The sequence below is a fragment of the Baekduia sp. genome (genome assembly GCF_035318805.1).
Lineage (GTDB): Bacteria > Actinomycetota > Thermoleophilia > Solirubrobacterales > Solirubrobacteraceae > Baekduia.
The window spans coordinates 1-98,085 of record NZ_DATHDY010000063.1; the positions used below are offsets into that span (position 1 = coordinate 1).

Annotated in this window: 82 protein-coding genes; 35 read left to right on the forward strand and 47 right to left on the reverse strand. The window is 73.3% G+C overall.

Annotated elements, in window-relative coordinates; translation table 11 throughout:
• Window positions 1–135: 135 nt before the first annotated feature.
• The 4 genes from VK501_RS14285 to VK501_RS14300 all read right to left on the reverse strand — a co-directional run bounded on the left by VK501_RS14285 (window position 136) and on the right by VK501_RS14300 (window position 4,735).
• Window positions 136–1,344 (reverse strand): NAD(P)/FAD-dependent oxidoreductase, encoded by a 1,209-nt coding sequence (locus tag VK501_RS14285; RefSeq protein WP_324338387.1) that lies wholly within the window; start codon window positions 1,342–1,344, stop codon window positions 136–138.
• An 8-nt stretch (window positions 1,345–1,352) separates the two neighbouring features.
• Complete coding sequence (locus tag VK501_RS14290; RefSeq protein ID WP_324338388.1) at window positions 1,353–3,134, reverse strand: hypothetical protein; 1,782 nt, start codon at window positions 3,132–3,134, stop codon at window positions 1,353–1,355.
• 174 nt (window positions 3,135–3,308) lie between these two features.
• Window positions 3,309–3,803, reverse strand: a complete 495-nt coding sequence (locus tag VK501_RS14295; RefSeq protein ID WP_324338389.1) for a cysteine dioxygenase family protein — start codon at window positions 3,801–3,803, stop codon at window positions 3,309–3,311.
• The gene (locus tag VK501_RS14300) at window positions 3,800–4,735 is read right to left on the reverse strand and encodes a hypothetical protein (RefSeq protein WP_324338391.1); all 936 of its coding nucleotides are present in this window, start codon (window positions 4,733–4,735) and stop codon (window positions 3,800–3,802) included. Before VK501_RS14300 ends, VK501_RS14295 begins: the two co-directional genes overlap by 4 nt.
• 115 nt (window positions 4,736–4,850) lie before the next feature.
• Between VK501_RS14300 and VK501_RS14305 the strand changes: the two genes are divergently transcribed.
• A complete protein-coding gene (locus VK501_RS14305; protein ID WP_324338393.1) occupies window positions 4,851–6,368 on the forward strand; it encodes a serine protease in 1,518 nt (505 codons plus the stop codon).
• A gap of 30 nt (window positions 6,369–6,398) precedes the next feature.
• On the opposite strand, the gene VK501_RS14310 is transcribed toward VK501_RS14305, so the two are convergent.
• The 8 genes from VK501_RS14310 to VK501_RS14345 all read right to left on the reverse strand — a co-directional run bounded on the left by VK501_RS14310 (window position 6,399) and on the right by VK501_RS14345 (window position 21,524).
• Window positions 6,399–7,607: a glycosyltransferase family 4 protein gene (locus tag VK501_RS14310; protein ID WP_324338395.1), complete on the reverse strand. Its 1,209-nt coding sequence runs from the start codon at window positions 7,605–7,607 to the stop codon at window positions 6,399–6,401.
• 527 nt (window positions 7,608–8,134) lie between these two features.
• Entirely contained in the window at window positions 8,135–10,309 is a 2,175-nt protein-coding gene (gene treY, locus VK501_RS14315) for a malto-oligosyltrehalose synthase (protein WP_324338397.1), read from the reverse strand.
• A complete protein-coding gene (gene glgX / locus VK501_RS14320; RefSeq protein ID WP_324338399.1) occupies window positions 10,306–12,438 on the reverse strand; it encodes a glycogen debranching protein GlgX in 2,133 nt (710 codons plus the stop codon). Before glgX ends, treY begins: the two co-directional genes overlap by 4 nt.
• Window positions 12,435–14,111 (reverse strand): malto-oligosyltrehalose trehalohydrolase, encoded by a 1,677-nt coding sequence (gene treZ / locus VK501_RS14325; protein ID WP_324338400.1) that lies wholly within the window; start codon window positions 14,109–14,111, stop codon window positions 12,435–12,437. Before treZ ends, glgX begins: the two co-directional genes overlap by 4 nt.
• Before the next feature lie 69 nt (window positions 14,112–14,180).
• Window positions 14,181–16,409, reverse strand: coding sequence for a 1,4-alpha-glucan branching protein GlgB (gene glgB / locus VK501_RS14330; RefSeq protein WP_324338402.1), 2,229 nt, complete (start codon window positions 16,407–16,409; stop codon window positions 14,181–14,183).
• A complete protein-coding gene (locus tag VK501_RS14335) occupies window positions 16,406–17,797 on the reverse strand; it encodes a maltokinase N-terminal cap-like domain-containing protein (protein WP_324338404.1) in 1,392 nt (463 codons plus the stop codon). Before VK501_RS14335 ends, glgB begins: the two co-directional genes overlap by 4 nt.
• The gene (treS, locus tag VK501_RS14340) at window positions 17,794–19,437 is read right to left on the reverse strand and encodes a maltose alpha-D-glucosyltransferase (RefSeq protein ID WP_349261018.1); all 1,644 of its coding nucleotides are present in this window, start codon (window positions 19,435–19,437) and stop codon (window positions 17,794–17,796) included. Before treS ends, VK501_RS14335 begins: the two co-directional genes overlap by 4 nt.
• Window positions 19,438–19,616: 179 nt before the next feature.
• A complete protein-coding gene (locus VK501_RS14345; RefSeq protein WP_324338407.1) occupies window positions 19,617–21,524 on the reverse strand; it encodes an alpha-1,4-glucan--maltose-1-phosphate maltosyltransferase in 1,908 nt (635 codons plus the stop codon).
• A gap of 143 nt (window positions 21,525–21,667) precedes the next feature.
• On the opposite strand from VK501_RS14345, the gene VK501_RS14350 reads away from it, so the two are divergent.
• From VK501_RS14350 to VK501_RS14365, 4 genes are all read left to right on the forward strand, one after another.
• Window positions 21,668–22,903 carry a 4-alpha-glucanotransferase gene (locus VK501_RS14350; RefSeq protein WP_324338408.1) on the forward strand — a complete coding sequence of 412 codons (1,236 nt, stop codon included), beginning with the start codon at window positions 21,668–21,670 and terminating at the stop codon, window positions 22,901–22,903.
• The gene (locus VK501_RS14355) at window positions 22,890–23,621 is read left to right on the forward strand and encodes an SGNH/GDSL hydrolase family protein (protein WP_324338411.1); all 732 of its coding nucleotides are present in this window, start codon (window positions 22,890–22,892) and stop codon (window positions 23,619–23,621) included. Before VK501_RS14350 ends, VK501_RS14355 begins: the two co-directional genes overlap by 14 nt.
• 237 nt (window positions 23,622–23,858) lie before the next feature.
• Entirely contained in the window at window positions 23,859–24,713 is an 855-nt protein-coding gene (locus VK501_RS14360) for a sigma-70 family RNA polymerase sigma factor (protein ID WP_324338413.1), read from the forward strand.
• Window positions 24,714–24,764: 51 nt separating this feature from the next.
• Entirely contained in the window at window positions 24,765–25,397 is a 633-nt protein-coding gene (locus tag VK501_RS14365) for a hypothetical protein (protein WP_324338415.1), read from the forward strand.
• On the opposite strand, the gene VK501_RS14370 is transcribed toward VK501_RS14365, so the two are convergent.
• Complete coding sequence (locus VK501_RS14370) at window positions 25,342–26,151, reverse strand: hypothetical protein (protein WP_324338417.1); 810 nt, start codon at window positions 26,149–26,151, stop codon at window positions 25,342–25,344. The two genes, VK501_RS14365 and VK501_RS14370, sit on opposite strands and share 56 nt — an antisense overlap.
• A 150-nt stretch (window positions 26,152–26,301) precedes the next feature.
• On the opposite strand from VK501_RS14370, the gene VK501_RS14375 reads away from it, so the two are divergent.
• Entirely contained in the window at window positions 26,302–27,543 is a 1,242-nt protein-coding gene (locus VK501_RS14375; RefSeq protein WP_324338420.1) for an MGH1-like glycoside hydrolase domain-containing protein, read from the forward strand.
• A gap of 46 nt (window positions 27,544–27,589) precedes the next feature.
• Here the strand turns inward: VK501_RS14375 and VK501_RS14380 are convergent, their stop codons facing one another.
• The 3 genes from VK501_RS14380 to VK501_RS14390 form a co-directional block, all read right to left on the reverse strand.
• Entirely contained in the window at window positions 27,590–31,282 is a 3,693-nt protein-coding gene (locus VK501_RS14380; RefSeq protein ID WP_324338422.1) for an indolepyruvate ferredoxin oxidoreductase family protein, read from the reverse strand.
• A 94-nt stretch (window positions 31,283–31,376) separates the two neighbouring features.
• Window positions 31,377–32,153 (reverse strand): FadR/GntR family transcriptional regulator, encoded by a 777-nt coding sequence (locus VK501_RS14385; protein WP_324338424.1) that lies wholly within the window; start codon window positions 32,151–32,153, stop codon window positions 31,377–31,379.
• Between the two features lie 75 nt (window positions 32,154–32,228).
• Entirely contained in the window at window positions 32,229–32,429 is a 201-nt protein-coding gene (locus VK501_RS14390; protein ID WP_324338426.1) for a hypothetical protein, read from the reverse strand.
• Window positions 32,430–32,544: 115 nt separating this feature from the next.
• On the opposite strand from VK501_RS14390, the gene VK501_RS14395 reads away from it, so the two are divergent.
• From VK501_RS14395 to VK501_RS14430, 8 genes are all read left to right on the forward strand, one after another.
• Window positions 32,545–33,144 (forward strand): hypothetical protein, encoded by a 600-nt coding sequence (locus tag VK501_RS14395; protein WP_324338427.1) that lies wholly within the window; start codon window positions 32,545–32,547, stop codon window positions 33,142–33,144.
• Window positions 33,145–33,162: 18 nt separating this feature from the next.
• The gene (locus VK501_RS14400; RefSeq protein WP_324338429.1) at window positions 33,163–33,915 is read left to right on the forward strand and encodes a DUF3891 family protein; all 753 of its coding nucleotides are present in this window, start codon (window positions 33,163–33,165) and stop codon (window positions 33,913–33,915) included.
• Between the two features lie 57 nt (window positions 33,916–33,972).
• On the forward strand, window positions 33,973–34,587 hold the full coding sequence (locus VK501_RS14405; RefSeq protein WP_324338431.1) for a hypothetical protein: 615 nt from the start codon (window positions 33,973–33,975) through the stop codon (window positions 34,585–34,587).
• A 34-nt stretch (window positions 34,588–34,621) separates the two neighbouring features.
• Window positions 34,622–35,539, forward strand: coding sequence for an alpha/beta hydrolase (locus VK501_RS14410; RefSeq protein ID WP_324338433.1), 918 nt, complete (start codon window positions 34,622–34,624; stop codon window positions 35,537–35,539).
• A gap of 31 nt (window positions 35,540–35,570) precedes the next feature.
• A complete protein-coding gene (locus tag VK501_RS14415; protein ID WP_324338435.1) occupies window positions 35,571–35,885 on the forward strand; it encodes a hypothetical protein in 315 nt (104 codons plus the stop codon).
• A 65-nt stretch (window positions 35,886–35,950) separates the two neighbouring features.
• Complete coding sequence (locus VK501_RS14420; protein ID WP_324338436.1) at window positions 35,951–36,637, forward strand: potassium channel family protein; 687 nt, start codon at window positions 35,951–35,953, stop codon at window positions 36,635–36,637.
• A 23-nt stretch (window positions 36,638–36,660) separates the two neighbouring features.
• A complete protein-coding gene (locus VK501_RS14425; protein ID WP_324338438.1) occupies window positions 36,661–37,236 on the forward strand; it encodes a hypothetical protein in 576 nt (191 codons plus the stop codon).
• A 7-nt stretch (window positions 37,237–37,243) separates the two neighbouring features.
• Window positions 37,244–39,382 (forward strand): hypothetical protein, encoded by a 2,139-nt coding sequence (locus VK501_RS14430; protein ID WP_324338440.1) that lies wholly within the window; start codon window positions 37,244–37,246, stop codon window positions 39,380–39,382.
• On the opposite strand, the gene VK501_RS14435 is transcribed toward VK501_RS14430, so the two are convergent.
• The 3 genes from VK501_RS14435 to VK501_RS14445 all read right to left on the reverse strand — a co-directional run bounded on the left by VK501_RS14435 (window position 39,379) and on the right by VK501_RS14445 (window position 41,613).
• Window positions 39,379–39,657 carry a DUF2277 domain-containing protein gene (locus VK501_RS14435; protein WP_324338442.1) on the reverse strand — a complete coding sequence of 93 codons (279 nt, stop codon included), beginning with the start codon at window positions 39,655–39,657 and terminating at the stop codon, window positions 39,379–39,381. The two genes, VK501_RS14430 and VK501_RS14435, sit on opposite strands and share 4 nt — an antisense overlap.
• A 6-nt stretch (window positions 39,658–39,663) precedes the next feature.
• Window positions 39,664–40,674, reverse strand: coding sequence for a sigma-70 family RNA polymerase sigma factor (locus VK501_RS14440; RefSeq protein WP_414641179.1), 1,011 nt, complete (start codon window positions 40,672–40,674; stop codon window positions 39,664–39,666).
• Window positions 40,675–40,833: 159 nt separating this feature from the next.
• Entirely contained in the window at window positions 40,834–41,613 is a 780-nt protein-coding gene (locus VK501_RS14445) for a MerR family transcriptional regulator (RefSeq protein ID WP_324338446.1), read from the reverse strand.
• A 52-nt stretch (window positions 41,614–41,665) separates the two neighbouring features.
• Here VK501_RS14445 and VK501_RS14450 point away from each other — a divergent pair, with 52 nt between their 5' ends.
• From VK501_RS14450 to VK501_RS14460, 3 genes are all read left to right on the forward strand, one after another.
• Window positions 41,666–43,561 carry a hypothetical protein gene (locus VK501_RS14450; RefSeq protein WP_324338448.1) on the forward strand — a complete coding sequence of 632 codons (1,896 nt, stop codon included), beginning with the start codon at window positions 41,666–41,668 and terminating at the stop codon, window positions 43,559–43,561.
• 73 nt (window positions 43,562–43,634) lie between these two features.
• Window positions 43,635–44,108 carry a hypothetical protein gene (locus VK501_RS14455; RefSeq protein WP_324338450.1) on the forward strand — a complete coding sequence of 158 codons (474 nt, stop codon included), beginning with the start codon at window positions 43,635–43,637 and terminating at the stop codon, window positions 44,106–44,108.
• Between the two features lie 119 nt (window positions 44,109–44,227).
• Window positions 44,228–46,390, forward strand: a complete 2,163-nt coding sequence (locus VK501_RS14460) for a DEAD/DEAH box helicase (RefSeq protein WP_324338452.1) — start codon at window positions 44,228–44,230, stop codon at window positions 46,388–46,390.
• Window positions 46,391–46,490: 100 nt separating this feature from the next.
• On the opposite strand, the gene VK501_RS14465 is transcribed toward VK501_RS14460, so the two are convergent.
• Together VK501_RS14465 and VK501_RS14470 are read right to left on the reverse strand one after the other, a co-directional pair.
• Window positions 46,491–47,573, reverse strand: a complete 1,083-nt coding sequence (locus tag VK501_RS14465; protein ID WP_324338454.1) for a PQQ-dependent sugar dehydrogenase — start codon at window positions 47,571–47,573, stop codon at window positions 46,491–46,493.
• A gap of 59 nt (window positions 47,574–47,632) precedes the next feature.
• Window positions 47,633–48,601 carry an acyl-CoA desaturase gene (locus tag VK501_RS14470; RefSeq protein ID WP_324338456.1) on the reverse strand — a complete coding sequence of 323 codons (969 nt, stop codon included), beginning with the start codon at window positions 48,599–48,601 and terminating at the stop codon, window positions 47,633–47,635.
• Between the two features lie 37 nt (window positions 48,602–48,638).
• On the opposite strand from VK501_RS14470, the gene VK501_RS14475 reads away from it, so the two are divergent.
• Together VK501_RS14475 and VK501_RS14480 are read left to right on the forward strand one after the other, a co-directional pair.
• Window positions 48,639–49,850 (forward strand): cyclopropane-fatty-acyl-phospholipid synthase family protein, encoded by a 1,212-nt coding sequence (locus VK501_RS14475; RefSeq protein ID WP_324338458.1) that lies wholly within the window; start codon window positions 48,639–48,641, stop codon window positions 49,848–49,850.
• Complete coding sequence (locus VK501_RS14480) at window positions 49,847–50,932, forward strand: AbrB family transcriptional regulator (RefSeq protein ID WP_324338460.1); 1,086 nt, start codon at window positions 49,847–49,849, stop codon at window positions 50,930–50,932. The genes VK501_RS14475 and VK501_RS14480 overlap by 4 nt, the downstream gene beginning before the upstream one ends.
• Window positions 50,933–51,051: 119 nt before the next feature.
• Here VK501_RS14480 and VK501_RS14485 read toward each other — a convergent pair whose 3' ends face one another.
• Window positions 51,052–51,543, reverse strand: a complete 492-nt coding sequence (locus VK501_RS14485) for an Lrp/AsnC family transcriptional regulator (protein WP_324338461.1) — start codon at window positions 51,541–51,543, stop codon at window positions 51,052–51,054.
• 66 nt (window positions 51,544–51,609) lie between these two features.
• Here VK501_RS14485 and VK501_RS14490 point away from each other — a divergent pair, with 66 nt between their 5' ends.
• The gene (locus tag VK501_RS14490; RefSeq protein WP_324338464.1) at window positions 51,610–52,548 is read left to right on the forward strand and encodes an EamA family transporter; all 939 of its coding nucleotides are present in this window, start codon (window positions 51,610–51,612) and stop codon (window positions 52,546–52,548) included.
• On the opposite strand, the gene VK501_RS14495 is transcribed toward VK501_RS14490, so the two are convergent.
• Both VK501_RS14495 and VK501_RS14500 read right to left on the reverse strand, forming a co-directional pair.
• Entirely contained in the window at window positions 52,468–52,863 is a 396-nt protein-coding gene (locus VK501_RS14495; RefSeq protein ID WP_324338466.1) for an ATP-binding protein, read from the reverse strand. The genes VK501_RS14490 and VK501_RS14495 overlap by 81 nt on opposite strands.
• 46 nt (window positions 52,864–52,909) lie before the next feature.
• Window positions 52,910–54,829 (reverse strand): beta-propeller domain-containing protein, encoded by a 1,920-nt coding sequence (locus VK501_RS14500; protein ID WP_324338468.1) that lies wholly within the window; start codon window positions 54,827–54,829, stop codon window positions 52,910–52,912.
• Between the two features lie 121 nt (window positions 54,830–54,950).
• Between VK501_RS14500 and VK501_RS14505 the strand changes: the two genes are divergently transcribed.
• The 7 genes from VK501_RS14505 (at window position 54,951) to atzF (ending at window position 66,309) form a co-directional block, all read left to right on the forward strand.
• Window positions 54,951–56,906 carry a glycerophosphodiester phosphodiesterase family protein gene (locus tag VK501_RS14505; RefSeq protein ID WP_324338470.1) on the forward strand — a complete coding sequence of 652 codons (1,956 nt, stop codon included), beginning with the start codon at window positions 54,951–54,953 and terminating at the stop codon, window positions 56,904–56,906.
• Between the two features lie 172 nt (window positions 56,907–57,078).
• Entirely contained in the window at window positions 57,079–57,768 is a 690-nt protein-coding gene (locus VK501_RS14510) for a GntR family transcriptional regulator (RefSeq protein ID WP_324338472.1), read from the forward strand.
• Between the two features lie 128 nt (window positions 57,769–57,896).
• On the forward strand, window positions 57,897–59,426 hold the full coding sequence (locus VK501_RS14515) for an amino acid permease (protein WP_324338474.1): 1,530 nt from the start codon (window positions 57,897–57,899) through the stop codon (window positions 59,424–59,426).
• Between the two features lie 82 nt (window positions 59,427–59,508).
• Window positions 59,509–60,342, forward strand: coding sequence for an urea amidolyase associated protein UAAP1 (locus VK501_RS14520; RefSeq protein WP_324338476.1), 834 nt, complete (start codon window positions 59,509–59,511; stop codon window positions 60,340–60,342).
• Window positions 60,342–60,992 carry an urea amidolyase associated protein UAAP2 gene (locus tag VK501_RS14525; RefSeq protein ID WP_324338478.1) on the forward strand — a complete coding sequence of 217 codons (651 nt, stop codon included), beginning with the start codon at window positions 60,342–60,344 and terminating at the stop codon, window positions 60,990–60,992. Before VK501_RS14520 ends, VK501_RS14525 begins: the two co-directional genes overlap by 1 nt.
• Window positions 60,989–64,606 carry an urea carboxylase gene (gene uca / locus VK501_RS14530; RefSeq protein ID WP_324338481.1) on the forward strand — a complete coding sequence of 1,206 codons (3,618 nt, stop codon included), beginning with the start codon at window positions 60,989–60,991 and terminating at the stop codon, window positions 64,604–64,606. The genes VK501_RS14525 and uca overlap by 4 nt, the downstream gene beginning before the upstream one ends.
• Complete coding sequence (gene atzF / locus VK501_RS14535; protein WP_324338483.1) at window positions 64,603–66,309, forward strand: allophanate hydrolase; 1,707 nt, start codon at window positions 64,603–64,605, stop codon at window positions 66,307–66,309. The genes uca and atzF overlap by 4 nt, the downstream gene beginning before the upstream one ends.
• 108 nt (window positions 66,310–66,417) lie before the next feature.
• Here atzF and VK501_RS14540 read toward each other — a convergent pair whose 3' ends face one another.
• The 11 genes from VK501_RS14540 to cdd all read right to left on the reverse strand — a co-directional run bounded on the left by VK501_RS14540 (window position 66,418) and on the right by cdd (window position 79,006).
• Window positions 66,418–67,254: an aldehyde dehydrogenase family protein gene (locus VK501_RS14540; protein WP_324338547.1), complete on the reverse strand. Its 837-nt coding sequence runs from the start codon at window positions 67,252–67,254 to the stop codon at window positions 66,418–66,420.
• Between the two features lie 2 nt (window positions 67,255–67,256).
• Complete coding sequence (locus tag VK501_RS14545; protein ID WP_349261019.1) at window positions 67,257–68,705, reverse strand: aldehyde dehydrogenase family protein; 1,449 nt, start codon at window positions 68,703–68,705, stop codon at window positions 67,257–67,259.
• A 91-nt stretch (window positions 68,706–68,796) separates the two neighbouring features.
• The gene (gene deoC, locus VK501_RS14550; protein ID WP_324338487.1) at window positions 68,797–69,690 is read right to left on the reverse strand and encodes a deoxyribose-phosphate aldolase; all 894 of its coding nucleotides are present in this window, start codon (window positions 69,688–69,690) and stop codon (window positions 68,797–68,799) included.
• Window positions 69,691–69,730: 40 nt separating this feature from the next.
• Window positions 69,731–70,981: an ABC transporter permease gene (locus VK501_RS14555; protein ID WP_324338489.1), complete on the reverse strand. Its 1,251-nt coding sequence runs from the start codon at window positions 70,979–70,981 to the stop codon at window positions 69,731–69,733.
• Window positions 70,978–72,234 (reverse strand): ABC transporter permease, encoded by a 1,257-nt coding sequence (locus tag VK501_RS14560; RefSeq protein ID WP_324338491.1) that lies wholly within the window; start codon window positions 72,232–72,234, stop codon window positions 70,978–70,980. The genes VK501_RS14555 and VK501_RS14560 overlap by 4 nt, the downstream gene beginning before the upstream one ends.
• Window positions 72,231–73,769, reverse strand: coding sequence for an ABC transporter ATP-binding protein (locus VK501_RS14565; RefSeq protein WP_324338492.1), 1,539 nt, complete (start codon window positions 73,767–73,769; stop codon window positions 72,231–72,233). Before VK501_RS14565 ends, VK501_RS14560 begins: the two co-directional genes overlap by 4 nt.
• Window positions 73,770–73,794: 25 nt before the next feature.
• Window positions 73,795–74,850, reverse strand: coding sequence for a BMP family ABC transporter substrate-binding protein (locus tag VK501_RS14570; protein ID WP_324338494.1), 1,056 nt, complete (start codon window positions 74,848–74,850; stop codon window positions 73,795–73,797).
• Between the two features lie 76 nt (window positions 74,851–74,926).
• A complete protein-coding gene (add, locus tag VK501_RS14575; protein WP_324338496.1) occupies window positions 74,927–75,928 on the reverse strand; it encodes an adenosine deaminase in 1,002 nt (333 codons plus the stop codon).
• Window positions 75,925–77,259 (reverse strand): thymidine phosphorylase, encoded by a 1,335-nt coding sequence (locus VK501_RS14580; protein WP_324338498.1) that lies wholly within the window; start codon window positions 77,257–77,259, stop codon window positions 75,925–75,927. Before VK501_RS14580 ends, add begins: the two co-directional genes overlap by 4 nt.
• A complete protein-coding gene (locus VK501_RS14585; RefSeq protein ID WP_324338500.1) occupies window positions 77,256–78,083 on the reverse strand; it encodes a purine-nucleoside phosphorylase in 828 nt (275 codons plus the stop codon). The genes VK501_RS14580 and VK501_RS14585 overlap by 4 nt, the downstream gene beginning before the upstream one ends.
• Window positions 78,080–79,006: a cytidine deaminase gene (gene cdd, locus VK501_RS14590; RefSeq protein ID WP_324338502.1), complete on the reverse strand. Its 927-nt coding sequence runs from the start codon at window positions 79,004–79,006 to the stop codon at window positions 78,080–78,082. The genes VK501_RS14585 and cdd overlap by 4 nt, the downstream gene beginning before the upstream one ends.
• A gap of 75 nt (window positions 79,007–79,081) precedes the next feature.
• On the opposite strand from cdd, the gene upp reads away from it, so the two are divergent.
• Both upp and VK501_RS14600 read left to right on the forward strand, forming a co-directional pair.
• Window positions 79,082–79,705 (forward strand): uracil phosphoribosyltransferase, encoded by a 624-nt coding sequence (upp, locus tag VK501_RS14595; protein ID WP_324338504.1) that lies wholly within the window; start codon window positions 79,082–79,084, stop codon window positions 79,703–79,705.
• Window positions 79,706–79,717: 12 nt separating this feature from the next.
• Complete coding sequence (locus VK501_RS14600) at window positions 79,718–80,422, forward strand: TetR/AcrR family transcriptional regulator (protein ID WP_324338506.1); 705 nt, start codon at window positions 79,718–79,720, stop codon at window positions 80,420–80,422.
• A 438-nt stretch (window positions 80,423–80,860) separates the two neighbouring features.
• On the opposite strand, the gene VK501_RS14605 is transcribed toward VK501_RS14600, so the two are convergent.
• Window positions 80,861–81,073 carry an acyl-CoA dehydrogenase family protein gene (locus VK501_RS14605; RefSeq protein WP_324338508.1) on the reverse strand — a complete coding sequence of 71 codons (213 nt, stop codon included), beginning with the start codon at window positions 81,071–81,073 and terminating at the stop codon, window positions 80,861–80,863.
• Between the two features lie 34 nt (window positions 81,074–81,107).
• On the opposite strand from VK501_RS14605, the gene VK501_RS14610 reads away from it, so the two are divergent.
• Complete coding sequence (locus VK501_RS14610) at window positions 81,108–82,046, forward strand: hypothetical protein (protein ID WP_324338511.1); 939 nt, start codon at window positions 81,108–81,110, stop codon at window positions 82,044–82,046.
• Window positions 82,047–82,056: 10 nt separating this feature from the next.
• Here VK501_RS14610 and VK501_RS14615 read toward each other — a convergent pair whose 3' ends face one another.
• Window positions 82,057–82,992, reverse strand: a complete 936-nt coding sequence (locus tag VK501_RS14615; RefSeq protein WP_324338513.1) for an anti-sigma factor RsbA family regulatory protein — start codon at window positions 82,990–82,992, stop codon at window positions 82,057–82,059.
• Between the two features lie 109 nt (window positions 82,993–83,101).
• Between VK501_RS14615 and VK501_RS14620 the strand changes: the two genes are divergently transcribed.
• Entirely contained in the window at window positions 83,102–83,371 is a 270-nt protein-coding gene (locus VK501_RS14620) for a MerR family transcriptional regulator (protein WP_324338515.1), read from the forward strand.
• A 6-nt stretch (window positions 83,372–83,377) separates the two neighbouring features.
• Here the strand turns inward: VK501_RS14620 and chrA are convergent, their stop codons facing one another.
• Entirely contained in the window at window positions 83,378–84,550 is a 1,173-nt protein-coding gene (chrA, locus tag VK501_RS14625; protein WP_324338517.1) for a chromate efflux transporter, read from the reverse strand.
• A 207-nt stretch (window positions 84,551–84,757) separates the two neighbouring features.
• Between chrA and VK501_RS14630 the strand changes: the two genes are divergently transcribed.
• Both VK501_RS14630 and VK501_RS14635 read left to right on the forward strand, forming a co-directional pair.
• Entirely contained in the window at window positions 84,758–85,018 is a 261-nt protein-coding gene (locus VK501_RS14630) for a hypothetical protein (protein WP_324338519.1), read from the forward strand.
• Between the two features lie 32 nt (window positions 85,019–85,050).
• Window positions 85,051–85,638, forward strand: a complete 588-nt coding sequence (locus VK501_RS14635) for a hypothetical protein (RefSeq protein ID WP_324338521.1) — start codon at window positions 85,051–85,053, stop codon at window positions 85,636–85,638.
• A 1-nt stretch (window position 85,639) separates the two neighbouring features.
• On the opposite strand, the gene VK501_RS14640 is transcribed toward VK501_RS14635, so the two are convergent.
• From VK501_RS14640 to VK501_RS14655, 4 genes are all read right to left on the reverse strand, one after another.
• Entirely contained in the window at window positions 85,640–85,852 is a 213-nt protein-coding gene (locus VK501_RS14640; RefSeq protein ID WP_324338523.1) for a DUF1653 domain-containing protein, read from the reverse strand.
• A 51-nt stretch (window positions 85,853–85,903) separates the two neighbouring features.
• Window positions 85,904–86,857 carry a hypothetical protein gene (locus VK501_RS14645; RefSeq protein ID WP_324338525.1) on the reverse strand — a complete coding sequence of 318 codons (954 nt, stop codon included), beginning with the start codon at window positions 86,855–86,857 and terminating at the stop codon, window positions 85,904–85,906.
• Window positions 86,858–86,956: 99 nt separating this feature from the next.
• Window positions 86,957–87,442 carry an Lrp/AsnC family transcriptional regulator gene (locus VK501_RS14650; protein ID WP_324338527.1) on the reverse strand — a complete coding sequence of 162 codons (486 nt, stop codon included), beginning with the start codon at window positions 87,440–87,442 and terminating at the stop codon, window positions 86,957–86,959.
• 30 nt (window positions 87,443–87,472) lie between these two features.
• On the reverse strand, window positions 87,473–88,858 hold the full coding sequence (locus VK501_RS14655; protein WP_324338529.1) for a transaminase: 1,386 nt from the start codon (window positions 88,856–88,858) through the stop codon (window positions 87,473–87,475).
• A gap of 514 nt (window positions 88,859–89,372) precedes the next feature.
• Here VK501_RS14655 and VK501_RS14660 point away from each other — a divergent pair.
• A complete protein-coding gene (locus tag VK501_RS14660; RefSeq protein WP_324338533.1) occupies window positions 89,373–90,575 on the forward strand; it encodes an ROK family transcriptional regulator in 1,203 nt (400 codons plus the stop codon).
• A gap of 61 nt (window positions 90,576–90,636) precedes the next feature.
• On the opposite strand, the gene VK501_RS14665 is transcribed toward VK501_RS14660, so the two are convergent.
• From VK501_RS14665 to VK501_RS14680, 4 genes are all read right to left on the reverse strand, one after another.
• The gene (locus tag VK501_RS14665) at window positions 90,637–93,207 is read right to left on the reverse strand and encodes an exo 1,3/1,4-beta-D-glucan glucohydrolase (protein ID WP_349261020.1); all 2,571 of its coding nucleotides are present in this window, start codon (window positions 93,205–93,207) and stop codon (window positions 90,637–90,639) included.
• A 407-nt stretch (window positions 93,208–93,614) separates the two neighbouring features.
• Window positions 93,615–94,106, reverse strand: a complete 492-nt coding sequence (locus tag VK501_RS14670; RefSeq protein WP_324338537.1) for a hypothetical protein — start codon at window positions 94,104–94,106, stop codon at window positions 93,615–93,617.
• A 275-nt stretch (window positions 94,107–94,381) separates the two neighbouring features.
• Window positions 94,382–95,587, reverse strand: coding sequence for a CoA transferase (locus tag VK501_RS14675; RefSeq protein ID WP_324338539.1), 1,206 nt, complete (start codon window positions 95,585–95,587; stop codon window positions 94,382–94,384).
• A gap of 13 nt (window positions 95,588–95,600) precedes the next feature.
• The gene (locus tag VK501_RS14680) at window positions 95,601–97,415 is read right to left on the reverse strand and encodes an aldolase/citrate lyase family protein (protein ID WP_324338541.1); all 1,815 of its coding nucleotides are present in this window, start codon (window positions 97,413–97,415) and stop codon (window positions 95,601–95,603) included.
• A gap of 113 nt (window positions 97,416–97,528) precedes the next feature.
• On the opposite strand from VK501_RS14680, the gene VK501_RS14685 reads away from it, so the two are divergent.
• Entirely contained in the window at window positions 97,529–97,732 is a 204-nt protein-coding gene (locus VK501_RS14685) for a DUF1918 domain-containing protein (protein ID WP_324338543.1), read from the forward strand.
• Window positions 97,733–97,739: 7 nt separating this feature from the next.
• Here VK501_RS14685 and VK501_RS14690 read toward each other — a convergent pair.
• Window positions 97,740–98,085 (reverse strand): hypothetical protein (locus VK501_RS14690; protein WP_324338545.1); only part of this gene is annotated, 346 nt, incomplete at its 5' end.

Consider the following 98,085-nt stretch of genomic DNA (forward strand, 5'->3'; position numbering starts at 1 on the left):
CCTCGCCAAAGCGATGGCCGACCACATCCGCTACCGCAACGGACCGCACCGCGACCAACGCCTCATCGCCGCCGAACGCAAACTCCTCATCGCCGCCTGACGGCCATTACCGGTCAAACGTTTCTGGCCGACCCACTAGCCGGCCGTCAGCGTCTCCGCGCCGACCGCCTCGCCCGAGGCGATGAGCGCCTTCGCGCGGTCGATGTCACCGTGGCCGCCGGCGCTGAGCATCCCGGCCACCGCGCCGTCGCGCAGGTACCAGACCGCGAAGGCGCCGGAGGCGAGGTCGCCGGCGAGCACCTCGTCGTCCCAGCCCTCGGCGGGGCCGACGTACTCGACGCTCGCCCAGTCGGCGAGGTCGCTCCAGAAGTAGGGCACCTCGACGTGCTCGGCGCCCGCACCGAGCATGTTGCGCGCGACCGTGCGCCCGTGCGCCGCGGCGACCTCCTCGTGCTCGATGCGCACCTCGCGGCCGTGGACCGGGCTGTCGTACTCGGCGATGTCGCCGGCGACGAAGAGCCCGTCGGCGCCGGCGGCGCGCAACTGGGCGTCGGCGCGGACACCGCCCTGCGGGCCGATCTCCAGGCCCGACTTGCGGGCGAGCATGACGTCGGGCAGCGCGCCCACGCCGCAGACCACCACGTCGGCGGGCAGCGCGCGGCCACCGGCCAGGACGACCCGGGCCACGCGCTCGGCGCCCTCGGACGCACCCTCGAAGCGCTCGACCTCGACGCCGGAGACGACCTCCACGCCGTGGGCCTCGAGGACCCCGCGGGCCCACGCGCCGACCTGCAGGCCGAAGCCGCGCTCCAGCGGCTCCTCCTCCTGGAGCACGACCGTGCAGCGCTTGCCCTGCGCCGCGAGCGTCGCGGCGACCTCGCAGCCGATGTAGGAGCCGCCGACGCAGACGATCCGCTCGGCGCCCTCGACGTCGCGGCGCAGCGCGTCGGCGTTGCCGAGCGCCCGCAGGTAGTGGATGCCGTCGAGCTGGGTGCCGTCGACCTGCAGCCGCCGCACCATCGCGCCGGTGGCCAGCAGCGCGGTGCCGTACTCGACGGTCTCCTTCGTCGAGAGCGTCGCGGTCCGGGCCGCCGGGTCGAGCGCCATGACCGACGTGCGCGTGAGCACCTCGACGTCGTCGGGCAGCGCGATCAGCGTGCTGTCCTTGGACTCGGCGCCGGCCAGGAAGCCCTTGGTGATCGGCGGCCGGTGGTAGGGCGGGTCGAGCTCCCGGCCGACCAGCAGGATCGAGCCCTGCGCCCCCTCGTCGCGCAGCGTCTGGGCGCAGGTCGCCGCAGCGATCCCGCCCCCGATCAGCAGATGCTCCACGCGGCGGTCGGCCATGGGCGGATTCAATCAGGCCGAGGCGCCCAGCCCCGGCGGCGCCGGCGTGCAGCGAGCAGCATCGCCGCCGCGAGCGCCGCGAGCCCGGCTAGGCCGGCGACCGAGAGCACCCGGCCGAAGACGACGGGCCAGGCTGCGGCGGCGCGTAGGGTGAGGCGCGCCGCGCCGGGCGTGGCGTCGGGCGCGACCTCGAGGATGTTGTGCCGTCCGTCGGCGGCGACCGCCGCGAACCGGGCGCCGTGGAGCTCGACCAGCTCCGGGACCGTCATGACGTTGGCGTACAGCAGCTGCCCGGGCTGCGCATCGACGACGACCGACGCCCGACCGCCGTGCTCGGCCGACGACGGCGGGAACCGCACCTGCGTCAGCTGGTGGCCGCCGGTGACCTCGGGGAGGCCGTAGCCCGCGTAGTCCTGGACCCCGGGACCCTCGTCCTTGGGCGAATAGGGCGCCGCAGCGGTCAGCGGCGGGACGAAGTGCACGGGCGTGCGGTGCAGGTCGACCTGCCGCGCTCCCTGGATCACCGAGACCACGAGGACGGGCACGATCGCCCACGCCCAGAGCCGGCGCCGCGGTGACGTCCCGCCGGCGAGCACCAGCGCCGCCAGGACGGCGCCGACGAACGCGAGCAGGACGTAGCTCTCCAGGCGGAAGCTGAACTGCACGAGCCCGTAGACGGCCGGCAGCGCGAGCAGCAGGCCCGCGCTGGTCATGAGCAGGACGAGCCCGGCGCCGGCCGCCAGCAGGACGACCAGCGTGCGGGCCCACGGTGCCGCGCCGCGCGGCCTGAGTACCGGCAGCGCCAGCACGGCCCACGCGATCGCGAGCACCGGAAGCTGCAGCGCGAAGTTCGGCTGCCCCGGATCCGCCGTGGCGCGTCCGAGCGACAGCAGGTGGTCGGCGTCGACGAAGTGGTCGTAGCCCCGCAGCGGCTCCTGCCACCCCTCGGTCTTGCCGCCGATGTAGGTCTGGGACTGGTAGGCGACGTCGGGCAGCAGGAACCAGGCGTCGACCAGCGCCGCGGGAGCCAGCACGACGGCCACGCGCACCACTCCGCGGACGGTCACCTGCCGGCGCGCCTCGGGCACACAGAGGCAGATCACCGCTGCCAGCACGAGCAAGACGGTCGTGCCCCACAACATGGTGATGTTGTGGCTGCCGAAGAGGAACGCGGTGCTCACCACCAGCGCGAGGACGGGGAGCGATCTGAGCCGGTCGGCCCGCAGAACGCTGAGCGCCGATGCCGCGAACAGCGGGATCATCGACACCGCGACCAATTCGGGCCAGGCTCCGCGGGACGAGGACAACCCCAGGTAGTACGGGGAGCTGACGAACAGCACCGCCGGGACATGGGCCCACCAGCGTCCGAGTCCCGCGCTGCGCGCCAGCCAGAACCAGCCGCCGTACGCCGCGGCGAACCCCAGCAGCCAGCTGACGACGTAGCCCGTCTCGACCGAGCCGAACGCGATCGCCAGCAGCCCCGCGGCGGCATACAGCGTCCCCCCGTAGAACGCGTAGTGCGGGTTGAACGTCGTGTTCGCGTCGTGCAGGAACAGCGACGGCACGCCGTTGGCGCGCAGCGACTCGGACTGGTGCCAGATGTACCAGAGGTGCGAGTAGTAGTCCCAGCCGCGGTCGGTGCCGCCGAGCAGGAGCGGGTGGGCCAGCAGCCCGATCACCACGACGGCCGCGAGCACGCCGGCCACGGGCTCGACGCCAAGTCGGCGCAGCCCCGCCCGGGCGTCCCGGATCGCCGCGCGAGGCCGATCCGCTTCCGCCGTCGTCGCCATGTCGGTGAAGCATTAGATCCGCTTCCGAACGCTGTGTGGAGAAAGCCCCTGCCACGACGGCAAGGGCCCAGCACCGGCGAGGAGACTGTGTCGCTCCCGCGACTGGGGACCCACCTCCGGCGGCGACGGCTGGCCGTCGTGGGGCCTCGGCCTCGCTGGCCGCCTACGGCACCCCTATGCGCTCGGCGTCAGCTCCTGCTCGGCCGAGATCGAGCGGCGCGCCAGGCGACCGTCGGGGAGGACCTCGTAGGCGCCCATGCGGCGCAGGGGCGGCGAGTAGAGGTGGAGGGTCACGGCGGCCTCGTCGCCGATGTGCAGCACGCGGTGGATGTCGGTCGCGTCGAAGGAGAAGACGCCGCCCGCGCCGACCTCGCGCACGGCCGGATCGCCGCCCAGGGTCAGCGTCTCCTCTCGCACGTGCCCCGCCGCGACGCCGACGGCGCCGTGCGACAGGTCGTGGTCGTGGAAGCCCGTGTCGTTGCCGTCGCTCCAGCAGATCAGCCATGCCTCGACGTGGTCGTCGCGCGCGAGCTGGTGGTAGGTCCGCGCGCCCGACTGGTCGTGGTGCACGAACGCCTCCCACTCCTCCGGGCGCTGCAGGAGGTCCACGGCGGCGAGCTCGAGCTCGGCGCGGGACAGGTCGCGGTCGTGGTGCGGGCGTCGGATCATGCGCTCCTCCCGAAGAGCAGGCGGTGGACGTTCGTGGTGGCGGTGAGGACGGCGGCCCGCTCTCCGAGCGGGGGCCGGAGCGGCGGGTCGACTACCGGGCGGTCGGTGCCGGTCACCAGCTGGTCGAGGCCGACGACGCCGGCCATGGCCGCGATCGCGCGCGGGCCGTAGGACGACGTGTCGTAGAAGAGGTCGGGATCCAGCGCCGCGTCGGCCGGACCGCCGCGCAGGGCGAGCCGCTCGACGTGCAGCGGCGCGAGGCCGGCGAGCATGGCGAAGCACACGCGCAGTGCCGGGTGGGCGGCGCGGCCGAACCCGGCGAACGCGTGCCACGCGAGGTGCAGGTCGCCGACGTAGGCGGTCAGCGCGGGCCACCATGCGGCCCCGCCGTCGGTGCGGGCGGCGGGCGGGCCGGTCGGGCCCGGGTGCACGAGCAGCGGGGCGCCGCGCCGCTCCAGGCGGCCCAGGATCGGCCCGGCGGCCTCGATCGCCGCGGGGCTCGCCAGCGCCGCGGCCGGGAGGGAGATGCCGACCGCGCCGCGATCGAGCAGCGCGTCGACGTCGGCCGGCACCGCGCCGTGGACCGGCAGCGCGCCCCAGACGCCGAACGCGCCGCCGATGGCGAACACGCCGTCGTGCCAGGCGTCCAGCAGCGGCCTGGCGTCGTCCTCGGGCAGGGCCTCGACGCCCAGCGGCGTCGACATGCACAGCAGCGCGCGCTCGTGGCCGCCCGCCTGCAGGGACGCGGCGCGGACGTCCGGGTCGTGCGTCGCGGGGCCGAACGGGCTGTCGGGCTCGCCCGGCACGCGCACGATCCACCCGCGGCCGTCGCGGCGCACGGCCGGCGCGACGGCGCGCTCGGCCAGTGCGGAGACGAAGCCGTCGGGCCAGAGGTGCTGGTGGACGTCGGTGCAGACCATGGGGGTGGTCACATCGGCCATTCTACACAAAGCCAATCGACATTCCGTAATTGGTGGACGCACGTCGCGGGCCAGAAGTCCGCATCCAGCGCTCAAGTTCCGGCGCGCTCGTGCCGTTGACTCCCCTATGCGCCGTGTCCCCGGGCCCGTTCTCGCCCTGCTCGCCGTGCTGCTGGCCACCGCCCCCGGGGCGTCCGCAGCCGTTTCGGTCACCCCGCGCGTCGTCGGGGGATCCCCCATCACCGACGACACCGTCGTGCCCTGGCAGGCGCTCGTCTTCCCCGGCCCCTACCTCTGCGGCGGCTCGGTGCTCGACGCCACGCACGTGCTCACCGCGGCGCACTGCGTCTACGACCCCGACTCGATGACCGTGACCGCCCCCGCAGACATCGAGGTCTTCGCGGGCGTGACCGACGCGAGCAACCCCGTCGGCGGGCAGTCCCCGCCGGTGACCGGCGTCGCGATCGATCCCCAGTACGACCCGGACCACTTCACCAACGACGCCGCGGTCCTGACGCTCGGCAGCGCCTTCGACCTCGCCGGCCGGACCGACATCGCCGCGATCCCGCTGACCGACGTCGGCTACCGGCCGGCGCTCACCGACGACCTGCGCCTCAGCGGCTGGGGCACGACCGACGCCCGCAGCCCCTGGGACGGGCCCAACGAGGACCTCCTGCCCGCGGTGCTGCAGAAGGCCGACGGGCTGCACACGTCGACCCAGTGCGCCACGGCCTACCTCTACTACGACGACAGCGTGCAGCTGTGCGCCGGCCAGGCTGGCCTCGACGCCTGCCAGGGCGACAGCGGCGGCCCGCTCGCCGTGCAGGTCGGCGGCGTCTGGCGGCTGGCCGGCATCGTCAGCGCCGGCGCCGGGTGCGCCTGGGACAATTACCCGGGCCTCTACACGCGCGTGGCCAACGCGCATGTGCACGACTTCATCGCGCAGCTCGGCGTCGGCTACACGGTCGCCGCGCCCGTCAACACCGCGGCGCCGACCATGAGCGGCACGGCGACGCCCGGTCACCTCCTGACGTGCCAGCCCGGCACGTGGACCGGCGCGTCGAGCTACGCCTACACCTTCGTCAACGACACCAAGGCCCTCGCGGTCGGCCAGTACCTGGCCGTGTCGAGCGCCGACGTCGGCACGAGCATCCGCTGCATCGTCACCGCCCACCGCCTCACCGGCATGGCCGACGCGACGTCGGCGCCGGTCGGCATCACCGACCCCAGCGCGCCCCCCCCGGGGCCGAACGTGGTCCCGACGCCGCCCCCGACGCCATACGTCGCGCCGGGTCCGCCGCGCGATCTCGCGGCGCCGAAGGCGACCGTGGCCGCCCGCTGCTCGCGCACCATGTGCGTGCTCGACGTCAAGGTCACCGACCCGGCGCCGAGCGCCGGCATCGCCGGGGTCGACGCGCGCGTGAGCACCGCGTACCGCACCGTGTGCGGTACGGGCCGCAAGCGCCGGAAGTGCACGAAGACCGTCGGGCACACGCTGAAGGGCGCCGTCCCGACGGGCAGCAAGAGCTACCGCCTCAAGACGCCGCGCCTGCGCAAGGGCACCCAGACCTTCACGGTCTACGCCCGTGACGCGGCCGGCCACCGCCAGGCCAAGGCCACGGTCCTCAAGAAGAAGCTCAGCTGAGCCGTTCGCGCGGTGCCGCGCGCCCGCGCCTCAGCGTGTGCGCACGGGCGCGGCCTGCAGCAGCGAGCCGTACACCGCGCGCGTCTGGCGGGCGACGTCGGACCAGTCGAAGCGCAGCACGTGCTCGGACGCCTCGGCCACGAGGCGGTCGCGCAGCGCGTCGTCGGTCAGCACCCGCTCGACCATCCGCCCGAGCGACCGCGGGTCGCTCGCGGTGAACCGCAGTCCCACGCGCTCGTTGGGCACGACCTCGCGCAGCCCGCCGGTGTCGGCCACGATGCACGGGCAGCCCGAGGCCATCGCCTCGAGCGCCACGAGCCCGAACGGCTCGTAGATCGACGGGACCACGGTCAGGTCCGCGATCCGGTAGAGCGAGTGAAGCATGTCGTCGCCGATCCACCCCATGAACGTGCCGTGCTCGGTCAGCCCGAGCCGGCGGGCCTGATCCTTGAGCTCCCACTCGTGCGTGCCCGAGCCGGCGACGAGGAAGCGCACGCCGCCGACCCGCGCGATCACGCCGTCGCGCCCGGCCAGCGCCTCGAGCGCGTGCTGGAAGCCCTTCTCGTAGACGAGGCGGCCGACGAGCAGGACGAGCTTCTCGTCGGGCTCGGCGAACTGCGCGCGCAGCGCCGCGAGGTCCTGGACCGGCTGCAGGTCGCCGGGATCGATGCCGTTGGGCGTGACCGCGACGCGGTCCTCGTCGATCCCGAACACGTCGGCGACGTGCCCGCGCATGTAGTGCGAGCACACGAGCACCTGGTCGGCGACGTGGACCATCCAGCGCTCGGTGCGGTGGATGTCTGACTGCGGCGACTTGTGGACCCAGCCCTGATGCCGCCCGTGCTCGGTCGCGTGGACGGTCGTCACGAACGGCGCGCCGATGCGGTCCGCCAGCCGCTTGGCGGCGACGGCGACGAGCCAGTCGTGGCCGTGGACGAGGTCGAAGTCGTGCTCGTCGAGGAGCGCGCGGCCGCGTTCGAGCAGGTCATGGTTCATGCGCCCGACCCACTGGACGAACTCCGGCAGCGCCGTCGGGTAGTGCGGCTCACGCACGCGGTGCACGTGCACGCCGTGGCGCAGCTCGTCGAGCGGCCCATGCTCGCCCGCCCGCGTGAGGACGTGGACCTCGACGTCGGCATCGGCGACCAGCGCCTCGCTCAACTTGCGGACAGCCCGCGCCAACCCGCCCTCGACGATCGGCGGGTACTCCCACGACACCACGAGGACGCGGATCGGCACCGAGCCGGATGGTATTGGCCAGGCGGCCAGGACGCGGCACCGGTGCCGCGCCGATTCGGGGATCCGGGTCGTTTCGTCGTGGATAGTTCGGTGTCAGGCGACCCGGACCCGCGGCGGCGGCGTCCCGCTCGGACGCTGGTCGTGCCGCGAACGTGGGCTGGGGGCAATGACGACGGAGCTCTCGTGGGGTGCGGGGCGCCGCCGGTCGACCGCCGGCGCTGGGGCCGGGGTCGTTCGGGCATGAATCGTCGCTCCGAGGGATCCGGGTCGTTTCGTCGTGGATAGTTCATTGTCAGGCGACCCGGACCTCACGCGACCGATCATTTCGGCCCGAACGATCCCCCACCCCCAGCGCCGGCGGCAGACCAACGGCGCCGGCGCCCCCTCGAACCTCCGTCGTCATCGCCGACAGACCAGCGCCTCGCACCGCCCACGACGCACCGCGCTGAGCGCCGCCAACGCCGACGCCAACGCCGACGCCAACGCCGACGCCGCCCGAACGCATCGCCTTCGCCTTCGACGCGGGCTCAGCCCACGCGTTCCAGCAGCGCGCGGCCGTCGGGGCCGAGCACGCCGCCGAGCGTCGCGCCGTCGGGCAGCTCGTACTCCTCGCCGCCGAGCACGTCGCGCCAGCGGCCCGCCGCCGCCGCGGGCACGTCCCAGCCACCGGCGCCCGTGGCGCCGTCGCGGACCGCCACGGCGACCAGCACCGAGTCGCCGCGCAGGAACGCGATCACGTCGTCGCCCGCCGGGACGGGCGTGTAGTCGCCGGCGAAGGCCTCGGGCCGGCGCCGGCGCAGGTCCAGCGCCGCGGCGACGAGGTGCAGCTTGGCGGTCTCGCCGGTCGGCGGAGCGCCCGCGCGCAGCGCGGCGAGCGCGGCCCGGCGCCCGTCCCAGTCCACCGGACGGCGGTTGTCGGGGTCGACCAGCGACAGCGCCCACAGCTCGTCGCCCTGGTAGACGTCGGGCAGGCCGGGCACGGTCAGCTTCAGCAGCGTCTGGGCGAGCGCGATCCGCGCGCCGAGCTCGGCGACCCGCGCGGCCACGACGTCGAAGCCGTAGCGGAACGGCCCGTGGTCGAGCAGGTCGACTGCGAAGCGCTTGACCGCCGCCTCGTGCTCGAGGTCGGGATCGATCCAGTTCGACGACACCTTGGCCTCGCGCAGCGCCTTCTCCAGGTATGCCTCGAGCCGGTCGGCCTCGATCGGCCAGGCGCCGACGAGCGTCTGGTAGATCAGCAGCTCCTCGACCGGCGTCGGCGCCGTCGCCGTCGCCGTGCGCAGCGGGGCGTGCTCTCCCGTCGTTGTCGTCTCAACCGAACGAAGCTCGGCGTGCTCTCCCGTCGTTGCCGTCTCGACCGAACGAAGTTCGGCGTTGACCTCGAACCACGAGCGGACCGCGCCGGCCCACTCGTCGGCCATCGCGGTGAGCGCCACGAGCCGTGCCCGGACGTCGCCGGAGCGCTTCGTGTCGTGCGTGGAGGAGACCAGCAGGTTGTTCGGCGCGCGCTCCAGGTTGGCCGCGTGGAAGGCGTCGACGGTGATGCCGAAGCGTCCCGGATCGCCGCCCACCTCGTTGAGCGCCAGCAGCCGCACGTAGCGGTAGAAGGCCGTGTCCTCGACGCCCTTGGCCATCACCGGCGGCGTGGTCTGCTGGAAGCGCTGGACGAACTCGGCCGGCACGCCGTCGTCCTGCAGCAGGATCGCCCGCTCGATCGCCGCGGGCAGGCCGTGCTCGCGCGCCTGCGCCAGCACCGCGCGGTCGGCGTCCTGCAGGAAGCCGGTGACCGGCTCGACGTAGGTCCGGTAGACCGGCAGCGACGACAGCGCGGCCTCCAGGTCGGGCACGTCGGGCCACAGCCGCCGCAGCCGCTGCACCTCCGGCGTGAACGTCGTCGTCGCCTGCTCGAGCTTGGCCTCGGCGGCCACCGCGGCGAAGTCCCGCTCGTCGCCGGTCAGCGAGGCGTACAACTCGGTCAGCGGCGCCTCGGCGGCGGGATCGACGAAGAGCGCGGCGACGTCGTTGGCGAACTCGTAGCCCACCGTGCCCTCGACCGGCCACTCGGGACGGAGGCGCTCAGGTGGGTGCTCCGGCGTCAGGATCTTCTCCACCCACACGTGCTCGACACCGGCCTCGCTCAGCCGCTCGAGGTACTCGAGCGGATCGGTCAGGCCGTCGGGATGGTCGATCCGCAGCCCGTCGACCACGCCCTCGGCGACCAGGCGCAGCGCCAGCGCGTGCGTCGCGGCGAAGACCTCGGGGTCCTCGATCCGCACGCCGGCCAGCTCGTCGATGTCGAAGAACCGCCGGTGCCGGCCGCTGACCGGGTCGACGTCGAAGAACTGCTCGCGCAGCCGCTCGTCGGCCCAGTACCGGTTGGCGTCATCGGCGGCCATGTGGTTGGGGACGATGTCCAGGATGATCCCCATGCCGTGCTCGTGCGCGGTGGCGGCCAGCGCCCGCAGGCCCTCCTCGCCGCCGAGCGCGTCGCTCACCTTCCCCGGGTCGATGACGTCGTAGCCGTGCGTCGAGCCGGGACGCGACTGAAACGACGGCGACAGGTACACGTGCGACGCGCCGAGGTCGGCGAGGTAGGGCACGAGGTCCCGCGCCGCCGCGAAGTCCAGGTCGGTCCCGAGCTGCAGGCGGTAGGTCGCGCGGAACGGGGCGCGTGCCGGCGCCCCGGCGCCGTTGCCGCTCACGACATCCTCCGCAGCACGGTGATCGAGCGCGCCGAGAGATAGCAGTCGCGGCGGGCCCGGTAGCTCTCGGCTCCGGGCTCGATCCACGGCGCGGCCGTCGTCAGCTCCACGCTCCAGCGGCTGCCGAAGCGCGCCGCCGGCAGCTTGTACACGACGTCCTCGTGGTGAGCGTTGAAGAGCACCAGGAACGAGTCGCCCTGCACCGGATGGCCCTCGCGGTCGCGCGCGCCGGTGGCCTGGCCGTTGAGGAAGACCCCGAGCGAGCGATGGTCGGGGTTCTCCCAGTCGCGGCGCGTCATGCGGCGGCCGTCGAGCCGGAACCACCAGACGTCGGGCAGCCCCGGCTCGGACTGCTCGCCGGCCAGGAAGTGCTCGCGCCGGAAGACCGGCTCGGTGCGGCGCAGCGAGATCAGCCGGCGCGTGAACTCCTGAAGCTGGCGTCCGTCCTCGCCGATCTCCCAGCCGTACCAGGAGATCTCGTTGTCCTGGCACCAGCCGTTGTTGTTGCCGTGCTGGGTGCGGCACAGCTCGTCGCCGCCCAGCAGCATCGGCACGCCCTGGCTGAGCAGCAGGGTGGTCAGGAAGTTGCGCTGCTGCTTGGAGCGCAGCTTGTTGACCTCGGGGTCGTCGGTGTCGCCCTCGACGCCGCAGTTCCAGGACCGGTTGTCGTCGGTCCCGTCGCGGTTGCCCTCCTTGTTGGTGTCGTTGTGCTTGTCGTTGTAGGAGACGAGGTCGCGCAGCGTGAAGCCGTCGTGGGCGGTGATGAAGTTGATCGACGCGAACGGGCTGCGGCCGTCGTCGCCGTAGAGGTCGCTGGAGCCCGTGAAGCGCGAGGCGAAGTCGGCGATCGACGCCTGGCCGCGCCAGAAGTCGCGCATGGTGTCGCGGTACATTCCGTTCCACTCGCTCCAGAGGACGGGGAAGTTGCCGACCTGGTAGCCGCCGGGGCCGACGTCCCACGGCTCGGCGATGAGCTTGACCTGCGAGAGGACGGGGTCCTGGTGGATCGTGTCGAAGAACGTGCCGAGGCGGTCGACGTCGTAGAACTGCCGGGCGAGCGTGCTCGCGAGGTCGAAGCGGAAGCCGTCGACATGGCACTCCTCGACGAAGTAGCGCAGCGAGTCCATGATCATCCGCAGGACCGCGGGGCTCACGGCGTTGAGCGTGTTGCCCGTGCCGGTGAAGTCCATGTAGAAGTGCGGGTCGTCGGGGACGAGCCGGTAGTACGAGGCGTTGTCGACGCCCTTGAACGACAACATCGGCCCGAGGTGGTTGCCCTCGGCGGTGTGGTTGTAGACGACGTCGAGGATCACCTCCATGCCCGAGCGATGCAGGGCCTTGACCATGCCCTTGAACTCCTTCAGGTTCTCGCCCGGCTCGCGGTTGGCCGCATAGGGCGAGTGCGGGGCCAGGTAGCCGACCGTCGAGTAGCCCCAGTAGTTGGTCAGGCCCTCCTCGTGCAGGAACGACTCGTCGGCGATGTGGTGCACCGGCAGCAGCTCGACCGCCGTGACGCCCAGGTCCTTCAGATAGGCGACGACCTCGTCGCTGGCGAGGCCCGCGTACGTGCCGCGCAGCTGCTCGGGCAGTCCGGGGAACTGCTTGGTCAGGCCCTTGACGTGCGTCTCGTAGATGACCGTCTCGGTCCACGGGATGCGCGGCGGGCGGTCGCCCTCCCAGTCGAAGGACGGGTCGACGACCACGCCCTTGGGGATCGCGGCGGCGCTGTCCTCGTCGTCGTACTCGAGGTCGGCGTCGTCGGTGACCTCGTCGTCGGGCGGCGTGTAGGGCAGCGCGTTGGCGGCGTCCCAGTCGATCGTGCCGTCGATCGCCTTGGCATAGGGGTCGATGAGCAGCTTGTTGGGGTTGAAGCGATGGCCCTCGGTCGGCGCGTAGCGGCCGAAGACGCGGTAGGCGTACCGCTGCCCCGGGCCGACGCCGGGCAGGTAGCAGTGCCAGTGGTGGGCCGTCTGCTCGACGACAGGGATGCGCTCCTCGTGGCCCTCGCGGTCGAACAGGCACAGCTCGACGCCCTCGGCGTGCTCGCTGAAGATCGAGAAGTTGGTGCCCTCGCCGGCCCAGCTCGGCCCGAGCGGGAACGGCTCGCCCGGCCACACCTCCCGGCTCATGCGGCGTCCTTCACCAGCGCGCCCGACAGCGGCGGCAGGATCACGGTGCCGTCGGCGCGCAGGTCCACCGCGTCGTGGGTGCCCAGCAGCAGCTCGCGCGGCGGACCCGGCAGCATCTGCTCGGCGTCGGAGAAGTTCATGATCATGGTGCGGTTGCCGCGGCGCACGCGCAGCCAGCGGGCGTCCTCGTCGTAGGCGATCTCGTCGACCGGGCCACGCGGCAGCCGGCGGCGTTCGGCGAGCAGCCGCGCGTAGAGGTCGCGCAGGCCCTCGTCGTCGCCGCGGCGCGTGAGCGTGGAGCGCTCGAACGTGGCCGGATCCTGGGGGTCGGGCACCTCCTCGCCCGCGAAGTGGGCGAACGACGCGAATTCGCTGCGGCGTCCCTCTCGGGTGGCGATGGCGATCTCCTGGTCGATGTGGTCGGTGAAGAACTGGAAGGGCGCGGCCTCTCCGTATTCCTCCCCCATGAACAGCATGGGCGTGTACGGCGAGAGCAGCGTGGCGAACGCGGCGAGCCGGCGCGCCTGCGGTGGCAGCCGGTCGCCGAGGGCCCGGTTGCCGACCTGGTCGTGGTTCTGGTCGAAGACGACGAACCGCTCGGGCGGGCAGTTCGCGGCCGGCGCCCCGAAGCGCCGGTGGCGGAACTCCGACCAGCGTCCGTCGTCCCGGTGCGGGTCCCGGAAGACGTGCGCCAGATCGGCCATGGTGCCGAAGTCGGCGTAGTAGCCCTCGTGCTCGTCGGTCACCAGGGTACGCACTGCGTGATGGACGTCGTCGGCCCACGCCGCGTCGCAGCCCCAGCCGCCGTGCGCGGCGTCCCGAACCACCTTGGGGTCGTTGAGCCCCGACTCGGCGATCACGAGCGAGCTCCAGCGCTGCGCGTGGACGCGGCGCGCCAGCTCGGCGACGACGTGCTCGGCGCTCTGGTCGAAGATCGCGTGGACGGCGTCGAGGCGCAGGCCGTCGAGGTGCAGGTCGCGGATCCACATCTCCGAGGCCTGGATCGCCCACTCGCGCACGGGGCCCGACCACGCGTCGTCGTAGTTCATGGCCTCGCCCCAGAAGGTCGAGTAGCGGTCGGTGAAGTACGGGCCGAACGCGCGCAGCGCCTGCTCGCCGGAAGCGCCGACGTGGTTGAGCACGAGGTCGAGGATCACGCCGAGGCCCTCGGCGTGCGCGGCGTCGACGAGCCGCTGCAGCCCGTCGGGGCCGCCGTAGGCCTCGTGCGCGGCCCAGACGTAGACGCCGTCGTAGCCCCAGCCGCGGCGCCCCGGGAAGTCGGCGACGGGCATCAGCTCGATCGCGGTCACGCCGAGCTCGCGCAGCTCGCGCAGCCGGCCGATCGCCGCGTCGAAGGTCCCCTCCTCGGTGAACGTGCCGACGTGCAGCTCGTAGAGGACGAGGTCCTCCAGCGCGACGCCGCCCCAGCTCTGGTCGGTCCACGTCCACGCCCGCGGGTCGACGACGCGCGACGGCCCGCGCAGCCCCCCGCGCTGCAGGCGGGTGGCCGGGTCGGGCAGGCGCCGGCCGTCGATGATGTAGGAGTAGTCGTCGCCGGCCGCGGCGGGGACGGCGGCCGTCCAGGTGCCGTGGCCCTCGTCCTGCATCGGGTGCTCGGCGTCGCCGAGCAGCAGGCGCGGCTCGTGGTCCAGGGAGAACACGCGGAAGTGCACCAGCCCGTCGGCGACGGGGGTGGCGCCGAGCGGCTGCTCCCAGGGGAGGGTGGTGACGGCGCGCAGCGCTTAGTCCTCCGGCGCGAACCAGAGGACGCCCAGCGGAGGCAGGGTCATCGGCGCCGAGCTCGGCTGCCCGTGCCACGGCAGCGGCTCCGCGTCGACGCCACCGAGGTTGCCGGTGCCCGAGCCGCCGTACTGCTCGGCGTCGGTGTTGAGGACCTCGCGCCAGCGCCCGCCGCGGGGCAGGCCGACGCGGTAGCCCTCGCGCGGCACCGGGGTCAGGTTCATGACGCAGACCAGCGGGCGGCCGTCGCGGTCGGTGCGGGCGAACGCGACGACGCTGTTCTCGGCGTCGTTGGCCTCGATCCAGAAGAAGCCCTCCGGATCCTCGTCGCGCTGCCACAGCGCCGGCTCGTCGCGGTAGGCGTGGTTGAGGTCGCGGACCAGCCGCTGCACGCCCGCATGGGTGGGCGGGGACCCGTTCTCACCTTCGAGCAGGTGCCAGTCCAGCGACCGCTCGGCCGACCACTCGTCGACCTGCGCGAACTCCTGGCCCATGAAGAGCAGGTTCTTGCCCGGGTGCGCCCACTGGTAGGCGTACAGCGCGCGCACGTTGGCGCGCTTCTGCCAGTCGTCGCCCGGCATGCGCGAGTAGATGGTGCCCTTGCCGTGGACGACCTCGTCGTGGCTCAGCGGCAGGATGAAGTTCTCGCTGAAGGCGTACATCAACGAGAACGTCAGCTCGTGGTGGTGGAAGCGACGGTGGATCGGGTCGTGCTGGAAGTAGTCCAGCGTGTCGTGCATCCAGCCCATGTTCCACTTGAACCCGAAGCCGAGGCCGCCGACGTAGGTCGGGCGCGACACTCCCGGCCAGGCGGTCGACTCCTCGGCCGCCGAGATCACGCCGGGCTCGCGGGCGTGCAGGACCTCGTTGAGCTCCTTGAGGAACGCGACCGCCTCGAGGTCCTCGCGGCCGCCGAACTCGTTGGGGACCCACTCGCCGGCCTTGCGCGAGTAGTCGAGGTACAGCATCGACGCCACGGCGTCGACCCGCAGGCCGTCGGCGTGGTACTCGTCGGCCCAGAACAGGCCGGACGCCAGCAGGAAGTTGCGGACCTCGTTGCGCCCGAAGTTGAACACCAACGTGCCCCACTCCGGGTGCGCGCCGCGCCGCGGATCCTCGTGCTCGTAGAGCGCGGTGCCGTCGAAGCGCGCCAGCGCCCAGTCGTCGCGCGGGAAATGCGCGGGAACCCAGTCGAGGATCACGCCGATGCCGTGCTCGTGCATGCGGTCGACGAAGGCCTTCAGGTCGTCCGGCGTGCCGAGGCGCGGGTCGGGCGCGAAGTAGCCGGTCACCTGGTAGCCCCAGGAGCCCGTGAACGGATGGGCCATCACGGGCATCAGCTCGACGTGGGTGAACCCCATGTCGTGGACATAGGCCGCCAGCTCGTCGGCCAGCTGCGCGTAGGTCAGCACCCCGTCGGGGTCGCCGGGGTCGCGGCGCCACGAGCCCAGGTGGACCTCGTAGATCGAGACCGGCTGCTCGTGCGGGATCTGGTCGCGCCGCTGCGCCATCCACGCGTCGTCGTCCCACTCGTGGCGGCTGCGCGAGACGATCGCCGCCGTCTTGGGCGCGACCTCGACCTCGCGGGCGTAGGGGTCGGTCTTCAGCCGCAGCTCGCCGGCCTGCGTGCGGATCTCGAACTTGTAGAGCGCGCCCTCGCCGACGCCGGGCAGGAACAGCTCCCAGATGCCCGAGGAGCCGAGCGCCCGCATCGGGTTCAGCCGCCCGTCCCAGCTGTTGAGCTCGCCGACGACCGAGACCGCCTTGGCGGACGGCGCCCACACCGCGAACGCGGTGCCCTCGACGCCGTCGACGGTGCGCAGGTGGCCGCCGAGGTACTCATAGATCTCCTCGTGGCGCCCCTCGCCGGCGAGGTGGAGGTCCAGCTCGCCCACGGTCGGCGGGAAGGCATAGGGGTCGACGGTCGTGGCGCTGACGCCGTCGGGATAGCGCGTCTCGAGCGTGTAGCGCACCGGCGGCTTGCGGCCGTCGAGGTGCGCGGCCCAGAGGCCGGCCGGATGGACCTGCTCGCACCCGTAGTCCAGGCCGCCCTCGACGTGCACGGTGACGTGCTCGGCGCCGGGGCGCCAGGCCCGCACGATCGTCCCGCCGTCGCCGTCGTCGTGGACCCCGAGCAGCGCGTGCGGATCGCCCAGCTCGCCGTGCGCCAGCGCCTCGGCATCGCGCTGCCAGGCCTTCGTGAAGCGGTCCTCCGACATCGTGCGGCTCATGCCTCCGGCTCCCTTTCGGGTTCGAGGAGTCGGGCGATCCCGGCGACCGGGATCTTGACCCAATCCGGGCGGTTGTCCAGCTCGTAGCGCAGTTCGTAGACGGCCTTCTCCAGCTCGAAGACCGCGAGCAGGCGCTCGACCGCGGCGCGGCCAGGCGGCAGCAGGCTCTGATCGGTCTCGACGAGGTAGCCGTCGAGGTAGGCGGCGCGCACCTCCTCCTCCCAGCCGGGGGGCGCGCTGGCGCCGTGCAGCAGCTCGGAGGCCGTGGCGGCGTAGGCGAAGGAGCGCAGCATGCCGGCGACGTCGCGCAGCGGCGAGCGCTTGCGGCGGCGCTCGACCAGCGACCGGGCCGGCTCGCCCTCGAAGTCCAGGACGGTCCACCCGCCGTCGGTCGTGTGCATGACCTGGCCGAGGTGGTAGTCGCCGTGATGGCGGATGACGCGGCCGGCCGAGCCGACGTGGGTCAGCATGCGCAGCTTCTCGCGCACCTCCTCGCCACGGCCGCGGATCGGCGCCAGCTCGTCGCCGTCGGGCAGCGAGACGAAGACCTGCTCGATCTCCTCGTCGACCGTGGCGGTCAGCAGGCCGAGCGCCTCGGCCGAGGTCTCCTCGGGCGCGAACGCCGGGTCCTGGTTCTCGGAGCCCAGCGCGGTGTGCAGGCGGCCGGTGACCTCGCCGAGGGCATGCGCGCGCGGGATGAACCGCGCCGGATCCTCGCGCAGGTCGGCCAGCGCGAGGTCCCAGCCGTCGGTGGCGCCGACGAGGAACTCCTGGACGATGCCGAGCGTCGCGTCGATCAGCCGGCCCGAGTGCGCGTACCAGCCGCGCAGCGCGGCGATGTGCGGGAAGTTGCGCTCGGTGAGGAAGCGCAGGATCTCGAGCTCCGGGTTCGGGCCCGCGCCCAGGCGCCGGTAGGCCTTGAGCACCAAGCGCTCATCGAGCACCACGGAGGAGTTGGACTGCTCGGCGCCCATCGGGCGGACCGTGCCGACGTCGCCGAGGCCCCCGGGGGGCAGGGTCCGGAACTCCGCCACGCCCTGGCCGGTCGTGATGTCGGTGTTCTCGCCGATGAGCCGCACGAGCTGGCGGACCATCTCGTCGTCGGACATGGCGTCGTAGATCGCCATGCCGTCGTTGGTGCAGATGACGCCCTCGGTCCACTCGCCCTCCGGGCGCGCGCCGATCGGCAGCTGGTACAGCTCGTGCGTGCCGGGCAGGAACTCGACCTCCAGCACCGCGATGCCGAGCGGCTGCTCGGTCAGCGGGATCGTCTCCAGCAGCCGGAAGTGCGCGACCTCGCGCGACTTCGAGCCGAACCAGCGCTGCGCCAGCACGAACTCGCGCAGCTGCTCCTCGCCGGGCAGCCGCAGCTCACGGGTCGGGCTCATGCCGGTGCCTCCTGCTCCTGGTCGTCGGTGCCGACCTCGTCTTCCTCGGGCGGCTTCTCCAGCACGAACCAGAAGAACCCGCGCGGCGCGAGCGTCAGCAGGTACGGCAGCTCGCCGATGCGGGGGAAGCGCGAGCGCCCGAACATCTCGACCGGGTAGCGCCCCTCGAACTCGGAGAGGTCCAGCTCGACGGCCTGCGCGGAGCGCGCGACGTTGTGCACGCACATGATCACGTCGTCGGCGTAGGTGCGCAGATGGGCGAAGATCCGCTGGTTGTCGGGGTGCAGCGGGCGGTAGTCGCCGAGCCCGAAGACCGGGTGCTCCTTGCGCAGCGCGATGAAGCGGTGCAGCCAGCGCAGCAGCGACGTCGGGGTGCGCAGCTGGGCCTCCACGTTGACCGCCTGGAAGCCGTAGACCGGGTCCATGAGCGGGGGCGCGTAGAGCTGCGCGAAGTCCGCGCGGCTGAAGCCCCCGTTGCGGTCGCCCGTCCACTGCATCGGGGTGCGGACGCCGTCGCGGTCGCCGAGGTAGATGTTGTCGCCCATGGCGATCTCGTCGCCGTAGTAGAGGACCGGCGAGCCCGGCAGCGAGAAGAGGATCGCGGTCATCAGCTCGATCTCGTCGCGTCCGTTGTCCAGCAGCGGGGCGAGGCGCCGGCGGATGCCGACGTTGATCTTCATCCGCGGGTCCTTGGCGTACTCGCCGTACATGTAGTCGCGCTCCTCGTCGGTCACCATCTCGAGCGTCAGCTCGTCGTGGTTGCGGAGGAACAGGCCCCACTGCGCGGTACGCGGGATCTCGGGCGTGCGGTCGAGGATCTCGAGCATCGGCGTCGCGTCCTCGCGGCGCAGGGACATGAACATGCGCGGCATGACGGGGAAGTGGAAGGCCATGTGGCATTCGTCGCCCTCGCCCTTGCCGTAGTAGGCGACGACGTCCTCGGGCCACTGGTTGGCCTCGGCGAGCAGCACGCGGTCGGGGTACTCCTCGTCGACCGTCGCGCGCACCTTGCGCAGGAACTCGTGGGTCTCCTCGAGGTTCTCGCAGTTGGTGCCCTCGCGCTCGTAGAGATAGGGCACGGCGTCGAGGCGGAAGCCGTCCAGGCCGCGGTCCAGCCAGAACCGCAGCACGTCCATCATCTTCTCGCCGACGACCGGGTTGTCGTAGTTGAGGTCCGGCTGGTGGGAGAAGAAGCGGTGCCAGTAGTACTGGCCGGCGACCGGGTCCCACGACCAGTTCGACGTCTCGGTGTCGGTGAAGATGATGCGCGCGTCCTGGTACTTCTCCTCCGTGTCGGACCACACGTACATGTCGCGCTCGGGCGACCCGGCGGGCGCCTTGCGCGCCTGCTGGAACCACTCGTGGTCGCTCGACGTGTGGTTCATCACCAGGTCGGCGATGACGCGGATGCCGCGCTCGTGCGCGGCCAGGATGAACGTCTCGAAGTCCTCGACGGACCCGTAGTCGGGATGGATGGCGTAGAAGTCGGCGATGTCGTAGCCGCCGTCGCGCAGCGGGCTGGCGAACATCGGCAGCAGCCAGATGCAGTCGACGCCGAGCCACTGCAGGTAGTCGAGCTTCTCCGTCAGCCCGACGAAGTCGCCGGAGCCGTCGTCGTTGCCGTCGTAGAACCCGCGCATGTGGATCTCGTAGAAGATCGCGCGCTTGAACCAGAGCGGATCGCGCTCGAACCAGTGCGTCGGGTCGGCCGCGCTGAGCGGCTCGGCCAAGATGGTGGACTCGGGCTCGTCCGGCGAGCCCTCGGCCTTCTCGAAGCGTGTGGGGACGTCGGCGTCAGAGCCCTCGCGGTCCTGGATGCTCACGGGGCGACGACCCGCAGGACGTGGGCCTGGCGCTCGCCGGGCGTCAGGCGGACGAAGTTGCCGCCGATGCGCCAGTCGTAGCGGGAGCCGTCCAGCAGGTCCTGGACCTGGAAGACCGGCGGCAGGCCGAGGTGTGCGGGGACGTTGATCAGACCTTCCTGTGCCCATTGGGCGTCGAGGCAGACCACCGCGAGGACGGTGTCGCCCTCGTGGCGCTTGACGTAGGCGATGAGCCCGTCGTTGGCCGTGTCGAGGAACTCGACGTTTGAGAGGTGCTGCAGCGCGGGGTGCGCGCGGCGAGCCTCGTTGAGCAGGCGCACGAGCCCGTTGAGCGGGGCGCCCGCCAGCGCGCGCTCCTTGACCTCGTACTTCTCGGAGTCGAGGTACTCCTCGCTGCCCTCGCGGACCGCAGCGTGCTCGATCCACTCGTAGCCCGAGTAGATGCCGTACGTGGGGCTGAGCGTCGCGGCGAGCACGAGGCGCGACTCGAACGCCGGCCGCCCGCCGTGCTGGAGCTGGGCGGTGAGGATGTCGGGCGTGTTGGCGAAGAAGTTGGGGCGGAAGTACTCGTTGGTCTGGTAGGCGAGCTCGAGCACGTACTGCTCCAGGTCCCAGCGCGTCTGCTGCCAGGTGAAGTAGGTGTAGGACTGGTTGAAGCCGACCTTCGCCAGCGTGCGCATCACCGCGCGCCGCGTGAACGCCTCGGCCAGGAAGACGACCTCGGGGTGCTTGGCGCGCACCTCGCGGATCAGCCACTCCCAGAAGGCGATGGGCTTGGTGTGCGGGTTGTCGACGCGGAAGACCTGCACGCCGCGGTCGACCCACAGCAGCACGATCTCCAACAGCGCGTCCCAGAGGTTCCTCCAGTCCTCGCACTGGAAGTTGACGTTGTAGATGTCCTGGTACTTCTTGGGCGGGTTCTCGGCGTACTTCAGCGAGCCGTCGGGGCGGCGGTGAAACCACTCGGGGTGCTCGGTCAGCCACGGATGGTCGGCCGAGCACTGGATCGCGAAGTCGATCGCGATGTCGACGCCGTGCTCGCGCGCCACGCCGACCAGCGCCGCGAAGTCCTCCAGGGTGCCCAGCTCGGGATGCACGGCCTCGTGGCCGCCGACGCCCTTCATGCCGATCGCCCACGGGCTGCCCGGATCGCCGGGGCCGGCGGTCAGCGCGTTGTTGGCGCCCTTGCGGTTGGTCTCGCCGATCGGGTGGACGGGCGTGAGGTAGAGGACGTCGAAGCCCAGCGCGGCGATGTCGGGCACCGCTGCAGCGGTGCCGCGGAAGCCGCCCCAGGAGCGCGGGAAGAGCTCGTACCAGGTGCCGAAGCGAGCGCGCTCGCGGTCGACGTCGACCTCGTAGGGCGCCTCGAGCGTCGCGGACTCCGAGCGATCCGGGTGGCGCGCGATCGCCGCCGCCAGCTCCGGGCCGAGGCCGGCGTCGTGCTTGGCCTCCTCCGGGGCGCTCGCGTCGGTCAGCGTCGCGATCGCGTGCTCGACGAGCCGGCGGTCCGACGAGGACTTGATGCGCTCGGCGGCGGCCTCCAGCAGGACGACGCCCTCGCTCAGCTCACCGGCGAGGTCGTGCTGGCCGCCCTCGACCTTGCGGCGCAGCTCCTCGCGCCACGAGGCGAAGCGGTCGATCCACGCCTCGATGGTCCAGGACCAGCGCCCGAGGGCGTCGACCGCGAACCCGCCGGTCCACGTGTCGCCCTCGACGTCGGCGTCGACGTGGGTCAGCGGCGCCTCGTGCCAGCGGCGGCCGCCGGGAGCCTTCCACCGGACGACGGCCTTCAGCACGTCGTGCCCGTCGGCGAAGATCGTCGCCTCGACGGCGACGGGCTCGCCGACGGTGCGCTTGGGTGCGTAGCGGCCGCCGTCGAGGACGGGCTGCGGCTCCAGGATCACGATCCGCGGCGGCGCAGCCGGCTTCGAGCGTCGGGCAGCGCCACCGTCCTTGACGGTGCGCGACGTGGCAGGTTGATCGGTTCCGCGAGCGGGCACTGTCCTCGACTCTTCCCAGAATGACGTGTGGCGAACGTGCAAATCCAGTGATCGACGACAGAAACCCCCTCACCCGCCGGTCCAGCGGCGTCCAGCTGCACCTCACGTCGCTGCCCGGCGGGCGCCTCGGGCCCGAGGCGCGCGGGTTCGTCGACTGGCTGGCGGAGGCCGGCCAGTCGTGGTGGCAGATGCTGCCGCTGGGGCCTCCCGACCGCTACGGGTCGCCCTACAAGTCGTCGTCGGCGTTCGCCGCCTGGAACGGGTTCCTGGAGTCGCCGGAGGCCGAGGTGACGCCCGAGGAGCTCGCCGCGTTCGGAGAGCGCCACGCGTATTGGGCGGCCTCGCTCCTGGCGCCGATGCTGCCCGACCAGGTGCGCTTCGAGCGGGAGTGGGCGGCGCTGCGGGCGTATGCGCGGCAGCGCGGCGTCGGGCTCATCGGCGACGTCCCGATCTACGTCGCGCCCGGCTCCTACGACCAGCAGGCGTGGCCCGAGCTCTTCCTGGACGGCGTCGTGGCGGGCGTGCCGCCCGACGCGTTCACGGCCGCGGGCCAGCGCTGGGGCAACCCGATCTACGACTGGCCGGCGCTGCGGCGACGGCGCTACCGCTGGTGGACCGAGCGCTTCCGCCGGACCTTCCAGCTCTACGACGTCGCCCGGCTCGACCACTTCCGCGCGTTCGTCGCCTACTGGGCCGTGCCGGCGGCCGATCGGGACGCGCGGCGCGGCACGTGGCAGCGCGGGCCGGGGCGGGCGCCGTTCCGGGCCGCCGAGGCGGAAATCGGTCCGATGGCCTTCATCGCCGAGGATCTCGGCGTCATCACGCCGCCGGTCACGCGGCTGCGGCGCGAGCTGGGCTATCCGGGGATGGTCGTGCTGCAGTTCGCGTTCGACCCGGACGACCCGCGGGGCCCGCACCGGCTGGAGAACCACGGCGACGACGTGGTCGCCTACACCGGCACGCACGACACCGACACGCTGCGCGGTTGGTGGGACACGCTCGAGGCGCCGCGGCGGGCCGAGGCGCAGGCCGCGCTGCGCGAGGCCGGGCTCGACGGAGACGACGCCGACTGGGGGCTCATCCGGCTGTGGATGCGGTCGCCCGCGGCGCTGGTGATGCTCCAGGCCCAGGACGTGCTCGGACTGGGCGGCGAAGCGCGGATGAACCTGCCGGGGACCGCCGGCGGCGCGTGGAAGTTCGCGCTGGAGCACGGCCAGCTGACGGCCCGCCACGCCCGGCGGCTGCGCGCGGCGACCGAGGAGGCCGGGCGTGCCCGAGGCTGACGATCGGTCGCCGTCGCCGCCGGCGGCGGGCATGCCGGGCGCCTTGGCCGGTGACCCGCGCGGGCCGGTCCTCGGGATCGGGGACTCGATCACCTGCGGGCCCGAGGAGGGCGCGTTCGGCGTGCCGCCGCGCGCGTGGGCGCAGTGGCTGGCGGAGGCCCAGGACCTGCCGTTCCACCGCCTCGCCGAGCCGGGCGCGGTGACGCCGTGGATCGCCGGCGCGCTGCTGCCGCGGGCGCGCGACGACTACGCGCTGGCGTGCCTGCACACGGGCACCAACGACGTGCGCGGGCCGGACTGGGACGGTCCGGCGTTCGAGCAGGCGCTCGTCGCGCTCGTGGACGGCCTGGTCGCCCGGGCGGCGCGGGTGTGCGTCGCGACGGTCCCGCTCGATCTGGGCCGGCCGCCGGCGGGACCGAAGGTCGCCGAGCTCAACGCGATCGTGCGGCGCGTGGCGGGCGAGCGCGGCGCGACCGTGGTGGCGCTGGACGACCTGCGAGGGTGGCGGCACTTCTTCCCCGACGCCGTCCACCCCACCGCGCTGGGCCAGCTGGAGATCGCGCGCCGCGCCGCACGCGCGCTCGATCTGACGCCTGATCCCGCTACGATGACCGACGTCCAGGAGGGCAAGCGCGCGGACGCGCGCTATGCGCTTTCCCGCCAGCTCGCCCATCTGGCGAGGGATTGGCGCCGCAGAGCGACCGAACGTAACGTTTGATCGCGTGCAGGGGACGAATCAGCACGTGCCGAAAAGGGCACCATTCGCTCCTTAGGAGCGCTTCATGCGGGAATGGGAACGTATGTGCTGCGGATCTTCCCGACCCGTTGACCCTGAATACCCCTCCCCTCATCGCAACCCGTGCCTGCGTGATTCAGCAGCACAGTTGCGTAAGCAACAACCATGGCGTAGAATCCCGACTGTTGGAATCGGGATTTGACCCGGGAAAGGACCTTGTTGACCCCCTCCACCCCCACCCTGACGTACGACGTGCTCGCGACCCCGCTGGACCAGCTCCTGCGTCGCGCGAGCCAGTACGAGCTGCTCAACCCCGCCAAGGAGATCGAGCTCGCCCAGCGCATCGAGCGCGGCGATCTCGAGGCGAAGGATCTGTTGGTGAACTCCAACCTGCGCCTCGTGGTGTCCGTCGCACGGCACTACGTCGGCCAGGGCCTGACGCTGGACGACCTCGTCCAGGAGGGCATGCTGGGCCTCATTCGCGCCGTCGAGAAGTTCGACTACCGCAAGGGGTACCGGTTCTCCACGTACGCGACCATCTGGATCCGCCAGGCGCTTCAGCGCGGCCTCGACAACACAGGCCGCACGATCCGCCTGCCCTCCCACATGTCGCAGCGAGCCCGCCGGATCGCCCGCGTCGAGCGTGAGCTGACCGCCGAGCACGGCGAGCCGCCGTCGGACGAGAAGATCGCCGCCGCGGCCGAGCTGGAGCTCGACGAGGTCGCGCTGCTGCGCGAGCGTGACCGTGCCCTGGCCAGCCTCGATCAGACCGTCGGCGACGACGGCGAGACCGCGCTGGGCGCCCTGCTTCCCGCCGACGGCGAGACCGTCGACGAGGAGGTCGAGCGCGAGACCGAGGCGTCGGCCCTCCGCGAGGCCGTCGATCGCCTTCCCGAGGACGAGCGCGAGGTCATCCACCTCCGCTTCGGCACCGGCGGCGACGGCGAGCACACGCTCGTCCAGGCCGCCCGCCGTCTGGGCATGCCGCCGAGCAAGGCCCGGCAGGCCGAGGAGCGCGCCCTGCGCCGCCTCGCCTCCGACGGCGACGTCAAGTCCCTCCGCGTCGCCGCGTAGCACCGCGGCGAGCTGAGCCTCAGCTCCAGCAGTTGCAACGATGGGCGGCGCATGTGCGCCGCCCATGGTCGTTCCGAGCCCGTCGTCGTCGCCCCGCCGGCCGCGCCGCCCCGCGCACCGGGGTGGCGCGACCGGCGGCGGGCGGCGCGCGCGCGGCGCCTGACGGGCGTGCAGATCGCCCGCGACGTCGTCCTCGGACGCGACGTCGTCTTCGACGTGGCGCCGGGCGGGCGCGTCGTCCTGGGCGCCGGCGTCGCGCTCGGCGACGGCTGCCGGCTCCACGTGGGCGCCGGTGCCGAGGTGACCGTCGGCGACGCCACCCGCCTCGGCGACATGTGCGTCATCACGGCCCACGCGCGCGTGGCCATCGGGGCGCGCTGCCTGCTGGCCGACGACGTCGTCCTCGTCGATGGCGACCCCCGCTTCGAGGACGTCGAGCGCCCGGTCCGCGAGCAGGGCTTGACGACCTCCCCGGTGGCCGTCGGCGACGGCGTGCGCATCGGCCCGGCCGCCGCGATCCTGTCCGGCGTGACCGTCGGGGCCGGCGCCCTGGTCGGCGCCCACGCCGTCGTGACGCACGACGTCGCCCCGGACGCGACGGTCACGGGCGTGCCGGCGCAGCCGCCGGTCAGTCCTCCGCCGCGGCCCGCTCGGCGCGCTCGCGGCGGTCGCGGGCCTCGGTGAGGGCCGACTGGGCTTCGGCGAGGTCGCGGCGCCGGGCCTCGATGGTGGACTCGACCTGATCGAGGGAGCGCTGGGCGCCCGTCACGGCATCCTCGGCCTTGGCCTCGGCCTCCTTGGCGCGACGCAGGGCGTCGCGGCGGCGGCGCACCTCCCGGGCGTCCGGCTTCCTGGGCTCGGGCGCGACCGTCGTCTCCACCGGCTCCTCGGCCTTCGCGGCGCCCTGCTTCTTCCTGCCCTCGCCCTTGCGCGACGGCGTGGCCCTGGCCTCGAACCCGGACGCCAGCAGCGCGTCGAGCCCGCCGAAGCCGCTGGCCGACCGCTCGCGCACCACGCGGCCGGCGGCGACGTCCTGGCGGACGTCCTCGTCGACGGTCGCCGCATGCAGCGTCGCGCGCACCTTGTCGCGCGCCGGGCCCTCGACCGGCGCCTCGTCGGCCAGCGCGTCGACCAGGCGCCGCGCCGCCTCGGCCGCTCCGCGCAGGACGCCGGCGTCCGCACCGTCCAGCAGCTGCTCCTGCGCGCCGGCCAGCGCCTCGCCCGCGTCGACCAGCGCCCGGATCTCCTCCGGGCGGTCGCGCGCCAGCCGGTTGACGGCCCAGGCCGCGCGCGTCGGCTTGGCCAGCTTCTTGACGGCGTCGGCGCCCTTGCGGTCGCCGTCGGCCCGCAGCCGCTTGGCCAGCGCCGTGCGGGCGCTGACGAACTCTTCGGGGTCGACGCCGTAGAGGTCGTCGATCGGGTCCGCGGCGTTCGCCATCGCCGCGTATTTAGCCAGCCGACTCGATCGCGCGCAACGCGCGCTCCACGCCGGCGGGCACACCTCGGACCTGGCGGCCATGATGCGACGCTGCCCATGGTGGCCTGGGAGTACGCCTGGACCCGGCGCCGGCACGCTAGAACATGACCCATGGCCGCCGGGACGATGAGCGACTTCGACGTCCCCGCCGCGGCCCGGGCGCTTCTGGACGGCAACTGGCGCGAGGGCGACTACCGCGGCCACCACTACGCCTTCTCGGTCCCGAGCCCGCGCAGCTACCCGTGGCAGTGGTACTGGGACTCCTGCTTCCACGCGATCGTCCGGCGCCGGTTCGACCCCGCGCGCGCCCGCGCCGAGCTGGAGACGCTGCTGGAGGCCATGGACCCCGACGGCTTCATCGGGCACACGATCCTCTGGGGCCGGCCGCTCGACCCCAAGCGGGCCATCCGCTACAACATCGCCTCGCGCGCCGACCTGATGACGCGCACGATCCAGCCGCCGATCCTGGCGTGGGCGTGGGCCTGGGCGGTCGGCGGGTCGGGCGGGGACGGGTTCGATCCGCGCATCGCCCGGCACCACGCGTGGCTGCGCGAGCATCGGGCGCTGGAGGCCGACGGCCTGCTCTGGCTGATCCAGCCCGACGAGTCGGGGATGGACGCCTCGCCGAAGTTCGACCACGTGTGGGGCCGCCTGGCCCAGGGCCGCCCGCTGTTCCCGCTGCTGATCGCCCAAAACCGGCGGCTGGGCTTCGACGCGCGCCGCATCGAGGCCGCGCGCAGGCCCGTCGTCTGCGAGGTGCTGACCAACGTGGCGTGGTCGCTGAGCGAGCAGGCGCTCGGCCGCCCGTCGCTGACCCCGGCGCTGATCGAGCGCCTGTACGACCCGCGCCGGGGGCGCTTCGCCGACGACGCGCGGCACGCGCGGCACCCGACCCCGCCCGCGCAGCGGCCGGTCACGTGGGACACGCTCGCGCCGCTGGCGCTGCCCGACCTCCCCGACGCGATCGCCGAGCGCCTGGTGGCCGAGGTGCTGCGCGCGCCGCGCTTCGCCGACGGCGTGCCGCTGCCGGCCGTGGCGCTCGACGACCCGGCGCACTCCTCGCGCGAGACCTGGTGGGGCCGCCACCGCCACTGGCGCGGCCCCTCGTGGGTCAACAGCGCGTGGCTGGTCTCGCTCGGCCTGCGCCGCCTCGGCCTCTCCTACGAGGCCGACGAGCTCGCGCGGCGCCTGACCGCCACCGTCGCCCGCGAGGGCTTCCGCGAGTACTACGAGGCGCGCCAGGGCTACGGCATGGGCGCTCACGACTTCGGCTGGTCGACCCTGCTCTGGGAGCTGGTCGACCCCGCCGCGCCGCCCACCCCCGCCCTCCAACGCGCGTCGAGGGACGACTGAATCTCGCTGTACGAGATTCAGTCGTCCCTCGACGCCCCGAAGTGGGCTACCCGTGCGCCATCGGCAGCGTGAACCCGCCGCTCTGCGCGCCGCTGGCCAGCCGCTCCTCGAGCGCCGTCGCCTGCTCGCGGAAGCGCTCGACGTTGCGCAGCTTGATGTCCTCGTAGCCACGGACGACGTCGGGCAGGTCGGCGATCTCCGCAACGGTCGCATGGGTGACCGGCGTCAGGCGCTCCAGCGAGCGCTCCACGAGCGCGCGGTACTCGCCCGGCAGCGCGCGCTCGACGCGCCGCACCTTGGGCAGGCCGAACACGTCGAGCCGCGTCCCGCGCACGCGGCGCATCGCGCGCAGCATCCGGAAGCCCGGCAGGAACCAGCGGCCCATCTTGATCTTGCGCTTCATGCCCAGCGCGCGAAGCAGCGGCGGATGGAGCATCACGTACACCTTGGCCCCGTCGCCGAAGGTGCCGCGCACCTTGGCCTGCTCGACCGCGTCGAGGTGCAGGCGCGCGACCTCGTACTCGTCCTTGTAGGCCATCAACTTGAACAGGTTGCGCGCGAACGCCTCGGCGACCGCGGTCTCGCCCGGCGCGCCGCGCTGCGCCTCGACCTCGGCCACCGCCATGACGTCGTCGGCGTAACGGCGCGCGAGCCCCGCGCCCTGGAAGGCGATCAGCTCGGGCACGCGGATCTCCAGCAGGCGGCGCAGCTCGCCGGCCGCGCCGGTGGCGTCCACGATCTCCAGCGCCACGCCGCCGAGCACCGGCGCCGCCGCCAGCGCCGCGTGATCGGCGTCGCCCTCCAGCACTTCCCGCACCGCATCGGGCGCCGCCACGACCGCGCGGCCCCACGCGAACGCGGCGAGGTTCTTCTCGACCGCCGCGCCGTTGAGGCGGATCGCCTGCTCCAGCGCGTCGGCGCTCAGCGGCAGGCAGCCGGCCTGGTAGGCCGCGCCGATGAGCACCGTGTTGGTCGGCATGTGGTCGCCGAAGAGCGCCTCGCTCAGCGCCTCGGCGTCGACGTAGACGTTCGCGTCGGCGCGCGTCGCGCGCTCGATCGCCGCCACGTTGCGCTCCAGCGCCGGGAACTTCACGCCCGTGTCGGTGACCATCGCCGCCGTCGGGACGGCGTGCGTGTTGACCACCGCGACGGTGCGCGCCGCGTCGGCGACGAGCAGGTTCATCGGGTTGGCCGCCCCGAGGACGTCGAAGCCGAGGATGAGGTCGGCCTCGCCGGCCGAGGCCTTGTTGGAGCCCTCGATCGGGTCGCGCGAGATCCGGACGTCCGAGATGACCGGACCACCCTTCTGGCTCAGGCCGGTCTGGTCCAGGCCGTAGCTGTGCTTGCCGTCGAGCATCGCGGCCATCTGGAGGATCTGCGAGACGGTCACGACGCCCGTGCCGCCCACGCCCGGCATCCGCATCAGGAACTCGTCGCGCCGCACGCTGAGCGTGGGCGCGGGCAGGTCGGCGGGCGGCGCCGGGAAGCCCGCGGCGGTCCGCGCGGCCTTGGCCTTCTTGGCGTCCTTGGCCGACGGGACGATCGTCAGGAACGACGGGCAGTCGCCCTTGACGCAGGAGTAGTCCTTGTTGCACGAGGACTGGTGGATCTGCGTCTTGCGCCCGAACTCGGTCTGCACCGGCAGCACCGACATGCAGTTGGACTTCGCTCCGCAGTCGCCACAGCCCTCGCAGACGCGCTCGTTGATGTGGATGCGCTCCACGGGTTCCGTCGCCTTGCCGCGCTTGCGCAGGCGGCGCAGCTCGGCCGCGCAGTGCTGGTCGTGCAGGAGCACCGTGACGCCGGGCACGCGCGCGAGCTCGGCCTGCGCGGCCGGCAGCTCGTCGCGGTGGCGCACCGAGGCGATCGGGTCGAGCTCGACGTGCTTGTAGCGCTGCGGATCCTCGGCCGTGACGATGATCTGCTTGACGCCCTCGAGCGCCAGCCAGCGCGTCAGCTCGGGGATCTTCAGCTGGCCGACGACGTCCTGGCCGCCGGTCATCGCGACCGTGTCGTTGTAGAGCAGCTTGTAGGTGATGTTCGTGCCCGAGGCCGCTGCGAAGCGGATCGCCAGCGAGGCCGAGTGGTGGAAGGTCCCGTCGCCCACGTTCTGGACGAAGTGCTCGGCGTCGGTGAAGGCCTGCATGCCGACGAACTGCGCGCCCTCGCCGCCCATCTGCGTGATGCCGGTGATCGCGCCCTTGCCCTCGGGCGCGAGCAGGACCATCGTGTGGCAGCCGATGCCGCCGCCGACCACGGTGTCGTCGGGGTTGACGGTCGAGGTGTTGTGCGGGCAGCCGCTGCAGAACATGGGCGTGCGGGCGAGCGTCGGCACGGTGCGGGCGGTCGTCGCGCGGCGCGCCTCGATCTGGGCGACGCGCGCGTCGACGGAGTCGAGCCGGACGCGCTGCCCGAGCCGGCGCGCGAGCGCCACGGCGATCGCGTCGGCGTCGAGGTCGGACTCGGCCGCCAGCAGCGGGCGGTCCGCTTCGTCGCGCTTGCCGACGATCCGCGGCGTGTCGGCCGTGCCGTACAGCGCGTCGCGCAGCGCGGTCTCCAGGAACGGCAGCTTCTCCTCGACGACGAGGATCTCGTCCAGGCCGCGCGCGAACGAGCGGAACGCGTCGCGGTCGTGCGGGTAGAGCATCCCCACCTTCATCAGGCGGATGCCGGCGCGCTCAAGCGCGCGCTGGTCGAGCCCGAGGTCGCCGAGCGCCTGGACGAGCTCGTAGTACACCTTGCCCGCCGCGACGACCCCGAGCCAGGCGTCGCGCGTCGCGACGGTCACGGGGTTGAGCTGGTTGAGCGCGGCGTACTGACGGGCGATCTCCATGCGGGGGCCGAAGAGCGTGCGCTCCAGCTCCAGCGAGACGGCCGAGAGCATGTTGCCGTTGGGCACGTGGCGGTAGGGCTCGCCGGGGTTGGCCGGGTCGAACACCTGTGGGATCACCGGGCCGACGCGCGCGGGCCAGACCTGGACCGTGCCGGCGCTGTCGGCGATGTTCGTGACGACCTTCATGGCGCTCCACAGCCCCGACGCGCGCGAGCACGCGACGGCGTGCAGGCCGAAGTCGAGGACCTCCTGCAGCGTGCCGGGGAAGAACGTCGGCATGTGCAGCGACGCCAGCGTCGCCTCGGCGGCCGAGGGCAAGGTGGAGGACTTGCACGACGGGTCGTCGCCGACGAGCGCCAGCGCGCCGCCGTGCGGATGCGTGCCGGCGAAGTTCGCGTGGCGCAGCGCGTCCATCGCGCGATCCAGGCCGGGGTTCTTGCCGTACCAGACACCGGTCACGCCGTCGTAGCGCGGGCGGACCCCCCCACCCAGTCCCTGCGCCATCTGCGAGCCGTAGACCGCGGTCGCCGCGAGCTCCTCGTTGAGGCCTGCGGTGAAGTGCAGCGCGTGGTCGGCGGCGACCTCGCGCAGGCCGAGGATCTCCTTGTCCAGCCCGCCGAGCGGCGAGCCCTGGTAGCCGGAGACGAACGTGGCGGTCCGCAGGCCGCGGCGGCGGTCGGCGCGGACCTGGTCCAGCAGCACGCGCACCAGCGCCTGCGTGCCGGAGAGGAAGACGGTGCCCTGCTCGAGCAGGTACTTGTCGGCGAGCGTGACGTCGGGCCGGTGCAGCTTGACGGGTGCGGCAGGGCCGGCGCCGGCCGGGCCGCTCGCCGCCGTCGCCTGCATCTCGACCGGCTCGGTGCTGGTCGGCTTCGGGGTCCCGCTGCCATCCGTCGTCCGTGGCACGTCCGGCGCTCCTCGTCTCGCTGGGCAAGTCAACGACCCCTAATGGGTAAGGTGACCTTACCACCAACCGGAGCGGTTCTAAACGCTCGGTCGGTCAGGCCGCGGGCTTGGTGCGCGCGGTGGCGGGGAGCAGGAAGTCCGGCAGGGGACGCACCAGCGCCCGGGCGGTCTCCTCCTCCCACGTCCGCTCGAGCTGGCCGACGTGCTCGTCCATGACCGACTCGACCTCGACGAGGTCGCCCGAGCGGACGGCCGCGACGGTCCGCTCGTGGATCTGGATCGTCCACTCGGGAACCAGCGGCAGGTGCATGGCCATGTCGCGCGCGATCTCCAGCTGGCGGAACAGGACGCGCATCAGCGACTCGACCGTCGCGTTGCCGGAAGCGCGCGCCAGCGCCAGGTGGAACTGCACGTCGAGCTGGAGGAAGCGATCCTCCTGCTTGAGCGCGCGACCGGCGTCGACCAGGGCGCGCATGGAGTCGATCGACCGCTGCAGCGCGGCGAAATCCTCCTCCGTGGCCCGGACGGCCGCCAGCTGGGCGACGCGCGGCTCGAGCATCCGGCGCGCCTCCAGGACGCCGGCGACCTCGCCCAGCCGCAGGCTGGAACGCTGGCGCACGAGCTCGACGCCGACCACGTCGGTCGCCACGAACATGCCGCCGCCAGGGCCGCGGCGGACTTCGAGGAGGCCCGCCTCGACGAGGACCTTGACCGCCTCGCGGAGCGTCGGCCGGCTGATCTGCATCTGGGCGGCCAGCGCCCGCTCTCCGGGGAGCTTGTCGCCCACCCGCAGCTCTCCGATCCGGACCTTGTCCGCGATCTGCTCCGCCGCCTCCTCGAAGGTGCGGCGCGTCTGCACCGGCGTGAACACGCCCGGAACATACACGCGTACGGCGCCCGTGGTCAGCCCCCCGAACCTATTCTGACCTGGCCAGGCCATACGGTGTTAGGGCGCGTTGGGGGCCGGATCCTCGTTGTCGCGCTCCTCCGGCGGCTCCGGGCCGTCGCCTTCGTAGTCCGTGTCGGTGTCGAGGGGCTCGGCGTCGGGGTACAGCATGTCGGGGTCGTCCGGCGGGTTGGAGGCCTGCGCGTCGCCGAGCGACGCCTCGCCGCCGCCGACCCGATCCGCTCCGTGGTGCTCGCTCATGCCTCTGGACCTACCCCGGCGCGGTGGCCGCGATGCCCTCTCCCGAGGCCAACCGCCTCAGCCGTACGTCTTGCAGACCTTTCGCCGAGGCCCCCGATCGGGTACGGATTCAGTCATGCCCCGATTCCCCAAGAGAGTCCTCGCCCTCGGCGGCCTCGCCGCCGCCGGTGCCGCCGTGCTGCGCAGGCGCCGTGCCGGCCGCCCCGGCCCGCCGTCGCCGTCGGCGTCGCCGCCCGCCTCCGGCGCGCCGCCCGTGCCGACCGCCGGCCCGAGCGCCCAGGCGTCCGCCGTCGCACCGCCGCCGGTCGAAGCGCCCGGCCCGTCGGTCACCCCGCCCGGTCGCGCGGCGACGCCGCCGCTGCCGCCCGACGCCGAGATCCTTCAGGGGCGCCGCCAGCAGTCCAGCGACGCGCTGGTCGACGAGGAGACGCGCCTGGCCGCGGCCGAGGCGGCGGGCATCGGCGGCCCGGGCGTCGACGACGCCCACGGCGATCCGGCCATGGAGGCGGTCTACGAGGGTGGCGGGGGCGAGGCCGAGGGCTTCGAGCTCTCCGAGGAGGAGCTGATCGAGAACGCCTCCCACGGCGACGGCCGCGCCGACCCGACCGGCGACGCGTTCACGCCCGAGATCGAGTCCGACGAGGCCACCGCGGTCGACGGCGAGGCCGACGAGGAGGTCGTCAGCGAGACCGACCCCGAGCTCCGCGACCGGTAGCGGACGGGAGCCGCCGCAGTGCTCCTGCGGCCCGACGGGGACGCGGTCCTCGCCATCGGCCAGGCGTCGCACGCCTGGCTGTCCGGGCAGCTGGCCCGGGCGTGGGGCAACGATCGCTTCCCCGCGCCGTCGCCGTGGGAGGAGGTCTGCCTCGGGGCCGAGCAGCACGACGTCGGCATGGCGCTCTGGGACCTGACGCCGGAGCGCCACCCGCGCACGGGCCTGCCGCTCCAGTTCTTCGAGCTGGACCGCCGCACGCACCTGGCGCTGTGGGCGGCCGCGCCACAGCATGTCCTGACCCAGAGCCGGTACGCGGCCTTGTTGGTGTCCTTGCACGGGACCGGCCTGTACGACCGGTTCCCGCCGCGCACCGACGACCCGGAGATCGCGCAGGCGGTCGCCGACTACCGTGCCGGCCAGCGCGTGCTGCAGGAGCGGCTGGCCCGCGAGGTCGGCGCCACGCCGCAGGAGCTGGCGCGCAACCAGGCGCTCCTGGCCGTCTGGGACGACCTGTCGCTCGCGCTCTGCCACGATCGGACGCCGCACGAGGTCCGCGGCGTGCCCGCGGCCGACGGCGCCGTGACGCTGCGACTCGCCGGTGGCGGCGACCACGTCACGCTCGACCCGTGGCCGCTGGCGCTCGACGCGCTGGAGGTGCGCGCCGAGGGCCGGCGCCTCGCCGGGCCTGCCGCCGACGAGCCCGCGTTGCACGCCGCGCTGGAGCGCGCACCGGTGCAGACCGTGCGCATCGTCCTGCGTCCGAAGTTCTGATTCAACGCCAGTGGCTCACGCTAGTGTCGATCTGACGTGAACGGGTATGGGGCTGCAATGGACGAAGTGCTCCCCGGGGTGCTGCACTGGACGACGTTCCACGAGGGGATCGGGGAGCCCGTGCACTCGCACTTCTTCGTGGAGGGCGGCGCGCTGTTCGACCCGCGGGTGCCGGCCGAGGGGATCGACGAGGTCGCCCGGCACGGCCGGCCCGACGCGATCCTGCTGTCCAACCGCCACCACCTGCGCCACGCCGAAGCGTTCGCCGCGGCGTTCGACTGCCCGATCAAGGCCCAGCGCAGCGGCCTGCACGAGTTCGCCGGCGGCCCCGACGTCCAGCCGTTCGACTTCGGCGACCAGGTCGCTCCCGGCGTGACCGCGCTGGAGGTCGGCGCGCTCACGCCCGAGGACACGGCGTTCCACCTCGACGCGGGGCGCGGCGTGCTGCTCTTCGCCGACGCGATCGTCCGGGGCGAGGACGGCGCGCTGACCTACGTCTCCGACGGGCTCATGGGCGACGATCCCGACACGGTCCGCGCCGGCCTGACCGCTGCGCTGGAGCGCCTCCTCGTCCACGACTTCGACGCGCTGCTCTTCGCCCACGGCGACCCGGTGCCGACGGGCGGCAAGGCGCGCCTGGAGGCCTTCGTCGAGGGCCAGCACGGGGCCTGAACGGCCCTTTTCGGCTCCTAGGTACGCTCTCCGGATGGACGAGCGCTACGCCGAGGTCGGCAACGGGATCACCCTCTGCTACGAGACCTTCGGCGATCCGGGCGATCCGGCCGTGCTGCTGATCATGGGCCTCGGCACGCAGATGGTCGCCTGGCACGAGGCGTTCTGCACCGACCTGGCCGCGCGCGGCTTCCGCGTCGTCCGCTTCGACAACCGCGACAGCGGCCGCTCCACCCGGCTGGACGGCGCGCCGGCGCCGTCGCTGAAGCAGATCGCCACCCGCCGGATCCCCGACGCGCCGTACAAGCTCGCCGACCTGGCGCTCGACGCCGTGGGCCTGCTCGACGCGCTCGACATCGACCGCGCGCACCTCGTCGGAGTGTCGATGGGCGGCATGATCGCCCAGACGATCGCGGCCCGGCACCCCACGCGCACGCGCTCGCTGACCTCGATCATGTCCAACACGGGCTCCCGCTGGACCGGCCAGCCGGCGCTGCGCTCCTACCGCGTGCTGCTGGCCAAGGCGCCGAGCGAGCGCGAGGCCTACCTCTCGCACGCGACCAAGATGTGGTCGATCATCGGCTCGCCCGGCTTCGAGCGCGACGAGATCGAGCTGCGCGCCATGCTCGAGCTGAGCTTCGACCGCGGCCCCAGCCCCGCGGGCACCGCCCGCCAGCTCGGCGCGATCCTCGCCTCGGGCGACCGCCGCCGCGAGCTCCGGGCCGTGCAGGCCCCGACGCTCGTCATCCACGGCGAGGCCGACAAGCTGATCGCGCCCTCTGGCGGGCGGGCGACGGCCAAGGCAATCGACGGCGCCGAGCTGCTGACGATCCCGGGCATGGGCCACGACCTGCCGCGCGAGCTCTGGCCCCAGATCCTCGGCGCGATCGAGCAGCTCGCGCACCGCGCCGACGCCGCGCCGGGCGCCGAGCCGGCCGTCCGCGCGGCGTAGGCGCCCGCGCACAGTCTCCTAGACTCGTCGCGTGGGGTTCTTCCGAGGCATCGACGGCTCCGAGCCGATCCGCCCGCAGCCGCTCGGACGGCTGTCGGGGACCGAGGAGGAGCGCAAGGTCTCGCGCTCGTGGACGATGGCGTCCGGCACGCTGGCCTGCCCGTCGTGCGACGCGCCGGTCGCGCCGATGGGTCCACTCTCGCCGGCCGATGCGCTGGCGTGCCCCTTCTGCGCCCACGCGGCGCGCGTGCGCGACTTCCTCTCGCTCGCGACGCCCACACGCCCGGCGCACGTGGTCGTCCGCGTGATCCAGGGCCGCAGCGGCAGCCGCACGCCGTCGCGGTAGGAAGCGCGGGAGCGCCCGCAACCCGGCGTGCCCGCCGGCGAGCACGAACCAATAGCTTGCCCACGGTGCTGCGTCTCGCCCGTCGTGAACCGTCCGCCCTGCTGCTCGCCGCACAGCTGGCCGGCGTCCTGCTCTACCCGTTCATGGACAGCGAGGGCGTCGGGCGCGCGCTGTTCAGCGTGTTCGGCATCGCCATCCTCGGCCTGGTCGTCCTCGCGGTCCGCAGCTCGCCCGGCCTGACGTGGGTCGGCGTCCTGCTCGGCACGCCCGCGACCGTGCTGCTGGTGGTCCAGGCGATCACCGGCAACACCGACCTGCTGCCCTACTCGTCGGCGTTCGAGGCCGTGTTGTACTTCTACGCGGCGGGCGCGCTCATCGCCTACATGTTGGAAGACCACGTGATCACGCGCGACGAGCTGTACGCCGTCGGCGCGACGTTCACGCTCGTGGCCTGGGCGTTCGCCTACACCTACACCGTGTGCCAGGCGATCGAGCCGCAGAGCTTCACCGCCGCGATCGACCCGACCGGGGACCGCAGCTGGATGGAGCTGCTGTTCCTGAGCTTCACGACGCTGTCGAGCACCGGGCTGAGCGACGTCGTGCCGGTCAAGAACTTCGCCCGCAGCCTCGTGATGCTCGAGCAGCTGGCGGGGCTCGCGTACGTGGCGATGGTCGTCTCGCGCCTCGTCGGCCTGTTGGTGATGCACAAGCGCGCCGACGTCGAAGGCGAGCACCCGCCGGCCCGGCGGTGAGCGGCAGGGCATAGGCTCGCCCAGTGGCCAGCAACGGATCCAGCGAGACGTTCCTCCTCGTCGACGGCGAGAACATCGACGCCACGCTGGGCGGCAGCCTCCTCGGCCGGCGTCCCGCGCCGGAGGAGCGCCCGCGCTGGGACCGCGTCCTGGAGCACGCGCGCGCGACCTGGGACCAGCCCGTGCGCGGGCTGTTCTTCCTCAACGGCTCGGCCCACGTCCCGATGGCCTTCGTGCAGGCGCTCGCCGCGCTCGACTACCGGCCGGTGCTGCTGAGCGGGCCGTCCGACGTCAAGGTCGTCGACGTCGCGATCCAGAAGACGCTCGCGGCGCTGGCGCAGCGCGGCTCGGGCGACGTGCTGCTGGCCAGCCACGACGGCGACTTCGCCGAGCATGTGGCGACGCTGCTGACCGAGCCGCACCGCCGGGTCGGACTGCTCGGGTTCCGCGAGCTCGTCAGCACGTCGCTGATCGAGCTGACCGCCGAGGGCCTCGAGCTGTACGACCTCGAGGACGACGTCGGCGCGTTCACCGTGGCGCTGCCGCGGATGCGGATCATCCCGATCGAGCGCTTCGACCCCTGGACGCTCCTGGAGTGAGGCGCCGGTGAGCAGCGACGCGCGAGCCCGGACAGCGACCGCGCTGGTGGTCCTGGCGTCGGTCCTGCTCCTCGCGGCGACGCTGGCCGGCTACGCGCGCCGCGCGCTGCTCGACGGCGACCAGTTCGCCAGCCGGGCGACCGCGACGCTGCAGGACCCGGCGGTCCGCACCGTGGTCGCCGAGCGGGTGACCGACCGGCTCGTGCAGGGCGATCGGGGCGCCGACCTGCTCGCGGTCCGGCCGCTCATCGCCTCGGCCGTCTCGGGCGTCGTCGGCGGCGGCGCGTTCGGCAGCCTGTTTCACCGCGCGGCGCTCGACGTCCACCGCGCGGTCTTCGACCAGGATCGCGACACGGTCGTCCTGACGGTCGCCGACGTCGGCACGGTCGCCGGCGCGGCGCTGCGCCAGGTTCGGCCGGCGCTCGCCGAGCAGGTCGAGCGCGAGGACCGCGTCACGCTGGCCCGGCAGGACGTCGGCGCCGTGACGGCCGACCTTGCGCGTCTCGGTGAGCGCGTCCGGTCGCTCGCGTGGATCCTGGCGGTGCTGACCGTCGTCGCCGCGGCGGCGGCGCTGATCGTCTCGGTCGACCGCCGGCGGACGGCGGGGCGGCTCGGAGTGGGCGCGATGGTCGTGGGCGTCGCGATCGTCGTCGGCTGGGCCGCCGGGCGCGCCGTCGTGCTCGCCGCGGTCGCCGACGACCCGGACGCCCGCGGCGCGGCGGGCGCGGCGTGGGGCGCGTTCCTCGGCGACCTCCGTACGGTCGGATGGCTGCTAGCCGGCTGTGGCGCGGTCGTGGCGGCGGCCGCGGCGTCGCTGATCGGCCCGATCGCCGTCGAGGGTCCGCTGCGCTCGGCGTGGCGGACGGCGACGGTCGCGCCCCAGGCGCCAGGGCTGCGCCTCCTGCGCGCCGCCGCCCTGGTGGCCGGCGGCCTGGTCGTGATCCTGGCGCCGCTGACCGCCCTGTCGATCGCGGCCACGCTGGCGGGCGTGTACCTGGTCTACAAGGGCGTCGAGTCGGTGCTCCGGACGGTGGCGCGACCGGCGGCGGCCGAGACCGACGCGGCGACGACGCCCGTCGCCGGCCCGCGCCGCGGGCGCCGCGTCGCCGCCTCCGCCCTGGCCGTCGCGGTCGTGGCCGCCACCGTCGCGGCGTTCCTCGCCGGTGGCGGCGCCGACGAGCCCCGTGCCGCCGTGCTCGGCTCGGCGTGCAACGGCCACGCCGCGCTCTGCGCCCGGCCGCTCGACGAGGTCGTCCTGCCGGCCACCCACAACGCGATGTCGGTTCCGCTGCCCGGCTGGTTCGCGGCCCTGCAGGAGCGCCCGATCGCCGGCCAGCTCGCCGACGGCATCCGCGGCCTCCTGCTCGACACCCACTACGCCGAGCGGCTCGCCAACGGCCGGACGCGCACGGTGTTCGAGAGCGCCGAGGACGAGCGCCTCGCCATCGCGCAGGACGGGATCGGCCCCGAGAGCCTCGCCGCCGCCCAGCGCCTGCGCGAGCGCCTCGGCTTCCGCGGCAGCGGCCCGCGCTCCATCTACCTGTGCCATACCTTCTGCGAGCTGGGCGCCACGAAGCTGCCCTCCGTGCTCGACGACCTCCACGACTTCCTCGTCACCCACCCGACCGAGGTCGTCGTGGTCATCAACCAGGACTACGTCACGCCGGCCGACATCGTCGACGCGGTGGACGCCGCCGGGTTGACGCGGTACGCGTTCACGCCGCCGAGCGGCGGCCGCTGGCCGACGCTGCGGCAGATGATCGACGACGACCGGCGCCTCGTGTTCCTGGCCGAGAACGAGGCCGGCGGCGCGCCGTGGTACCAGCCGGTCTACGCGCGCCTCACGCAGGAGACCCCGTTCTCCTTCGAGGACGCGGCCCAGCTCACGTCGGCCGCCGACCGTGCGGCGAGCTGCCGCGACAACCGCGGGCCGGCGACCGCGCCGCTGTTCCTCATCAACAACTGGATCACGACCGATCCGCTGCCGCGCCCCGACAACGCCCAGAAGGTCAACGCCTACCGCCCGCTGCTGGCCCGGGCCCGCGAGTGCCGCCGGCTCCGTCACCGCACACCGACGCTGCTCGCCGTCGACTTCTACCGGCGCGGCGACCTGTTCCGCGTCGTCGACGCGCTCAACGGCGTCTAGGCGGTCGTGACGTTGTAGCGGATGGCCGCGCGGGCGCGCGCCTTGTCCGCCTCGACCTCGCGGTCCTTCGGCGGCGCCGAGGTGACGAGCTCGTCGAGCAGCTGCTGCGACGCCTCGGTGACGGCCGCGACGGCCCGGGCGAACGCGGCCTCGTTGGCCTGCGACGGCTTCGTGAACCCGCTGATCTTGCGGACGTACTGCACCGCCGCGGCCTGGACCTCGTCCTCGGTCGCGGGCGGGGCGAAGTTGTACAGGGTGCGGATGTTGCGGCACATGCGGCGCTAGTCCTCCAGCCGCGTCGGCAGGCCGAACGCGGTGAACAGCTCGGGGTACAGGAAGTTGTGGATCCCGGAGATCCGCTCGCCGCGGACCTCCACGAGGGCCAGCGCGAACGCCTCGTGGACGCCCGGGCCCGCCGGCTTGTAGGAGGCGTAGGCGAAGCCGCCGTTGGCCGCGGTCGTGATGACCTTCGAGCCGCGGCAGCCGAGGCCCTGACCGAGCAGCCACCCGGCGACCTGGTCGGGGCCGCGCAGCCACAGCGGGTGGGGCGGCATGCTGAAGGTCGCGTCGTCGTGCAGCAGCGAGACCAGCTCGGTGACGTCGTAGCGCTCGAACGCGTCCACGTACCGGCTCAGCAGCTCCTGCTGGTCGTCGCCGATGGCGGTCGTGCCGTCGGCGTCGAGATCCATCGCGTCGATGGTCGCGCGGGCGCGCTGCAGCGCGCTGTTGACCGACGCGACCGAGGTGTCCAGCAGCTCGGCGACCTCGCTGGCCTGCCAGCGCAGCACCTCGCGCAGGATCAGCACCGCGCGCTGGCGCGCCGGCAGGTGCTGCAGCGCTGCGACGAAGGCCAGGCGCACGGTCTCGCGCGCCGCGGCGAGCTCGGCGGGGTCGCCGCCGTCGGGCAGGACCTGCGCGTCGGCGACCGGCTGGATCCACGTCGTCTCCGGCAGCCCGGGCGCCAGCACCGAGTCCGCGGTCGACGACGGGCCGAGGTCCATCGGGCGCGCGCGCCGCTGGGAGCCGTCGAGCATGTCGAGGCAGACGTTCGTGGCGATCCGGTACAGCCACGAGCGCAGCGCCGGCCGGGCGGTGAGGCGGTCGGCGTTCTTCCACGCCCGGACCATCGTCTCCTGGACCGCGTCCTCGGCTTCGAACCCCGAGCCGAGCATCCGATAGCAGTAGCCGGTCAGCTCCCGGCGGTACTGCTCGAGCTCCGCCTCGACGGGGGTGCCGCCGATCCGCGTCTCGCCGCTGGACTGGACATCGGTGCGCGTCTCCACGCCGACCATCGTAGACGCGCCTGCCGATCCCATGGGCGAGGTCGGCCCGTCCGCGGACGCCTCAGCCACCCACCAAGGCATACGTGTTGCCGTCGGCATCGCTGCTGTGGCCATGCAGGAGAGGACGGCGCACGCCGCCGGAGCTCATCGTGTGGCGACGGCGGCCGGTCAGGCCTTGGAGCGGCCGCGCCGGCGCTGCATGCGATCCATCTCGCGGCCGAAGGCCTCTTCGCTGGCGTCGGCCATCGCGACGCCGAAGATCGCCAGCAGCGTGTCGGCCGCCAGCGGACGCAGCCGCTCGAGGGCGTCGCGCACCTCCGGCCAGCGCTCTTCGGGCGCGCCCGCCTCCTGGAAGGGCTTCCAGACCTGCTCGACGAAGAGCTTCACGTAGGCGCGGGCCACGCCGTCGGCGTGCTTGCGGATCGTCGCCGCCAGCTGCAGCCCGACATCGGCCGGCACGCCGAGCGCCTCGAGCTCCTTGCCCGCGCGCGTCAGCCGCGGCGAGATGTCCTCGTAGCTGCCGTCGCCCAGCGGGCGCAGCAGTCCCAGCTTGACCGCGCGCTCCAGGAGCACCGGGTCGTTCGAGCCCCAGCGCGACACGAGATCCTCGCGCGTCAGCACTTCGGGCTGCTCCTGCACGTACGGCTCGGCGACCGCGCGCAGGAAGCGCAGCGGCTCCTCGCTGGAGCCGGGCGCCGCGTCGACGAGCCGGCGGATGGCCTGGAGGTTGAACCCCTGGCCCTGCATCTCCTTGATCAGCTCGATCCGGTCCTGATGCACCTGGCCGTAGTAGCCGGTCCGGCCGCGCACCTCGGGCGGCGGCAGGAGCCCGCGCGACTGGTGCGCGCGGATGTTGCGGACCGTCATCCCGGTGCGTTGAGCGAGCTCGTCGATGGTCAGGTCGCCATCGTCTGCTGCCCGCTCAGGTGCCTCCGTGACATCGGACACGGCCCGAGGGTATCGCGTTTAGATGTGACATCGATCGGTGTAACATCGACTCATGGCACTCTCGAGCGTCCTTGCGGCCGTCACGCCCGTCGCCGCCTCCGAGCCCGCGGGCGGCGCCGCCATCGACCAGGTCGCCATCGCCACCGGCATGGCGTCCGTCGCCACCGCGGTCCTGCTGGCCGGCATCTTCGGCTACCGCCGCGGCAAGGGCGGCCCGCTGCGCCGCCTCGCGCAGTTCTCCGAGCGCGTCTCGGGCCTGCCGGCCTGGGCCGCGCTGCCCGCCGGCCTGGCCGGCGGGTCGCTGCTGGTCGCGCTGCTCGGCATGTACTGGGACATCTCCCTGCACATCGACCAGGGGCGCGACGCCGGTCCGCTCGCCAACCCGGCCCATTACCTGATCCTCGCCGGCCTCTACGGCGTCTTCGCCGCCGGCTGCCTCGCGCTCGCGCTGCCGGAGGAAAAGCCGGGCCCGGCCGCCATCCGGATCACCCGCGACTGGTACGTCCCCGTCGGCGGCGTCCTCACCGCGGCCTGCGGCGGCTTCGCGCTGCTCGGCTTCCCGCTCGACGACCTGTGGCACCGGCTCTTCGGCCAGGACGTCACGCTCTGGGGTCCGACGCACCTGATGCTCTTCGGCGGCGCCGGCCTGACCCTCATCGGCCAGGCGATCCTGCTGGCCGAGGGCATGCGCTTCCGCGGCATCCGCGGCGACCGCCTGCGCGACTCGCGGCTCCTGGTCAACCTGCGCCGCGTCGGCCTGACGGGCGGCCTGCTCATCGGCCTCTCGACCTTCCAGGGCGAGTTCGACTTCGGCGTCCCGCAGTTCCGGATGGTGTTCCACCCCATGTTGATCGCGCTGAGCGCGGGCATGGCGCTCACCGCCGGCCGCCTGTGGATCGGCAGGGGCGGCGCGCTCGCCACGGCGCTGATGTTCGTCGTCGTGCGCGGCGGCATCTCGCTCGTCGTCGGCGACGTCTTCGGCGAGAGCGCGCCCGCCATGCCGCTGTACCTCGCCGAGGCCCTGGCCATCGAGGTCGTGGCGCTGTGGACCGGTCGCGACCGGCCGATCCTCCTCGGCGTCGTGGGCGGCCTGCTGTGCGGCACGGTCGGCCTGGCCGCCGAATGGCTCTGGGTCGACGCGCTGTTCCCGCTGCCGTGGAGCGGCGGCATCGTCCCCGAGGCGCTGATCGTGGCGCCCGTCGCCGGCGTCGCGGGCGGCCTGCTCGGCGGGCTGCTCGGCGCCGGCCTGCGCTTCCAGCTGCCCCGTCCGACCGTCGCGCGCACGGCCGCGCTCGGCTCGTTCGTCGCGATCGCCGCGCTGACGGCCTTCGGGCTGTCGACGACCAAGCCCCACGGCGAGACCGCGACCGTCGCGCTGCGCGACGCGCCCGGCGGCACCGCCGGCCAGCGCCACGTCACCGGGACCGTGCGGCTGACGCCGCGCGACACCGCCGACGACGCCGCCTGGGTCACCGTCACCTCGTGGCAGGACGGCGGCATGAAGGTCGATCGCCTGGAGCGGGTCGGCGAGGGCGTCTACCGCTTCCGCACGCCGGCCCCCGTCTACGGCGACTGGAAGACCGTGCTGCGCGTCCAGAACGGCCGCACGATCATGGGCATCCCGATGTACATGCCCGCCGACTCGGCGATCCCCGCCAGGGAGGTCCCGGCGTCGGCGAGCTTCACGCGGACGTTCGTCGCCGACCACGAGCTGCTGCAGCGCGAGCGCAAGGGCGACATCCCCGGCTGGCTGTGGACCGGCGCCTGCCTGCTGGTGCTCGTGCTGTCGCTCATCTTCATCGCCTCGCTGGCCTGGGGCGTCGCGCGCGTCGCCCGCACCGGCGCGGACGGCACGCCCACCGACCCGCCCGCCGCGCGCACGCCGACCACGAACGACGAGCGCGCCGGGCGCTTCCGCCGCGACGTGGCCAGCGCCCCGGGGACCTGACCGGGGCGCAGCGACGGCCCGATCGGGTACAACAGCCCGGAGATCGGCAGATCGAGGAGGAGGCAGCAGGTCCATGAGCACCCATGCCGGATCGTCATCCACCGGATCGCGCGACGAGGCGCCCGCGCGCCCGTCCGTCGGCCCGCACCGCAGGCTGGCGGGCGTCTTCCTCGTGCTCGTGATGGCCGCCGGGTCGGTCGTGATGTGGCTCGTCTCCCCGCTGGCGTGGCTGTGGATCGCCTCGCGCCTGACGAGCTCCAGCCAGCCTTCGATCGGGCCCTACCTGCTGGTGCTCGCGGGCATGACGGTCACCGCGGTCGTCATCGGCAAGCTGCTCGGCTCGGTCAATCGCGCGCACATGCGGGTCACCGGACGGCTGAGCGACAAGCGCGAGCACGCGACCTGGAACCGCAGCATGCGCGGTGAGCGGACCTCGACCCGCGACCGCGGCGTCCTCGACAGCGTGATGATGATCAGCGTCTCGGCCGCGTTCGTGCTGTTCGGGATCTGGTTCTTCGCGTTCGCCGGGTCGTCGCTGCCCAGCTAGTAGGAGACCGTGTCGCTATCGCGACTGGGGACCCACCTCCGGCGGCGACGGCTGGCCATCGTGGGCCTCGGCCTCGCTGGCCGCCTGCGGCACCCCTCCCGGCCGATACCCTGGAAGGGGTGCAGCTGGCCGAAGAACGCCCCAACGTCGAGCTGCGCCGTGGACCCGACGGGGCGCCCATCGTGGTCCTCGGCTTCCCGTACGACCCGCACATCGTCGCGGTCGTCCGGCAGATCCCCCACCGGCGCTTCGACTGGGACTCCCGCGAGTGGTGGGCCCCGATCGACGATTGGGCCGCCATCCACGTCGCCGAGGTGCTCAAGCGCTTCCCGACGCTGACGAGCAGCGCGCAGGTCGACCTCTGGCTGAAGAACGTCGGCGAGCGCTGGGTCGGCCGCGTGCGGACCACGCGCTACGACGGCCAGGGCTGGTGGGTGCTCGACACGCGCGCCGGGCAGGTGCCCGACGCGCTCATGGACGGCGCGATCGAGCACGACGGCATGCTGCTGGCGCCACTGACGCAGGCGGGCGCGCTCGCGCTGAGCGAGGCGCGCGGCGCCAAGCTCGACGGCGCCGCGCACCGCTGCGTGCTCGCGCTGGAGCACGGCGGCGAGGCGCCGCCCGCGCGGCTGACGGTCAACCAGTCCGTCGAGGGCGAGTCGTTCCTGCTCGAGACCCTGTGGGACCCGTCGGTCGGCGACGCGTTCGAGCAGCTGCCCGGCACCGCCGACGGCGGCCGCTCGCTGCCGCTGGACCCGTGGGTCGTCCACCACCTCGACGGCTTCCTGGCCACGCACGGCGTCGCGGTCGACGCGCCCGCCGAGCACGCGCTCGAGGACCTGCGCGACGAGGCCGCCGAGGCCGCCGCCGCCATCCGCCGCTCGCGCGCCACCGCCGCCGACCCGATGCCCGAGATCGCCGAGCGCCTGGGCGGCGAGCTGCAGCCGTTCCAGTGGGCCGGCGTGCGCTACGTGCTCGATGCCCGGCGCGTCTTCCTCGCCGACGAGCAGGGGCTGGGCAAGACCGTGCAGGCGCTCGCCGCGCTGGAGGCCGACGACGCCTACCCGGCGATCGTCGTCTGCCCCGCGTCGCTGAAGCTCAACTGGCTGCGCGAGACGAGCAAGTGGCTGCCGCACCGCAGCGTCCAGGTCGTCGAGGGCGGCGTCGCCGTCCCCAAGACCGGCGACATCACCATCATCAACTACGAGGTCGTCGGCAAGCACCGCGAGCACCTCACGCGCCTGCGCCCGAAGGCGGTCGTCGTCGACGAGTCGCACTACTGCAAGAACCCGCGCGCCAAGCGGACCCAGGCGGTGCGGCGGCTCGCCGAGGCCGTGCCGCGCGGCGGGTTGCGCCTCGCGATGACCGGCACGCCGGTGCTCAACCACGCCGAGGAGCTGATCTCGCAGCTGCGGATCATCGGCCGCCTCGAGGAGTTCGGCTCCGGCGCACGGTTCTCGCGCCAGTTCCAGGGCGTGCTGACCGAGGAGCGCCTGCACTGGCACCTGCGACGGCGCTGCTTCGTGCGGCGCCTGAAGAGCGAGGTGCTGCCGCAGCTGCCGGCCAAGCGCCGGGTGGTCGTCCCGGTGTCGCTGGACAACGAGCGCGAGTACCGCGTCGCCGAGCGCGACGTGGTCGAGTGGCTGCGCTCCCAGCCGCTGGAGCTGTCGGACCTCAACGCGCGCATCGCCGCGACGCTGCGCGCCGAGCGCCTCGCGCAGCTCGGCGCGCTGCAGCGCCTGGCCGCACGCGGCAAGCTCCATGCCGCCCTGGCGTGGATCCACGACTTCCTCGCCTCGGGCGAGCCGCTGGTCGTCTTCGCCCGGCACCGCGAGGTGCAGGAGGCGGTCATCGAGCGCTTCCCGGATGCGCTGCACCTGCTCGGCCGCGACAAGATCGACGACCGCGAGGCGTCCGTGCAGGCCTTCCAGGAGCCCGACGGCCCGCAGTTGATCGTGTGCGCCACTCGCGTCGCCGCGCAGGGGATCACGCTGACGCGCTCGTCCAACGTCGCGTTCCTCGAGCTCGAGTGGACGCCGGCGATGCACGACCAGGCCGAGGACCGCTGCCACCGCATCGGCCAGCACGACGCCGTGACCGCCTGGTACCTCTTGGCGGCCAACACGATCGACGAGACGATGTCCGAGCTCGTCGAGCGCAAGCGCGGGATCGTCGACGCCGTGACCGACGGCAAGCGCATGGACGGCGAGAACGTCGTCGAGGGCGTCGTGCGGACGCTGCGCGGCGAAGAGCCGTATCGGCACTTGCGGCCGGTGGCGTAGGGCGTCGAGGGACGACTGAACCGCGTATATCGCGGTTCAGTCGTCCCTCGACGCCTGGGCGCCGCCCCGGGCCCGCGCCCCGCACCGCCCGTCCCGTCCCCTACAGCCGCACCCGCAGGATCCGATCGTCGCCCGCGCGTGGTGTGCCGCGGCCGTCGGTGTTGGAGGTGCTGACCCAGAGCGAGCCGTCGGGGGCGCGGATGACCGTGCGGATGCGGCCGTGGCCCGTGAGGATCGGCGACAGCTTGCGGGCGCGCGTGCCGTTCAGCGCGACGCGGAGCACCGACTCGCCCTGCAGCGCGCCGAGGTAGAGCGTGTGTCCGACGATCGCCGCGCCGCTCGGCGACGCCTCGTCGGTCGGCCACGTCACCTTCGGGTTGACGAAGCGCCCGCCGTCCGTGGAGCCGACGCCCTCGACCAGCGGCCAGCCGCCGTTGTCGCCCTTGTGCACCAGGTTGACCTCGTCGAACCGGTTCTGGCCGAACTCGCTGGCCCACAGCCGCCCCTGCGCGTCCCACGCCAGGCCCTGGACGTTGCGATGGCCCGCGCTCCACACCAACGATCCGGGCTGCGGGTTGTCGGCCGGCGCGCTGCCGTCGGCGTTCATCCGCAGGATCTTGCCGTTGGGCGAGGAGAGGTCCTGCGCCAGACCGCCGACGCCCGTCTCGCCGACGCCGGCGTAGAGCTTGTCGTCGGGGCCGAACGCGATACGGCCGCCATCATGGATCACGCCGCGCCGCAGACCCGTCAGGACCGTGCGCAGCTTCCCGCCGAGCCGGAACCGCACGATGCGGTTGTCAGACGGCGTCGAGTAGTAGGCGTACACCAGCCCATCGGTCCGGTAGCGCGGCGACACCGCCAGCCCGAGCAGCCCGTCCTCGCCGCCGGAGGAGTGGGCGACGCCTCCGATCGTCATGACGGTCTTCGCGGTCCCGCCGCGCGCCGGGACCCGGAGGATGCGGCCGGAGTCGCGTTCGGCCACCAGCGCGTCGCCGCCCGGCAGGAACGCGATGCCCCACGGCGCGTCGAGCCCGGTGGCGACCGTGGACACGCGCGGCGCCGCGGCGGTGTCGGCCGGCGCCAGGGTGGCCGTCGTCGCGGGCGCCTCGCTCCCGCCACCACAGGCCGCGAGCACGAGGGCCAGGCCCAGCGCGACGGCGGCCCGGATGCGGATGCGCTCCATCCCCTGCATCTGCGCGCCGGTGCCGCGGATCAAACCGATCCCCGGGGCGCGCGGACGTGCTACGCGGAAGAGGCCGCCTTGGCGGTCTGGCGCTCGGGCGTGATGCGCACGACGTCCCAGGCGAGCCCGAGCTTCTCGAGCGTCCAGATCACGTAGGCCGACAGGTCGAACTGCCAGCGCTTGAGACCGTGGCGCGCCGAGGTCGGGAAGGCGTGGTGGTTGTTGTGCCACGACTCGCCGAACGTGAACGGCGCCAGCCACCACACGTTGCGCGACTCGTCGGGCGTCTTGAACGCGCGCCGGCCGGTGAAGTGGCAGATCGAGTTGATGGAGTAGGTCACGTGGTGGACGACGAGCATCCGCACGCCACCGCCCCACAGCAGTCCGGTGAGGCCCGCGTGCACCGACCCGCCCAGCGCCCAGCCGGCGAGGAAGCAGACGCCGAGGCCGCCGAGCGCCCACACCAGGAACAGCCGGTCGATGGTCATCATCATCGGCTCGGCGCGCAGGTCGCGGGCGTAGCGCTCCTTGGCCCCGCGATGAGAGTGGATGAACAGCCAGCCCATGTGCGCGTGGAACAGGCCGCGGAGCTCGCCGCGGAAGCCGTGGCCGTGCTCGACGTGCGGGCTGTGCGGATCGCCGAGCTGGTCGGAGAAGTCATGGTGCTTGCGATGGTCGGCGACCCACGCGGTCACGGGACCCTCGATCGCCGCCGAGCCGAGGATCGCCAGCGCGGCCCTGACGGGCTTGGCGGTCTTGAAGCTGCGGTGCGTGAACAGGCGGTGGAAGCCGACGGTCACGCCCAGGCCGGTGAGCAGGTAGGCGACGACGAAGATGACCACATCGCTCCAGCGCAGCAGGCCCTGCCAGGAGTGCCACGCGGCGTAGGCGAGCGCCACGAACGGCAGGACGGTGACGGTTCCGGTGGCGAGCCGATCGAGCCACTCACGCTCGACGGGCTGCACGAACTCAGGCCCTGCGGGCACGATGTCAGGCTGCTCGCCGGGGGCGGCTTCCTCCTGGATCATGGCGCGAGTCTAGACAGACTGGCTAACTTCAGGAGTCATGGCCCTCTCTATCCCCACAGCCCTGCGCGACGAGCTGGCCCGCACGCTTCCGGACCGGCCGTTCGCGGTCGAGTTCTGGGACGGCTCGACGCTGCCTCCCACCGACGGCGCCTCCGCGACGACGTTCCGCGTCAAGTCGCCGCAGGCGCTCGCCCACGCTCTGCGCGCCCCCGGCCAGCTCGGCCTCGGCCGTGCCTACGTCTCCGGCGCCCTCGACGTCGACGACCTCGACGCCACGCTCGAGCTGCTCGACGCGTGGACACCGCCGGCGCTCGACGTGCGCGCCAAGGCCCGGCTCGCCGCCGCCGCGGTGCGCTCCACCGGTCTGGTCGTGCCGCCCAAGCCGCCCTCCGCCGAGCTGCGCCCGCGCGGCCGCCGTCACAGCCTGCTGCGCGACCGCGCCGCGGTCCGCCACCACTACGACGTCTCCAACGACTACTTCGCGCTCTTCCTCGACGAGTCGATGACCTACTCGTGCGCGATCTTCTCCCGCGGCGCCAAGACGCTCGAAGAAGCGCAGTGGACCAAGCGCGAGCTCGTGTGCACCAAGCTGAACCTCCAGGCCGGCGAGCGGGTGCTGGACGTCGGCTGCGGCTGGGGCGCGTTCGCCGTCCACGCGGCCGTCGAGCACGGCGTGCACGTCACCGGCATCACGCTGAGCGAGCCCCAGGCGCAGCGCGCCCGCCAGCGCGCCGAGGATGCCGGCGTCGCCGACCGCGTCGAGATCAAGGTGATGGACTGGCGCGAGCTGGCGGCCGAGCCGTTCGACGCGATCGCCTCCATCGGCATGGTCGAGCACGTCGGCTCGGGCAACATCGACAACTACGCCGTGCGCCTGCGGGAGCTGCTGCGCCCCGGCGGCCGGCTGCTGAACCACGGCATCGCGCGCCTGCGCCACGGCGATCCCGAGGCCGGGGCGTTCTCCGAGCGCTTCGTCTTCCCCGACGCCGCGCCGCTGCACCTCTCGCGCATCTCGTACGCCCTCGAGGCCGCGAACCTGGAGGTCACGCACGCCGAGGGCTTCCGCGAGGACTACGCCGAGACGCTCCGCCACTGGTCGCGCCGGTTCGACGACAACCTGGAGGAGGCCGTCCGGCTCGGCGGCGAGGAGCGCGTGCGCGTCTGGCGGCTCTACCTGCGGGCGGCGCGCCGCGGGTTCGAGAGCGGGTTCCTCTCGATCTTCCAGGTCGTGGCGCACAAGCCCGCGTGACGGCCGCGGCGCGATGGGCGGCGCTGGGCTCGGCGACCGTGGTCGCCGGCCTGGCGTTCGACGCCGCGTCGCTGCCGTCCCCGTTCCTCTTCGGCGCGCTGCTCGTCGGGCTCGGCGTCGCGCTCGTCCGCCCCGGATCGCTGGAGATCAGCCCGCCGCTGTTCGCCGCCGCGCAGGCGGCGGTCGGCGTCGCGCTCGGCGCGTACCTGCAGTCCTCGTCCCTCAGCGCGCTGGGCGACGACTGGCTGCCGGTGACGCTCGTGAGCGCCGCGACGCTCGCGGTCAGCCTCGGCGCCGGCCTCGTGATGGCGCGCGTCACCGAGCTGGACCGCCCGACCGCGGCGCTGGGCGCGGTCGCCGGCGGCGCCTCGGGCATCGTCACGATGGCCCGGGAGCTCGGCGGCGACGACCGGCTCGTGGCGTTCATGCAGTACGTCCGCGTGCTGGTGGTCGTGCTGCTCACGCCGATCCTCGTCGCCGTCGCGTTCCCCGGACACCACGGCGACGCCGGCACGGTCGCCGGCATACCGACCGTCGGGACGCTGCGCGACTGGCTCGTGACCGCCGGGCTGGCGGTTGCGGGGATCGGCGTCGGCCGGCTGATCCGGCTGCCCGCGGGCACGCTGCTCGGGCCGATGATCCTCGCCGGCGCGGTGACGCTCAGCGCGCCGAAGGGCTGGTTCGTCGTTCCCGCGATCGTCCAGAACACGGCCTTCGCCGTGATCGGCCTGCAGGTCGGGCTGCGCTTCACGGTCGAGACGGTCCGCCAGACCGGGCGGCTCCTCGGCCCCGTGCTGATCAGCGTCGTCGTGCTGCTCGTCGCCTGCTTCGGGTTGGCCATCATCTTGGCGGCGACGACCTCGGTGTCGCTGCTGGACGCCTATCTGGCCACGACGCCGGGCGGCCTGTACGCGGTGCTCGCCGCGGCGGTCGGAGCCGGCGCCAACACCACGTTCATCGTCGCGGTGCAGGGGCTGCGCGTCATCGTGATGGTCCTACTGGCGCCCGTGGCCGTGCGCCACCTGATCGGCCGTCCGCCTCCCGCGCCGCCGGCGCCCGCCGTCGGTGCCGCCGCGCCATGATCGCCGTGGAGCGCGCGGGCGCGATTAGGGGTGCCGTAGGCGGCCAGCGAGGCCGAGGCCCACGACGGCCAGCCGTCGCCGCCGGAGGTGGGTCCCCAGTCGCGATAGCGACACAGTCTCTAGTCGCCGTCGAGCTCGACCGCCACGCCGCGCAGCGGGACCGGCGAGGTCTGCATCACCGACGTCGTCGTCTGCCCGTGGAACGCGAAGCGGTCGATGACCTCCTCGAGGTGCTCCACGTCGCGCACGTGCGCCTTGAGGAAATAGCAGTCCTCGCCGGTGATGCGGTGGCACTCGACGACCTCGGGCGTCTCGCGCGCCAGCTCCGCGACCTTCGGCAGCTGGCGCGGCGCGGGACGCACGCGGACGATCGCGCTCAGCGCGTAGCCCAGCGCGCGCGGGTCGACGTCGGTGCGGAAGCCGAGGATGACGCCCTCGTCGGTCAGGCGGCGCACGCGCTCGGCGACGGCCGGCGCCGACAGCCCGACCCGCCGTCCCAGCTCGGCGAGGCTCAGCCGCGCATCCGCCTGAAGCTCGATCAGCAGGCGCCGATCGGTCTCGTCCAGGTCAACGACGGCTCGACGACTCTTCGGGCTTGCGATCGTAGCCATGAGAACGAGACTACCGTCGATCGCCCCTGGCGCCCAGGCCCGAGGCAGAGGACCGTTCCAGGCACGGTGCGTCGCCCTCCCCCGCACGCCTACTTCGCGGTCAGCGCGGTCTTCCACTACCTCGGCCCCGCGTTCGCCGTGCTGCTCTTCGTGCGCGTCGACGTGCTCGGCGTCGCGTGGCTGCGGATCGTCGTCGCCGCGCTCGTGTTCGCCGCGTGGCGCCGTCCGTGGCGCGCGCTGGGCAGCCTGGACCGCGAGGGTCGCCGGCTCCTGCTGGCCTGGGGCGGCTGCCTGGCGCTGATGAACTGCTGCTTCTACCTGGCGATCGACCGGCTGCCGCTGGCGACCGTCGCGGCGATCGAGTTCCTGCCGGTCATCGCGCTGGCAGCGGCGGGCGCGTGCACGACGCGCAACCTCGTCGCGCTCGGCCTCGCGGTCGCCGGCGTCTACGCGCTGACCGGCATCCACCTGGCCGGTGGCGCGCTCGGCCTCGGCCTCGCGTTCGCCAACGCGGCGCTGTTCGCCACCTACATCGTGCTCGCCGATCGCGTCGCCAAGCACGCCGACCTGGACGGCATCGACGGCCTCGGCGCCGCGATGCTCGCGGCCGCGATCGTCGTCACGCCGCTGGCCGGCTGGGCGGCGGTGCCCGCGATCGCCGATCCGGTGGCGCTGCTGGCGGGCGTCGGCGTCGGCGTCAGCTCGTCGGTCATCCCCTACGTCTGCGACCAGCTCGCGCTGAACCGGCTGCCGCGCGCGACCTACAGCCTGATGGTGTCGCTGCTCCCGGCGACGGCCACGGTGATCGGCATCGTGGTCCTCACGCAGATCCCGTCGCTGCGCGACGTCGTGGGCATCGCCCTCGTCGCGACCGGCGTCGGGCTGCACCGCGGCGCCGCGGCGGCGGTCCAGGAGCCGGCGGTCTCAGCCGCCGGTGGTGAACCGCATGCTGAGCCGCGCGCCCTTGGCGGTGCCGGCCGACAGCTCGACCGCGTCGGCCACTGACGCGATGGTCGGCAGCCCCAGCCCGAGGCCGGGCGAGTCCGGGCGCGGCAGCGGGCCGAACCCGTCGTCCTCGACCACGATGCAGAGGTAGCCGTCGTCGAGCAGCCTGGCGTGGACGCGTATCTGCCCCGGCTCCCGATCGCGGTAGGCGTGCAGGACGGCGTTGGTCGCGGCCTCCGAGACGGCGAGCCGCACGTCGCCCAGCCGGCCGTCGGCCACGCCCACCCGCTGGGCGTATTGGGTCACTTCGCTGCGCAAGACGGCGATCTGCTCGGGGATCGCCGTGACCGTCCAGCGGCCGGGCTCGGGCGCCATGGAGTCGGTGTGCCCGACCCCACGAGGTCCATGCGCGACGGTCTTCCTACGGGCCGAACGGCACGAAGGCGACCGGCGCCAGCGTGTCCAGCCGGCTCGCCGCCAGTCCGAGGTAGGACAAGGTGTAGAGGCGGTCGCCGACGACCAGCGAGCGGGCGATCGGCGCGCGGTCGGGATCGTCGCCGTGCGTCACGCGGCCGACCTCGGCGAGCGTCTGCGCCGTTACGTGCAGGCCGATCGCACCAGTGAAGGACTTCGCGGGATCGCCGGACGCGTCATAGGTCTGCAGCGGCAGGACCGCCGTGGCGGTCGGCGGCCACCACAGGAAGGCGTGGTGGTCGAACTCGGCGCCGGAGCTGCCGTTGCCGTAGACCACGTGCTGCAGGCGCTTGGGCCTGGCCAGGTCGGAGACGTCGAAGAGCGAGACCTGCGTGCCCTGGGCGCGACCGTCGGCGCTCGCCTCCTGCCCGATGCCGAGCAGCCGCCCGTCGCCGATCGGATGCAGGTAGGCCGAGTAGCCCGGGATCTCGAGCTCGCCGACGACCCTCGGCGCCGCCGGCGCGCTGAGGTCCAGCGTGTAGAGCGGGTCGATCTGCCGGAACGTCACGACGTAGCCCGTGGCGCCGGCGAAGCGCACGGCGTAGATCCGCTGACCCTTGCCCAGGCCGCCGACCTGGCCGACCTGGGCCAGGCGCCCGTCCTGCTCGCGCAGCACGGTGACGAAGCTCTGCGCCGGCGTCGCCTCGCGGCCTTCGGGCAGCCACGCCGGCTCGTCGGTCGAGGCGACGCGCAGCGCGCCGTCCTGCTCGGACAGCGCGAACTGGTTGAGCACGAAGCCGGGCACCGTGCCGGAGCCCGCGTACGTCGTCGCGCCCGGCTGGGACGCGTCGAAGCGATGGATCTCGGTGCGCATGGACGCCGGCACGTCGGCCGCGTCGGCGAGGCCGGGGACGTACCGCCGGCTGGCGACGTAGAGGCTGCGGTCCGAGCCGTAGACCGTCTGGGCGCCGGCCATGATCGCGTCGCGATCGACGTCGTAGAGGCCGCGATCGAGGTTCACGGTCAGGACCGTGAGCAGCCCGAGGCCGGAGAACGCATCGGGGCGTCGCACGTCGCCGCACCCGACGACCGAGCGGCGGAACGTGCGGCCCGAGATGGCGCTCCTGATCGTGGTCGCCGGCACGAACGTGCGCAGCTTGGCGCGCTCCAGCGGCACCGCGCCGGCGGGCTGCGGCGTCGAGCTCACGACCACGCGGACCGTTCCCCCGACCATGCGGGCGTCGACGTACTCGCCGTCGAGGTCCATGGTGCGCGCCACCTTCGGCGCCGCCGGGTCGGTGAGGTCCACCTCGGTCAGCACCGTCTTGGACGTGCCCGGCGCGATCTGGGCGACCTGCCGCGGCGCGGCGACGCCGATCGGGCCGAAGTCGCCGGGCGCGTAGACCGTGGAGAGCACGAGCGCGCGCGTGCCGCGCAGCAGCAGCTGATGGGCGGCGCCGTTGCCGCCCAGATCCAGCGTGCCGACGATCCGCGGCGCGTCGCCGGTGACGTCGATCACGCGCAGCCGCCCGTCGCTGGCCACGACCACGTGCGTGCCGTCGGTCTTGACGACGTCGGGCTCGTCGATCCCGGTCTCCTGCACGTTGGTGCCGGAGAACGTCGTCGCGCCGGGGGCGCTCGGCGCGGCGACCGCCGAGGCGGTGTCCTCGCCGGCCGGCGCGTTGGCCGGCACCGGCGCGGGGCGCGCGAGCGCCTCAGGCACCGCGCCCAGCGCGCGGACCGGCACGCCGACGCCGCCGGCGCGCTTCGCGTTGGCGTGCGCGTAGTCCACCAGCGTGCGGCACGAGTCGAACGCGACGAGCTTGGCGCGGGGCGCCGGCCGCGTCTTGGCGCTCGCGCCCGGGGCGGCCGCGAGCGCCGCGATGACCGCGATGACGAGGGTTGAGCGGATCGGGCGGCGCGACATCACGAGCGAGGCTACTCCTGATCACCGACCGTTCACGCCTGCGCAACGGACCGGTCACGTGGAACGGTGGCCATCGCCCAAGGATGGCCCTCGTCCCCAGAACCGACAGGGAGGAACGAGGATGCACAGGTCCACCAGAGCCATCGCGGCCGGACTGGCCGTCGCGGCGATCAGCAGCGCGGCGCCCGCATACGGCGCCAACGGCTTCGATCTCGAGGCGCACCGCGGCGGGCGCGGGCTGCGCCCCGAGAACACGCTGGCGTCGTTCGGCAACGCGCTGAAGCTCGGCGTCACCACGCTCGAGCTCGACACCGGCGTCACGAAGGACGGCATCGTCGTCGTCAGCCACGAGCGGCGGATCTCGCCGCTGGAGTGCCGCGACACCGGCCCGGTCAAGCCCGACGACCAGGCCTACCCGTACGTCGGCAAGCTGGTCCACGAGCTGACCTACGCGCAGATCGCCACATTGGACTGCGGCACGCGCCACGCGCCGGCGGGCGACCCGATCTCGGCCACGCAGCAGGCCGTGCCCGGCACGCACATGCCCAGGCTCGCGCAGGTCTTCGCGCTCGCCGCGCGCTACGGCGCCAAGGACGTGCAGTTCAACATCGAGACCAAGCTCGATCCCACCGTGCCCGGCGACACCGTCGACCCGAGCACGTTCGCCCACAAGGTGATCGACCAGATCCGCAAGGCGCACGTGCTCCGGCGCAGCCTGCTGCAGTCCTTCGACTGGCGCACGCTGAAGGTCTCGCGCGCGGTCGCGCCGTCGCTGCGCCGGGTCGCGCTCGCCCAGCCGGCCAACGTGTTCCCCGGCTCGAAGTGGACGGCGGGCTACCAGATCACCTCCAACAAGCCGTTCGACGACGGCTCGGTCGCCTCGGTGGTCGCCAAGCAGCTCAAGGCCGACGTGATCTCGCCGGTCGCGACCTCGACGACGGCGAAGCTGATCAAGTCCTCGCACAACCTCAAGCTGCCGGTCATCCCCTGGACGGTCAACGAGAAGGCCGACATGGCCAAGCTCATCGACGCCGGCGTCGACGGCCTGATCAGCGACTACCCGGACCGGCTGCGCGAGGTCGCCGCGGCCAAGGGCAAGGAGCTGCCCGACACGATCGCGTCGCCGTTCGACGTCGAGGCCCACCGCGGCGGCCGCGGCGTGCGGCCGGAGAACACCCTCGCGGCGTTCTCCTACGCCTTGGACCACCACGTCACCACCCTCGAGCTCGACACGGGCGTGACCAAGGACGGCGTGCTCGTCGTCTCCCACAACCGCCAGATCAACCCGGTGCACTGCACCGGCCCGTACGGCAACCAGCTGATCAAGGACCTCACGCTCGCCCAGATCAAGGAGGAGGACTGCGGCCACCTCGACCCGGGCTTCCCGGACCAGGTGTCGCAGGGCGTGCAGCGGATGCCGACGCTCCAGGAGGTCTTCGACCTCGTCCGGGCGCGCGGCGACGGCGACGTCCGGTTCAACATCGAGACGAAGATCTCGCCGACGGTCGACGACACGGTCCCCTACGACCAGTTCACCGCCAAGCTCGTCCACGCGATCCAGGCCAACGACCTGCAGGACCGCGCGATGATCCAGTCCTTCGACTGGCGCACGATCCGGCTGAGCAAGCGGCTGGACGCCAGCATCGAGACGGTCGCCCTGGTCTGGCAGTACGCCGGGACCGACTGCGACGAGCTCGCCGACGAGTGTTCGCTGGAGGCCGTCGTCGGCGACGACACGGTGAGCTCGCCCTGGACCGGCGGCCTGGACTGGTGGGACTTCCGCGACCTCGGCAAGCTCGTGCGCGCCGCGGACGCCGACGTCGTCTCCGCCAACTGGCAGGTCCACGATCCCGACCAGCCCCACGTCGACTCGCCCGACGAGTACCTGCGGACCGATCCGGCGATCTACCACGGCCCGACCGTCCCGCAGCTGCAGGACCGCGGCCTGCGCGTCGTGCCCTACACGGTCGACGACGAGGCCACGATGCAGCACGTGATCGACCTCGGCGTCGACGGCATCATCAGCGACTACCCCGAGCGCCTGCAGCTCGTGGCGGAGCGCAACGGCCTGGGATAGCCCCAGCGCCACCCGCGCGTCGAGGGACGATTCGATCTCGCTGTACGAGATTCAGTCGTCCCTCGACGTCCGCGGTCGCCGTCTCTGGTCGTACCATTGCTCGATCGCCGCCACGGGGGACAGCACCGACGCCGCGCTCGAGCGCCTCGACACGCGCTCGCTGAGCGGGCGCGTGCGCGACGAGCTGCTGAAGGCCATCCACAACGACGCGTTCCCCGAGGGCCGGCTGCCGCCCGAGGCCGAGCTGGCGACGCAGATCGGCGTCAGCCGCACGACGATCCGCGCGGCCCTGCAGTCGCTGGCCGAGGACGGGATCGTCTCGCGCCGCCGCCGCCACGGCACGGTCGTCAACCGCCACGTGCTGCGCAGCTCGATGGGGCTCAACCGCCTCGTCTCGTTCCGGTCGCTGATCGAGCAGTCCGGGCACGTGCCGTCGGTCGACCCGCAGGTCCACCGCGCCCAGGGCGCCGAGGACGACGCCGCCGAGGCGCTCGGGCTGGAGCCCGGCGCGCCGTGCCTGATGGTCAAGCGCCTGCTGCGCGCCGGCGGCGAGCCGGTCATCCACATCACCGACACGGTCGCGCTGGACCGGCTGCCCGAGCTCGGCGCGATCGTCGACGCGGACTCCACGTTCGAGTTCCTGGCCGCCAACGGCGTGGGCGTCGTCGACCACGTGCGCGCCGAGCTCGTGCCGCGGGTGGCCGACGCGGCGTCTCCGCGCGAGCTCGACATCGCCCGGGGCACGCCGTACCTGGAGCTGCGCGAGACGCTGTTCACGCGCGAGCACGACCGCATCGCCTTCTCGCGGATCGCCGTGGACGACACGCTGGTGCGGTTCTCGCTCGTGCGACGCGACATCTAGGCGAAGCCGCGCCCAGGGGGCGCGTTTCGCTGCGGCCCGCGTAGGGTCCCAACTCCTACCGAGTGGACAACCCGGTTCCGACCGGGTGACCAATGGCAGCGGCCCCCGCGTCCGCGATTGTCATAGGTATGAGCAATCACGACGCCGCGGGAGTCCGGGACGCCCAGGATCTCGCCGGGTTCGGCTACCCCCAGCAACTGCACCGGAAGCTCGGGAGCTACGCCTCCTTCGCCGCCGGCTTCTCGTTCGTCTCGATCCTGACGACCGTCTTCCAGCTGTTCTTCTTCGGCTTCTCGTTCGGCGGTGCAGCGTTCTTCTGGACCTGGCCGATCGTGTTCCTCGGCCAGCTCCTGGTCGCGCTCTGCTTCTGCGAGCTGGCCGCGCGCTACCCCATCTCAGGCTGCATCTACCAGTGGTCGCGCCGGCTCTCCACGCCGACGGTCGGCTGGTTCGCCGGCTGGACGATGCTCGTCGCGCAGATCGTCACGGTCTCCGCGGCGGCGATCGCGCTGCAGGTCGTGCTCCCCACCCTCTGGTCGGGCTTCCAGCTCGTCGGCAGCGATCCGGCGCTGACGTCCACCGACGGCGCGACCAACGCGGTGGTGCTCGGCGTGATCCTCATCACGTGCACGACCATCATCAACGCCATCGGCGTGTCGCTGATGTCGCGCATCAACGTGATCGGCGTGACGTGCGAGCTGATCGGCGTCGTCGCGCTGGTGATCCTGCTCTTCACCCACGCCGAGCGCGGACCGAGCGCGGTGCTGCACCAGACCGGCGCGGCGCCCGGGGGCTACCTCGGCGCGTTCCTGATCTCCTCGCTGATGGCCGCCTACGTGATGGTCGGCTTCGACTCGGCGGGCGAGCTCTCGGAGGAGACCAGGGACCCGCGGCGCACCGCGCCGCGGGCCATCTTGCGCGCGCTGACCGCCTCGGGCGTCGGCGGCGCGCTGCTCCTGCTCGCGGGCATCCTGGCCGCGCCGTCGCTGACCAACGGCGACCTCGCCGCCGGAGGCCTGCCCTACGTGCTGACCAGCTCGCTCGGCGACACCGTCGGCAAGCTCTTCCTGGCCGACGTGGCGGTCGCGATCTGCGTCTGCACGCTGGCGATCCAGACGGCGGCCACGCGGATGATGTTCTCCATGTCGCGCGACCGGGTCCTGCCCGGGCACGGCGCGCTGGGCAAGGTGTCGCCGGTGACCGGGACGCCGGTGCTGCCCGCCATCGTCGTCGGCGTCCTCTCGGCCGCGATCCTGCTGGTCAACGTCGGCGAGGCCTCGCTGTTCACCGCCCTGACCAGCGTGTGCATCGTGATGCTCTACGGCGCCTACCTGATGGTCACCGTGCCGATGCTCGTGCGCCGCCTGCGCGGGGAATGGCAGACCGAGCCCGGGCACTTCTCGCTCGGGCGCCTCGGCCTGCCGGTCAACGTCGTGGCCGTGGCCTACGGCGTGCTGCAGATGGTCAACCTGGGCTGGCCTCGGGCGTCGGTCTACGACCCGGCCGGCGGCCACTGGTACCTGCAGTACTTCTCGCTGCTGTTCGTGGGCGGCGCGCTGCTGGTGGGCCTGGTGGCCTACGCGCTGCACCGGCGGGAGCTGGCGGAGCCGGCGGCGGGCCCGGCCGCCGACCTCGGCCTCGAGGCGGCCCAGGCGTGAGCGCGGAAGACCGCGCCCAGGGGCTCGGCTTCCGGGCGCCAGCTCGCCAGGGGCTCGCGCGCGCGGCGCTGGAGATCTCCTCGTGAGCGGCACCAGCACCGCGCACGGCGCCCGCGACCATGCCCGGGCGATGGGCGGCACCGTCGTGGAGACGATGCCGACCCTGCCGGCCTCGTCCTGGCCGGCGCCGCCGAAGGGCGTGGCGGCCGCCGACCTGACCTGGGCCGAAGTGGTCGGGGGCGGCAACTACACCAACAAGGTCGTCGCTCGCGGGACGTCGATCCGGCTCACCGACCTGGCCGGCGACGCCTGCGCCCACGTCCTGCTGTTCAACGCCGACCAGCCGTGGGAGCGGCTGAACGTCGCCGACACGGTGAAGGTGCCGTGGCAGGCCTACCTCGGCGCCGGGCACCCGCTGCTGAGCGACCAGGGTCGCGTGCTGGCGACGGTCCTCGCCGACTCGTCGGGACACCACGACGCGCTCTGCGGCACGTCGTCGCGGCAGCGCAACGAGGAGCGCTACGGCGACGGCGAGGCGCAGGGCCCGTCGCCGGCCGGGCGCGAGCTGCTGCTGCTCGGCGCCCTCAAGCACGGCCTCGGCGCGCGCGACGTCCCGCCGTCGCTGTCGTTCTTCCAAGGCGTACGGGTCGGTGCGGACGGCGCGCTGGCGTTCACCGGCAGCGCCGGGGCGGGCGCGTCGGTCCTGCTGCGCGCCGAGCTGCCGCTGGTGGTGCTGATCGCCAACGTGCCGCATCCGCTGGACCCCCGCACCGCGTACTTGTGCACGTCGCTGGAGGTGCTCGCTTGGCGGGGCGCGCCGACCGCGCCCGGCGACCCGCTGTGGACCGCGACGCCCGAGGGCGAGCGGGCCTTCCGGAACACCGCCGACTACGCCTCCGCGCGGGACATCGTCTGATGAGCGCCGTGCAGTCCGCCTCCGCGGCGACCGTCGTGCTCGACGAGATCGTGCCCGCACGCGCCCCGTGGTCGTCGGTCGTCGCGGCCGGGCAGGTGCTGTCGATCGTCGACCTCGGGGGCAACCAGGCCGTCGACTGCCTGCTCTACCACGCCCACGACACGTCGGAGCGCTACAGCGCGCCCGACACCGTCGCGGCCCAGGGCTCGCTGTCGATCACGACGGGCAGCGTCCTGCGCTCGTGCGAGGGCCGGCCGCTGATGACCGTCGTCGCCGACGACGTCGGGCGCCACGACACCATCGGCGGCGCCTGCTCGAAGGAGTCCAACACGCTGCGCTACGGCCACCACACCCGCCATCAGCACGCCTGCGTCGAGAACTTCCTGCGCGAGGGCGCCAAATGGGGCCTGGGCAAGCGCGACCTGGTGTCCAACATCAACTGGTACATGAACGTGCCCGTCGAGCCGGACGGGACGCTCGGGATCGTCGACGGCCTCTCCTCCCCCGGCCTGTCGGTGTCGCTGCGCGCCGAGGTCGACACGCTCGTGCTCGTGTCCAACTGCCCGCAGATCAACAACCCGTGCAACGGGTTCGACCCGACGCCGGTCCGCATGATCGTGACGGCCCCGACCGGACCCGCAGCCACGTGACGTTCGACACGCTGCTGGTCGCCAACCGCGGCGAGATCGCCGTGCGGATCATCCGGTCGGCGCGCGCGCTGGGGCTGAAGACCGTCGCGGTGTTCTCCGACCCCGACCGCGGGGCGCCGCACGTCGCGCTGGCCGACGAGGCCGTCCACGTGGGCCCCGCCCCGGCGCGCGAGAGCTACCTCGTCGTGCAGCGCCTCCTCGAGGCCGCGGCGCGCACGGGCGCGGGCGCGATCCATCCGGGCTACGGCCTCCTGAGCGAGGACGCGACCTTCGCGCGGGCGGTGGAGGCGGCGGGGATCGCCTTCGTCGGGCCGACGCCGGAGCAGCTGGAGCTCTTCGGCGCCAAGGACCGCGCCCGCGAGCTGGCCCGTCTCGCGGGCGTGCCGATGATCTCCGGTACGGGCCTGCTGGCCGACGCCGACGCGGCGCGGGAGGCGGCCGCCGCGATCGGCTATCCGGTGATGCTCAAGGCGACCGCGGGCGGCGGCGGCATCGGGATGGCGCCGTGCGCGTCGCCGCGGGAGCTGACCGAGGCGTTCGCGCGCGTGCAGCGGCTGGCCGCCGCGAGCTTCGGGGCGGGCGGCGTGTTCCTGGAGCGCTTCGTCGCCAACGCGCGCCACGTCGAGGTCCAGGTCTTCGGCGACGGCGCCGGCCGCGTGCTGGCGCTCGGCGACCGCGACTGCTCGCTGCAGCGCCGCCACCAGAAGGTGCTGGAGGAAGCGCCGGCGCCGGGCCTGCCCGCCGCCGTCCGCGAGGCGCTGCACGCATCCGCGTCGGCGCTGTGCGCCGCCGCCGGCTACCGCTCGGCCGGCACCGTCGAGTACGTCTACGACGCGGCGCGCGGGGAGGCCTCGTTCCTGGAGGTCAACTCGCGGCTGCAGGTCGAGCACCCGGTCACCGAGGAGGTGCTCGGCATCGACCTCGTGGCGTGGATGCTGCGCCTGGCGCAGGGCGATGCGTCGATGCTCGACGCCGGGCAACGGTCCACCGACACGGCAGCCCACGCCGTCGAGGCCCGCGTCTACGCCGAGGATCCGGCGGCCGGGCATCGCCCGAGCGCCGGGCTGATCACGGCGGTCGCGTTCCCCGAGGAGCTGCGCGTCGACACGTGGGTCGAGGCGGGGACCGAGGTCAGCACCGCCTACGACCCGCTCCTGGCCAAGGTCATCGCCACCGGCGCCACGCGGGCCGAGGCCCTCGACCGCCTCGCCGACGGCCTGGCGCGCACGCGCGTCGACGGCATCCGGACCAACCTGGGGCTGCTGCGCGCGGCGCTGGCCGATCCGCGGGTGCGCGCCGCCGAGCACTGCACCGCGACGCTCGCCGACGTCGCCGACGACGAGCCGCGCATCGACGTGCTACGCGCCGGCACGATGACCACGGTGCAGGACTGGCCCGGGCGCACCGGCCTGTGGAACGTCGGCGTGCCACCGTCGGGGCCGATGGACGACCGCTCGTTCCGCCTCGGCAACCGGGCGCTCGGCAACCCGGAGGGCACGGCTGGGCTGGAGTGCACGCTGCAGGGACCCGCGCTGCGGTTCACCGCGCCGGGGACGATCTGCGTTACCGGCGCCGAGGCGCCGGTCACCCTCGACGGCGCACCGGTGGAGCGCTACGTCCCCGTCTGCGTGAGCGCGGGCGCGACGCTCGACGTCGGGACCGCGTCGGCGCGCGGGCTCAGGGTGTACGTGCTGGTCGCGGGCGGCCTCGACGTGCCCGCGATCCTCGGCAGCGCCGCGACGTTCACGCTCGGTCGGTTCGGCGGCCACGGCGGGCGCGCGCTGCGCCCCGGCGACGTGCTGGTCCCGGGCGCCGGGACCGTCGGCCCACAGCGGCGCGTCCCGCCCGCCGAGCGTCCGGCGCTCGGCCACGCGTGGCGCATCGGCGTGGCCGAGGGGCCGCACGCGGCGCCCGAGTTCTTCACGCACGACGACGTCGAGCGGTTCTACGCGACCGACTGGGAGGTGCACTTCAACTCGGCGCGCACGGGCGTGCGGCTCGTCGGCCCGCGGCCGGCGTGGGCGCGCGAGGACGGCGGCGAAGCAGGGCTGCATCCCTCGAACATCCACGACACGCCGTACTCGGTGGGCGCGGTGGACTTCACCGGCGACGTCCCGATCCTCCTCGGCCCCGACGGCCCGTCGCTGGGCGGCTTCGTCTGCCCGGCGACCGTCGTGACCGGCGAGCGCTGGAAGCTCGGCCAGCTGCGCCCCGGCGACACGGTGCGCTTCCAGCCGGTGACCGAGGTCGAGGCCGCCGGCCTGCGCTCCGCCCCGGAGCGCGGGCTGCCGCGGCGCCTGTCGACCCAGCTCGACGATCATGGTGTCCTCGGTCGCCGCGAGCCACGCGCCGACGGCCCCGCCGTGACCTACCGCCGCAGCGGCGACGACAACCTGCTCGTCGAGTACGGGCCGATGGTCCTCGACATCGCGCTGCGCATGCGCGTCCACGCGCTGGCGCAGCGGATCGAGGCCGAGGGCCTGCGCGGCGTCGCCGAGCTCACGCCCGGCATCCGCTCGTTGCAGATCAAGGTCGATCCCGACGTGCTGCCGGTCCGCCAGGCGCTGGAGCTCGCCCGCGAGGTCGAGGACGCGCTGCCGGCGACGCGCGACCTCGCCGTCCCCTCACGCACCGTGCACCTCCCGCTGTCGTGGGACGACCCGGCCACGCGCGAGGCGACCGAGCGCTACATGGCCGGCGTACGCAGCGACGCGCCGTGGTGTCCGTGGAACATCGAGTTCATCCGTCGAGTCAATGGCCTTGGGTCGGTCGACGAGGTCTACGAGACGGTCTTCGACGCCGAGTACCTCGTGCTCGGGCTGGGCGACGTCTACCTCGGCGCGCCCGTCGCGACGCCGCTCGACCCCCGCCATCGCCTCGTCACCACCAAGTACAACCCGGCCCGCACGTGGACCCCGGAGAACGCCGTTGGCATCGGCGGCGCGTACCTGTGCGTCTACGGGATGGAGGGCCCGGGCGGCTACCAGCTCGTCGGGCGCACCGTCGGGGTCTGGAGCCGCTTCCGCGCCGACCGGGCGCCGTTCGAGGACGGCCATCCCCACCTGCTGCGCTTCTTCGACCGCATCGTCTGGCATCCCGTCGGCGCCGAGGAGCTGCTGGACCTGCGCGCCGACATGGCCGCGGGCCGCCTCGCGCTCGACATCGACGACGGCTCGTTCACGCTCGCCGACCACCTGGCGTTCCTGGAGCGCGAGGCCGAGCCCATCGCCGCGTTCCGCGCGCAGCAGGCGGCCGCCTTCGGCGCGGAGCGGGCCGCGTGGGCCGCGGCGGGCGAGTTCGACCCGCGGCCCGAGCCGGCGGCGGCCGCGGGCGCCGCCGTGGCCGAGGCCGTCTCGGTCCCGGAAGGCGGGGTGCTCGTGCAGGCACCGCTGTCGGCGAGCGTCTGGAAGGTCGACGTCCGCCCGGGCGACGCGATCGCGCCCGGCGACCGCCTCCTGACCCTCGAGGCCATGAAGACCGAGACCGCCGTCGACTCGCCCGTCGCCGGCGAGGTCGTCGAGGTCCTCGTCTCGGCCGGCGACCAGGTCGACTCGGGCAGCGCGCTCGTCGTCCTCGCCGCGACCGACCGGACGGCCGTGGAGGTGCAGCGATGAGCGCCGTCGAGGCGGTCCGCGCCGCCTACGCGCGGATCGCGGCGGACGACCGGCCCGAGGTCTGGATCACCCTGCGCGCCGAGCGCGACGTGGTCGCCGAGGCCGCGCTGCTCGACGCCGACCCGGTGCGCTCGGCGCTTCCGCTCGCCGGCATGACGGTCGCGGTCAAGGACAACATCGACGTGGCCGGGCTGCCGACCACGGCGGGCTGCCCGGCGTTCGCGTACACGCCGCGCGAGAGCGCGCCCGCGGTCGCGCGGCTGGTCGCCGCGGGCGCGATCGTGCTGGGCAAGACCAACCTCGACCAGTTCGCCACGGGGTTGGTCGGGACGCGCTCGCCCCACGGCGCGGCGCGCGACGCGCGGAGGCCGGAGTACGTCTCCGGCGGGTCGTCGTCGGGGTCGGCCGTGGCGGTCGCGCTCGGGCTCGTCGACCTGGCGCTCGGCACCGACACCGCGGGCTCGGGCCGCGTGCCCGCCGCGTTCGGCGGGATCGTTGGGTTCAAGGCCACGCGCGGGATCGTGCCCGTCCGCGGCGTGGTCCCCGCCTGCCGGACGCTGGACTGCGTGACGGTCCTCGCCGCCGACCTGGCCGGCGCCGAGCGCGCGATGGCGATCATGGCCGGGCCCGACGCCGCCGATCCCCTCAGCCGCCCGTGGCCGGTCGACGCCCCGCTCGCCGCGCCGCCCGCGCCGCGCGTGGCCGTCCCCGCGGCCGACCAGCTCGGCGCCCTGACGCCAGCCGCCCGCGATGCGTTCGCGAGCGCCGCCACGCGGCTCGCCGACGCCGGCGCGCATCTGCGCACCATCGACCTCGCACCGTTCCTCGAGGCCGCGCGTCTGCTCTACGACGGCGCGCTCGTGGCCGAGCGCCACGCCGCGGTCGGCGCGTTCGTGGACGCGCACCCCGACGACGTCGACCCGACGGTGGGCGCGATCGTGCGGGCCGCCGGACGGGTCGGGGCGACCGCGTACCTGGCCGACGGCGAGCGCGTCGAGCGCCTGCGCGTGAAGGCCATGGCCGCGCTCGGCGACGCCGACGCCCTGCTGCTGCCGACCACGACGGCTCAGCCGACGATCGCCGAGGTGGCGGCCGATCCGATCGGCGTCAACGGCCGGCTGGGCATCTACACCAACTTCTGCAATCTCTTCGACCTGTGCGGCGTCGCCGTGCCGGCCGGACAGGCCGACGGCGGCCGGTTCGGCGTCACGGTGCTGGCCCGCGCCTTCGGCGACCGCGTCGCGGCCGACGTCGCGGCGCTCGTCACCGGCACGCCGCCCGCGCCGCCGGCCGACGCGCTCGGCTCCCCCGCCGTCGCGCTACTCGTCGTCGGCGCCCACCGCCGAGGCCAGCCGCTCAACCACCAGCTGACCGAGCGCGGCGCCCGCTTCGTCGCCACCGTCGACACCGCCCCGGCCTACCGCATGTACGCGCTGGACACCGAGCCGCCGAAGCCCGGGCTGGTCCGCGTGGACGACGGCGGCGAGCCGATCGAGGGCGAGCTGTGGCAGCTGCCGCCCGCGGCGCTCGGCACCTTCCTCGCCGCCCTGCCGGCACCGATGGTGCTCGGCCCGGTCCGCCTCGCCGACGGGGGCACCGTCGTCGGCTTCGGATGCGAGCCCGTGGCCGTCGTGGGGGCGCCCGACATCACCCATCACCGCTCGTGGCCGGCCTACCTCGCCTCCGCGACGCCCGTGGGCTGAGCCCCCTGCGTTCATTCCCCCGCGCTGGGTAGCACGACGGCGCCCGCCGAGCACGCTGAGTCGCCACAACGGGGCCAGGCCCCGCAACGAAGCCGCGCCCCCGGGCGCTCAGGCGCCGATCGGGTGCCAGACCGTGCGCAGCTCGGTCAGCGCCTCGAGGCGCGCCAGCGGCGACTGGTCGCCGCGCACGACGCGCTTCAGCGTCTCCGAGGCGAAGGTGTCGATCTTGACCGCCAGCTCGTGGTCGCCGGTCAGGTCGACGATCGCGTTGACGTCGCGATGCGCCGCCAGCGCGGGCACGAGCTCGTCCGTGCGGCCCGACAGCAGATTGACCACGCCGCCGGGCACGTCGCTCACGCCGAGGATCTCCCCGAGGTCGAGCCCGGCCAGCGGCGCGCGCTCGGGCAGCGCCACCACGACGGTGTTCCCGGCGGCCAGCGGCGCGGCGAGCGCCTCGACGACCGCCGCCAGCCCGTCCTCCGCCCCGCTCAGCACCGCGACGACGCCCGTCGGCTCCGGCGTCGACATCGACAGGTACGGCGCGGCGACGGGGTTGATCGTCCCGAGCACCGCGTGCAGCTTGTCGGTCCAGCCTGCGTAGTGCACGAGCGCGTCGACGGCCGCGCCGACGTCCGCCTCGGCGCCGGCGCGCTCCACGCCCCGCACCGCGACCGCCTGCTCCACCAGCTCCGCCGACCGCGACTCCACGGCCTCGGCGGCCCGGTAGAGGATCTGCCCGCGGTTGTACGCGGTCCGCTTCGCCCAGCCGGCCTGCGCCTTGCGCGCCGCCTTCACGGCATCGCGCACGTCCTTGCGCGAGCCGCGCGGCACGTTGGCGACGTGCTCGCCCGCGTGGTCGAGCGCCGGGTCGTGGCGTCCGGACTCCGAGCGCACGAACGCCCCTCCCACGTACAGCTTGTAGGTCTTGGCCACGGCGACGCGCATGCTCACGCTCCCTGCCGCACGTAGGGGCGCAGGCCCGCGGCGCCGCCCTCGCGGCCGAAGCCGCTCTCCTTGAACCCGCCGAACGCGGCCGTCGGGTCGAAGTGGTTGTAGGTGTTCTGCCACACCACGCCGGCCTGCAGCTGCGCGGCGACCTCGAAGGCCTTCGAGCCCTTGTCGGTCCAGATCCCCGCGGCCAGGCCGTAGTTGGAGTTGTTGGCCTTCTCGACGGCCTCGGCGTGCGTGCGGAACGTCGTGATCGCCAGCACCGGGCCGAAGATCTCCTCGCGCGAGATGCGATGCGCGGGCGAGGCCTCCGTGAACAGCGCAGGCGCGAACCAGTAGCCCCGGGCGGGCAGCGCGCAGCTGACCTGCCGGAGCCCGGCGCCCTCCTCGACGCCCGCGGCCACCAGCTCGCCGATGCGCGACAGCTGCGCGGCGGAGTTGATCGCGCCGACGTCGGTGTTCTTGTCCAGCGGATCGCCGACGCGCAGCTTCTGCATGCGCGCCCACAGCCGCTCGACGACGTCCTCGGCCACCGACTCCTGCACGAGCAGCCGCGACCCGGCGCAACACACGTGGCCCTGGTTGAAGAAGATCCCCTGGACGATCCCCTCGACCGCCTGGTCGAGCGCCGCGTCCTCGAAGACGATGTTCGCCGACTTGCCGCCGAGCTCGAGCGTCAGGCCGACGTCGCGGCCGGCCAGCGCGGCCTGGATGTCGCGGCCCACCGCGGTCGAGCCGGTGAACGCGATCTTGTCGATCCCCTCGGCGCGCACGAGCGCGGCGCCCGCGCTCCCGTCGCCGGGCAGGATCGAGACGACGCCGTCGGGCAGCTCGGCCTCCTGCAGGATCTCGGCCAGCAGCAGCGCCGTCAGCGGCGTCGTGTCGGCGGGCTTGAGGATCGCCGTGTTGCCGGTCGCCAGCGCCGGGGCCAGCTTCCACGCGGCCATGAGCAGCGGGAAGTTCCACGGCACGACCTGGCCGACCACGCCGCGCGGGGTGATCGCGCCGGGGGTGGGCGGGCCCGGGATCCCGTACTCGAGCTTGTCGGCCCAGCCCGCGTAGTAGAAGAAGTGCGCCGCGGCGAGCGGGACGTCGACGTCGCGCGACTCCTTGATCGGCTTGCCGCCGTCCAGCGTCTCGACGACCGCGAGCTCGCGGGCGCGCTCCTGGATCAGCCGCGCGATGCGGAAGACGTACTTGCCGCGCTCGATGCCCGGCAGCGCCGCCCACGGGCCCTGCGCCGCGCGCGCCGCGGCCACGGCCCGCTCCACGTCGGCCGCGGAGGCCTGCGCCACCTCCGCCAGCGGCTCCTCTGTCGCCGGGTTGATCGTCGGCGCGTAGCGGCCCTCGGCGGGCTCCACGAACTCTCCACCGATGAACAGGCCATAGCGATCATGCAGCCGCACGTGATCGGTGGACTCGGGCGCCGGCGCGTACTCCCAGCGCACGGGCGCCCGCGAGGCTGGAGGGGCCTCCACCGCGGGCGCATGCCCGTTCGGGGTCCCCAGCTGTGGCTCGGTCGTCGTCTCGCTCACGCGATCACTCCTTCGAGAAGTCCTCGGCCCGGCCGTAGCGGCCGGTCTCGGTCTTGGCGTACTGCAGCAGCAGGTCGTTGAGCACCGACGAGGCCCCGATGCGCAGCCGGTCGGGCGTCAGCCAGTCGTCGCCCAGCGTCTCCTTGACGAGGACGAGCACGCCCAGCGCCGCCTTGCTCGTCGAGACCCCGCCCGCCGGCTTCATGCCGACGACCCGGCCCGTGCGCTGCACGTAGTCGCGGATGGCCTCCAGCATGACGAGGATCACCCCGGGCGTCGCACCCTCCGCGGCCTTGCCGGTGGAGGTCTTGATGAAGTCCGCGCCCGCGTCCATCGCGAGCATCGAGGCGTGGCGCACGTGGTCGTAGGAGCCGAGCTCGACGGTCTCCAGGATGACCTTGAGGTGCGCGGGCCCGCAGGCGTCCTTGATCTGCTCGATCTCGTCGACCACGCGGGCGTCGTCGCCCGAGAGGTAGGCGTCGCGCGAGATCACCATGTCGATCTCGTCGGCGCCGTCGGCCACCGCGATCCGCACCTCCTCGAGGCGCGTCTCCAGCGGCGTCTGTCCGGCGGGGAACCCGGTGGCGACCGACGCGACCTGCACGCCCGTGCCCGCCACCGCGTCGCGCGCGACCGCGACCATCGACGGGTAGACGCAGACCGCCGCGCAGGACGGCACCTCGGGGTAGGCCGGCGACGGCGTCACGGCCTTGGCCGCCAGCTGGCGCACCTTGCCCGGCGTGTCGGCGCCCTCGAGCGTCGTCAGGTCCAGCATCGAGATGGCCAGGAGGATCCCCTGGCGCTTGGCCTCGCCCTTGATGGAGCGCTTGGCCAGCGCGCCGACGCGCTCCTGGATGCCGACCCGGTCGACGTGCGGCAGGGTCCTTGGTCCACTCATGCGTTCGATGGTAGGGCGATGCGCCGAGCGGCGTGAACCGCTACGAACCTTCGCGCTGATACGGCACGCCGTCGGCCGCCGGCGGCGTCGACCGTCCGACCACGCCGGCCACCGCGATGAGGGTCAGCACGTAGGGCAGCGCCTGGAAGAGCGTCGCGAGCGACGGCGAGAACTCGGGCAGCCGCTGCGCGAGAGCGCTGGAGAACCCGAAGAGCAGCGTCGCGGCGAGCAGCCCGCCCGGGCGCCAGCGGCCGAAGATCAGCGCCGCCAGCGCGATGAACCCGCGGCCGGCGGTCATGTTCTGCGAGAAGGAGTGCACGAAGCCGATCGACAGGAACGCGCCGCCCAGCGCCGCCAGGCCACCCGAGGTGATCACGGCCAGGTAGCGCGTGCGGTAGACGCCGATGCCGACCGTCTCGGCCGCGCGCGGGTTCTCGCCCACCGACCGCAGCCGCAGGCCGGCGCGGGTCCGGAACACGATCAGCCACACCACCACGACCGCCACCAGCGAGCCCCACACCAGCAGGTTGAGCTGGCTGATCGCGTCGCCGACGAAGCCCAGCGACCCGGTCGGGAGGTTGACCTCGGGGACCGCCGGCAGGTTGTCGGGCGTGCCCTCCGCGCCGTACGTGTCGACGTACATGTAGCCCGTCAGGCCGAGTGCGAGGAAGTTCAGGCCGGTGCCGACGACGATCTGGTCGGAGCGCAGCGACACGGCGAAGATCGCGTGCAGCGCCGCCAGCGCCATGCCGGCCAGGACGCCGATGACGATGCCGCCGACCCAGGACCCGGTCTTGTCGGCGCCGTAGGCCGCGAAGAACGCGCCCATCAGCATCATGCCCTCGAGCGCGATGTTGACGACGCCGGAGCGCTCGGACACCAGCCCGCCGAGGGCGGCGAACGTCAACGGCGCCGCGTAGCGGAGCATGGCCGCGGTCAACGCGCCCCAGCTCACGACGACTTCGAGATGCGTCACCCCCGAGCGCGTCGCGCCGAAGGCGCCGAGCATGCCGAACAGCCCCGCGGCGACCGCGCCCCAGCCCAGCCGCTTCTCGCCGTTGCCGATCGTGGCGCCGCCGAGCGTGAGCGCGAAGAGGCCCACGACGATCGACGGGACGATCGTGCGGACCTCGAACGGCGGCAGCGTCATGACGAACGCCACCAGGCCGAGGGCGATTCCGGCCCAGCCGATCGCGCGCTCGCGCGTGAGCGGTCCGCTGGGCTCGCGGTCGGGATCGCGCTTGAACGTCTCCATGAGCGCTTCGGTGCTCATGCGCCGCCCGGTGGTCATGCCGTGACCTCCGCCGCCGCGGCGGCGCCGGGCGGAGCCGAGCGCCGGCGCCGTCGCCGCAGCCTGGTGTAGATGAGCACGACCAGCACGTCGGCGGAGACGAACAGCACGACGAGGCCCTGGATCACGATGGTGAGGTTCTGCGCCAGCGCCGGCTCGAACACCGCGGGGTCGAGGTTGCGCACCGACGTGCCCTGGAGCATCGCCCCGAAGAGCAGCGCCGCCAGGCAGGTCCCGATCGCGGTGTTGCGCCCCAGCAGGGCGACCGCGATCCCGTAGAACGCCAGCTGCGATCCCTGGATGTCGTTGGTCGCGATGTGGAACTGCCAGCCCAGGACGTCGAGCGAGCCGGCCAGGCCCGCCAGCGCGCCGCAGGTCCCCATGACCAGCACGTAGGTCCTGCCGACCTTGATGCCGCTGTAGCGCGCGGCCTCTGGGTTGAAGCCGACCGCGCGGGCCTCGTAGCCCTTGGTCGAGCGGTTCAGCAGCACCCAGTAGACGACGGCGGCGGCCAGCGCGACGAAGATGCCGATGTGCAGGCCCTGCAGCTCGGGATCGCCCCAGAACACGTGGAGCTTCGCGCCAGGCACCACGTCGTTGGAGATCGGGACGTCGGGCTGCGCGTTGTTCTGCAGCGGCCCCCCGAGGCCGAAGAGCCACACGCCCAGCCAGATCGCCACGTAGTTGAGCATGATGGTCGTGATGACCTCGTTGGCGCCCGTCGTCGCGCGCAGCGCGCCGGAGATGCCCGCCCACGCGGCGCCCGCCGCGGTCGCCAGCACCATCGCGAGCACCACGTGCAGCAGATGGGGCATGCCGGCGAACGACGATCCGACCCAGACGGCGACGATCGAGCCGACGATGTACTGGCCCTGGCCGCCGATGTTGAACAGGCCGGCCCGGAACGCGTAGCCGACGGCGAGCCCGAGCAGGATCAGCGGGCCGGTGATCAGCAGCGTCTGCTGGAGGTTGATCGCCGCCGTGTCGCGGTCGGCCCCGGACGTCCAGGGAAACAGCCACTGCAGGCCCGTGCCGTCGAAGATCGCCTTGTAGGTGGAGAACGGGTTGTGGCCCGTGACCAGGACGACCAGGCCGCCCATGGCGAACGCGATCACGACGGTGATCAGCGGCGTGACGAGCCCGCCGCCGCGCATCAGCCCGCTCATCCGGGCGGCGAACGTCGGCGAGACGTCGAGCTCCGGCTGGCCGCTCGGCGGCGGGGTGACCGATCCGCCCGGGGAGACGCTGCTCACGAGGCCACGCGGGCCGACCCGCCGCCGGTCATGAGCAGCCCGAGATCCTCGTCGGACGCCGTCGGGGGCAGCTCGCCCACGATCCGCCCGTCGTAGATCACCAGGATGCGGTCGGCCAGCGACCGCACCTCGTCGAGCTCCAGCGAGAAGAGCAGGATCGCGCGGCCGGCGTCGCGCTCGGCCAGCAGGCGGCGATGCACGAACTCGATGGCGCCCACGTCCAGGCCGCGCGTCGGCTGCGCGGCGATCAGCGCGTCGGGGTTGCCCGAGATCTCCCGGGCGATCACGACCTTCTGCTGGTTGCCGCCCGACAGCGAGCGCGCCGGCGTGGCGGGCGTGCCGCCGCGCACGTCGAACTCGCCCAGCAGCCGCTTGGCCGCCTCGAGCATCCGGCGCGGCTTGAGCAGGCCGAAGCGCGCCTCATGGCGGTAGTCCATCAGCGCGAGGTTCTCCGACAGGTTGAAGTCCAGGACCAGGCCACGGCGGTGGCGGTCCTCGGCGATGTGCCCCATGCCGGCCTCGCGCGCGGCGCGCGGGCTGCAGTTCGTGATGTCCTTGCCGCGCAGCCGGACGTGGCCGCTCGTGCACGGCCGCAGTCCGGCGACGAGGTCGATCAGCTCGCTCTGGCCGTTGCCGTCGATGCCCGCGACGGCGACGATCTCGCCCGCGCGGACCTGGAGCGAGACGCCGTCGACCGCCGGCAGCCCGCGGTCGTCGACGGCGTGCACGTCGTCGATCTCCAGGAGCGGCTCGCCGGGCCTGGCCGGCTCCTTCTCGACGCGCAGCACGACGTCGCGCCCGACCATCATCCGCGCCAGCGACGCCTCGTCGGCCGCGGCGGTGTCGATCGTGCCGATCGTCTTGCCGCGGCGCAGGACCGTGACCCGATCGGCGATCTCGAGCACTTCGTGCAGCTTGTGGGTGATGAAGACGATGGACGTGCCGGCGTCGCGCAGCGTGCGCAGGACCTCGGCCAGCTCGTGCGTCTCCTGCGCGGTGAGCACCGCGGTGGGCTCGTCGAGGACGAGGATGCGCGCTCCGCGATCCAGCGCGCGGAGGATCTCGACGCGCTGCTGCTGGCCGACCGACACGTCGGAGACGCGCGCGTCCGGATCGACCTTCAGGCCGTAGCGGTCCGACAGCTCACGGGTGCGGCGCCGTGCGGCGCCGATGTCGAGGAGCCCGCGCCGGCGCGGCTCCGCGCCGAGCACGAGGTTCTCGGCCACGGTCATGACCGGGATCAGCATGAAGTGCTGGAAGACCATCCCCACGCCGTGGGCCATGGCGTCCCGCGGCGAGTCCACGGAGACCGGCTCGCCTTCGACGAGGATCTCGCCCTCGTCGGGACGCGCCATCCCGTAGACCATGCTCATCAACGTCGACTTGCCGGCGCCGTTCTCCCCCAGCAGGGCGTGGATCTCCCCACGCCGCAACTGGAGGTCGACGGCGTCGTTGGCCGTCAGGGCGCCGAAGCGCTTGGTGATGCCGCGGAGCTCGAGAGCGAGCTCCGCGGCACCTGCGTTCTGTGGCGACACGTCCGCCAGGGTAGGACGGTCGGGCCTACTTGACGGTGTCGGGCACCTGGATGGAGCCTGCGGCCAGCTTGGCCTTCACCTCGTCGAGCTGCGGCTGGTACTTGGCGCCGGCGGCGCTCACCTTGCCGATGCCCGCGCCCTCGTTCTTGACGTCGAACGTCGTGTTCGTGCCGCCGGTGAACCCGTCGTCCTGGACCTGCTTGACCGTGTCGAACACCGCGGTGTCGACCTTCTTGATCGCGGAGGTCAGGACGTACGGACCGAGGTAGGCCTGGTCGGCGTCGACGCCGATGCCCTGCTTGCCCTTCTCCTTGGCCGCGTCCAGCGCGCCGAGGCCGCACTGGCCCGCCACCTGGAAGACGACGCCGGAGCCACGCGCGATCTGGCTGAGCCCGATCTCCTTGCACTTCGCCTGGTCGACGAAGTCCTGGGAGTAGGCGTGGAGCGTCTTGATCGACGGGTTGACGGCCTTGGCGCCCGCCTCGTACCCGGCGATGTAGTGATCCACCGGCGGGATCTTCTGACCGCCGACGCTCGAGATCGTCGTGATGTTGTTGTCCTTGGCGTACAGCGCCGCGAGCGTGCCCGCGAGGTAGCCGGACTCCTGCTCCTTGAAGAGCAGGCCCTCCACGTTGGTGGGCTTGCCCTTGAGGCCGGTCGCGTCGACGTCGATGATCGCGAACTTGACGTCCGGGAACTTCTTGGCGACGGTGCCGACCGCGTCGGCCATCAGGAACCCGACGCCGACGACGAGGTCGTACTTCTGCTGGGCCAGCGTGGACAGGTTCGGAACGTAGTCAGCGTTGGACTTCGAGGTCAGAACGCGCCCGGTGACGCCGAGCTCCGTCTTGGACTGCTCGAGGCCCTGGTTGGCCAGGGTGTTGAACGAGCGGTCGTTCAGACCGCCGATGTCGGTGACCAGCCCGACCTTGATCGCCTTCTTGGCCGGAGCGGCGGCGGTGGTGTCCGAGCCGCCCGACGTGGACGAAGAGTTGTTGTCAGAGCCGCAGCCTGCAGCGGCTACGAGGATGCCAGCGATGCCGATGGCCGCGATGGCCCGACGAGTGGAACGTGCGCGCACTTGCGAGAGAACTCCCTCTGGGATTGAACGGGACTGCTGAGGGACAGCGCGACCGACCCTTGGCCGCGGCGCAAACCTACATGTCCGGCCGGTGGTCATGGAGATTGACCATCACGTCCGGACCCGCGAAGGCCGCATTCAGCGCGGTTTCGGTGATGTCCTGCAGGTCCTCGAGGTCGAGCCCGATCGCCTCGTGCGCCAACTCGTACTCCCGGCCGATCGTCGTACCGAAATACGGTGGATCGTCTGATCCCAAGGTCACGGGGACCCCTGCGCCCATCAACGTGGGCAGCGGATGGTCCTCGTAGCCGGGGTACACGCCGAGGACGACGTTGGACGTCGGGCACACTTCCAGGACGATCCGGCGCTCCGCGAGCTCGGCGACCAGTGAAGGGTCCTCGATGGCCCTAACACCGTGAGAAATTCGCACGACGCCGGGCAGCTGCAGCGCGGCGCGCACCGAATCCGGGCCCGCGTGCTCCCCCGCGTGGACCGAGCAGCCGAGCCCGGCGTCGGAGACGATCGAGAACGTCCGCGTGTAGTCGGCGGCCGGGAAGCCGGCCTCGTCGCCGGCCATGTTGAAGCCCACGACGTAGGGATGGTCCAACGCGACGGTCCGGCGCGCGACGTCCTCGCAGGCCTCGACGCCGAAGTTGCGGACGGCCGAGGAGATGATCCGGCCGACGATGCCGTGGCGGTCGCGAGCGTCGTCGATGCCCTGCGCGATCCCCGCGAGATGGTCGGCGTCGGGGAGCCCGACCTTCGCGCCGTGGTCCAGCGAGGCGATCAGCTCGACGTAGACCGCGCCCTCGGCCGCACAGGCGGCGAGGTACTCATAGGTCACGTCGCGGTAGTCCTGAGCGGTGCGGATCGACGTCGCGGCGTCGTCGTAGGCGCGCAGGAAGTCGAGGAAGTCGACCCAGGCGAACGTGTCGTCGTCGGCGAACAGCCCGTCGGGCAGGCCGATGCCGTTGCGCTGCGCCAGCCGGCGCACGAGGTCCGGCGTGGCCGTCCCCTCGAGGTGGACGTGCAGCTCGGCCTTGGGGATCGCCGCGACGGCGGCGGCCGCGTCGCTCATCGCAGAACCTCCGTCACGACCGGGGGACTGTCCCCCACCCGATCGACGGGGGGACTGTCCCCCACCACGATCATCCGCCGCACCGCGGACGCGGCCGCGTCCGCGGACGCCTCGTCGCGGGCGTGCACCACCGCCAGCGGGCGGCCGCCGCGCCCCACCGAGGCCCCCGGCCCGGCCACGGCAGCCAGCCCCACCGCCGGGTCGATCACGTCGCTCTCCACGGCGCGCCCGCCGCCCAGCTGCATGACCGCGAGGCCGAGGCCGCGCGTGTCGTGGCCGACGACGATGCCGTCGCGCTCGGGGAAGACCTCGCGGACGACGGGCGCACGCTCGAGGTGGTCGTCGGGCCGCTCCATCAGGTCCGCAGGCCCGCCGAGCGCGGCCACCATCGCCCCGAAGCGCTCGGCAGCGGCACCGCTGGCCAGCGCGGCCGCGGGGTCGGCGCCCTCGAGGCCGCCGAGCTCCAGCAGCGCGCGCGTCAGCGCCAGCGTCACCTCGACCAGGCGCGGGTCGGCATCCGGCGCGCCGGTCAGCACCGCGATCGACTCGCGGACCTCCAGCGCGTTGCCGGCGGTGCTGCCGAGGACGCGATCCATGTCGGTCAGCAGCGCCACCGTCGGCAGCCCGGCGGCCACCGCGACGTCCACGAGCGCCCGCGCGAGCGCGCGCGCATCGTCGAGGTCGCTCATGAACGCGCCGTTGCCGTGCTTGACGTCCATCACCAGGCCGCCGAGCCCGGCGGCGAGCTTCTTGGAGAGGATCGACGAGACGATCAGCGGGATCGCCTCGACGCTGCCGGTCGCGTCGCGGATGCCGTAGAGCCTCCGGTCGGCGGGCGCGAGGTCGTCGGTCTGCCCGCCGATCACGCAGCCGACCTCGCGGACGACGCGAGCCATCGTGCCGGCGTCCGGGGTCGCGTCGTACCCGGGGATCGCCTCGAGCTTGTCCAGCGTGCCGCCGGTGTGGCCGAGACCGCGACCGGAGATCATCGGCGTCGCCCCGCCGCACGCGGCGATCAGCGGGGCCAGGATCAGCGAGACCTTGTCGCCCACGCCGCCGGTGGAGTGCTTGTCGAGCACGGGCCGGTCGAGGTCAGACCAGTCCAGGACCGTGCCCGAGTCGCGCATGCCGAGCGTGAACGCCGGCAGCTCCTCGGCGTCGAGCCCGCGGAAGAACACCGCCATCGCGAACGCCGCGACCTGCGCGTCGCTGAGCGTGCCGTCGCCGATCCCGGAGGCGATCGCGCGCAGCTCCTCGAGCGACAGGGCACGGCCGTCGCGCTTGTCGCGCAGCAGCTCCTTGGTGGGGCGGATCGTGCTGGAGACGGTCATGCGGCGGGAGCTCCTGCGAGGTCGGCGACGAAGCGGGTGAGCACGCGTTCGAGGTCCTTCGCCGCGGTGGCGGCGTTGACGAGCGTGTGCTCGTGGGAGAGGACCTCGTCGCCGAGGCCCTCCGCGAGGTTGGTGATCGCCGAGACGGCGGCCACGCGCAGGCCGGCGTGGCGCGCGACGATGACCTCCGGAACGGTGGACATGCCGACCGCGTCGGCGCCGAGCGCGCGGAACGCCCGGATCTCGGCCGGCGTCTCGAACGACGGGCCCGCAACGGCGAGGTAGACGCCCTCGGCCAGCTCGACGCCCTCGGCGCCGGCGGCGGCGCGCAGCTGCGCGCGCAGCTCGAGGTCGTAGGCGTCGCCGAGGCCGACGAAGCGCGGGCCCAGCGCGTCGTCGTTGGGGCCCATGAGCGGGTTGGCGCCCATCAGGTTGATGTGGTCGCTGAGCGCCATCAGGCGCCCGGGCGTGACCTCGGCGCGCAGCGAGCCGGCGGCGTTGGTCAGCACGAGCGACTCGGCGCCGAGCGCGCGCACGGTCCGCACGGGGACCGCGAGCTCGGAGGCCGCGATGCCCTCGTAGAGGTGGGCGCGGCCCTGCAGGACGACGACCGGCGTGCCGGCCAGCGTGCCAAGCACGAGGCGGCCGGCATGGCCCGCGACCGACCCGACCGGGAAGCCGGGCAGCTCGGCGTAGGGGATCGCGACCGCGTCCTGCACCGCATCGGCGAGGCCGCCGAGGCCGGAGCCGAGGACGAGGCCGAGGCGCGGGGTCGGCGCGTGCGCGCCCGCGCGCTCGCGGACGACGTCGGCCGCGGCGGTCATGCCGTCGCCTCCGCGAGGTCGAACGCCAGCGGCAGCAGCTGGGCCAGCGCGACCGTCCGGCGCACGCCCTCGGGCCCGCACAGGTGGACGGGCGTCTGCGGCCCCGCGAACTCCGCCAGGCGCTGCCGGCAGCCGCCGCAGGGGACGATCAGCTCGGTGTCGGCCATGACGGCCACCTCGCGGATCGCGCTACCGCCCGCGGCGATGAGCGCTCCGATGGCCGAGGCCTCGGCGCATTGGCCCTGCGGGTAGGCGCCGTTCTCGACGTTGGCACCCGCGTGCAGCCCGCCCGCCTCGTCGCGCAGCGCGACGCCGACGTTGAAGTGCGAGTACGGCGCGTACGCGCGCTGCATCGCGCCGCGCGCGAGGTCGACCAGCCGCGGCGTGGCCGCGCCGGCCTCCAGCAGCAGCGCCGCGTAGCCGGTCGCGACGACGCGATCGTCGGACATGCCGAGCGTGGCGCGCAGCGCCGCCACCTCGGCGTGCTCGGCGGCGAGGTCGGACTCGGGCGGCGCGACGGCCTCCAGCTCGACCCAGGAGCCCAGTCCGTCGACGGCGTCGAGGTGGATCCGCACGTTGTCGCGCAGCAGCAGGCGGCGCGTCTTGTCCACGACGACGACCGTGCCGAGCGATGCATCCAGCGCCGCGGTCAGCGCAGCCGGGTCCGGCACGTCGACCAGGTGGTAGGCGCTCGTCCGCGCCGTCGCCTGGTCGGGCCGGGCGTAGGCGATGAGCTGCGCGTGCGGGGCGGCGTCGCCGGCGCGCTCCTCGCGCAGCTTGAGCCGGCCCTCGCGGGCGGCGAAGTAGGTGTCGCGCTGGTGCAGCACGCCCTGGTCCTGCGCGCCGGCCGCCAGCGCGGCGTGCAGCGTGCGCTCGGGTTCGGGGTCGCGCGCCTTGAGCTCGACGTTGCGAAGTGCGGTCATCGCCGGGCCAAGCTACACGGTGGCTCGCCGAGTCCCTGCACAGCGTCTCGGCCATGGACTACTGTCCGCCCATTGATGGCTGGCCTGCGCGTCGTCGACCACCCCGTGATGGCCCGAGCCGTCACCGAGCTGCGTGCTGCGGAGACCTCACGCGCCGCGTTCCGCTCGGCCCTGGCCGATGCGTCGTCCATGCTCGCCTACGAGGCGCTGCGCGACCTGCCCGTGCGCGAGGTGGAGGTCGAGACGCCGCTGGAGCGCACCACGGGCAGCACACCCGCGCCGGTCATGGTGATCGCGGTGCTGCGCGCCGGCCTCGGCATGGTCGACGGCTTCCTGCGCTTCGTCCCGGATGCGGCGATCGGCCACCTCGGCATGCGGCGCAACGAGCAGACGCTCCAGCCCGAGGACTACTACGAGTCGCTGCCCGAGGGCGTCGAGCGCTCGACCGTGTTCGTGGTCGACCCGATGCTCGCCACCGGCGGCAGCGCCACCGCGGCGCTGCACCGGATGCGCCGCGCCGGCGCGACCGACCTGCGCCTCGTCTGCCTGGTCTGCGCGCCGGAGGGCGTCGCGACGGTGCAGGCCGCCCATCCCGACGTGCCGATCCTCGCCGCGGTGCAGGACCGCGGGCTGGACGAGCGCGGCTACATCCGCCCGGGCCTGGGCGACGCCGGCGACCGGCTGTTCGGCACCGACTAGGGTCGGCGCACCATGGCTGCCGACGACGACGCCCCGGCCTCGGGCCTGCCGCTCTCCGGCAGCCAGTCGACGTCGCAGCTGCCCAAGGGCCGCCACGGCCTGTCGCGGGAGTTCATCGTCAGCAACCAGCGCGAGCGGCTGCTGGACGCCATGGCCAACGTCGTCGCCGCGAAGGGCTACGCCGCCACCCGCGTCGTCGACGTCACCGACTACGCCGGCGTGTCGCGCAAGACGTTCTACGAGCTGTTCACCGACAAGGAGGACTGCTTCCTCGCCGCCTACGACGCCATCACGGCGTTGTTGATGGACAAGATGGCGCAGGGACTGGCGGCGGTCGCCGACGACACGTGGGAGGCGAAGGTCGGCGCGCTGCTCGGCGAGTTCCTGCGCTTCCTCGCCGCCGAGCCCGCGTTCGCGCGCATGTGCGTCGTCGAGGTCCTCGGCTCAGGCCCGCGCGGCCTGGCGCGCCGCGACGCCGCCGTCGAGGCCTTCTACCCCATCGTCGACCAGCTGCCGCGCTCCCAGCCGGGCGCCGAGAAATGGCTGTCGCCGCTGACGCCGCAGTTCGTCACCGGCGGCATCTTCGAGGTCGTCTACGCGGCGATCCGCCGCGGCGAGATCGAGACGCTGCCGGACTTGGAGGAGGACCTGACGCATCTGGCGTTTCGGGCGTACTTGTATCGCAAGGAGTGGGAAGCGATCGGGAGGCGGGAGTAGGCGGGTGGGGTTGGGTCGTGGTTGGCGTTCAGCTCGGGCGGGCGTCGTGCAGCGGCGCGCGGTCTGTCGGCAATGACGAGAGGGCGTGTGCGGTGGGCGCGGGGCGTCGCCGGTCTGCCGCGAGCGCCGCGGGGGCGGACGCCTCCACCTATGGGTCCATGACACCCATAGGTCGAGTCGGACGCCCGCCGCGGGGACGACGGCGGCAGACCGACGAGGCCGGCGGCAACACTGCCACCTGTTGTCACTGCCCCCGTCAAGCGCCCCGCCGCCCGTGGACGCCCGCGCGGAACGCCAACGACGCTTCGCACCCCGCGCGCCCGCGGAAGACCCCAGGCGCCCGCGCCCTCCTCCCACCTCCCCGTCATCGCCGACGGACCACGCCCCGCACCGCCCGTGCGCCCGAGCGGAAAACGCCACCAACGCCCGCCCCGCCCCTCAACCCAGACGCGCCCTCCCCAGCGCCAGCAGCAGCGCGTCGTCGGCGCCTTCGCCGATCTGGGTCTGGGGCGCGTCGCGGCGCAGGCGGGCGAGCTCGTCGCCGGCGGCGAACGAGCGGCTCGCGGCGAGGCGCGCCGCGCGGTCCACGGTCCGGACCGCGGTGTCCGACGCGGTGACCTTGGCGGCCATCGACGGGTTGCCGACGCTCACCGATCGGCATAGGATCGGGGGTGCTCGAGGCATCATGTACACCTTCGCCCCTCGTTGTCGCGTTCCGGGCCGGGTCGCGCTGCTGGCGACCGTGGTGCTCTTCGCGCTCGTGGCCGCCCCCGCGCACGGCGACCAGGCGCCGGCGTTCACGGCGGGGCCGAGCATCGAGGGCGCGGCGAGCGTAGGCGCCGAGCTGCGGGTCGTCGCCTCGTGGACCGGCGTGGCGGCGCCGGCGCCGCTCTACGAGTGGGACCGGTGCGACGCCTCGGGCCTGTTCTGCGACGTCATCGCGGGCGCGTGCGGCGCGACCCGCGTCGTGATTGGCGACGACATGGGGAGCCGCTTCCGCGCCCAGGTCCATCTCTTCAACGCCGCCGGCGGCGTGGCGGCGCGCACGCCGCTCAGCGACATGGTCGTCGCGGGCCCGGCGTCCGGCCCCGGACCAGCCGCCGGTGCCGTACCGCCGGCGACGACCTCCTGCACCCCGGACGTCCCGCCGGCGATGCCGCCGCCGCCCGCGCCCTCCGCCGTACCGCCGCCCGAGTCGCCGCCGCCTCCTGCGCCACCGGCTCCGCAGGCGTCCGGGACGACGACCGCCACCACCACGGCGAGCGTCCGCCTCGCCTACATGCGGCCGTTCCCGACCGTCCGCATCCGCGGGTACTCCGTCGCGAGCGGCGCGCGCATCACGATGGTGTCGGTCCATGGGAAGCCGACCGCCCGCATCCGCGGCACCTGCGTGGGCGCCGGCTGCCCGCGCCGCGAGCCGCCGCCGCCACGCCATCCGCCGGCGCGGCTCCGGGCGTTCGAGGGCTTCCTGCGCGCCGGCACCGTGCTGCAGATCCGGGTGACCGCCGGCGCGGCGATCGGCAAGTACACGAGCTTCCGGATCCTCGCCCACCATGCACCGCGACGGGTCGATCGCTGCCTGCTGCCGGGCCGCTGGGCGCCGGTGCGCTGCCCGGCGTCGTGACCGGCCGCTCCTAAGCCACCTGCTCGACGGCGGGCTCGAGGCCCATATGCAGCCGCACGGTCAGCCCCTGCGTCGTCGGCCGGATCTCCACCAGGTCGCAGAGCTGGTTCATCAGCCACAGCCCGCGCCCGCCGGCCTGCGCCGTGTCCGGTGCGCGCCGGCCGGCCAGCGGATCGTCGAGCCGGCCGCCGTCGGCGATCTCGCACAGGACGTCGTCGTCGTCGCGCCAGATCCGCAGCACGCCCCGGCCGCCGCCGTGCAGCAGCGTGTTGGCGGCCGCCTCGTTGGCGGCGAGCAGCAGGTCGTCGAGGCGCGCGCCGTCCAGGCCGGCGGCCGACGCACGGTCGCGGACGAAGAGCCGCAACCCGTAGAGGTCGTGGTCGACCCGGCGCTCGTCGGCCGTCGGCGGCACGGGATCGAGCGGATGCGCCGCGGCCTGCGCGACGGTGCTCGGGTCGCCGTAGAGGACGCTGTCCCAGCGGCGGCCGGAGGCGTGCAGCACGGGATGGGTGCGCTGGGCGCCGACGAGCACGGTCGGGTCGAGCCCGCCGACGTCGTAGGGACAGAGAATCGAGACGGGCACGTCGGCGAACGCGACGTTCAGCAGCGCCTCGTGGCGTTCGCCCTCGACGTTCTCGCACGGGCGGCGGCCCGGCCAGACCGGCTCGCCGACCCAGCGCAGGCGCCGGCCGGGGTTGGCGTCCAGCACGTTGCGCAGCGTGGGGATGATCCGCGCGGGGTTGCGGCCGAGCTCGGCCATGTCCATGAACCCGAGGTGTTCGGTGGGACCGTCGAGACGATCGCGGAGCGCCGTCAGACGCGGCTCGGGGACGGCGACCACGACGGTCTCTCCCGCCGCGAGCCCCTCGTTCACGAAGGCTGACGTCCCCTCCAGGAACTCGTCCAGGCCTTCGTACATCAGCGCCTCGTGCACCAGAGCGGACATGCGCGGGACACCGTAGCTGCCTCCGCGCCGCCATAGCGACGATTCCCGAGGGTGGTCATGGCGCTGACGTTGACGTAGGATGGTCAGCAATCGGGGGTGGTGAGGATGTATGAGTCACGATGAGCACCTGCTGACCATTGCCGAGGTCGCCGATCGCGCGGGCCTGAAGCTCTCGCGCGTGCGGTACTACGAGCGCGCGGGTCTGCTGCCGCGGCCCGAGCGCGGCGCGGGGCGCGAGCGGCGCTACCGCACGGCGGCCGTCGCGTGGCTCGCGGTGATCACCGAGGCCCAGGAGGCCGGGCTGACGCTGGCCGAGATCGCGGAGCTCTTGGATCTGCGTGGGCTGGTGCTCGGGGCGCCCGCGCGCGAGCGGCGCTGACCCCGGTCAGCCGGGCAAGGACGCGCCGGCGAGCGCCGCGGCGGCCCCGACCCCACCCGCCGCGACCAGCGTGGCCACCACGCCGCGGCGCAGGAGGAGCAGCGCGGTCGCGGCCGCGGCGAGCACCGCGAGCTGCCACGGCTCGGAGAGCGCGAGCGCGAGCGGGATCGCTGAGCCAAGGATGGCTCCGAGCGCGGCGGGCGCCGCACCGTCGATGAAGGCGCGGACGGCGCGGTTGGCCAGCAGCGCGTGGAAGCGGTTGGCCCCGACGACGACGAACAGGAACGACGGCGAGAACGCGACGAGCGCCGCGAGCAGCCCACCGCCCACGCCCGCCGCCGCGTAGCCGACCACCGCCACGGTCTGCACGACCGGGCCAGGGGTCACCTGGCCGAGCGCGACCGCGTTGAGGAACTGGCCGTCGGTCATCCAGTGGTGCTGGGTGACCGCGTCGGCCTGCATCAGCGGGATGATCACGAAGCCGCCGCCGTAGGAGAGCGCGCCGACCTTGAAGGCCGTCCACGCTAGCGCGCCCAGGCCGCCGGTGGAGGCGACCGCGGCGAGCAGGAGCGCGACCGGCGCCGGCGTGATCGCGGCAAGTCCCGTCCCCCGCTTCAGCGCCAGCGAGACGACCCCGCACGCGAGCAGGACGAGCACGAGGAAGGGCCCGACGGTCGCCGCGGAGATCGCCCCGAGCAGGATGTAGGCCAACAGCGGACCGCGGCGCGGCGCCGCCCGCGCCCAGCTCGGCTTGATGAGGTCCACGCCGGCCCTGACCGCCACCGCCGCGACGGCCGCGCCCGCCCCCGCCCCAGCGCCCCGCAGCCAGCGCGGCGGGTCGCCGGCCAGGAACGCGGCGGCGAGGAGCAGGATCAGCGCGAGGCCGGGCAGGATGAACGCGGCGCCGCCGACCAGCGCGCCCGTGCGGCCGCGGAGCCGGTGGGCGCAGGCGATCGCCAGCTGCGTCGACGCGGGACCGGGCAGCAGGTTGACGGCCGCGACCGTGTCCTCGAACTCGCGGTCGCGGATCCACCGGCGGCGCGTGACGCACAGGTCGCGCAGCAGCGCGATGTGCACGGGCGGCCCGCCGAAGCCCAGGCACCCGATCCGTCCCCATTCCCGCGCGATCGTCGACAGCGACGGACGGGCCGTGGCCTGGGGAGCGACGGCGGCGGACACGGCGCGAAGCCTAGACAGGAACAAACCCCGTTGCGTCCCGAACATTTTAAGTGGCGGTGGTCACGAGGCCGAGCTACCGTCGACAGCGAGGGAGCCACCGTTTCCACGAGGCTCTGACGCGCCCGCACGATCGACTGGAGCACCGTGCAAACCACCCGTCCTGACGCCCGAAGCCCAGCCGGACGAACGACCTCCGTCGTCGCCGCGGTGCTGCATGCGCTACAGGCCTCCGACGAGCCACGCCGCCTCGACACGCTGGCCCGGGAGACGGGGCATCGCGACGCGCACGACGTCTCGCGCGCCATCGGCGTGCTGCTCGCCCAGGGCCTGGCCACGCGGACGCCCCGCGGGTACGCCGCGACGAAGCTGGGCCGCCGCGCGGCCGGAGGCCGTCCGGGCACGGAGTCGTCGCCGTTCCCGCGGGCGGTCGCGCCGCCACGCCAGCCGGGCCGGAGGTCACGGGTCTAGGAGGCCACCCGGGCGGGGCGTATGCTCGCCCGATGGGGTTCACGGAGGGCGTCCACGCGGACCTGATGCGCGAGGCGATCGCCGTCGAGGCGGGTGGGCAGCGCGCGCTGCTGAGCGGTGATGCGGAGGCCGCCGTGCCCGCGCTGCGCCAGGCCGCCGACCTCTACCGCGCCTCCTGGGAGGCGGCGCCGCCGGCGAGTTACGGCCGCCTCATCGGCGTGTTGAAGGCCTCGATCCTGGCGGGCGACGCCCGCGCGGCCGCCGACTACGCCACCGGCCAGATCCCCGACGACGCGACCTCTCCCCCGGCGTCCTACGCCCGCGCCATCACGGCCCTCGTCGACGACGACGACGCCACTGCCCGCACGGCCGCCGAGCACATGCGCGCCGGCTCCCCCGCCTTCGTCCGCGCCGCCGACGCGATCACCGCGCTGGTCGACCGCGACGACGAGTCCTACACCAACGCGATTGCCGCGATCGCCGACGACTTCGCCGCCCGCGACGAGCACCTCACCGGCGTCGCGATCGCCGACACGGCGCTCATGCTCGAGCGTCTGGCCGCGCCGCGCGGGATGGCGTCGTCGGTCACGTCGCCGCTGCTGCCGGCCGCGGGCACCTGACTCAGCTCGCCGGCCCGACCAGCGCGAACCGCGGCTGCTCGACGCCGTCCACCACCACGGTCTCCAAGAACATGGCCTTCGGGCGGACCCAGACGCCCCGGTCGCCGTACAGCGCTCGGTAGACGACCAGCTCCTCCCCGGTCTCGCTGTGGCGCGCCTCGAAGAGGACCTCGTACTCGTGGCCCTTGTAGTGGCGGTAGCGGCCGGGGTACATGTCGTCTGCGAGATCCTATGGCGCCAGGCGCGCGCCGGCGCGCCGGACCGGTCAGCGACGTATGAGCGTGACCCAATACGGCGCGGGCTGCGGGTCGGTCGTGCCGAAGCGGGCGTTGACCGCGTACAGCTCGCCGTCGAGCTCGGTGATCGTCGTCGGGACGTCGAAGCCGGTGCTCTTGATCGTCGTCAACACGGCGCCGGAGGCGTAGTCGGCGGCGAGTCGTACCACCGCGATCTCGTTGTCGAAGTTCCGGACCACGTACAACGTGCGGCCGTCGAGCAGCAGCCCGTCGCCGTTGGTGAGCTTCGTGGCACCGAGGTCCACCTGGGCGGCGTCCCCCGTGGCCGGGTCGATCTTCCACAGCCGGCCGGCGTTGGTCTGGATCGCCAGCAGCGACCGCTCGTCGGACGTGGCGACGATCCCGTTGAGGTTGTTGCCCTGCTCATTGGGGATGCCGGGCAGCGCGATGGTCCGGGCGGGATCCTCGAGCTTGGTGTCGACCGCGTAGATCGCGCTGCGGCGCGAGTCGGTGAAGTAGGCCGTCGAGCGGGTGAGCGCGACGTCGTTGACGAAGGTCGCATCGCCGGGGACCGAGAGCTGGCGCTCGGCGAGGTCGTCGCCGGTGCGGGCGTCGTAGATGAAGGCCTTGCCGGTCGGGCCGCCGGCGACGAAGAGGCGCCGGCGCTCGTCGACCTTCAGGCCGATCGCGGCGCGGCCTGCGTGGGCGGCGACGACGGTCGTCGTCTCGCCCGTGCGCGCGTCGAGGCGCAGGACGGCGCCCGTGGGGATCGAGCCGACGAAGAGGTCCGAAGAGCGGGGATCGGAGGCGATGCCCTCGGGCTGCCAGCCGGCGGGGAGGTCGAGGCGGTCGGGGAGGTCGGCGGCGCCATGGCGCTCGCCGCCCTTCGGCCCGGGGCCACCGCCGGTTCCCGCGGTCGCGCCGGTGACCACGGCGACGGCGAGCGACAGCGCGAGAACGACAACGACGAGCCTGGCCTGCATGACGACCTCCCGGGCGGTTCGGCGACCCGGAGGACGGTTTCACCGGGACGGCGGGAGGTCAAGGTGCCCGGTTCGCCGGGCGGCGCCGGGACCCGTGCGTCAGGTCTCGTAGACGAACGTGTGCTTGAAGAGATCGAGGTACACGAAGGTCTCGGTCGAGATGACCCCCGGGATCTGCCGCACGTGGTCGTTGAGCACGGCGAGCAGGTCCTCGTGGGTCTTGCCGACGATCTCGGCGATGACGTCGAAGGATCCGGAGGTCGCCACGACGTAGATCGACTCGTGCAGCTCCGAGATCTTCTTGGCGACCTCCCGCGAGTCGCCCTGAACGCGCAGGCCGACGAGCGCCATGACCGATCCGCGGGTGACCAGCGGATCGGTCACCGCGACGATCTGCATGTACCCCTTGTCGATCAGCCGCTGCACGCGCTGGCGCGTCGCTGCCTCCGACAGCCCGACCTCGACGCCGAGCTTCGAGTAGGGCAGGCGCCCGTCCAAGGCCAGGCGATCGACGATCGCGCGGTCGATGTCGTCCATGACCGTCTCGCCCTCGCGGCGCCGGCGCGGCGTCTTGCGTGTGGTCATCGCAGCAGGTCTCCGGCGCGCTTTGCAGGACTAGGCGAACAGATCCACCACGGCGGCTTCGAAGACCTCGGTGTGGAGGTCGGCGTCGGCCATCGTGGTGGCGGGACAGGCGAGCAACATGTTGTGAAACGGCGTGATCAGGACGCCGCGGTTGAGCGCGTGCAGGTGCATGACGCGCTCCAACTCCGCGTTGAGCGTTGCGTACGACGCGGTGCCATCGCGCGGCGGGTCGGCGACGAACCGGTACTCGACGCGGCACCCGAGCTGCAGGGCATGCCAGCGCAGGCGATGCTTGGCGATCACCGCGTTCATGCCGGCCAGCAGGCGGTCGGCGACAGCGGTCGCGTGGGCGAAGGCGGCCGGGGTGAGGACCTCGGTGAGCGCGGCGCGCATGGCCGCGAGCGAGAGGGCGTTGCCGGCCAGCGTGCCGCCGATGCCGCCGACGTCCTCGAGGTCGGCTTCGGGGTCGTCGAGGAGCTCGTCGGCGATCCGCCGCGTGACGCCGAGGGCTCCCGCGGGGACGCCGCCCGCGATGGCCTTGCCGATGGTGAACATGTCGGGCTCGAGCCCCCACGCACCGGTGGCGCCCGCGGGACCGACGGAGAACGTGTGCGTCTCGTCGATCAGCAGCAGCGTGCCGTGCTCACGCGTCAGGCGCCGCAGCTCGGCGTGGTAGCCCCCGTCCGGGAGGATGATCCCCATGTTGGTCATCGCCGGCTCGGCGATCACCAGCGCCACGTCGCCGTGCGCGAGGGCCTCCTCGAGCGCCGCGAGGTCGTTGAACTCCACGGCGCGCGTCGTGACGTCGAGGTCGACCGGCGCTCCGACGTTCCCCTCGCGCGCCACCGTCCGCCCGTGGGCGGCGCGCACGGCGAGCGTCTCGTCGACGGCGCCGTGGTAGCTGTAGGAGAAGCACAGGATCTTGTCGCGGCGCGTGAGGTGCCGGGCGAAGCGGATGGCCGCGCGGTTGGCGTCGGTCGCGCTGAGCGTGAACATCCAGCGGTCCAGCCCGAAGCGGTCGCGCAGCGACGCGGCGGCGACGGCGGCGTCGTCGGTCGGCAGCATCATCGTGGTGCCCGCGGCCAGTCGGGCGCTCGCCGCCGCGACCACCGGCGCCGGCGCGTGCCCGGTCATCGCACCGGTGTCGCCGAGGCAGAAGTCCACGTACTGGTGGCCGTCGGTATCGGTGATGCGCGCGCCCTCGGCGTGGGCCGCGATGACGGGGAATCCGCCGGCCCAGCGGCGCATCCACGGCATGGGGACGCCGCCGAGCATGGCGTCGTCGGCGTCGTGGTGGCCGGCCGCGACCGGATGCTCGGCGACGAAGCGCTTGAGCTCGCGGTCGAGCACTGCGGCGATGTGCTCGGGGTCGGGGAAGCCGGCGTCGGCGTTGACTGGAGCCGTTGGTGCGGTCATCCGGCAACAGATTTAGCTGAGCTGGGAACATAATGCAAGGGATCTCGTTGCAGAATTGGGATTCGGCCACTGAGTCCGTTGCCACTTGCCCGAGCGCGGAGCTACGGTGCCCCGGTGCTGGGACCAGTGGTTCCCGGAGCTCGGCCGCGCGTACGCGCTGGGCGGCGCCGACCTGCTCGCCTACCCCACCGCCATCGGCTGCGAGCCGCTGCATCCCGCCTGGGACACGCGGCCCGAGCGGCAGCGCTCTTCCCCGACACCTTCCCCCACAGCGTGCTGCGGTCATGAGCACTCGGCGCGGGTAGGTGGGCACATAGCGAGCTCGCCGACCCCGAGCCCGTGAGAAGCGACTCGTCCCGCGCGCGAGACCACGCCACGCAGAGGAGTCCGCGCTCAGACCGGAGGTCGAGCGCGCGCGCCTCCCCGCCGGATCGTCAGTCGCCCGTTCCTCCGCGTACGCTGGAACGCGTCCCCCTCTGATGCACCGGTCACGGATCACCTCCAAGGAAGCCCCATGAGCGCCCCTGTGGCCTCACGGGTCGACGCACGCGCGCGCGTCTTCGGAGTCCTGGCGGAGACCGGCGCCGCGTCCCGTGCCGATCTTGCGCGCCGGACGCAGCTGGCGGCCTCCACCGTGTCGGCAGTCGTCACCGAGCTGCAGACCGCCGGCCTGGTGACCGAGCCCGCCGCCGGCGGCGATCCGCGCCCGCCCGGCGCCATGGGGCGACCGCCCGTCCTCGTCGCCATGCACCGCAACGCCGGCGTGGCGATCGGCCTCGACTTCGGCAAGCGTCACGTGCGCGTCGTGGTCTCGGACCTGGCACACGGCATCCTCGCCGAGCGCCACGACGAGCTCGACGCCGACCTGCCGGCGGCCGCGGCGATCGCGCACGCCGCCGGCCTCGTCGACGAGGTCCTCGCGGAGGCCGACGCCGATCAGGACGACGTCGTCGGAGTCGGAATGGGGCTGCCGGGTCCCGTGCACGGCCCGACCGGCGAGCTGGGTGACTCCACCATCCTGCCCGGCTGGGTCGGCGTCCGGGCCGCCGAGGCGATGAGCGATGCGCTGGGGCGCGCGGTCGAGGTGGAGAACGATGCGAACCTCGGAGCGTTGAGCGAGTGGATGTGGGGCGCCGGACGCGGCGCCGAGAACATGGCCTACTTGAAGGTCGCGACCGGCATCGGCGCCGGCTTGATCATCCGCGCCCGCCCGTACACGGGCACCAGCGGCACGGCCGGTGAGATCGGCCACACCGTCATCGACCCCAGCGGCCCGAACTGCCGCTGCGGCAACCGCGGCTGCCTGGAGACGGTCGCCGGGTCCGCAGCGATCCTGGCGGCGCTGCGCGGTACGTTCGCCGCAGACGTCACGATCGCGGACGCGATCGCCTGCGCGGTCGACGGCCACACCGGATGCGCCCGGGCCATCGCGGCCGCGGGGACGGCGATCGGCACCGCCGTCGCCACGCTGTGCAACCTCTTCAACCCCGAGCGCATCGTGGTCGGCGGTGACCTCGCCGCGGCCGGCCCGCTCCTGATCGAGCCGCTGCGCGACGCGATGCGCCGCGGCGCCGTGCGCTCGGCCGCCGAGGACGTGACCGTCGTCGAGGGAACGCTCGGTGAACGCGCCGAGGTCCTCGGCGCTGTGGCGCTCGTCCTGCGCCGAGGCGCGGAGCTGCTGCACCGCTCCGACGCGGTCGCGGCGCGCCGCGCCTGACCAGCGGCCCAGGCACCCGTCGTCGTAAAGCGACGACGGTGCCTGGGCTTGGTCAAAACACCTAGGTCATGTCACTGCACTGCAGCGCGTCGGCGTCCTTGCCGGCCCCGGGCACCAGGCGGATGTTTGCGAACGCCGCCTCCATCTGGCCGTCGGTGTAGATGAGGAACGGGGTGTTGATGTGGTCGAACTCCAGCGATCCCGTGTCCAGGCACCGCAACGGCACCTTGATGGTGTGCTTGGCCCCGTCGGCGACGTCGGTGAAGGCCTTCGTCATCGGGGCGTCCGAGAAGCACGGGTACGTGCAGTGGGCGCTGATGACGACGCGAGCCGTCGGCGCCTGCGTCACGATCGTGTCGAACACGATCGCGCCGTCGGCGTTGAGATACGGGCGCAGGTCCTGCTCCGGGGACTGCAGGTAGAACTGGCCGGCGCCGCCCTTCCAGGTGATCTTCCGGGCGTCCTGCTGGACGTTCACGTCCGACGTCCGAGCCTCGATGTTCGTGTGCGTGACGACGCTGCTGGGGTCGTTGCCGAGCTCCGTGCCGCCCCAGTTGTCCGGCGAGCCGATGTAGCTCTTGTACGGCGGCACGTCCTGGCGGACGAAGATGTCCAGGTCGTCGGTCGCCGTGCCGCCGCCCCCGCCGTCGACGCAGCGCGACGCGGACGTCTCGTCGAGCTGCCCCACCGTCCCGGTCTGCCCGTTGCCCAGGCCGTAGCCGAGCGGGAACAGCGGAGCGTAGCCGTCGTCGCCGGCGTTCAGCGGCGCCTGGCACGGGGCTCCGGGCCAGCTGTAGGACAGCGTGCCGGTGAAGCCCTGGCCGGTGTTGCGGCCCTTGACCAGGAGGTCGGCGACGCCCTCGCCCTCGGTGCCCGGCAGCCAGGCCGCGACGAACGCGTCCGAGCGGTTGAGCTCCTTGTTGACGTAGAGCGGCCGCCCCGACAGGAACACCGTGGCCACCGGCGCGCCCTTGCCGCTCACGCGGTCGAGCACGGCGAGATCCTCCGGGTGCAGCACGGCGTTCTCGAGTGAGCGCTTGCCCAGGTCGCCGTTGCCCTCGGCGTACGGCGTCTCGCCGATGACGGCGATCACCGAGTCGAACGCCTTGGGGTCGACGCCCTCACCCGTCTCGCTGAACGTCACGTTCGCCTCCCCGAGCGCCTGGCGCAGGCCGCCGAGGATGGTCGTCCCGTTCGGGAAGTCGGCGTTCGTGTTGCCGGTCCCCTGCCAGGTGAGGCTCCAGCCGCCGGTCTGGTTCTGGAGGCTGTCGGCGCTCTTGCCGACGACCAGGACCTTGGACGTGGGCGCCAGCGGCAGCAGGCGCCCGTTGTTCTTGAGCAGGACCTGCGACTTGCGGACGGCGCTACGCGCGACCTCACGGGCCTGCAGGGCGCCGGCCGAGCCGGCGTCCTCACGCTGCGAGGGCTTCGGGCGGTCCAGCACGCCGCTGCGAATCTTCACCCGCAGGATGCGCGTCACGGCGTCGTCGATGCGAGCCATCGAGATCTGACCGGCCTGGACCTGCGCGACCGTGTTGGCGATGAACGCCTTCCAGTCGTTGGGCACCATGATCACGTCGAGCCCGGCGTTGATGGCCTGCGGGCAGCTCGCGTTCGTGCAGCCCGGGACCTGGCCGATGCCGTTCCAGTCCGAAACGGTCAGCCCGTCGAAGCCCATCTTGCCCTTGAGGATCTCGTTGATGGCCTTGCTGCTGCCGTGGAGCTTGCCCTCGGTGATCCCGAGCTCCTCGTTGGTCCAGCTGTTGAAGGAGATCATCACCGTTTGGGCGCCGGCCGCCAGCGCGCCGTAGTAACCCTGACCGTGGACGTTGATCATCTCGGCCTCGGACGAGGAGTTGACGCCCTGGTCCTTGCCGCCGTCGGTGCCGCCGTCGCCGATGAAGTGCTTGGCCGTGGCGATGACGCCCTCTTCGGCGATCCCCTTGCGGTCGTTGCCCTGCAGGCCGCGGATGGCCTCGTAGCCGTAGGCGCGCGTGATCCGCGGATCCTCGGAGAAGCCCTCGTACGTGCGGCCCCAGCGGTCGTCGCGAACGACGGCGAGCGTCGGAGCGAACGCCCAGTCCTGGCCCGTCGCCCGGACCTGGCGCGCCGTGGCGGCCTCGACGTCGCGGACGAGGCACGGGTCGTGCGCGGCGCCGAGCGCGATGTTGTGCGGGAAGAGCGTCGCGCCGTAGACGTTGCTGTTGCCGTGGACGGCGTCGATGCCCCAGACGGCCGGGACATGCCCGGCGTTGCCCTGCTTCGACGCCTTCCAGTAGGCGTCGGCCAGCGTGAGCCAGTCGGTGGGCGCGGCATGCTTGTCGGCGCTGGGCCATGAGCCGCCGCCGTTGAGGATCGAGCCGATGTGGTACTCGCGGACCTCGTCGGGCGTGATGGCCCCGATCTCGGGCTGCGTCATCTGCCCGACCTTCTCCTCGAGCGACATCTCGGAGAGCAGGGATCGCACGCGCGCCTCGACGTCCTTGGACTTCTTGATCCGGCTGGAGACCGCCGGCCAGTCGGCGAGCGTCGGCAGGCTCTGCTGGATCCGGGCGCAGCCGTCCTCGCCGAGCTGCGGCTGACCGATCTGCGCCTGGCCGCCGCGATCGGCGCCGCTGACGCCCGGCAGCAGCGCGACGAGGAGCGCGGCGAGCGATGCGAGGCCGACCACCCCCAGTCGACCCCGGCCGGCGAGCCCGCGACGCGACTGCGCCACCGACCCATCTCCCAGCGGTGTGTGCGCCGGCGTATCCGTAGACCCTTGGACCCGCGCGCGTAGACCACGGCGGACGTGCAGTCGACCCATGATGCTGCTCCCTCTCCCGATGAGAACCCCGGGCGGCCGCAATCGTCGACCGCCTCCCCTTTATGCGATTTCGCAGTATCTTCGGGTCACGGCGCGGTTGTCAAGCACGCCCGCTTCCGGGGTGTTGGGCGGCTCTGAGGAACGGCGTCACCGACGCCGAGGCGGGACGTCTACGGCGAACGCCCCGCCGGAGCGGGGCGTTCGCCTGCGGTGCCCCAGGGTGTGGCGGGTGCCTACGGCGTGGTGGTCGTCGTCGGCGTGGTCACGGCCGGCGTCGTCGTGGTCGGCGTGGGCGTCGTCGCGGTGGTCGTGGGCGTCGTGGTCGACGGCGGGGTGGTCGTCGACGCGTCGTCGTCCTTGTCGGCCCGCAGGTGAGCGGCGGCCACGACGCAGCGGCTGTACGGGGTGCCCTTCTGACCCTTGACGTGCTTCTTGCTCACGCCCTTGCAGGCCTTGGCCGGAGAGGTGGTCTGGCCCTTGTCGATCTTGTCGAGGGCGGTCACGCACTGGCTGAACGGCGTGCCCTTCTGGCCCTTGACGTGCTTCTTGGACTGGTCCTTGCAGTACTGGCCGGGCGCCGTGGCCTTGCCTGCGGGCGTCGTCGTGGTGACTGGCGCCTTGGGACCGTTGCCCGGCGTCTCCGCCGGCTTGTCCGCGAACGCCGCGAACGGGAGCGCCAGGCCGGCGCCGGCCGCGCCGACAGCGATGAGAGTCTTGATCGTCATGCACACTAGAACCGGCCGGCGCCTCAAAATCACGAATTTCCGTCATCCAAGCGGACACTTGTTCGAGTCCCGCTCGACGACGGTCCCACTACGCCGCGCTCGCCACGCCGCTCATCCGCGCGGCCGTCCCGTCCCACGACCGCTGCACGGCGTCGTCCAGTGCCGGGTGGTAGTGCTTCGCGAAGAGCTTGGAGGTCAGCGTCAGCATGACCAGCTCGGGGTGGATGAGGATGTCTGGCCGGGCTCCTCCAGCAGCGCGCGCCGAAGCGCCACGGTCACTCCAGCCCGATCACGCCCTCGCGGTGCAGGCGTCCGAGCTCGGCGTCGGTGAGCCTGAGCAGGCCGCCGAGGACCTCGGCGGTGTGCTCGCCGAGCAGTGGGGCGCGGCGGACGGGCTCGCGCGGCACCGCGGAGAAGTCCAGCGGCGTGCCCGGCATCCGGTAGCGGCCGACGCCCGGGTGCTCGACCTCGTCCCACATCTCCGAGTCGACGGTGACCCGCGGATCGTCGTCGACGAGCTGGCGGAAGGTCTGGTACGGACCCCAGGAGACGCCGGTGCCCTCGAAGGCGTCGCGGATCTCGGCCAGGTCGCGGGACCGAAACCAGGGCCGCAGGATCGCGGCGATCAGGTCGCGGTCCTCGAACCTGCCGGACTCGGTGTCGAGGTCGACACCGGTCGCCTCGTTGATCTTGGCCATCTGCTCCTGCGTGCCGGTGACCTCGAGCAGCGCCTTCCACTGACGGCGGGTGAGGGCGACGACCATCACGTGACGCTCGTCTTTGCTGATGAAGTCATGGCCGAAGGCGCCGTAGAGGTAGTTGCCGTCGCGGCGCGGCGAGTCGCGCGAGGCGAGCTGCGCCTCGGCGACGCGGCCGAGATGGCCCACGACGGCGAACGCGACGTCCGAGAGCGCGATCTCGACGAGCTGCCCCTGACCGGTGCGGGTCCGGTGGCGGTCGGCGGCCAGCAGCCCGACGGCCGCGAGCTCGCCCATCGCGATGTCCCAGGCGGGCAGCACCGAGTTGAGCGGCGCGGCGAGGTTGCGCGGCCCCGTCGCCCAGGGAAAGCCGGTCGCGGGATTGACGGTGTAGTCGACTTCGCTGGTGCCGTCGCGGTTGCCCTTGAGGTGCACCATCACCAGATCGTCGCGACGGGCCCGCAGCGTCTCGTAGCTCAGCCATCCGCGCGCGGGGAAGTTCGTGAGGAACGCGCCGGCGGCGCCGATCACCTCGGAGACCAGCTCGCGGCCGGCATCGGAGCGCAGGTTGACGCTCAGCGAGCGCTTGCCCTTGTTCAGGCCGGCCCAGAACAGCGACTGCCCGCCGGCCGCCAGCGGCCAGCGGGTGTGGTCGAGCCCGCCGCCGAGATCGTCGAAGCGGATCACGTCCGCGCCGAGCTGCGCGAGCGTCAGCCCGCCCAGCGGCGCGGCGACGAACGCCGACCCCTCAACCACGGTCAGCCCTTCCAGGATCCCGGTCATGCGCGCCTCCAGCTCATGGCATCAACGCGATCAGGCGCCAGTCCAGGACGTCGCGGGCCACGCCGTCGCCGCCGGTGGCGGCCGACCGCACACGGAGACGGACGAGGCCGCCGTCGTCCTGGCCCTCCAGGCCGGTGATCTCGATCCGCGAGTGCAGCCGATCGCCTTCGAAGGTCGGACCCAGGTGGTCGCACGACTCCCATGCCAGGATCGTCGCCAGGTCGGGCAGCGCCCGCGTCACATGCGCGGCCGCGACGCCGATCACGTGCCCGCCGTAGACCAGCCGCTCGCCGTGCGCGCCGGCGCTCGCGTCGGTGTGGGTGTGCGCGAGGTTCAGCGACAGCCTGGCCAGCTCGGTCGCCGCCGTCACCGTCTCGGCCGCCTCGATGTCATAGGTGTCGCCCTCGCGCAAGGCGATGAACAAGCTTCCCAGCGGCTCCTCGCGCAGCGGACCGAGGTCCCAGCCGCGCGGGATCAGGCCGGCCACGTCGACCGGCTGCCCGATCGCGGTGAGGTCGTCGGCGTCGTCACCGGGCGAGGCGGACCTGCTCGGCAACAGCGGCGCACGCCAGAAGTCGAGGATCGGCTCGCCGTGGGCGTCGACCGTCGTCACGCGCAGCGCGACGATCCCGCGACCGCGAGACGCATCGCGTCGCGCGACGACCTCGGTCGTGGTGCGCAGGGTCGTTCCGACCGGGACCGGGCGGGCCCCGAGGCCGCGGTAGAAGAGGTTCCCGAGCACGCGGGCGCTCGGCGCGGTCGACTGGCCGATCGCGATGTCGCAGACGAGCATGGGGTGCGCGAGCAGCCCGGGCGTCCCGGTCACCGCTTCGCAGAGCGGGCCGTCGAGCGAGAGCCGCAGGCGGTCGCCGACGATCGACTGGTGCAGGGCGGCGTGTCCGCTGGTCAGCGTCAGACCCGGCGCGCGGAAGGTCTGGCCGCGGCGCAGCTCCTCGTAGTACGGAGCGGCGACCCGATGACGCGGCGCCTCCGGGGCCGGCTCGTCCTCGTAGGGCAGCGCCAGCAGCCGGTGCGCCTGGCGCGCCATGGCCTCGTCGACCATCGCTCCGTCCACGGTCGCCGCAGCACCGCCCGCCGAGGACGCGCCGGCCACGGCCACGGTGACGGCCTGCGCCCAGCGTCGCTCGCGCGAGCTCGGGGCGAACGCGGCGTTGATCGGTGCGACCTGCGCGGGATGGATCGCCCACTTGCCGTCGAAGCCAAGCTCCCGCGCCGCCCGGGCCGCCTCGCTGACCCCGCGGTCGTCACGCAGGCCGAAGAAGGGCCCGTCGATGGCCTGCGCCCCGCCGATGCGAGCTGCGGCCAGCACCGTCTCCTGGGCGACCAGCCAGCGGTCGAGATCGCGTTCGGCGCCGCGGCGCCCGAGTGACGCGGCGAGGTCCGCGTAGCCGAGGATCAACGTCACGACGGAGGGGTGGGCGGCGATCGCGCCGGCCGCGGCCAGGCCCTCCGGCGTCTCGACGAGCGCCTGGACGGGCGCGACGGCGGCGGCCGCCACGACGTCGGCGGGCGCCTGCACCTTCGGGACCACGATCGTCAGTCCGTCGTGCCCGGCCGCGGCGCACGTCGCCAGGTCGGCGGCCTGCTCGGCGGACCCGGCTGCGTTGACGCGCACCGCAACCCGGCGCTCCTTCCATTCCGCCGCCGCCAGCGTCTGCGCCAGCTGCTCCCGCGCGGCCGCCTTCGATCCGGCTGCGACGGCGTCCTCGAGGTCGAACACCACCTCGTCGGCCCCGGCGCCCAGCGCCTTGACGTGCATCTTGGCCTGATGGCCGGGCACCACGAGGCACGATCGACGGACGGTCACGGCTTCGTAAGGTATCCGCCGGGATCGTCGCCCGACAGCGGTCCGAGCACGCGCTGGGAACGACGCGAGAGATGGGTTACGCTCGGACGCACCAGCTAGCGCAAGGAGGGGTGATGACCTTCGAGGTCGGAGACCGAGTCGTCGCCGAGTCCGAGTCGACGGAACGTCCGCCGCGCCCGGGGACCGTGCGGGAGATCCTCCATGCCGATCCGTCGCCGCGCTACCGGATCGAGTGGGACGACGGCCACACCACGATCTACGTGCCGGCGGCGGGCGCGCTGCACGCCGCTGGAAAGCCGGCCGAGGCGGCGACCTGATCAGCGGCTACGGGGCCGGCTCGCGGAACTCCACGAACCCCATGAGTGCGCGGTCGGCCCGAATCGCGCGCTGGATGCTCTCGGTGCTGGGCCGCCCGAGCCCGAGGTCGGCTCCGACGATCAGCAGTCCGTACCCCGACGCGGCAAGCCGCTCCATCCACCGCGGTGGGGCGTCTTCGGCCGCGTCGTGGAAGCGCTCGCGCGGCTCGCCGGCCCGCAGCAGGACGAGGTCCGGCCCGTCGACCTCGAGGGTCAGGCCGGCCAGTTCGCGCACGGGCTCTCGGGCGAGCGCGCCGTGGAACCCGTCGTAGCGCTGAGCGTCGAGGTAGGGGCGCGACTCGCAGTCGCCGGGT

Bases quoted from the DNA above. Each gene is read 5' to 3' on its own strand.
- VK501_RS14285 (WP_324338387.1), bottom strand. From the start codon at position 1,344: ATGGCCGACCGCCGCGTGGAGCATCTGCTGATCGGGGGCGGGATCGCT.
- VK501_RS14290 (WP_324338388.1), bottom strand. From the start codon at position 3,134: ATGGCGACGACGGCGGAAGCGGATCGGCCTCGCGCGGCGATCCGGGAC.
- VK501_RS14295 (WP_324338389.1), bottom strand. From the start codon at position 3,803: ATGATCCGACGCCCGCACCACGACCGCGACCTGTCCCGCGCCGAGCTC.
- VK501_RS14305 (WP_324338393.1), top strand. From the start codon at position 4,851: ATGCGCCGTGTCCCCGGGCCCGTTCTCGCCCTGCTCGCCGTGCTGCTG.
- glgX (WP_324338399.1), bottom strand. From the start codon at position 12,438: ATGAGCCGGGAGGTGTGGCCGGGCGAGCCGTTCCCGCTCGGGCCGAGC.
- glgB (WP_324338402.1), bottom strand. From the start codon at position 16,409: ATGAGCCGCACGATGTCGGAGGACCGCTTCACGAAGGCCTGGCAGCGC.
- VK501_RS14335 (WP_324338404.1), bottom strand. From the start codon at position 17,797: ATGAGCCCGACCCGTGAGCTGCGGCTGCCCGGCGAGGAGCAGCTGCGC.
- treS (WP_349261018.1), bottom strand. From the start codon at position 19,437: ATGCGCGGGTTCTACGACGGCAACGACGACGGCTCCGGCGACTTCGTC.
- VK501_RS14365 (WP_324338415.1), top strand. From the start codon at position 24,765: ATGTGCGCCGCCCATGGTCGTTCCGAGCCCGTCGTCGTCGCCCCGCCG.
- VK501_RS14370 (WP_324338417.1), bottom strand. From the start codon at position 26,151: ATGGCGAACGCCGCGGACCCGATCGACGACCTCTACGGCGTCGACCCC.
- VK501_RS14375 (WP_324338420.1), top strand. From the start codon at position 26,302: ATGGCCGCCGGGACGATGAGCGACTTCGACGTCCCCGCCGCGGCCCGG.
- VK501_RS14390 (WP_324338426.1), bottom strand. From the start codon at position 32,429: ATGAGCGAGCACCACGGAGCGGATCGGGTCGGCGGCGGCGAGGCGTCG.
- VK501_RS14395 (WP_324338427.1), top strand. From the start codon at position 32,545: ATGCCCCGATTCCCCAAGAGAGTCCTCGCCCTCGGCGGCCTCGCCGCC.
- VK501_RS14405 (WP_324338431.1), top strand. From the start codon at position 33,973: ATGGACGAAGTGCTCCCCGGGGTGCTGCACTGGACGACGTTCCACGAG.
- VK501_RS14410 (WP_324338433.1), top strand. From the start codon at position 34,622: ATGGACGAGCGCTACGCCGAGGTCGGCAACGGGATCACCCTCTGCTAC.
- VK501_RS14435 (WP_324338442.1), bottom strand. From the start codon at position 39,657: ATGTGCCGCAACATCCGCACCCTGTACAACTTCGCCCCGCCCGCGACC.
- VK501_RS14440 (WP_414641179.1), bottom strand. From the start codon at position 40,674: ATGGTCGGCGTGGAGACGCGCACCGATGTCCAGTCCAGCGGCGAGACG.
- VK501_RS14450 (WP_324338448.1), top strand. From the start codon at position 41,666: ATGGCACTCTCGAGCGTCCTTGCGGCCGTCACGCCCGTCGCCGCCTCC.
- VK501_RS14455 (WP_324338450.1), top strand. From the start codon at position 43,635: ATGAGCACCCATGCCGGATCGTCATCCACCGGATCGCGCGACGAGGCG.
- VK501_RS14465 (WP_324338454.1), bottom strand. From the start codon at position 47,573: ATGGAGCGCATCCGCATCCGGGCCGCCGTCGCGCTGGGCCTGGCCCTC.
- VK501_RS14470 (WP_324338456.1), bottom strand. From the start codon at position 48,601: ATGATCCAGGAGGAAGCCGCCCCCGGCGAGCAGCCTGACATCGTGCCC.
- VK501_RS14475 (WP_324338458.1), top strand. From the start codon at position 48,639: ATGGCCCTCTCTATCCCCACAGCCCTGCGCGACGAGCTGGCCCGCACG.
- VK501_RS14485 (WP_324338461.1), bottom strand. From the start codon at position 51,543: ATGGCTACGATCGCAAGCCCGAAGAGTCGTCGAGCCGTCGTTGACCTG.
- VK501_RS14495 (WP_324338466.1), bottom strand. From the start codon at position 52,863: ATGGCGCCCGAGCCCGGCCGCTGGACGGTCACGGCGATCCCCGAGCAG.
- VK501_RS14500 (WP_324338468.1), bottom strand. From the start codon at position 54,829: ATGTCGCGCCGCCCGATCCGCTCAACCCTCGTCATCGCGGTCATCGCG.
- VK501_RS14505 (WP_324338470.1), top strand. From the start codon at position 54,951: ATGCACAGGTCCACCAGAGCCATCGCGGCCGGACTGGCCGTCGCGGCG.
- VK501_RS14515 (WP_324338474.1), top strand. From the start codon at position 57,897: ATGAGCAATCACGACGCCGCGGGAGTCCGGGACGCCCAGGATCTCGCC.
- VK501_RS14525 (WP_324338478.1), top strand. From the start codon at position 60,342: ATGAGCGCCGTGCAGTCCGCCTCCGCGGCGACCGTCGTGCTCGACGAG.
- atzF (WP_324338483.1), top strand. From the start codon at position 64,603: ATGAGCGCCGTCGAGGCGGTCCGCGCCGCCTACGCGCGGATCGCGGCG.
- VK501_RS14540 (WP_324338547.1), bottom strand. From the start codon at position 67,254: ATGCGCGTCGCCGTGGCCAAGACCTACAAGCTGTACGTGGGAGGGGCG.
- deoC (WP_324338487.1), bottom strand. From the start codon at position 69,690: ATGAGTGGACCAAGGACCCTGCCGCACGTCGACCGGGTCGGCATCCAG.
- VK501_RS14555 (WP_324338489.1), bottom strand. From the start codon at position 70,981: ATGACCACCGGGCGGCGCATGAGCACCGAAGCGCTCATGGAGACGTTC.
- add (WP_324338496.1), bottom strand. From the start codon at position 75,928: ATGAGCGACGCGGCCGCCGCCGTCGCGGCGATCCCCAAGGCCGAGCTG.
- VK501_RS14580 (WP_324338498.1), bottom strand. From the start codon at position 77,259: ATGACCGTCTCCAGCACGATCCGCCCCACCAAGGAGCTGCTGCGCGAC.
- VK501_RS14585 (WP_324338500.1), bottom strand. From the start codon at position 78,083: ATGACCGCCGCGGCCGACGTCGTCCGCGAGCGCGCGGGCGCGCACGCG.
- cdd (WP_324338502.1), bottom strand. From the start codon at position 79,006: ATGACCGCACTTCGCAACGTCGAGCTCAAGGCGCGCGACCCCGAACCC.
- upp (WP_324338504.1), top strand. From the start codon at position 79,082: ATGGCTGGCCTGCGCGTCGTCGACCACCCCGTGATGGCCCGAGCCGTC.
- VK501_RS14600 (WP_324338506.1), top strand. From the start codon at position 79,718: ATGGCTGCCGACGACGACGCCCCGGCCTCGGGCCTGCCGCTCTCCGGC.
- VK501_RS14610 (WP_324338511.1), top strand. From the start codon at position 81,108: ATGTACACCTTCGCCCCTCGTTGTCGCGTTCCGGGCCGGGTCGCGCTG.
- VK501_RS14615 (WP_324338513.1), bottom strand. From the start codon at position 82,992: ATGTCCGCTCTGGTGCACGAGGCGCTGATGTACGAAGGCCTGGACGAG.
- VK501_RS14620 (WP_324338515.1), top strand. From the start codon at position 83,102: ATGAGTCACGATGAGCACCTGCTGACCATTGCCGAGGTCGCCGATCGC.
- VK501_RS14635 (WP_324338521.1), top strand. From the start codon at position 85,051: ATGGGGTTCACGGAGGGCGTCCACGCGGACCTGATGCGCGAGGCGATC.
- VK501_RS14640 (WP_324338523.1), bottom strand. From the start codon at position 85,852: ATGTACCCCGGCCGCTACCGCCACTACAAGGGCCACGAGTACGAGGTC.
- VK501_RS14645 (WP_324338525.1), bottom strand. From the start codon at position 86,857: ATGCAGGCCAGGCTCGTCGTTGTCGTTCTCGCGCTGTCGCTCGCCGTC.
- VK501_RS14650 (WP_324338527.1), bottom strand. From the start codon at position 87,442: ATGACCACACGCAAGACGCCGCGCCGGCGCCGCGAGGGCGAGACGGTC.
- VK501_RS14655 (WP_324338529.1), bottom strand. From the start codon at position 88,858: ATGACCGCACCAACGGCTCCAGTCAACGCCGACGCCGGCTTCCCCGAC.
- VK501_RS14660 (WP_324338533.1), top strand. From the start codon at position 89,373: ATGAGCGCCCCTGTGGCCTCACGGGTCGACGCACGCGCGCGCGTCTTC.
- VK501_RS14670 (WP_324338537.1), bottom strand. From the start codon at position 94,106: ATGACGATCAAGACTCTCATCGCTGTCGGCGCGGCCGGCGCCGGCCTG.
- VK501_RS14675 (WP_324338539.1), bottom strand. From the start codon at position 95,587: ATGACCGGGATCCTGGAAGGGCTGACCGTGGTTGAGGGGTCGGCGTTC.
- VK501_RS14685 (WP_324338543.1), top strand. From the start codon at position 97,529: ATGACCTTCGAGGTCGGAGACCGAGTCGTCGCCGAGTCCGAGTCGACG.